Here is an 83,343-nt window from a genome sequence, read left to right as displayed (position 1 = left end):
GAGCTGATCGTGCCGATCGCCATGGAAGAGAAGCTGCGCTTCGCCATCCGTGAAGGCGGCCGTACCGTCGGTGCCGGCATCGTCGTCACCATCAAAGAGTAATTTGGACTTAAACCGATCTGTCGCGGGCGCAGGATTTGCCCGCGCCGCGCCAGAACAAGGAAGTGACGCATGAACGGACAGAATATCCGCATCCGCCTGAAGGCGTTTGATCACCGCGTGCTCGACGCCTCGACGAAAGAAATCGTGTCGACGGCCAAGCGCACCGGAGCAAACGTCCGCGGCCCCATTCCGCTGCCGACGCGGATCGAAAAGTTCACGGTCAACCGGTCGCCTCACGTCGACAAGAAGAGCCGCGAGCAGTTCGAGATGCGCACGCACAAGCGTCTGCTCGACATCGTCGATCCGACCCCGCAGACGGTCGATGCTTTGATGAAGCTCGATCTGGCCGCCGGTGTCGACGTCGAGATCAAGCTCTAAGGGAATGAGAGCGCGGTAAGGGGCGGTGCCCCTGGCCCGGAACTCTAAAGGAATTGAACCGATGCGTTCAGGTGTGATTGCAAAGAAGGTGGGAATGACCCGCATCTATAATGATGCCGGGGAACATGTTCCCGTCACCGTTCTCCAGATGGAGAACTGCCAGGTCGTGGCTCAGCGCACGCAGGAGAAGAACGGCTATACGGCCGTCCAGCTCGGCGTTGGCCTTGCCAAGGTGAAGAACACGTCGAAGGCGATGCGCGGCCATTTCGCGACCGCTTCCGTCGAGCCGAAGGCGAAGGTCGCCGAGTTCCGCGTCTCCGCCGACAACATGATCGATGTCGGCGCCGAGATCACCGTCGAGCACTTCGTCGCCGGCCAGAAGGTCGATGTGACGGGCACGACGATCGGCAAGGGTTTCCAGGGCGTCATCAAGCGCCATCACATGGGTGGTGGCCGCGCGACGCACGGTAACTCGGTTTCGCACCGTACGCACGGTTCGACCGGCCAGCGTCAGGATCCGGGCAAAGTGTTCAAGGGCAAGCATATGGCTGGCCACATGGGCGACACCCGCGTCACCACACAGAATGTCGAGATCGTTTCGACCGACGCCGATCGCGGCCTGATCCTGATCCGCGGTGCGGTTCCCGGATCGAAGGGCGCCTGGATCCTGGTCCGCGATGCGGCCAAGGTGGCACTGCCGGCCAATGCGCCGAAGCCTGCCGCGATCCGCCCGGTTGCTGCAGCGAGCGCTGCCACGAACGAGGCTCCGGCCGCAGAGGGAGCAGAATAATGGATCTCAAGATCACAACGCTTGGCGGCAAGGACGCCGGCAAGGTGAAACTCTCCGAGGAGATTTTCGGCCTTGATCCGCGCGAGGACATCCTGCAGCGCGTCGTGCGCTGGCAGCTGGCCAAGCGCCAGCAGGGCACGCACAAGGCCAAGGGCCGCGCCGAAATCGCGCGCACCGGCGCCAAGATGTACAAGCAGAAGGGTACGGGCCGCGCCCGTCACCATTCGGCACGCGCTCCGCAGTTCCGCGGCGGCGGCAAGGCCCACGGCCCGGTCGTTCGCAGCCACGAGCACGATCTGCCGAAGAAGGTGCGCGCTCTGGGCTTGCGGCATGCTCTCTCGGCCAAGGCCAAGAGCGCGTCGATCATCATCATCGACGAGCTGAAGCTGACCGAGGCCAAGACGAAGGCGCTGATCGCGAATTTCGCGACGCTGGGCCTGACCAACGCCTTGGTGATCGGCGGTGCCGAGCTTGACCAGAACTTCAAGCTGGCGGCGACCAACATCCCGAACATCGACGTGCTGCCCATCCAGGGCATCAACGTCTACGACATTCTGCGCCGCGGCACGCTGGTCCTTTCGAAGGCCGCCGTCGAGGCTCTCGAGGAGCGCTTTAAATGACCGACCTCCGTCATTACGACGTGATCGTCTCGCCGGCGATCACCGAAAAGTCGACCATGGCTTCCGAGAACAACCAGGTTGTTTTCAACGTCGCCAAGAAGGCGTCGAAGCCGGAAATCAAGGCTGCTGTCGAAGCGCTGTTTGGCGTCAAGGTTACGGCCGTGAACACGCTTGTCCGCAAGGGCAAGATCAAGCGCTTCCGCGGCACGATCGGCCGCCAGAGCGACGTCAAGAAGGCGATCGTGACGCTGGCCGACGGCCAGTCGATCGACGTCGCGACGGGTCTCTGAGCTAGGCCGCGAGGACAGAAACATGGCACTTAAAAAATTCAACCCGGTAACGCCGAGCACCCGCCAGCTGGTCATCGTCGACCGCTCGGGCCTCTACAAGGGCAAGCCCGTCAAGGGCCTGACCGAAGGCCTGACCAAGTCGGGCGGCCGCAACAATCACGGCCGCATCACGGCCCGCTTCATCGGCGGCGGTCACAAGCGTTCGTACCGCATCATCGACTTCAAGCGCCGCAAGTTCGACGTCGTCGGCACGGTCGAGCGCATTGAATACGATCCGAACCGCACCGCCTTCATCGCGCTGATCAAGTATGACGATGGCGAGCTGTCCTACATCATCGCTCCGCAGCGCCTTGCCGCCGGCGATAAGATCGTGGCCGGCGAATCGGTCGACGTGAAGCCGGGCAATGCGATGCCGCTGGCCTCGATGCCGGTCGGCACGATCGTCCACAACATCGAGCTGAAGCCGGGCAAGGGCGCCCAGGTTGCCCGCTCGGCGGGTGGCTACGGCCAGCTGGTCGGTCGCGACCAGGGCATGGCGATCCTGCGCCTCAATTCGGGCGAGCAGCGTGTCGTTCACGGCTCCTGCATGGCCACCGTCGGCGCCGTGTCGAACCCCGACCACGGCAACATCAACGACGGCAAGGCCGGCCGCACGGTCTGGCGCGGCAAGCGCCCGCACAATCGCGGCGTGACCATGAACCCGGTCGACCATCCGCATGGCGGTGGTGAAGGCCGCACCTCCGGTGGCCGTCATCCGGTCAGCCCGTGGGGCAAGCCGACCAAGGGCAAGAAGACGCGGTCCAACAAGGCGACCGACAAGTTCATCCTGCGCTCGCGCCATCAGCGCAAGAGCTAAGAAGAGGTAACGCCAAGTGACTCGTTCTATTTGGAAAGGCCCCTTCATCGACGGCTACCTTCTCAAGAAGGTGGACAAGGTTCGTGAAGGTGGTCGCAATGAGGTGATCAAGATGTGGAGCCGTCGCTCCACCATCCTGCCGCAGTTCGTCGGCTTCACCTTCGGTGTCTACAACGGCCAGAAGCATGTTCCCGTCTCGGTGAACGAGGACATGGTCGGTCACAAGTTCGGTGAATTCGCTCCGACCCGGACCTATTACGGTCACGGCGCGGATAAGAAGGCGAAGAGGAAATAATCATGGGCAAGGCCAAAGCTCCGCGCAGGCTTGCTGACAACGAAGCGCGCGCCGTTCTGCGCACGATCCGTATCAGCCCGCAGAAGCTGAACCTGGTTGCCGCGCTGATCCGCGGCAAGAAGGTCGCGACAGCGCTTTCCGATCTCGAATTCTCGGCCAAGCGGATTTCCGGCACGGTCAAGAAGACGCTGGAATCGGCGATCGCCAACGCGGAAAACAACCACGACCTTGACGTCGATGCGCTGATCGTGGCGGAAGCCTATGTCGGCAAGTCGATCGTCATGAAGCGGTTCCATGCTCGTGGCCGCGGTCGCGCCAGCCGTATCGAAAAGCCGTTCTCGCACCTCACGATCGTCGTTCGTGAAGTCGAAGAAAAAGGGGAGGCCGCATAATGGGCCAGAAAGTCAATCCGATCGGTCTGCGCCTCGGCATCAACCGCACCTGGGATTCGCGCTGGTTCGCGAACACCGGCGAGTACGGCAAACTGCTGCATGAGGACATCAAGATCCGCAAATATCTTGAAAAGGAACTCAAGCAGGCTGCGATTTCGAAGGTCGTGATCGAGCGCCCGCACAAGAAGTGCCGCGTCACCATCCATGCGGCGCGCCCGGGCCTGATCATCGGCAAGAAGGGCGCCGACATCGAAAAGCTTCGCAAGAAGCTGATGGAGATGACGAAGTCCGAGACGCACTTGAACATCGTTGAAGTGCGCAAGCCGGAAATCGACGCGACCTTGGTCGCCCAGTCGATCGCCCAGCAGCTCGAGCGTCGTATCGCCTTCCGCCGCGCCATGAAGCGCGCCGTTCAGTCGGCCATGCGCCTGGGCGCCGAAGGCATCCGCATCAACTGCGCCGGCCGTCTCGGCGGCGCCGAGATTGCGCGCATGGAATGGTACCGCGAGGGCCGCGTGCCGCTGCATACGCTGCGCGCCGATGTCGACTATGGCACGGCCGAAGCGCACACGGCTTACGGCATCTGCGGCGTCAAGGTCTGGGTGTTCAAGGGCGAAATCCTCGAGCACGATCCGATGGCTTCGGAGCGTCGCGCGACCGAGGGTGATGCTGCGCATGGCGGTGGTGGTGATCGCGAACGCGGTCGTCGTCGCGAAAACGCCTGATTATTTAGGAATTTGGAGTTAGAACGATGCTGCAGCCAAAGCGCACAAAGTTCCGCAAGCAGTTCAAGGGCCGTATCCATGGTACCGCAAAGGGCGGCACCAACCTGGATTTCGGTGGTTTCGGGCTGAAGGCGCTTGAGCCGAACCGCGTCACCGCGCGTGAGATCGAGGCGGCCCGCCGCGCGATCACTCGTGAGATGAAGCGTGCCGGCCGCGTGTGGATCCGTATTTTCCCTGATGTGCCGGTGACGTCGAAGCCGACCGAAGTGCGCATGGGCAAGGGCAAGGGCGCTGTCGATTACTGGGCGGCGCGCGTCAAGCCGGGCCGCATCATGTTCGAGATCGACGGCGTCAACGAAGAAACCGCCCGTGAGGCGCTGCGTCTCGGCGCGGCCAAGCTCTCGGTCAGGACGCGCTTCGTACAGCGCATCGCAGAATAAGGACGGGCTGATCATGAAAGCCGAAGACATCCGGACCAAGACCCAGGACCAGCTGACCGACGATCTGGCCAGCCTGAAGAAGGAGCAGTTCAACCTGCGCTTCCAGAAGGCCACCGGCCAGCTCGAGAAGACCGCGCGCGTGCGGCAGGTTCGCAAGGACATTGCGCGTATCAAGACCATCGCTGCGGAAAAGTCCGCGGCCAAGAAGGCTTAAGGACGAAAATCATGCCAAAGCGCATTCTGCAGGGCACTGTCGTCAGCGACAAGAACGAGAAGACGGTAGTCGTCAAGGTCGAACGGCGCTTCACGCATCCCGTGATGAAGAAGACCGTGCGCATGACCAAGAAGTACAAGGCGCACGACGAGAACAACGCCCACAAGGTCGGCGATCAGGTGTTCATCCAGGAATCGAAGCCGATTTCAAAGGATAAGCGCTGGATCGTCGTGTCTTCGGACCAGGCGTAACAAACCGAATTTTGGACAGACCGGGGAGGGGCTTTGAGCCCGTCCCGTTAGAAGAGAAGAAGGCGGCCAGTCATGATTCAGATGCAAACAAACCTCGACGTCGCGGATAATTCAGGCGCCCGTCGTGTCATGTGCATCAAGGTGCTGGGCGGCTCGAAGCGGAAATACGCTTCCGTAGGCGACATCATCGTGGTGTCGATCAAGGAAGCCATTCCGCGCGGCCGCGTTAAGAAGGGCGATGTGATGAAGGCGGTCGTGGTTCGCACGGCCAAGGACATCCGCCGCCCGGACGGCAGCGTGATCCGTTTCGACAAGAACGCGGCCGTTCTCGTCGACAACAAGAAAGAGCCGATCGGCACGCGTATCTTCGGACCGGTTCCGCGCGAACTCCGCGCCAAGAACCACATGAAGATCATCTCGCTCGCGCCTGAAGTGCTGTAAGGAGCCGGACCAATGCAAAAGATTAGAAAAGGCGACAAGGTCGTCGTGCTGGCCGGCAAGGACAAGGGCCGTTCGGGCGAAGTCCTTTCGGTTCAGCCGAAGGAAGACACCGCGCTGGTGCGCGGCGTCAACATGATCCGTCGTCACCAGAAGCAGTCCCAGTCCCAAGAGGGCGGGATCATCACCAAGGAAGCGCCGATCCAGCTGTCGAACATCGCGCTGGCCGACCCCAAGGATGGCAAGCCGACCCGCGTCGGCTTCATCTTCCAGAAGGACGGCAAGAAGGTGCGCGTCGCCAAGCGCTCGGGAGAAGTCATCAATGGCTAAGGCTCAAACCACGAAGCCCAAGGCTGAAAGCAAACAGTCCAAGGCCCAGAACACGCCGCGCCTCAAGCAGGTCTACAACGAGACCATCCGCAAGGCGCTGCAGGAGCAGTTCGGCTACGAGAACGAGATGCAGGTTCCGCGCATCGACAAGATCGTGCTGAACATGGGCGTCGGCGAAGCGACCGCGGATTCGAAGAAGCCTTCGATCGCGGCCGAAGACCTGGCGATGATCGCCGGCCAGAAGGCCGTCGTCACCCGCGCCCGTAATTCGATCGCCGGCTTCAAGGTCCGCGAGAAGATGCCGATCGGCGCCAAGGTCACGCTGCGCAAGGAACGCATGTACGAGTTCCTCGACCGTCTCGTGAACATCGCACTGCCGCGCGTCCGCGACTTTCGCGGACTGAATCCGAAGAGCTTCGATGGCCGTGGCAACTACGCCATGGGCATCAAGGAACACATCGTGTTCCCGGAGATCAACTACGACAAGGTTGATCAGATCTGGGGCATGGACGTCATCGTTTGTACGACTGCGAAGACGGACGACGAAGCCAGGGCATTGCTCAAGGCCTTCAACTTCCCCTTCCGCCAGTAACGGCAGCGAGAAAAGGAAAAATCTGAAATGGCAAAGACCAGCTCAGTCGAGAAGAACAACAGGCGCCGCAAGCTTGCCGACCAGTACGGTCCCAAGCGCGCAGCGCTCAAGGCGATCATCATGGACCAGTCCAAGCCGATGGAAGAGCGTTTCCGCGCTCAGCTGAAGCTTGCTGCCCTGCCGCGCAACTCGGCCAAGATCCGCATCCGCAACCGCTGCGAAGTTACCGGCCGTCCGCGCGCCTATTATCGCAAGCTCAAAGTATCGCGCATCGCGCTTCGTGATCTCGGCAATAACGGCCAGATCCCGGGCCTGGTCAAGTCGAGCTGGTAAGGAGGACATAACATGTCATTGAGCGATCCTCTCGGCGATATGCTGACCCGCATCCGCAACGCGTATGGCCGTAAGAAGTCGAGCGTTTCGACGCCGGCCTCGCGCCTGCGTACCCGCGTCCTCGACGTGCTGAAGGCTGAAGGCTATATCCGCGACTACAGCCAGACCGACTTCGACAACGGCAAGTCCGAAATCGAAATCGAGCTGAAGTATTTCGACGGTGCTCCGGTCGTGCGCGAAATCGCCCGCGTCTCGAAGCCTGGCCGCCGCGTTTACGTCTCGGCCAAGTCGATCCCGCACGTCGCCAACGGCCTCGGCATCGCCATCCTTTCGACGCCGAAGGGCGTGATGGCCGATCACGAAGCACGCGAACAGAATGTCGGCGGCGAAATCCTCTGCCAGATTTTCTAATTCGGCAGACCTGAAACAAGAGAAGTGACGAGGACAACCAAATGTCTCGTATTGGAAAGAAACCCGTTTCGCTGCCGCAGGGCGTGACCGCGACCGTCAACGGCCAGACCGTGACGGCGAAGGGCCCCAAGGGCGAGCTGAAGTTCGTGGTGAACGACGAAGTGCTGGTCAAGATGGAAGGCAGCGAAATCGCTGTCCAGCCGCGCGACCAGACCAAGACCGCCCGCTCCAAGTGGGGCATGTCGCGCACGCAGATCGTCAACATCCTGCAGGGCGTCAAGGACGGTTTCGAGAAGAAGCTCGAGATCACCGGCGTCGGCTATCGCGCGGCACTCCAGGGCAAGAACCTGCAGCTGGCGCTTGGCTTCAGCCACGACGTCGTTTACGAGACGCCGGCCGGCATCACGATCACCGTGCCGAAGCCGACGGAAATCACCGTGACCGGCATCGACAAGCAGCAGGTCGGCCAGGTTGCAGCCGAGATCCGCGAGTATCGCGGTCCCGAGCCCTACAAGGGCAAGGGTGTCCGCTATGCCGGCGAGAAGATCGTCCGCAAGGAAGGCAAGAAGAAGTAGTAAGCCTGGCCCCGAAAAGTTGCAGACTTTTCGGAAAAGGCCAAGCCAAAGAAGTGCAACGCCGCGGGGAGCGGTCGCGGGAGGCGCTTTCGCCTACCGCACATGGCGGCCCCCGTTTTTTGAAGGCAAGGAAGACTATCATGGCTACCAAGGAATCCATCCAGCGCCGCGCGCAGCGCGTCCGCCGCCAGATCAAGAAGGTCGCCGGCGAACGTCCGCGTCTCTCGGTTCACCGCACGTCGAAGAACATCTACGTGCAGGTCATCGACGACGCCAAGGGCCATACCATCGCGGCTGCATCGACACTCGAGAAGGACCTCAAGGGTTCGCTCAAGACCGGCGCCGACACCGAGGCAGCAGCCGCTGTTGGCAAGCTGATCGCCGAGCGTGCTTCGAAGGCCGGCGTCAAGGAAGTCGTCTTCGACCGCGGCGCCTACATCTATCACGGCCGCGTCAAGGCGCTGGCCGAGGCTGCCCGTGAAGGCGGTCTGAGCTTCTAATTGCCTGTTCCCGAACCGAAGGTCAGCGCAGCAAAAAGTTGCAGACTTTTCGGACAAGATCATGCAAGGAAAAATAACTCGCCCCCGGTGACCCAAAGAGGCGCACCGGATTTTATCAGCAACCGTGCTTCCGGAAAAAAACAAGGAACAGGATATGGCACAGGAACGTAGGGATGGCGGCCGCGGCCGCGATCGTGAAGAACGCGATGACGGCATGGTGGACAAGCTCGTCCACATCAACCGTGTCGCCAAGGTCGTCAAGGGCGGCCGTCGCTTCGGTTTTGCAGCACTCGTCGTCGTCGGCGACCAGAAGGGCCGCGTCGGCTTCGGTCACGGCAAGGCGCGCGAAGTGCCGGAAGCGATCCGCAAGGCAACCGAGTCGGCCAAGCGCGACATGATTTTCGTGCCGCTGCGCTCGGGCCGCACGCTGCACCACGACGTCGAAGGACGCTGGGGCGCCGGACGCGTGCTGCTGCGCGCTGCCAAGCAGGGTACCGGCATCATCGCCGGCGGCCCGATGCGCGCTGTCTTCGAGACGCTTGGCATGCATGACGTGGTCGCCAAGTCGATGGGTTCGTCGAACCCCTACAACATGGTTCGCGCCACATTCGACGCGCTAAAGAGCCAGATGCATCCCAAGGATGTGGCTGCTGCGCGCGGCATCAAGTATTCGACCCTTCAGGCCCGCCGCGGCACCGCCGTTGCGGCTGAAGAATAGTCGATCTGACCAGGGATTTTGACCATGGCCAAGAAAGCAACCAAGACCATCACCGTTGAGCAGATCGGTTCGCCGATCCGCCGCCCGAAGGAACAGCGCGCAACGCTGGTCGGCCTCGGCCTCAACAAGATGCACAAGCAGCGCACGCTGGAGGACACTCCCTCGGTGCGCGGCATGATCGCTGCCGTCCAGCATCTCGTCCGCGTCGTGGACGAGGGCTGAGCAAAAGCGCAGGAGAACCCAGATGAAACTCAACGATCTGCGTGACAAGGACGGCGCGACGCACTCCAAGAAGCGTCTCGGCCGTGGCATCGGCTCCGGCTCCGGCAAGACCGGCGGTCGCGGCGTCAAGGGCCAGAAGGCGCGCTCCGGCGTTGCCATCAACGGCTTCGAGGGCGGCCAGATGCCGCTCTATCGGCGCCTGCCGAAGCGTGGCTTCAATAACATCTTCGCCAAGAGCTTTGTCGTCGTGTCGCTGGCTCGTATCCAGACGGCGCTCGATGCCAAGAAGCTCGACGCCAAGGCGACCGTGACGGCCGAGGCACTCGTTGCCGCCGGCGTCATCCGCCGCGTCAAGGACGGCGTGCGCATCCTCTCGGACGGCGAGCTCAAGGCAAAGCTTGCCTTCGACGTCGCCGGCGCCTCCAAGGCCGCGATCGAGAAGATCGAAAAGGCCGGCGGTTCGGTCAAGCTGCCGGAAGCGGCAGCGGAGTAACGGCAATTTGAAGCGCGGCCGGCAGGAACGGTATCCGTTTTTGTTCACGATTGCGCTTTGATCCGATCAATTAGGCGGCCGCGTCAACGCGGCCGCTTGCATGTTTAGAGCCCGGAGCTTATCTCGTGAGCTTCGGTGCCACGCGCCGCCTGAGCTGCGGGCATCGAGCGTGACATACAAATCAAAGAAGTAGCGCATGACGTTGTCCGAAAACCGCTTCACACTTTTCGGCATCATGCTCTAGCGGAGAATCAGGCATGGCTTCGGCTGCTGAACAACTAGCCTCGAATCTGAATTTTGCGGCTTTCGCCAAGGCGGAGGACCTGAAGAAGCGAATCTGGTTCACCGTCGGCGCGCTGCTCGTCTATCGCCTCGGCACCTATATCCCGCTGCCCGGCATCAATCCGGATGCATTCGCGCAGGCCTTCTCTTCGCAGGCCAAGGGCGTGCTCGGCATGTTCAACATGTTCGCCGGCGGCGCCGTGCAGCGCATGGCGATCTTCGCGCTCGGCATCATGCCTTACATCTCAGCCTCCATCATCATGCAGCTGATGACCTCGGTCATTCCGTCGCTGGAGGCGCTGAAAAAGGAAGGCGAGCAGGGCCGCAAGGTCATCAACCAGTACACGCGCTACGGCACGGTACTCCTGGCGCTGGTGCAGGCCTACGGCATTTCGGTGGGCCTGGAAGGCGGCAACGGCATCGTCAACGATCCCGGCATGTTCTTCCGCATCTCGACCGTCGTCACGCTGGTTGGCGGCACCATGTTCCTGATGTGGCTGGGCGAGCAGATCACCGCCCGCGGCATCGGCAACGGCATTTCGCTGATCATTTTCTCCGGCATCGTCGCCGGCCTGCCGCGCGCCATCTCCGGCACGCTGGAGCTCGGCCGCACCGGCGCTCTATCGACCGGGCTGATACTCGCGATCATCGTGCTGGCCATAATCGTCATCGCGCTGATCGTGTTCTTCGAGCGCGCGCAGCGCCGCCTGCTGATCCAGTATCCGAAGCGCCAGGTCGGCAACCGCATGTTCCAGGGCGATACCTCGCATCTGCCGCTGAAGCTCAACACGTCGGGCGTCATTCCGCCGATCTTCGCGTCGTCGCTGCTTTTGCTGCCGGCAACGGTCGCCGGCTTCTCGCAGACGACAAACCTGCCGGCCTGGGCAAGCACCGTGCTCGCCTCGCTCGGCCACGGCCAGCCGCTCTACATGCTGTTCTATGCGGCAATGATCGTGTTCTTCGCCTTCTTCTACACGGCCATCGTGTTCAATCCGAAGGACACCGCCGACCAGCTCAAGAAGCATTCCGGCTTCATTCCGGGCTACCGTCCGGGTGAGCGCACCGCCGATTACATCGACTATGTCCTGACGCGCATCACCGTCGTCGGCGCCATCTATCTGGTGCTGGTGTGCCTGCTGCCCGAGTTCCTGATTTCGGCGACTGGCGTACCATTCTACCTCGGTGGCACATCGCTTCTGATCGTGGTCAGTGTAACCCTCGATACGGTGGCGCAGATCCAGGGTCACCTGATCGCGCACCAGTATGAGGGCCTGATCAAGAAGTCGAAGCTGCGCGGGGGGAAGAAGGCCAGATGAGATTGATATTGCTTGGGCCGCCAGGAGCGGGCAAGGGGACGCAAGCACAAAGACTGGTAGAAAAATACGGCATACCGCAGCTGTCGACGGGCGACATGCTGCGGGCCGCCGTACAGGCCGGCACTGAAGTCGGCAAGCGCGCCAAGGCGGTGATGGATGCCGGCGAGCTGGTTTCCGACGCCATTGTCAACGCGATCGTGGCCGAGCGCATCGACCAGCCCGATTGCACCAACGGTTTCATCCTCGACGGATATCCGCGCACGCTGGTGCAGGCTGATGCGGTTGAATCGATGCTCGCCGAGCGCGGCATTGGCCTCGATGCCGTGATCGAGTTCGTCGTCGACGACAAAGCGTTGGTCGGCCGCATCGTCAAGCGCGCCGACGACGCCAAGGCCGCCGGACAGCCGGTGCGCAAGGACGACAATCCGGTGGTGTTCGAAGAGCGCCTGCGGGAATATTACAAGAAGACGGCGCCGCTGATCGGCTATTATTACGCCAAACGCTCGCTTAGGAGTGTCGACGGCATGGCTCCTGTCGACACCGTGACGGCGGAGATTGAAGCGCTGCTCGCGGCGGTGACGCGGGAGACCGTTACGGTAAAGTAAAGATTGCGCTTGACTGGAACGGTTCGCTGGGTTATGGCGGCCCGTCTTCCTATCAGGCATGAGGCTTGCTTGTCCGCAAGGGCAAGGCAGCCGCATTGAAACTAGGGAACTCCCGCAAGGGCCGGCCTCCACCGGACGCGGGGTAATTTGAACAGCGCCGCGCATGCCTTGTTTTGAAGGCCGGCCGGTCCCACATGGAGAAGAGAAGAATATGGCTCGTATAGCCGGCGTCAACATTCCGACCAACAAGCGCGTCGTCATTGCGCTTCAGTACATTCACGGCATTGGCAAGAAGTTCGCCCAGGAGATCGTCGACAAGGTCGGCATCCCGGCCGAGCGCCGCGTCAACCAGTTGACCGACGCGGAAGTGCTGCAGATCCGCGAGACCATCGACCGCGACTACCAGGTCGAAGGCGACCTGCGCCGCGAAGTGTCGATGAACATCAAGCGTCTCATGGACCTCGGCTGCTACCGCGGTCTGCGTCACCGCCGTTCGCTGCCGGTTCGCGGCCAGCGCACGCACACCAATGCACGCACCCGCAAGGGCCCGGCCAAGTCGATCGCCGGCAAGAAGAAGTAAGTGAGCGAATAGCGAGTAGCCATTAGCGAGTAGGGGTCCCTATTCGCTAGTCCCTATTCACTACTCGCTTTCAAAGGTGGAGCCGCTGGCATTACGGCGGTGTAGAGATCAACTGAAAGGACTATCATGGCCAAGGACGCCGCTCGTGTTCGCCGTCGCGAACGCAAGAACATCTCGTCGGGCGTTGCCCACGTCAATTCGACCTTCAACAACACGATGATCACCATCACCGACGCGCAGGGCAATTCCATTGCCTGGTCGTCGGCCGGTGCCCAGGGCTTCAAGGGTTCGCGCAAGTCGACCCCGTTCGCCGCCCAGATGGCTGCCGAAGACGTCGCCAAGAAGGCCCAGGAACACGGCATGCGCATGCTCGAAGTCGAGGTCTGCGGACCCGGCTCCGGTCGTGAATCGGCGCTTCGCGCCCTGCAGGCGGCCGGCTTCACCATCACTTCGATCCGTGATGTGACGCCGATCCCGCACAATGGCTGCCGCCCGCGTAAGAAGCGCCGCGTCTAAGACATTACCGAACGCCGCGTGAGCGCCTCAAGGCGCTCCTCCACGGCACTCCAGGTCGCCCGCCACGATTGGATGGTGGCGGGTCAACGGAAGGAAAGCATCATGATCCAGAAAAATTGGCAGGAACTGATCAAGCCGAACAAGATCGAGTTCTCGTCGAAGAAGAAGACGCTGACCACGCTGGTCGCCGAGCCGCTCGAGCGTGGCTTCGGCCTGACGCTCGGCAACGCGCTGCGCCGCGTGCTTTTGTCTTCGCTGCGCGGTGCGGCTGTCACCGCCGTGCAGATCGACGGCGTTCTGCATGAATTCTCGTCGATTGCCGGCGTGCGTGAGGACGTGACCGACATCGTCCTCAACATCAAGGAAATCGCCATCCGCATGGAAGGCGATGGTCCCAAGCGCATGGTCGTTCGCAAGCAGGGCCCGGGTGCGGTTCTGGCTGGCGACATCCAGACGGTTGGCGACGTCGAGATCCTCAACCCCGACCACGTCATCTGCACGCTGGACGAGGGCGCTGAAATCCGTATGGAATTCACAGTCGACACCGGCAAGGGTTACGTGCCGGCAGACCGCAACCGCGCCGAAGACGCGCCGATCGGCCTGATCCCGGTCGACAGCCTGTATTCGCCGGTCAAGAAGGTCTCCTACAAGGTCGAGAACACCCGCGAGGGCCAGGTTCTCGACTATGACAAGCTGACCATGACCATCGAGACCGACGGTTCGATCTCGGGCGAGGACGCGGTGGCATTCGCTGCCCGCATCCTGCAGGACCAGCTTGGCCTGTTCGTCAATTTCGACGAGCCGCAGAAGGAAGTCGCCACCGAGGCCGTCACCGAGCTCGCCTTCAACCCGGCGCTGCTCAAGAAAGTGGACGAGCTCGAGCTTTCGGTGCGTTCGGCCAACTGCCTGAAGAACGACAACATCGTCTACATCGGCGATCTCATCCAGAAGACCGAAGCCGAGATGCTGCGCACCCCGAACTTCGGCCGCAAGTCGCTGAACGAGATCAAAGAAGTGCTCGCGGCGATGGGCCTGCACCTCGGCATGGAAGTGCCGGACTGGCCGCCGGAAAACATCGAAGACCTCGCCAAGCGTTACGAAGACCAATATTGAGCATGAAGTCCAAGGATCGGCGGCGTGGGCCGCTCGATCCGACGGTCATGCGGAAAACCATCAGAGGCCGTGGCCTCTTGAACAACTGAAGGAAAAGAGCCATGCGCCACGGTTTTAAAGGCCGCCGCTTCGCCCGAAGCATTAGCCATCGCAAGTCGATGTTCGCCAACCTCGCCGTGTCGCTGCTCGAGCATGAGCAGATCGTCACCACCCTGCCGAAGGCGAAGGATTTGCGTCCGATCGTCGAGAAGCTGGTGACGCTCGGCAAGCGCGGCGACCTGCATGCGCGCCGCCAGGTCATTGCCCAGATCGGCAATGAAGGCGTCGTCAAGCGTTTGTTCGACACGATTGCGCCGCGCTACGCCGACCGCAACGGCGGCTATCTGCGCATCATGAAGGCGGGCTTCCGCCACGGCGACAATGCCGCCATGGCGGTCATCGAGTTCGTCGACCGCGACACCGACGCCAAGGGCGCCGGCGACCGCGCCCGCCTCGAAGCCGAAGGCGCCAACGAGGAAGCCACTGCCGCATAAGGCTCGGTTTTTCAGGAATGACTTCAAGGGGCCTTCGGGCCCCTTTTTGTTACCGGCGTCCTACGTTTAGCGTGTCTTACGTTTAGCGAGTAAGCATCAGGTAGTCGCGACCGCTAAGCAGATTCCAATTGAAGGCGCCGGGGATCTCTTCGAACGCCGGTTGGGGATAGGAATAGATACTGTCGAGGGTGGCGCGGGAATCTATATCGCTGACCACTCGCGACACGTTGGAATTGGTCAGGTATTTTTGGGCGTCCCCATCTTCGATGAAGTCTGTATCGACTCGGAAATGAATCTGAACGGGACCCGCGCAGATGTTCAGCAATATTTCGTCGCTCAAGGCGGCGTAGAACACCGCTGCCTCTTCTGGAGCCCAAAGGCCGGCAGTCAAGAATTCCGAAGGTGTCGTCTCTCCACTGAACCCATCCAATGAGAGCACAAGGCGATCGGTGAGAACCTCAAAATCACCTTCGAGATAGCCCGCTTCTTCGATCTGAAACCAGTTCATCCAATGAGGTGCTTCTTCATCAAAGGAAATTTCGAGCTTTCCGAAAGTCCAATAGACCGGAATCGTCTCTGCATGTTCAGTGATCCAGCCGTCAGGCGGACCTAGCATACCGGCGATGTCGATCATTTTCAGAGAAGGGAAAACAGGCCCAAAAGTGCCGGTCTTCAAAAAGTCACGGAATGACAGGAGTTGTTTTTTCATGAGGGCCGACGAAGGTTTTCAGTTTCAAGTCGACCTATAGCTGCTTTGATGCCCAAAATAATCGTATTTCAGCGGCTTAGCCTTTCATTTTGCACAATCGTCGGGACAATGCCCCCGAACTTGCCTTGGAGGATTCGCGAATGCGCGCCAACCGACTGTCTCTTGTTCTGCTCTTCGCCATGATGGCGTTCGCAGCCGCGCCGACAGTCAGGCAGGCTCTGGCCGAGGACGCCGCCAAGCCAGCCGATCCGGGGCTCTCCGATGTGCTGACCGACCTCCTGCATGGCGTCGAAGGCGAGAACGGCACCTCCGGTCCCGACAAGCGCGTGCCGTTCGGCCGCGAAGAGGTACAGCTGTCGTTTGCGCCCCTGGTCAAGCAGACGGCGCCGGCGGTGGTCAATGTCTATGCTTCGCAGACGGCCAAGGTCACGTCGCCCTTCGACGGCGATCCGTTCTTCGAGGAATTCTTCGGCCGCGCGCAGCCGCGCGCGCAATCATCGCTCGGCTCGGGCGTGCTGGTCGATCCAAGCGGCGTCGTCGTCACCAATTTCCACGTGATCAAGGATGCCGACGAGGTCAAGGTCGCGACCGCCGACGGGCGCGAATTCACCTCGAAGGTCATGCTCAAGGACGAGACGCTTGACCTCGCCGTGCTCAAGATCAACTCCGACAAGCCCTTTCCGGTGATCGCCATCGGCGATTCCGACGCGCTCGAGGTCGGCGACCTGGTGCTGGCCATCGGCAATCCGTTCGGCGTCGGCCAGACCACCACCAGCGGCATCGTGTCGGCGCTTGCCCGCAGCCATATCGGCGTTTCGGATTCGGGCTACTTCATCCAGACCGACGCCGCCATCAATCCCGGCAATTCCGGCGGCGCGCTGATCAACATGGGCGGCCAGCTGGTCGGCATCAACACCGCCATCTACAGCCGCAGCGGCGGCTCGATCGGCATCGGCTTTGCCATCCCGGCCAACATGGTGCGCGCCTTCGCCGACGCGGCCAAGGCCGGGCTCGATTTCTTCGAGCGGCCCTATATAGGCGCCGAGTTCGAAGCGGTCACACCGCAGATCGCCGAATCGCTTGGCATGGAGAAGCCGACCGGCGCGCTGGTGTCGTCGGTCGAGGAAGCCGGACCGGCGGCCAAGGCAGGGCTGAAGCCCGGCGACGTCGTGCTGCAGCTCAATGGCACGACCGTCGAAGGCATCGAGGCGCTGGACTACCGCATGGCGACCCTGTCGATCGGCACCAAGGCGACCTTCGCCATCCTGAGCAAGGGCCAGCAGGCGACGATGGAGATTGCACTGGAGCGCGCGCCGGAAGGCGCCAAGGCGTCGGAAGTGACGCTGCATGGCCGCAGCCCATTCTCCGGCGCCAAGGTCGCGGAACTGTCGCCCAGGCTCGCCCAGCGGCTTGGCCTGCGCACCGACCTCAAGGGCGTCACCGTGGTCGACATCAACCGCGATTCGCCGGCTGCCGATTTCGGCTTCCAGCCCGGCGACATCGTGCGCGAGGTGAACGGCAGCACCGTCGATACGGCGGCGACACTGGCGCAGCTTGCCCAGCAGGATACGCGCTGGTGGCGCTTTACCGTCGAGCGCGGCGGGCAGATACTGCGCCAGGTGTTGCGTTACTGAGGCGATCTTCCCATTTCTGAGGATCGTGCTCCAACCAGAAGACCTAGATGGCCGATCTGTTCAGCGTCGATGAACCGGAAAGAGCGCCGCCCGGCCGGCCTTTGGCCGATCGGCTGCGCCCGAAAAACCTTGGCGAGGTCGTCGGCCAGGAGCATCTGACCGGCCCCGACGGCGCACTGACGCGGCTCATCAACTCCGGTTCGCTCGGCTCGATGATTTTCTGGGGGCCACCCGGCACCGGCAAGACTACCGTTGCGCGGCTGCTGGCCGGCGAGACCCGTCTTGCTTTCGAGCAGATATCGGCGGTGTTTTCCGGCGTCGCCGACCTGAAGAAAGTGTTCGAAGCAGCGAAGCTGCGCCGCACCAATGGCCGCCAGACGCTGCTGTTCGTCGACGAGATCCATCGCTTCAACCGTGCCCAGCAGGACTCTTTCCTCCCGGTCATGGAGGATGGAACAGTTGTTCTGGTCGGCGCCACCACCGAAAATCCATCGTTCGAGCTGAACGCCGCGCTTCTGTCGCGAGCGCGGGTGCTGGTGTTTCACTCGCTGGGCGAGGACAGCATCGCCAAGCTGATGACGCGGGCGGAGGAGACGGAGGGCAGGGCGCTGCCGCTCGACGACGAGGCGCGGGCGATGCTCATCCGCATGAGCGATGGCGACGGCCGGGCCTCGCTGACGCTGGCGGAGGAAGTCTGGCGCGCCGCCAAACCCGGCGAGGTTTTTGATCCCGAAGGGTTGCAGCGCATCGTGCAGCGCCGCGCGCCGATCTATGACAAGGGCCAGGACGGTCACTACAATCTGATCTCGGCGCTGCACAAGTCGGTGCGCGGGTCCGATCCGGACGCGGCGCTTTATTATCTTGCCCGCATGTTCGACGCCGGCGAGGATCCGCTCTATCTCGGCCGCCGGCTGGTGCGCATGGCGATGGAGGATATCGGGCTGGCCGACCCGCAGGCGCTGGTTATCGCCAACGCCGCCAAGGACGCATACGACTACCTCGGCTCGCCCGAAGGCGAACTGGCCTTCGCCGAGGCCACCGTCTATCTCGCCACCGCGCCCAAATCCAACGCCGTCTATACCGCCTTCAAGGCAGCCACGCGGGCGGCGAAGGAGTTCGGTTCGCTGCTGCCGCCCAAGCACATCCTCAACGCGCCGACCAAGCTGATGAAAGAGGAGGATTACGGCGCCGGCTACCGCTACGATCACGACCAGCCCGATGCCTTTTCCGGCCAGGACTATTTCCCCGAAAAGATGGGCCGGCAGACCTTTTACGATCCGCCCGAACGCGGCTTCGAGCGCGATATCAAGAAACGGCTGGACTATTGGGCAAAGCTGCGCAGCGAGCGGGAAAAATAGGCGCGCGGGACAAACGGGACGAACTCGGCCTGCCCGCGATGAACTGAAATTCTGTCCCCGCCAGTCACAGCAGTGTGATTGTACCGCATGACAAAAAGCCCTATCACGTCGCATGACTCGGCCGGGAGGCTGCCAGGACGGGCGATAATTCGGAACGGGGACAGCGCGCCGCGCGAACAGAAATGACAAAATCCCTTCGCAAGACGCTTCGCCAGGCTGTGATTGCTGTCCCGCTGCTCGCGCTCGGCTTCTATTTCATTCCGATCCTGACCACGATCTGGATCGTCTGCGGCCTGATCGATGTGCTGCGCAACGCCAGCAAGGATCTGTCGCTGTTGCGCGGCTATTTCCTCGGCAATGGCATCTTCACCTGGCTGCTGTCGCCCTTCAATCTGCTGGTGGACCTCGTTTGCTACCGCAACCCGGGTGTGTGGAAGCTGGAGCAGTTTCCTGCCGATTATCAGCGCGAGGTCAACGAGGTTCTTGACGTCTTCAAGGCGCGCAAGGACGAGATCATCGCCGATATCGACGCCAATTTCGGCACCGGTCGTCGCGGCATGTATGTCTATCAGTGGTACGGCAAGCACCGGATCGACAATGTCGCAGAATTCAACAAGGATTTCAAATACATCAAGACCATTGCCGTGTCTGTCTTCAGAGGCAAGGAATCGACTTCCTGGCATTTCGGACCGCTGCGGCTCAGCCTGCGCATCCTCTACAATCTCTTGCCGGTGAAGGCAGAGGTTTTCGTCGAATGCAACGGCGCCAGGAATTACTGGCACGACAACCCACTCTATATTTTCGACGACACGCTGCTGCACCGCTCGGTCAACGAGTATGACGGACGCCGCTACTGCGTGTTCATGGACATCATCCGCCCGTCGCCGTTCCCCGGCTTCATCGCCGGACTTCTGGCCATCGTTTCGGTCACCGTCGAGCGCATCAATTCCATGTTCTACAAGAACTGGAAGATGATCGGCTCGAGCAAGGCAAAGAAGGTCGAGACGACCTGAGGCGTTGGCCTGAAGGGATTGGGCATGTTCAATCTGCTTCTCGTTGTGGTCGGCGGCGGCATCGGCGCCGGCATCCGCCACCTTACCAACATCGGCGCCTTGCGCCTCGTCGGCCCCAACTACCCCTGGGGGACGATGGCGATCAACATCGTCGGCTCCTTTGCCATGGGGCTGTTCATCGCCGCGCTGATGCGGCGCGGCGGTTCCAATGAGCTCCGGCTGTTCGTCGCCACCGGCATCCTTGGCGGCTTCACCACCTTCTCCGCCTTTTCGCTCGATTTCGCGACCCTGTGGGAGCGCGGAGCGACGCTGCCGGCGTTGGGATATGCGCTGGCCAGCGTCGTTGGCGCCATTATCGCCCTGTTTCTGGGACTTTGGCTCGCAAGAACCGTTTCATAGTGTTATTGCCCCGACCTGGAGCACGCCGCATCCTCTGGACGCGCTGCAGAAACTTTGATCTTGCGCATGATCCTTTCCGAAAGCCGGAGTAGATTTTCGGGGTCACGCGCTAGAAACGGATAAAGCGAAAATCATGGCAGGCGTAGAACAGATCACGGTGGAGGCCGGCGAGGCGGGCATGCGGCTCGATCGCTGGTTCAAGACCCATTTCCCCGGTCTCGGCTTTGGCCATCTGCAGAAGTTGCTGCGCTCGGGCCAGATCCGCGTCGATGGCGGCCGGGTCAAGGCCGACAGCCGTGTCGAGCCCGGCCAGGTGGTGCGTGTGCCGCCGCTCGAGGTCGACAAGAAGGGCGAGAGTGCGCTTACGGGTTACTCGATCCGCAACCAGGGCGACGCCGATGTGCTGGCCAAGATGCTGATCCACGAAGATCCAAAAGTCTTCGTCTTCAACAAGCCGGCGGGCCTGGCGGTGCAAGGCGGCTCGGGCGTCACCCGCAATGTCGACGACATGCTGGAGGCCTGGCGCAGCCAGAAGGGCGAGAAGCCGCGCCTGGTGCACCGGCTCGACCGCGACACGTCGGGCGTGTTGGTGGTTGCCCGCACCAGGCTTGCGGCGATGAAGCTTTCCGAGTCATTCCGGGCGCGCGAGACCAAGAAGACCTATTGGGCGCTGGTCAAGGGCGTCCCGCCCAAGCGTGAGGACAAGATCTCGACCTGGCTGATCAAGGAACCGACCGAGGACGGCGACCGCGTGCGCGTGGCAGCCCATGGCGAAAAGGGCGCCGACCACGCCGTGTCCTACTACCGCATCATCGAGCAGGCGGCTCAGACGATGACCTGGCTGGAAATGGAGCCGTACACTGGCCGCACCCACCAGCTGCGCGTTCATGCCGCCTATATCGGCTGCCCGATCCTTGGCGACCCCAAATATTTCGAGGCCGACACCAACTGGGACTTTCCGGGCGGCATTCAGAACCGCCTGCATCTGCATGCGCGCCGCATCGTCATTCCGCACCCGGACAAGGGCGTCATCGACGTAACCGCGCCGATGCCGCCGCATATGCGCCAGAGCTGGAACCTGATCGGCTTCGACGACGCCAGCGCGGAGGACTGACATTGGCCGTTGCCTCGGCATTGGATCGCCGCGATGCGGTCGATCTGGCGGCTGCTTCCATCATGGTCGGGCTGACCTTTTCCTGGGGGCTGAACTATGTCGCCGCCAAGATCCCCTATGCCGGCTTCGATCCGGTTTTCGTCTCGATCGCACGTTCGATCATCGGCGGGCTCTGTGTGCTCGGCTGGTGCTGGCTGCGCGGCATCAGGCTGTTTAAGGCCGACGGGTCGCTTGTCGCCGGCATCATCGTCGGCGTGCTGTTCGGCGTCGAGTTCCTGTGCCTCTATATCGGGCTGGAATACACGACCGTTGCCCGCAACACGCTGCTGGTCAACACCATGCCGTTCTGGGTCCTGATCGGCGGCCATTTCCTGCTCGGTGAGCGTATCAACGCGCGCAAGCTTGGCGGGCTCGTTCTCGCCTTCTGCGGCCTGGTGGCGGTGTTTTCCGACGGGATTGCCGGCGGCACCGAGATGACCTTGATGGGCGATCTGCTCAGCCTCGGCTCCGGTATCCTGTGGGCGGCGACCAGCATCGTCATCAAGCGTTCGAAACTGGTCGAGACCAGTGCCGAGAAATTGCTGCTTTATCAGTTGGCCGGTGCGGCCATTGTCGGTGTCCTGGTGATGCCTTTCGCCGGCCCGCCGATCCGCGCGGTCAGTGCCTTGCCGGCATTGGCGCTGCTGTTCCAGTCGCTCTATATAGTTGCCTTCACCTATGTGCTGTGGTTCTGGCTGCTCAGGCGCTATCCGGCATCGGGCCTGTCGAGCTTCGCCTTCCTGTCGCCGGTGTTCGGCGTCCTCTGCGGCGCTATCATTCTTGGCGAGGCGCCAACGACCAGGATCTTTGTGGCGCTTGGGCTGATCGCAGTCGGCCTGATCATCGTCAACCGGCCGGCGCGCAAGCAGGTACCTGGATAGAAAGTTCGACCATGCGTGACATCCTCAACGACCTCGAAGCGGGAAAGCATCTGTCCGATCCGGATCCGGTCCGCCGCGCGCAGATCCAGATGAAGACGCACCTGCCGAAGCGCTTCTACAAGGACGTGTCGGTCGCAGCTGTGGAGGACGGTTTTGCCGTCCATCTCGACGGCAAGCCGGTGCGCACGCCGGGCAAGGCGCTGCTGGCGCTGCCGACCGAAAACGCCGCCGCCCTGGTCGCCAATGAGTTCGCTGCACAGGGCGAGACCATCGACCCGGTCACGATGCCGGTGCTGCGTCTGGTCAACACCGCCATCGACGGCGTCGCCAGCGACCCGCAGGCGGTGCTGGAGGACGTCTTGCGCTTCGCCTCGTCCGATCTGACCTGCTACCGCGCCGACGCGCCACAGGGGCTGGTCGAGCGGCAGAACCAGCATTGGGATCCGGTGATCGACTGGGCGAGAGCGACATTAGGGGCTCGGTTCAATCTCGCCGAGGGCATCATCCATGTCGAGCAGCCGCGCGAGAGCATCGCAGTGCTCGGCGCTCATCTTGCCCAGCGTGCCGAGCCGCTGCGGCTGGCCGCAATCCATGTCATGACTTCGCTGACCGGGTCGGCGCTGCTGGCGCTGGCGGTCGATTACGGCGCGCTCGATGGCGACGCGGCTTGGGCCGCCGGCCATGTCGACGAGGACTGGCAGATCGAGCATTGGGGCCAGGATGCCGAGGCTGTCGCACGCCGCTCGGCCCGCAAACGCGACATGATGGCGGCCGTCGGCCTGCTCGATGCGCTGAAGACCTGATCCTCGGCCTTTGCCGCACTGCACCTAATACCAAAGTCATAAACCCAAGGTCTGTCTGCCTCCGGCGGTCGCTTTCTGTCATTTTTTACGCTGATGGCTGGTTTGAGTCGCGTTCAGAGGGAACGCCGACGATGACGCCCAGCGTCGAAGGCAGACGATTCACGGGAGGACAGTTCAATGGCATTGGCATCGACCGCCGGCGGAGCCAGCCGCGGCATGACACGAGAGGAGAAGAAGGTCATCTTCGCCTCCTCGCTGGGCGCGGTTTTCGAATGGTATGATTTCTATCTCTACGGAGCGTTGGCCGGCGCGATCGGCTTGACCTTCTTCAACTCGTTTCCCGAAAGCACCCGCTACATCTTCACGCTGCTGGTCTTCGCCGCCGGCTTCATCGTGCGCCCGTTCGGCGCGCTGGTGTTCGGCCGCATCGGCGATCTCGTCGGCCGCAAATACACATTCCTTGTCACCATCATGATCATGGGTCTGTCGACTTTCCTTGTCGGCCTGCTTCCGGGTTCAGAGACACTGGGCATTCTGGCGCCGATCCTGTTGATCGCGCTGCGCATGCTGCAGGGCCTGGCGCTTGGCGGTGAGTACGGCGGCGCCGCGACCTATGTCGCGGAACATGCGCCGGATGACCGTCGCGGCTTCTACACGTCATGGATCCAGACGACGGCGACGCTCGGCCTTTTCCTGTCGCTGATTGTCATCCTGCTAGTGCAGAATTCGGTAAGCAAGGACGCCTTCAACGCCTGGGGATGGCGCATTCCGTTCCTGGTCTCGGCTATCCTGCTCGGCATTTCGGTCTGGATCCGGCTGTCGCTTTCGGAATCGCCGACCTTCCTGCGCATGAAGGAGGAGGGCAAGAGTTCCAAGGCGCCGCTGTCGGAAGCCTTCGGCCAATGGAAAAACGCCAAGATCGCCATCCTGGCGCTGTTCGGCCTCACCGCCGGTCAGGCCGTGGTCTGGTACAATGGTCAGTTCTACGCACTGTTCTTCCTGGCCAATGTGCTCAAGGTCGACGCGCAGTCGGTGAACATCATGATCGCCATTGCGCTGGCACTCGGCACGGGCTTCTTCGTCTTCTTCGGCTGGCTGTCCGACAAGATCGGCCGCAAGCCGATCATCATGGCCGGCCTTGCGCTGGCGGTCGTCACCACCTTCCCGCTGTTCAAGGCGTTGACCTGGGCCGCCAATCCGGCGCTCGCCACCGCGCAGCAGAACACGCGCGCCACGGTGACGGCGGCTCCGGGAGACTGCAACTTCCAGTTCAATCCGACCGGCACGCGCGTACCGGTCAGTTCGTGCGATATCGCGACCGATTTCCTTGCCAAGAACTCGGTGCCTTACGACATCGTCTCGACGGCGGCGGCGGGGACCCCGGCGAGTGTCATGATCGGCAGCGAAACCGTGGCGTCTTATGATGCCAAGGCCGCGGGCGACAAGAAGGCTGCCAGCGACGCTGCCTTCAAGAAGGGTATCAACCTCGCGCTTCAGGGTGGCGGTTATCCGCTGAAGCGTGCTGCCGCCAAGGTTGCCGACCAGAAGCTCGACGCCTTTGTCGCGGCCAATCCTGAACTGAAGCTCGACGCGGCAGCCATCCGCGCCGGCGAAAAGACCGCAGTCCCGACCGAACAGGCGATCAAGGACAAGGTGCTGACCAAGGACGAAGCCGCGGGCGCCACCGAGGTGACCGTCTACAGCGTTCCGGCAGCGGGCGCCTTCGCGATGTTTGCCGACCCCGCACAGGTCAACTGGGCAAAGGTCATCGGCATCCTGTTCATCCTGGTCCTCTACGTGACCATGGTCTACGGGCCGATCGCGGCGATCCTGGTCGAGATGTTCCCGACACGCATCCGCTACAGCGGCATGTCACTGCCCTATCACATCGGCAATGGCTGGTTCGGCGGCCTGCTGCCCGCGATCGTGTTCGCGTTCAGCGCCTACAAGGGCGATATCTATTACGGCCTTTGGTATCCGGTGGTGATCGCGGCGGTGACGCTGATCATCGGCATGATCTTCGTCAGGGATACGCTCGGCACCGACCTGCATACCAAGCAGTAGCCGACGGCTCTGTATCAAACAAAAAACCCGGCGCGAGCGATCGCGCCGGGTTTTGATTTGTGGGCCTGTTCGATCTATCAGCGCGGAAGACGCCTAGCTCTTGCGAGGCTGTTCGGCGTCCGCAATGGCGGCCTCATGATACCAAGCCTCGCCATAGTCAAGCGGCTGATCGCGCGGCGAAGCAAGCTCTGCCGCAAACTTGGCCTTTACGCCTAAATTTGAGGCAGATGCACGCGATGCCGCCGGGAACATCAGGATTTTGGCCGACGGACGAGCTGAGGTGATTTCCATGGTCGGTCTCCTTTCTTCTGGAGAGGCTCTTCGATTCATCTTTCCATCAAGGTAGGTCCTGCAATCCTTTTAGGCAAGATGCCTAAAGAAAGATCGGCATTTGCCTGTTATTTAAGCAAATTCTGCCTTTGATTGATCCGGGCGCATTGCTTAGGCGGCTTGCCATCACCGGCGGGATGAAAGGGCATTTTTGCCGCACCCTGACCAACTGAAGTGGCACACGATTTGCATTTTATCGACCGGCAGCTGGGCTGCTGGATGGCTCGGCGCGCCGGCGTCATCCAGGTTCGGTGATCAAGCAACGAGAGGCTCTAGAATGACGAAATACAAGCTCGAGTATATCTGGCTCGATGGTTACACGCCGGTCCCCAATCTTCGCGGCAAGACCCAGATCAAGGAGTTCGCCGAGTTCCCGACGCTCGAGCAGCTGCCGCTGTGGGGCTTCGACGGTTCTTCGACGCAGCAGGCCGAAGGCCACAGCTCCGACTGCGTGCTGAAGCCGGTGGCCGTATTCCCGGACCCGGCCCGCAGCAATGGCGTGCTGGTGATGTGCGAAGTGATGATGCCCGATGGCGTGACGCCGCATGTGTCCAACAAGCGCGCCACCATCCTCGACGACGAGGGCGCCTGGTTCGGCTTCGAGCAGGAGTATTTCTTCTACAAGGACGGCCGTCCGCTCGGCTTCCCCGAGAGCGGCTATCCGGCGCCGCAGGGCCCGTACTACACCGGCGTCGGCTATTCGAATGTCGGCCCGATCGCGCGCCAGATCGTCGAGGAGCATCTCGACCTCTGCCTCGCAGCAGGCATCAACCATGAAGGCATCAACGCCGAAGTGGCCAAGGGCCAGTGGGAATTCCAGATTTTCGGCAAGGGCTCCAAGAAGGCTGCCGACCAGATGTGGATGGCCCGCTATCTCTTGCAGCGCCTGACCGAAAAATACGAGATCGACATCGAGTATCACTGCAAGCCGCTCGGCGACACCGACTGGAACGGCTCGGGCATGCACGCCAACTTCTCGACCGCCTATATGCGCGAAGTCGGCGGCAAGGCCTATTTCGAAGCGCTGATGGCTCAATTCGACAAGAACCTGATGGACCACATCGCCGTCTACGGCCCGGACAACGACAAGCGCCTGACCGGCAAGCATGAGACCGCGCCGTGGAACCGCTTCAGCTACGGCATCGCCGACCGCGGCGCCTCGATCCGCGTGCCGCATTCCTTCGTCAACAATGACTACAAGGGCTACCTGGAAGACCGCCGCCCGAACTCGCAGGGCGACCCCTACCAGATCGCTTCGCAGATCCTGAAGACCATCGCGGAGGTTTCGACCAGCGCGCAGGTCTCGGCTGCTGCTTGAGCATCTATAGCGGCGCAGGCTTCATAAGCCTGCGCCGTAGCCTGCTGCTACCACGTCTACGGTCTGCTATTGGTCAAACAAAAACCCCGGCGTCTGAACTGACGCCGGGGTTTTTCCTTGTCGCTGAGGCTTATCGTTCAGACCGAATAGTACATGTCGTATTCGACCGGATGCGGGGTCATTTCGAAGCGCATCACTTCGGCCATCTTGAGCTCGATGTAAGAGTCGATCTGGTCGTCGTCGAAGACGCCGCCGGCTTTCAGGAAGCCGCGGTCCTTGTCCAAGCTTTGCAGCGCTTCGCGCAGCGAACCGCAGACGGTCGGGATTTTCTTCAGTTCCTTCGGCGGCAGGTCGTAGAGATCCTTGTCCATCGGCTGTCCCGGGTGGATCTTGTTCTTGATGCCGTCGAGGCCGGCCATGAGCATGGCGGCGAAAGCGAGGTAGGGGTTCGCGCCTGGATCGGGGAAGCGGACCTCGACGCGCTTGGCTTTCGGGGACGAGCCGAACGGAATGCGGCACGAGGCCGAACGGTTGCGCGCGGAGTAGGCGAGCAGCACCGGGGCTTCATAGCCAGGTACAAGGCGCTTGTAGGAGTTGGTCAGCGGGTTGGTGAAGGCGTTGATCGCCTTGGCGTGCTTGATGATGCCGCCGATGTAGAACAGGCACGACTCCGACAGGCCGGCATATTCATTGCCGGCGAAGGTCGGCTTGCCGTTCTTCCAGATCGACTGGTGGACATGCATGCCCGAGCCGTTGTCGCCGAAAATCGGCTTCGGCATGAAGGTGGCCGTCTTGCCATAGGCGTTGGCGACCTGGTGCACGACATATTTGTAGATCAGCATCTTGTCGGCGTTGCGGACCAGCGTGTCGAACTTGATGCCGAGCTCGTGCTGGGCAGCGGCAACCTCGTGATGGTGCTTTTCGACGCGCACGCCCATTTCGGCGAGCACGGTCAGCATTTCGGAGCGCATGTCCTGCGCGCTGTCGATCGGCGGCACAGGGAAGTAGCCGCCCTTGACGCGCGGGCGGTGGCCGAGATTGCCGGTCTCGTAGTCGGTGTCGTCGTTGGACGGCAGTTCGGTCGAGTCCAGCTTGAACCCGGTGTTGTAGGGATCGGCCTTGTACTTGACGTCGTCGAAGACGAAGAACTCGGCTTCGGGGCCGACATAGATGGTGTCGCCGATGCCTTCGGCCTTCATGTAGGCCTCGGCCTTCTTGGCGGTGCCGCGCGGATCGCGGTTGTAGGATTCGCCGGAGACCGGATCGAGAATGTCGCACAGGATGACCATGGTCGACTGGGCGAAGAACGGATCCATGTGGACGGTGTCCGCATCGGGCATCAGCACCATGTCGGACTCGTTGATCGCCTTCCAGCCGGCGATCGAGGAGCCGTCGAACATGACGCCGTCGGCGAACATGTCTTCCTCGACCTCGATGACATCCATCGTCACGTGCTGCAGCTTGCCCTTCGGATCGGTGAAGCGCAGGTCGACGAATTTCACGTCGTTGTCCTTGATCTGCTTCATGATGTCTTTGGCTGTCGTCATGTCGTTTCTTCCCTGTGTGATGACGTTTCGAGGAGACGTTAATCTGAAATCAGAAAGCTCAGACGGCGTCCATCCCCGTTTCGCCGGTACGGATGCGAACGACCTCCTCGATGTTGGAGACGAAGATCTTGCCGTCGCCGATGCGGCCGGTCTGCGCCGCCTTGCGGATGGCTTCGATGGCGCCTTCAACGGCGTCGTCGCCCAGCACGACTTCGATCTTCACCTTGGGCAGGAAGTCGACGACATATTCGGCGCCGCGATAGAGTTCGGTATGGCCTTTCTGGCGGCCAAAGCCCTTGGCCTCGGTCACGGTAATGCCTTGCAGACCGGCCTCCTGAAGCGCTTCCTTCACTTCGTCTAGCTTGAACGGCTTGATGATCGCTTCGATCTTTTTCATGTAAAAAGTGGCCTCCACTGCCAAAAAAACGGGTTGTGCGCCCCGCTTGCGCCTCCATCAAGCACGAACTGTGCCAATTTCAGCCCACGCGAAGCGGTTTCGCGCAATTCCAATGCCGCGCCGCGCCGGGATGCACATTCGCGTCATCCTCTGCTTCGGCTGCGGCAAAGCTGCCCGAAGCCTACACATTGCCGCTTCGGGCGTCTGCACGATAATTAGGCAGATTGCGCATTTTGCAGGCCCGCGCGGATCCGTGGCACCAGTCTGCGAAAGGATTTGGCCGCACGCCAACGCAGCACCTGGCCGTTTGCTTCGAATCCGAAACTGGACAATGCTCGATAGGGACAAAGGGGTCGGCCTTGAACGAAATGCGGATCGGCAATCCATGAGCAATGAAGTCCTGTCGCCGGCCGAGATGGGCGAGGCCGACCGGCTGGCGATCGCGGCCGGTCCGCTCGACGGCTATGGCCTGATGCAGCGCGCCGGCGAAGCGGTCGCTGCTGTGGTCCTGGCACGCTATCCCGCAGCAAGCCGCGTGCACGTGCTGTGCGGCCCCGGCAATAATGGTGGCGACGGCTATGTTGTAGCGCGGTTGCTGGCCGAGGCTGGTGTGAATGTGGCGCTCTGGGCCGAAGGCAAGCAGAAGCCCGGGAGTGATGCGGCGCGAGCTTCCGAGGCCTGCAATCTGCCGGTCGAGCACATCGGACACTGCTACCCGGAACCGGGTGAAGTCGTCGTGGACGCGCTCTATGGTGCGGGATTGTCGAAGAAGATATCCCTGCATGCCTCTGCCGTCTCAGGATTGGCCGCGGCGGAGCGCGTGCCTGTGGTGTCAATCGATCTGCCTTCTGGTGTGTCGGGCGAGACCGGCTTGAGCAACGCTTATTTCAAGGCCGACGTGACGGTGACGTTCGTGCGGAAAAAGCCCGGCCATCTGCTGATGCCGGGGCGCAGCCTCTGCGGCGAGATCATCATCGCCGATATCGGCATTCCGGATGCGATCGTCGATGAGTTCAAGATCAAGACGTTCGAGAACACGCCTGATTTCTGGCTATACAGTTTTCCGAAAACGGCGGTCGATACACATAAGTATAAGCGCGGCCACGTCAGCGTCTTTTCCGGCGGGCCGAGCGCGACAGGTGCGGCGCGGCTGTCGGCGATGGCTGCAGCCAGAGCCGGGGCAGGGGCGGTGACCGTGCTCTCGCCTGAAAATGCCATGCAGGTAAACGCCGCGCATCTGACATCGATCATGCTGCGCGAGGCCGGTTCGATGGAGGAAGTGCAGGAATTTTTGTCGGCGAGGCACCCCGAAGTACTTGTGTTCGGACCAGGGCTCGGGCCGAAACCCAAAGTGGGGGATTTCGCGTTGCAATTGATCGCGACGGTCGCTGACCTAAACCGCACGTCGACGAGTTCATTCGGAATTCAGCGCCCTGCCATTGTCTTGGATGCTGACGCCATCACGTCATTGGCGCATCAGCCTCAGGCCCTGTTCGACGCCGCGCTGCTCCCGTGGGCGCCGGTATTGGTGCTGACGCCGCATGAAGGCGAATTCGCCAGACTTTTTCCCGACATCGCGAAGGACAAGAAGCAGTCGAAACTCGCCAAGGCGCGCGCAGCCGCTGAACGAGCCAACGCCATCATGGTCTACAAGGGCGCCGACACCGTCATCGCGGCGCCGGACGGCCGCGCGGTGATCAACGCCAATGGTGCACCATGGCTCGCCACCGCCGGTTCCGGCGACGTGCTGGCGGGCATTGTCGCTGCGCTGCTGGCGCAGGGCATGCAGGCATTCGAGGCCGCCTGCGCAGCGGTCTGGATCCATGCCGAGGCCGGCAGCCGCTTCGGACCGGGTCTGATCGCCGAGGATCTGCCGCTGGCGCTGGTGCCGGTGCTGCGTGAACTTGTCGAGGCACGGCAGAAGGTGCCAATCGGATGAAGCGTTTCGCGCTCGCCATTGCAGCCATCATCGCGCTGTTCGCCTCGCATGGCGTGCGCGCTGAGCAGCCGGTGACCATCGTCGACGATCCGGCGGTGCTCGCCGCCCTCGATGCCAAGGGGTTTGGCTTCGCCGGCATTTTCGCCGTCGACGGCGCGGACGATCTGAAGACGCTCTACAGTGAGGTGCCGGCCTATCGTGCTGTTGTCGACATGGTGGCGGCCGATATTGCCACGCTGCGGGCCGAGATAAAGGCCGGCGGGCGCACGCTCTACGAGGTGACCGACGGCAATGTCGGCCGCATCATGGATATGCGCTGGCTGAAGACCGAGGCCGCGCGCTTCCGCCTGGTCGGCGTCGTCAACCGGCTGGACCGGCGTGACTTCACCGCGGTGCAAGGCGACAAGAGCTGTGGCGAGGTGCGCTTCATCTATCGCCTGGCCTACAGTTTCCGCAAGAACGGCAAGGTTTTGGCATCGCGGCTGCCATTCAATTTCAACGCCGTCTACAGCGTGGCGCCGGATGCCGATGGCGGCTGCGTCGGCGTTGCCGGGCGCTGGACACCGCAGATCGACGAAAACGTCGATGCCGGCTGGCTGGCCGGCGGTTCGCTGGCACCGGAGGAACTGACGTTCAAGCAGCTTGAACTCAATGCGCAGGTGGTGCGTTTTCCCTCGGGACAGGAGACCCAATTCGGCGGGCAGGCGGCCTATCTGATGCGGATCTTCGGTATCGATGGCGCTGCCATCAGCGAGAAGCCGCTGGAGAATACGCCTGACGTTGCGCGGCTCTCGGATGATGCCGCACTGAAGAAAGGGCTCGCCGACTACGTCAGCGCCAATGTCGCGGCCATCGATCTCGGCGTCTACGAAATCCCCGACGAATTCCTGGCCAAGAAAATCATCTCGTGGTCGACCTTCGGCAGCGCGAGACGGGCCAACCATCCGTTCACGCCGCTGTTCCAGCCAGCGGATTTCGCCGGCTTGGACTATGCGGCGCTAAAGCTGGTGCGGACACCGGAGGCGCTGGTCGAGCGGCTGGACAATGGCGCCTGCCAGGGCTGCCACCAGGCGGGCTCGACGGCCGGCTTTCACTTCATTGGCCTCGACGACAAAACGACGTCGCCTCTCAACCGGATCGAGGTCGGCATCTCGCCGCATCTCCATGCCGAGATTCCGCGACGTGAGGCCTGGCTGCGCGCGACGGAAGAAGGCAAGGAGCCGAACCGCTACCGGCCGCTGTCCTTCGCGCCGCCAGCGACATGGACCGATGCCGGCGATGTCGACTACGCCCCGGCCGAGATGGCGATGCCGTGCCTGATGCCGGATGATGCAAAACGCTTCGGCGCGACCTGGCAATGCGGTGGCGGCACCGTCTGCACGCCGCTCGCGACGGCTTCAGGCGTGCATACCGCGTTGGCGCAATGTCTGTTGCCCACGGACAGTCCAAAGATGTTTTCGGGCCATCCCTGCCTGACCGGGTCGATCGCCAGCAACCCGTCTCAGCCGTTCAACGACCGCTACAAGATCACCGGCCAGTTCGCGGCTTTTGCGCCGACCTTTTCGCGGACCGCCTACACCTGCCGGCCACCGAAAATCGGCGTACCGGCAGGCATCGCTTATCGCGCCTGCGACGACAAGGACCGCAGCTTCGCCGCATTCAAGACGGGCAAGCCGATGCCATCGGAAATTTGCGGCATGGTCGGCGGCAAGAAATTCGACACCTGCGTCGCCACCAACAATTTCGACCAGTGCCTCGGCGGCGCGGTCAACCGCGGCAACCGTCCAGCCTGCTCGGCTGATCATTTCTGCCGCGAGGACTATATGTGCCAGTCGCTGCCGCCGGACACGCCGGGTGCTGCCAAGGTGAAAGGCATCGGCTACTGCTCGCCGACCTATTTCATCTTCCAGATGCGCATCGACAATCACGCGACGCCCTGGGCGAGCGCGACCAGCGCCCCCAGGAATGCGGGGTTCGGGGCGGCGGAAGAGGAGTGAGCCTGCGAGTTGGGCGACCACCAGTTCAGCGCTGGAGATAGTCTTCCATCCGCGCAGTCCATTTGGTGTCGAATTCCGAAATGTGGCGCTGTGCTACGCTCGAGTTCAGCAGCGTCGAGAGCGCGGTCACGGCGATCGGGTCCAGGTCGGGCGGCTCCGTATATCCAAGCGCCGCCAGCCGTTGAGCCCATGATGGATGGGTGGACTTTGCGTCATCCGGGCTTGCCCACGCCTTGCGGGCGCAAACATCGAGGCAAATGGGTTCTCGCAGCTGGCCGGCAGCTTCCAGCATGCGCTCGAGCGGCGGTCGCGGCGGACGCAAAGCACCTCGCAATTCATGCTGCAAAGGGTCATAGACCGTCTCCGTGAAATGCACGTCTGCCGTGGCAAGAAGCAACAGCGCGCGTGCGGCGTGCTCGGCGTCGCCGGAGGATGCCGCGTGTCGATCTGCCTTGATCTCCGCTTCGCGCGAAAGCCGGATTTCTTCCCGCTCGAACGATTGCGACAGCCAGCCGATAGCGGCGTGGAGCAGGCTGCCTGTGATCGTGGTTCCGGGCGGGGCATACTCGAAGACAAATCCGAAACCGTTTTCGAACTCAGCGAGATTGAGGCTGCCATTGGTATCCTTGTTGCGCACATGCGCGTCCTCATGGGCAAGGATCGCGGCAAGCGCTCTTTCATCGGTCACTGCGAGGAGAGGGATGCCAATGGTTAGAAACAGCCGATTGCCGAGAAGGCCGAGAAGCGTGCGCTCTTCGCGCACGCTGGCGTTCAGGTTGCCCTCTAGTATGACAACCGTGCGCGCAGCACGGCGCGGTCCGGCGACGCTCCGCCACAGCGCCCACAGGCCGGGCGCTTCTGCTTCACTGACGCCTTTGATCTTGCTGCGTCGGAAGCCCGCAAACAATGTGCCGAACAGAAATGCCAAGGCCGTGGTGGCGATCGGCATGACGACGAAGCCGCTGGCGATAAACCAGATTGGATGGTTGTCGAGCAGGGACATCCAGACGCAGAAGATGATGAGAGCGGGAACAACGAAAAACAGGACCGTGAACCTGCCAAACCGCCGACCGGCGCTGATGATCAGTCGCGACATTGGATGTTACAACGGGATGTTGTCGTGCTTCTTCCAAGGGTTCTGCATGTCCTTGTTGCGCAGCATGCGCAGTGCCCGGGCAATGCGGCGGCGGGTCGAATGCGGCATGATCACCTCGTCGACATAGCCGCGTTCGGCGGCGACGAAGGGCGACAGGAAACGGTCCTCGTAAGCCTTTGTGTGAGCTGCGATCTTTTCGGCGTCGCCAATATCCTTGCGGTAGATGATCTCGACCGCGCCTCTCGCCCCCATCACCGCGATCTGCGCCGTCGGCCAGGCATAGTTCATATCGCCGCGCAGATGTTTTGAGGCCATCACGTCATAGGCGCCGCCATAGGCTTTGCGGGTGATGACCGTGATTTTCGGCACGGTCGCCTCGGCGTAGGCAAACAGGAGTTTCGCGCCATGCTTGATCAGGCCGCCATATTCCTGCGCGGTGCCGGGCAGGAAGCCGGGGACGTCGACGAAGGTGACGATGGGAATGGAAAAACAGTCGCAGAAGCGCACGAAGCGCGCCGCCTTGCGGCTTGCGTCGGAATCGAGCACGCCGGCCAGCACCATCGGCTGGTTGGCGACGAAGCCGACGGTGCGGCCTTCGACGCGGCCGAAACCGGTGACGATGTTCTTGGCAAAGTTCTGCTGGATCTCGAAGAAATCGCCTTCATCGGCAACTTTGAGGATCAGCTCCTTGATGTCGTAAGGCTTGTTGGCGTTGTCTGGGATCAGCCGGTCGAGCGACAGATCATGGTCGGTGACCGACTGGTAGCACTCGATCTCAGGAAGCTCCGACGTATTTGACGCGGGCAAAAGGTCTACCAGCCGGCGCATCTGCAACAGCGCCTCGACGTCATTGTCGTAGGCGCCATCGGCGATCGAGGATTTCGTCGTGTGGACGGACGCGCCGCCAAGGCTCTCGGCCGTCACCGTCTCGTTGGTGACCGTTTTGACCACATCCGGCCCGGTGACGAACATGTAAGAGGTGTCGCGCACCATGAAGATGAAGTCGGTCATCGCAGGCGAATAGACGTCGCCGCCGGCGCACGGGCCCATGATCACGGAAATCTGAGGAATGACGCCGGATGCGAGCACGTTGCGCTGAAAGATCTCGGCATAGCCGCCTAGCGCCGCCACGCCTTCCTGGATGCGGGCGCCGCCGGCGTCGTAGATGCCGATGATCGGCGCGCGATTACGCAGCGCCATCTCCTGCACCTTGATGACCTTTTCGGCGTGCGCCTCCGACAGCGAGCCGCCGAAGACGGTAAAGTCCTTGGCGAAGAGATAGACCGGACGGCCATTGACGGTGCCCCAGCCGGTGACGACACCATCGCCGGCGATCTTGGTTTTCTCCATGCCGAAGTCGGTCGAGCGATGCTCGACATACATGTCGAACTCCTCGAACGAGCCTTCGTCGAGAAAGACCTCGATACGTTCGCGCGCCGTCAGCTTGCCCTTCTTGTGCTGGGCGTCGATGCGGGCCTGGCCGCCACCCATGCGGGCGATCTCGCGGCGGCGCTCGAGTTCCTTCAGCACGTCCTTCATCGCTCGGTCTCCAGAAATGGCAGCTGCATTTGTGGTAATGATGCCTGCAGGCGTGTGCAAGCGCCGCTTTCGGCCTCGATTATTGCGCTGCAACATGTGGCCCCTTGCATTCCGGAGCGAACTCAGCCATATGCAGCCCATAGGCGCTTGGGCCGGAGATTCCGGCCTTCTCGACAAATGAGACTGGTTGCGTCTGTTTTCCCTCTTTCCGGTATATCGGCCTCTCTTTCCGATACATCACGAAGTGGCGAAAGAGCCCCGTGGCATGACGCCTGCGGGCACGACAGCGCAGCCGAGTGGACGTTACCGTCCGCCCGCCTTGTCGTTTCATATCAAATTTTTCGACGGCAGGTTGCGCCCTGCCGCCATCGATGTTTGCGGCCAAGACCGCGTGAAAGAAGACTATTTTGACCAACGAAAACACCTCAGCCGGTAACGCAATCTCGACCGGCACCACTGCGGACCTTACCGGTTTCGCAGCTCTTGGGATCACCGGCGCGCTGCTCAAGGCGACGCATGGCGCCGGCTTCACCGAGCCGAAGCCGATCCAGACGCAGGCGATCCCGCCGCAGATGGAAGGCCGTGATATCTTCGGCATCGCCCAGACCGGCTCCGGCAAGACCGCGGCCTTCGCGCTGCCGATCCTGTCGAAGATCATCGCGCTCGGCACCAAGCGCCGGGCCAAGACCACCCGTGCGCTGATCCTGGCGCCGACGCGCGAACTCGCCGTCCAGATCGAGGACACCATCAAGATCCTCGCCAAGGGCGCGCATGTCTCAACCGCTCTCGTGCTTGGCGGCGTCTCGCGCTTCAGCCAGGTGAAGAAGGTTGCGCCCGGCGTCGACATCCTGATCGCCACGCCCGGCCGCCTGACCGACCTGGTGCGCGAGGGCGACCTCATCCTTTCCGACACCAAATGGCTGGTGCTCGACGAGGGCGACCGCATGCTCGACATGGGCTTCATCAACGACGTCAAGCGGATCGCCAAGGCGACCGCGCCCGACCGTCAGACGGTGCTGTTCTCGGCCACCATGCCCAATGAAATCGCCGAACTGGCGAAGGGCCTGTTGAAGAACCCGATCCGCGTCGAAGTCGCGCCGCAGAGCACCGCTGCTGCCGAAATCGTGCAGGGCGTTGTCTTTGCCCGCACCAAGCAGAAGCGCCAGGTGCTGTCGACGATGCTCGCCGACGAAGCGATGAAGTCCGTCATCATCTTTTCGCGCACCAAACATGGCGCCGACCGGGTGACCAAGGACCTCGAACGCGACGGCTTCAAGGCCGCCGTCATCCACGGCAACAAGTCGCAGAACGCCCGCCAGAAGGCGCTCAACGATTTCCGCGAGGGCTCGGTGCGCATTCTTGTGGCGACCGACATCGCGGCGCGCGGCATTGACGTTCCCGGCATCAGCCATGTGGTGAATTTCGACCTGCCGGATGAGGCCGAAAGCTATGTCCACCGCATCGGCCGTACCGGCCGTAACGGCATGGACGGCATCGCCATCACGCTTTGCGATCCTTCCGAAAACAGCAAGCTGCGTCAGGTCGAGCGCATCATCCGCAGCAAGCTGCCGATCGTTGCCGACCATCTCGGCAGCCCGGATCCGGTGCGCAATCCGGCCGAAAAGAACGAGCGCTTCGAGCCCGCCAATGATCGCAACGACCGCAATGGCCGTCGCGACGGCAGGCGGCCCGGTGGCCAGAACAACGGCTTCGCCAAGAAGCGTTTTGGTGACAAGCCGGCCTTTGCGGGTGCAAGCGAGCGCAAGCCGGAAGGCGCCAAGGCCTTCAAGGGCAACAACAAGCGCCGCTTCGGCGGCAAGCGGCCCGCGGCGCGGGCTGCCTGATCAGACGAACCGGTCAGGCTCGTCGAGCCTGGCTTGATTGCTGACGATTGAATATGAGGACGGCCGGGGCAATGCTTCGGCCGTCCTTTTTCGTTTAGGGCTGCCCGGTAGTTGCCTGAACCCACACGACGATCCGCTGCGCCAGGAATGCCGTGGTCGAGGGCGACAGCGCGTCGCCGGCAATGACGTGGTTGTCGGGATCGCCATTGTCGTCGACGGGCACCAGTTCATGCGGTGCGCCCCAGCGGCCGGCGATTTCGCGGGTGCGATCCTGGCGCACCACCTTGTCGGAATCCGAGAAGATGAACAGCGCCGGTATGGTTGCCTTCTCCACAGGCGCTGCGTAGGCAAGGTTGGTCAGCGCCGCCATCGGTAGCACGGCCGCCATTGGATAGGTGTGCGTCCAGAGTTTCTCGTGCAGCGCGTTGCGGGTCGTAAAGCTGCGCTCCTTGCCGCCGACGAACTCGGCGATCTGCCTGCCCCAGGGCATGGTCAGCAGCTCGGCGCCTGCAGCCCTGACGCCGAAATTCGGCGAGATGAATGCGATTGCAGCGACGCCGTCCGATGCGCCAGGCTCAGTCGCCGCCCATGCCGCCAGCGATCCACCGGTCGAGGTGCCGATGACGATCACCTTGTCGCCGATGGCCCGGCCGATGGCGAGCGCCTCCTCATAGTCGTTGATCCAGGCATTGACGCTGCCTTGCGCCATAGCAGCGCCGTCCTGACCATGACCGGTGAGGCGGGTGTAGAAAAGGTTGGCGTCGAGTTGGTCGGCGACCTCGTCGGCCAGCGGGCGAACCTCGCCCTTCGATGCCGAAAAGCCATGGATATAGACGATCGCCAATGCCGTCCTGGCGTGAACCATCGGATCGGCCCAGATGATTTCTTTCTCGAGCGCGTCGCGGACGTTGGGAACGGTAGCCTCTTCACGCGCGATATACGCTTGCGGATCGTCGCCGATCACCTTGGGGTCGAAGCTGATTGTTGTGTCGACGGGAACGCGCGGACCAAGCAGGAGGGCCAGGACAAGGATGATGACGACGCCCAGCACCGCAAGCACGATCCGTCGCCCCATCTCAGACACCACAACAATTCTAAAGCCTATGGCGGCCGGTGCAGTCAGGCAACAGCCGGGCTGTGGACAGCTATTCGTTCGGCGGCTTGCGGTCGAAATTCAGCGGCCGCCCTGTCCAGCGGGTCGCCGTGCTGATGAACCACCGGCAGACTGGCCTTGGCAGCAGTGCCAGCAGCTTCAGCCCCCAGCTCAGCCGGTGAGGGAAGGTAACCTCGAAGCCGCCATGCTCGATGCCGCGCAGCATGCGGCGCGAGGCGCGGTTGACCGGCATCAGTCCCGGCATTGGCAGCATGTTTTTTTCGGTCAGCGGGGTGTCGATGAAGCCCGGATTCATCACCTGGATCCGGACATTCATCTTGTCGAAATCGTATTTCAGCGACTCGGCCAGGATGTTGATCGCCGCCTTCGAGCCGCCATAGGCCGCCGTGGTCGGCCAGCCGAAATAGGCTGTGACCGATCCGACAAGCACGATATGGCCGCGCGCACGGATGCGCATGCGCTCCATGAGCGGGACGAGGCCATTGATGATACCGAAATAGTTGACCTCGAAGGTCTGGCGAAAGTCGCGGACCCTGAGGTCTTCGCCGGGCGTGGCGATGTAGTTGCCGGCGTTGAAGACGGCGAGCACGATCGGCCCGAGCTCCTTTTCAATCGCCGCCACCGTGCTTGCCATGCGCGGCTCATCGGTGACGTCGCAAGGGTAGGCCACGACACGTCCCGGCATCTGCGCCGTCTCGACGATGAGCGCGTCGAGTGGGTCGCCGTCGAGTGCGGTGACCGCGACGACAAAGCCCTTTGCCGCGAGGTCCTTTGCCAGCGCACGGCCGATGCCGCTGCTGCCGCCGGTTATCCAGGCGACGCCGTGCTTCGGGTTGGCCCGGTAAAGTGTCATTCTGCGCCCTGCCGATCTGTCATTAGTGCTCTAGCGGTGAAAAAATCGAATGAAAAGAGCGCTTTTCCGTACTGGTTGAAATGATCGTCATCGCGCGATGTCCGGCCGCGGGAGATTGCAGTGCCCGAAATGCGCCCAGCGTCGGATGATGGCAGATCGAACAGACCTGCCATCATCCGACTCTGAATCAAGGGAATAGAGTTGATGTCGGCCGAAAACCGCTCACACTTTTCGGCATCATGCTCTGGACCAGGCGAATTCTTACCTTGAAACGCAAGCTTCGGGTTTCTAGGGTCTCGCCGCAGCTACATAAGGAATCCCGGATGCCCCGTTCTGTGATCGAAGCGATCGGCAACACGCCCCTGATCCGCCTCAACAAGGCCTCGGAGCAGACCGGCTGCGAGATCCTGGGCAAGGCCGAGTTCATGAACCCCGGCCAGTCGGTCAAGGATCGCGCCGGCCTGTTCATAATCCGCGACGCCGAACAGCGCGGGCTGTTGAAGCCGGGCGGGGTCATCGTCGAAGGCACGGCCGGCAATACCGGCATCGGCCTGACGCTGGTTGCCAAGGCGCTGGGCTATCGCACAGTGATCGTCATTCCCGACACCCAGAGCCAGGAAAAGAAGGACACGATCAAGCTGCTTGGCGCCGAGCTGATCGAAGTGCCGGCGGTGCCTTACAAGAACCCCAACAACTACGTGAAACTGTCCGGGCGGCTAGCCGAGCAGATGGCGAGGTCGGAGCCGAACGGCGCGATCTGGGCCAACCAGTTCGACAACGTTGCCAATCGCGACGGCCATATCCGCACCACGGCGGAAGAAATCTGGACGCAGACCGGCGGCAAGGTCGACGGTTTCGTCTCGGCGGTGGGTTCGGGCGGAACGCTGGCCGGCGTCGCCTTCGGGCTGAAGGCCAGGAGCAGCAACGTCAAGATCGCGCTCGCCGATCCGCTGGGTGCGGCGCTCTATTCCTTCTACACGAGTGGCGAATTGAAGTCCGACGGCAGCTCGATCACCGAAGGGATAGGGCAGGGGCGCATCACGGCAAATCTCGATGGGTTCACGCCGGACTTCTCGTTCCAGGTGCCGGACGAGGAAGCGCTGCCGATCGTCTTCGACCTGATCCAGGAAGAAGGCCTGTGCGTCGGCGGTTCGACCGGCATCAACATTGCCGGCGCGATACGGCTGGCGCGCGAGCTTGGCCCCGGCCACACCATCGTGACTATCCTTGCCGACTATGGCACGCGCTACCAGTCGAAGCTGTTCAACCCGGAATTCCTGCGCGAGAAGAACCTGCCGGTGCCGGGCTGGATGGATGAGCGCAGCACAATTCCGGTGCCGTATGAGAAGGTCGCCTGATGGCGCACAGAACAGAAGCGCTGTTTCGCGACGACGCCTATCTCAGAGCGGCCGACGCCACTGTTGTCGCCATCAACGAGCGCGGCGGCATCATTCTCGACCGGACCATCTTCTATGCCACATCGGGCGGCCAGCCTGGCGATACCGGAACATTAGAGCGCGCCGACGGCAGCCGCATCGCCATTGCCGCCACCATCACCGGCGAGACCAAGGACGAGATCATCCATGTGCCGGCGCCGGAGCAGCCGGCACCCGAGGTCGGCGAGCGGGTGAAACTCGCCATCGACTGGGAGCGGCGGCATCTCCTGATGCGCATGCACGCAGCTTGCCATTTGCTCACCGTCGTCTGTCCGTTTCCGATTACCGGTGCTGCGGTTTCCGAAGATGACAGCCGCGTCGACTTCGACGCTCCCGATGCCGGCTTCACCAGGGAAGACGTCACCGCCGGGCTGATGGAACTGGTGCGAGCCGATCATCCGATCTTCATCAGGCTGATCACCGACGAGGAACTGGCAGCCAATCCTGGCCTGGTGAAATCCAAGACTGTCCGGCCGCCCGCCGGCACCGGCAAGATCCGCCTGGTCTGCATCGGCGACAACGCTTCGATCGACAGCCAGCCCTGCGGCGGCACCCATGTCAAAAGCACCGGCGAAGTCGGTGAAATCCATATCGGCAAGATCGAGAAGAAGGGCCGCGAAAACCGGCGTTTTCGCATTCGCTTCGGACCAATGCCGGTAGCTTGAACGAACCATGATCCCGAAAAGTGGAAGCTGGTTTTCGGGGAAGATCATGGTCAACAGGAAGCAATGCTTCGCCAAGGCGGAGCAGGAGAAGAACAATGGCCGATGACAGCCCTTTCACCGTCGATGCGGACTGGTTGCAGAGCCGTCTTGGCGAGCCCGGCCTGACGATCGTCGATGCATCCTGGTATCTGCCGGCGCAGAAGCGCGATGCGCGCGCCGAGTATGAGGCTGCGCATATTCCGGGTGCGCGATTCTTCGATCATGATGCGGCCTCCGATCCTGATGCCAAGCTGCCGCACACGCTGCCCTCGCCACAGCATTTCGCGCAATATGTAGGCGCCATGGGAATTTCGGCCGACGACACCATTGTCGTCTATGACGGTCCGGGTTTCTTCTCGGCGCCGCGCGCCTGGTGGATGTTCCGCGTCATGGGCGTGTTCCAGGTCTATGTGCTCGACGGCGGCTTCGACCGCTGGAAGGCGGCGGGCCGGCCGGTGACGGCGGAGCCGACCAAGATCGCGCCGAATGTGTTTCATGCCGATTTCGATGCCGCTCGCGTCGCCAGCCTTGCCGACATGCGCCGCATCGTCGAGACTGGCGAGAGCCAGATTGCGGACGCCCGAGGCGCGGGCCGCTTCACCGGCGCCGAGCCAGAGCCCCGCGCGGGTGTTCGCTCCGGCCACATGCCCGGCGCGCACAATTTGCCTTATTCGGCGCTGTCACAGGATGGCGCGCTGTTGTCGAAGGACCAGTTGCGCAAGGCCGTTGAGGATGCCGGTATCGATCTGTCGAAACCGGTCGTCACCTCTTGCGGTTCCGGCATCACGGCGGCTGTCGTCACTCTGGCGCTGGAGACGCTCGGCCACACCGACAACCGCCTTTATGACGGCTCATGGACGGAATGGGGCGGGCTGGCAGACACGCCCGTGGTGACGGGCAAGGAATGATGGCAATGGAAAATGGCGCGCTGGACGACATCGAGGTTACGGTCACGTTTCTGGAAATGCATGTGCCGCCGGCCTATTCGCCGCCCTTGCCCTACAACAGGCAGATCGCGCTGCTCAGGACCAAGGACATTCCGCTGCATTTCTACCGCTATCTGATGGATCGGGTCGGGCGCAAATGGCACTGGGTCAATGTGCTGAGGCTGGACGATGACGAGCTTGCCGCCGGGATCCACCGCGAGGACCGCGACATCCGGGTGCTTTATCTTGACGGCGCGCCAGCCGGGTTCTTCGACCTCAAGCCGCATCTGCCGGAAGAGGTCGAGCTCGCTTATTTCGGTATGATGGAACATGCGACCGGGCAAGGCATCGGCCGTTGGTTCCTCGGTGCGGCGATTGCCGCAGCATGGTCGTATGGGCCGAAACGGGTAACGGTGCAGACCTGCACGCTCGACCATCCGGCTGCCTTGCCGCTCTACCAGAAGCTCGGTTTTGCGCCGGTGGCGCAAAAGAAGGAGACCGTGCATCCGCTGTCGTTCGCCGAGCGCTCGGCCAGCGTCATGCGGCCGTGACTTTCTCCGACTGAAGGCCGAACCGACCGTTCATGGCGAGGAATTCCTGCTCGTGCCGACCCAGGACGAGAACTGGCGCAGGCGCCGGGTGACGCTGCGCCGCTTCGACGATTTCATCCGCTGAGCCGGCGCGGGACCTGCCCAATGCCGAAGCAGTCCGGCCTGAGACTGGCCGGGCTGCTGACAGTTGACAGGAATCGGGTGGGAAGCACCTCGGCGGGGGAATAATTTCCGGTCAACCACACCGGAGATTTAGCCATGACCGTCCAGTTCAAAGCCTTGCCGACAGAAGATGTGAGAGCGCTGCAGCGCGGCGGGCCGGACGCCTACGGGCAAACGCCGGAGCGGAAGGTTTCAGATGGCGACGGGGTGCCGTGCCGGCATTGCCTGAGAAACGTCGCCGAAGGCGATGGCTATCTGATCATGGCCTATCGGCCATTTCCGGCGTTGCAGCCTTACGCCGAGACAGGACCGATCTTCCTGCATGCGCAGGAATGCGAACGCGCAGCCGAGACGGAAGCGCTTCCAGAGATGCTTGAGAGCAGCGGCTATATCGTGCGCGGCTATGGTGCGGATGACCGCATCGTCTATGGCAGCGGCGGCGTCATTCCGACTGGCGGCATTGCGGCGCGGGCAGAGACGCTGTTTGAGCGCGCTGACATCGCCTATGTCCACGTCCGCTCGGCGCGCAACAATTGTTATCAGTGCCGCATCGAGCGTTTCTGACAAAAAGATGCCCGCCGGTGGTCTGGCGGGCAGTTGGGAACCGTGTGACGGCACGAGCCGTCAAGTTGGCATCCCTGTCTGCACATGTTTTTCGAATGGCTGATGTGAAGCACTTCACACAAGCGCCGCGATTGTCGCCGGCCTGGTGGCGCGCCGACTGCCGGTGAACTGTCGCACTCCCGTCGCATTCGTCCATTAAAAGACGAGTGTCGATGGGTTTGCCGACCGCGGATGAACCGGCGGCGATCTCGACAACGAGGAAGCGGGGCTTTGGCTCCGCTTTTTTGTTGTCCGCCAGCCTGTTCAATGCCGGCGCCAGGAATTTTGCGCAAAGAAAAAGCCCGCCGGAATTGACCGACGGGCCTTTGCCGTGTGTGTGTGCGGCGTTTAGTTGAATTTATACTTCGCGCCGACGCGAACGGTCTGGAAGGAAGGCTCGTCGGTGAGGAAGCCGTCCGACCCGAAATCCTCTTTCTCATACTGCGAATAGCGGTATTCGAGACCAAGCGTCATGTTGCTGGAAACGGCCGTTTCCAGGCCGCCACCGACCGAGAAGCCGCTCGAGCCCCAGTCGACGATGTCGCCAACGGGCGAGGAGGCATGCAGGTCGAAATGCTGCCAGCTGTAACCGCCGAGGACATAGGCCAGCGTCGATTCGTTGACCTTGGCGCCGATGCGGGCCAGGGCATCGAAGCCATAGTCGGTATCGCCCTTGATCGACCCACCCGGAATGTCCAGCTTCGAGCGTATGCCGGAATAGCGGGCGTCGACCAGAACGCCGGCGACCCAGCCGCCGAAATCATGGTCGTAACCGATGCTCGCCTCGCCGAACACGCCTTCGCCGCCGATGCCATCCAATTCGAGGGCGCTGGCGAGCGTCAGGTCATGCACCACGGTGCCGGCACCAAGCGCGCCGCCGACATAGAAGCCGGTCCAGTTGTAGGTCGGAGCAGCAAACGAGGCCCCGCCGCCATTCTGGGCGCCGAAGCGGTAGTTGGCCGCGATGTGGAAGGTGTGGCTGGATGGCTCGACATCCAGAGAGGTTCCCGGGCCGCCAATAATGCCGAGGTCAGCCACCGAGTCGTCGCCATAGTTGGCGTAGCGGTACTCGGTCTTAATCGTCCAGTTGCCGCGCAGCACGGTTTCCATGCCAACGCCGACGACATAGCCGCCACGGTTCTCCGTGAAATCGAGACCGTCGGCAAAGCCCGAACCCTCGAGCTTGAAATGGTTCCAGGTGTAGCCGCCGAGCACATAGCCGAGCGTATCGGGGTTCAAGAGATAGCCGGCGCGCAAGCCGACGTCGAAGCCATAAGCGTTCGTCAGGTCGATATCAGCGCCCGGAAGGCTGATCGACGGACCGATATTCCCGATGTTGGCGTCGATGAAGCCACCGAGCAGGAAGCGCTCGGAGACCATATAGTCGTAGCCGGCGGTGATTTCGCCAAACACGCCGTTGCCGCCGATCCCGTTGAAGTCGATCACCGGGTCGACGCTGATGCGATGCACGGTGGCGCCGAAGCCGCCGCCGATGCCGACATAGGCGCCGCTCCAGTTGAAACCGGCAGGTTCTTCCACCGGCTGCACAACATCGGCGGCATGCGCTACCGATATCAAAGCCATTGCCGAAACGGCCCCGAGAAGAACGGATTTAGCAGAGATGAACATTTTAGCCCCTTAGCATAAGAACAAACCCGTCCGTGTTCTAACAGGACGCTCGCCAATATTGGAATGACAAAAATGCCACATCGGCAGGCAAAAGCACCGCCAAGCCGGGCCGTTTCGCCGTGATGTTGCCTTAGAGCCCGCAATTTGTGAGCACGCGGCCAATAAAAAACCCGCCGGCGCAACCGGCGGGTGAGGGAGGCAGAACTGCTTGAGTCGATTAAGGCGTCTGTCAGGCAGCCAGAACCACTTTCGGTTCGACCAGCTCATAGCCGAGTGCTTCGGCGACGGCGCGATTGGTGATCTTGCCCCTGTGGACATTGAGGCCGTTGCGCAAATGGTGGTCGTCGACCAGCGCTTTCAGGCCCTTGTCGGCCAGCTGCAGGCCATAATGCAGCGTCGCGTTGTTGAGCGCGTGCGCCGAGGTCACCGGCACGGCGCCCGGCATGTTGGCGACGCAGTAATGGATCACGCCGTCGACCTCATAGGTCGGCTCGGCATGGGTGGTGGCGTGCGAAGTCTCGAAGCAGCCGCCCTGGTCGATAGCGACGTCGACCAGCACCGAGCCCTTCTTCATGCCCGACAGCATTTCGCGAGTGACCAGCTTGGGTGCAGCAGCACCCGGGATGAGCACGGCGCCGACGACGATGTCGGCCGAGAAGCATTCTTCCTCAAGCGCCTCGACTGTGGAGTAGCGGGTGTGGACGCGGCCGGTAAAGAGGTCGTCCAGCTGGCGCAGGCGCGGGATCGAGCGGTCGATGATGGTGACGTCGGCGCCGAGGCCGACCGCCATGCGGGCGGCATGCAGGCCGACGACGCCGCCGCCGAGCACCGTGACCTTGCCGGGCAGTACGCCGGGCACGCCGCCGAGCAGCACGCCGCGGCCACCATTGGCCTTCTGCAGCGCGGTCGCGCCGGCCTGGATCGACAGGCGGCCGGCAACTTCCGACATCGGCGCCAAGAGCGGCAGGCCGCCGCGGTCGTCGGTTACGGTCTCATAGGCGATTGCGGTGACGCCGGACGCGAGCAGGCCCTTGGTCTGCTCCGGATCCGGGGCCAGGTGCAGATAGGTGTAGAGGATCTGGCCCTCGCGCAGCTGCGCCCATTCGTTGGGCTGCGGCTCCTTGACCTTGACGATCATGTCGGACTTGGCGAACACGTCGGCGGCGGTCCTGGCGATGGTGGCGCCGGCGGCGCGGTAGGCATTGTCATCGGCGCCGATGCCGGCGCCGGCGCCGCTTTCGACCAGCACTTCATGGCCATGCGCGACATATTCGCGGACGGAGCCCGGCGTCAGGCCGACTCGGTATTCGTGGTTCTTGATTTCCTTGGGGCAGCCGACGCGCATAGTCTTCTCCTGATCCGGCCCTTCGGGCTCGTTCCCTGTATCAACCGAGTGAACCACGAATCGTTGCGCAGGTGTTTGCGAATGCGCTTGCGCGAGGTGACGTGTTTCGATAATCGTTGCGCGAAATTGCATAATTTTCGCAGGAATCACTGTAAATGCCGCTCGACAGGATCGATATCGCCATTCTCGAGGCACTGCAGAAGGATGGCCGCATACCCAATGCGGCGCTCGCTGAAAGGGTCGGCCTGTCGCAGTCGGCCTGTTCGCGCCGGCTCGACAATCTGGAGAAATCCGGCACCATCCGCGGCTATCATGCCCGGCTTTCGAATGCCGCGCTCGGCCACCAGATGACGGCGATCGTGCACATATCGCTGTCGGGGCAGTTCGAAAAGACGCTGTCGGATTTCGAGGCGGCGATCAAGCGCTGCCCGAATGTGCTGTCGTGCCACCTGATGTCGGGCGAATACGACTACATCCTGCGCATCGCCGCCAAGGACCTGGTCGACTATGAGCGCATCCACAAGGAGTGGCTGTCGGCGATGCCGCATGTGACCAAGATCAACTCATCGTTCGCCTTGCGCGAGATCGTCGACCGGACCGCCATGGGCATGAAGCCGGAACTGGCCTAGCCCTGAGCAGCCTCGGTCACCAGCCGGTCCATCGGGATGTCGTGCGGCTGCGGGTAGATGGTGGCTATGCGCTGCAGTTCGTAGCCGACGCCGATGACCAATGGCTTGAACGGCATGGCAGCCAGCGTGCGGTCGAAGAAGCCACCGCCATAGCCCAGGCGGTAGTTTCGCGGGTCGATGCCGACGATCGGCGAGATGACGATGTCGGGCAGCACCGGCTCGCCTTCGGCCGGGATCGGGATGTTCCAGATGCCTTTTTCCAGCCGGTCGCCGGGCACATAAGCGCGGAAGATCAGCGGCTGGCCTTTCTCGATCACGATGGGCAGCGCCGTGCGGCCGCCGCGTTCGTTGATCGACGCCATCCACGGCCGCAGGTCCGGCTCGCCGCGAAACGGCCAATAGAGGCTGACCATGCGGCCGGCAATGTCGCCGATTGCCGCGTCGAGCCCTTCGGCGATAGCCCGCGACATCGCCACCCGCGCATCGGCGGAAACCGCCAACCGTGCCGCGATCAGACGCTCGCGCTCGGCCTTGCGCCAACGGCGCACATCGGTCCAGTCGGTCAATGGCGCGCGAAATTCCGGATCGAGTTCGTGCATGAAGCAAGGCGGCGAAGAATATTGCCCCCGCCCTTTGCCATCTTTGTCATCGTCGTTGGCCATGCTTCACTCCCGTGGTTCCAGCCTGCAAGGCTATACCCGTCCATGCTTGCCGACATAGGCATTCGCGACATCCGGCGACGAGTCCTGGGCAGCCTTAAGCGGCAATCTAGCTCGCCGCGACATTGTTGCGGTGCACAAAAATCGCTAGATAGAGGGAGACAAACAGGGGTGAATGCGATGAGTGAAACCAGCCATCATGTCGTTGTCGTCGGCGCAGGGTTCGGCGGTCTCGAACTCACGCGGGCGCTGGCCGGCGCACCCGTGCGCATCACCATGATCGACAAGCGCAACCATCACCTTTTCCAGCCGCTGCTCTACCAGGTGGCGACCACCTCGCTGGCGACCTCGGAAGTTGCCTGGCCGATCCGTCATCTGCTGCGCAAGCGCGAGGACGTGACGACGCTGCTCGGCAACGTCACCGGCGTCGACCGTCCAGGCAAACGCGTGCTGCTTGAGGACGGCAGTTCTGTTCCCTACGACACGCTGGTGCTCGCCACCGGCGCGCGTCATGCTTATTTCGGCCACGACGAATGGGAGCCTTTCGCGCCCGGGCTGAAGACGCTTGAAGACGCAACCACCATTCGGCGGCGCATCCTGCTCGCCTTCGAGCAGGCCGAGCGCGAGACCGATCCGGCCAAGCGCCAGGCACTGCTGACACTGGTCATCGTCGGCGGCGGCCCGACCGGCGTGGAGCTTGCCGGCACCATTGTCGAACTCGCGCATGAAACGCTGCGCGGCGAATTCCGCAACATCGACACGCGTGAGGCGCGTGTGGTGCTGGTCGAGGCCGGAGACAGGATCCTAGCCAATTTCGCGCCAAAGCTGTCCGACTATGCGCGCAAGGCGCTGGAGCGGCGGGGCGTCACGGTCGAGCTTGGCCGCGCCGTCACGCGCCTCGATGCCGAAGGCGTCGTCTTTGGCGATACGCATCTGCCGGCGCGAACCATCCTGTGGGCCGCCGGCGTGGCGGCTTCACCCGCGGGAGAGTGGCTGGGCGCGCCGGTGGACCGGGCGGGCAGGGTAATGGTCGAGCCCGATCTGACCGTGCCGAACAGTCCTGAAATCTTCGTCATCGGCGACACCGCGCATGTCTTGCGGCCGGACGGCAAGCCGGTGCCAGGCGTGGCGCCCTCGGCCAAGCAGGAGGGCAAGCATGTTGCCGCGACGATCAGGGCGCGGCTGGCCGGCGATAGCGCGCCGCGCCCTTTCCGCTACAAACATGCCGGTGACCTGGCGACGATCGGAAAGTGGGCAGCCGCGATCGATTTCGGCCGGATCAAGCTCACGGGATGGCTTGCCTGGTGGCTGTGGGGCGTGGCGCATATCTACTTCCTGATCGGTTTTCGCAACCGGCTCTCGGTGTCGCTTAGCTGGCTATGGATCTATTTCACCGGCCAGCGCAGCGCGCGGCTGATCACCCAGGGCGATGATAACAAGGGCTGAGTTCTCAACCGCGGCCAAGGATATTCATCCAGCCGTCACCTTTTGCTGATCGACTGACTTCCCGATGGACATGGCCGGTTTTCGGCGCGAAGCTTCCGCCCGGGGCTGGGATCTTGTCACGTCGCTGGGAAGGAAAACCAATGCCGCATCTCAACTACCCCGTCTCCCGCCGTAGTTTGCTTGCCGGTGCGGCCGCCAGCGGGGCGCTGATCATGCTGCATCCGTTTTCCGCCCGCGCGCAGGCCAATCAGGCGCATCTGAGGATCATGGAGACCACCGACATCCATGTGAATGTGCTGCCTTACGACTACTACGCAGACAAAGCCAACGACACGATGGGCCTGTCGCGGACGGCCTCACTGATCGCGGCGGTGCGCAAGGAAGCCACCAATGCGATGCTGATCGACAATGGCGATCTTTTGCAGGGCAATCCGATGGGCGATTACATCGCCTATGAGAAGGGCCTCAAGGAAGGCGATCTGCATCCGATCATGAAGGGCATGAACCTGCTGGGCTATGAATGCTCGACGCTCGGCAATCACGAGTTCAATTACGGCCTGTCGTTCCTCGACAAGGTGCTGGCCGGGGCCAATTTCCCGTTCGTCTGCGCCAATCTGATCCGCGGCACCGAGCTTGCCGCCAACCCGCGCGACGACAAGCTCTGCCTCAAGCCCTATGTCATCCTCGACAAGAAGATCAAGGACGGGTCGGGCGTCGAGCAGCCGATCAAGATCGGCATCATCGGCTTCGTGCCGCCGCAGATCATGGTCTGGGACCTGAAGAACCTGGAAGGCAATGTCAGGACGCGCGACATCGTCGAGGCGGCCAGGGCATGGGTGCCGCAGATCAAGGAGGAGGGCGCCGACATCGTCATCGCGCTCTCGCATTCCGGCATCGATATCAAGCAGGGCGACGGCATGGAGAACGCCTCCTTCTTCGTCGCCGGCGTCGAAGGCATCGATGCGGTGTTCACCGGCCATCAGCATTTGGTCTTCCCCGGCAAGAAGGATTTTCAGGCGCTCGATGGCGTCGACACCGAGAAAGGCACGCTGCAGGGCAAGCCCGCCGTGATGGGCGGTTTCTGGGGCTCGCATATGGGACTGATCGATCTGCTTCTGGAACGGGACGGATCGAAATGGCGCGTAGCCTCGGCCACATCTGAGGCAAGGCCGATCTACGAGCGCGTCGACAAGGCAAACAAGCCGACGGTGGCGGACGACCAGCGCGTCGTCGATGCGCTGAAGGCGGACCATGAGGCGACACTTGCCTATGTCCGCCGACCGGTCGGCAAGACCTCGGCGCCGCTCTATTCCTATTTCGCGCTGGTCGCCGACGATCCGTCGGTGCAGATCGTCAACCAGGCGCAGAGCTGGTACCTCAAGGACATATTAAAAAGCACGCAGTGGAAGGACGTGCCGCTGCTGTCGGCGGCGGCGCCCTTCAAGGCCGGCGGGCGCAACGGCGCCGACTACTATACCGACGTGCCGGTGGGCGACATCGCCATCAAGAACGTCGCCGACCTCTATCTCTATCCGAACACGGTTCGTGCCGTCGAAATCACCGGCGCGCAAGTGAAGGAATGGCTGGAAATGTCGGCCGGCATTTTCAGGAAGATCGAGCCGGGCAAAGCCGACCAGGCGCTCATCGACACCGAATTCCCGTCCTACAATTTCGATGTGATCGATGGCGTCAGCTACGGAATAGACCTGTCGCAGCTGCCGAAATACGATGCCAAGGGTGGCGTCGCCAATGCCGGCTCGAACCGCATCGTCGGCCTCAGCTTCGACGGCAAGCCGATTGATCCGGCAGCGAAATTCGTCGTCGCCACCAACAATTACCGCGCCGGCGGTGGCGGCAATTTCCCCGACATCAATGCCTCGAAGATCATCTACGAGGCGCCGGACACCAACCGCGACGTGATCGTGCGCTACGTCGTCAGCGAAGGCACGATCAACCCCTCGGCCGACGACAATTGGTCGTTCACGCCGCTGCCCGGCACCAGCGTCGTGTTCGAGACCGGCCCCAAAGCGAAGGATTTCATATCTGGGGTGAAATCGCTCAAGATCGAGCCGGCCGGCGAGGGCGAATCCGGGTTTGCGAAGTATCGCATCCTGCTTTGAGGCAACGTGCAGCTAACAGGGAAAACGAGCGGGCATACGCCCGCTCAATCACGCTTCGGATCAGGCTTTGTAGACCACCTGGCGCACGTCGATGTAGCTGGCTCTAAAGCCGGCTTCGCAATAGTGGAGATAAAATTCCCAAAGCTTCTTGAAGCGGTCGTCGAAGCCGAGCGGGACGATCTTTTCCCACGACGCCCAGAAGCGGTTGCGCCATTCGGCAAGCGTGCGGGCATAGTCGTCCGGAAAGACGCGCTCGCGCAGATGGGAAAGGCCATGGTCGCTGCCCAGCGTCTTCAGGATCGACGGCGTCGGCAGCATGCCGCCTGGGAAGACATAGCGCTGGATGAAATCCGGCCGCGCCCGATAGGTGTCGTAAGCGGCCTCGTTGATGGTGATGATCTGCAGGCCGGCGGTGCCGCCGGGCCTCAGGCATGCCTTCATCTTGCCGAAAAATACCGGCCAATATTTTTCGCCGACCGCCTCGAACATCTCGATCGAGGCGATGCGGTCGTAAGTGCCCGTTTCGTCTCGGTAATCCTGCAGCTTGATGTCGACCTTGTCAGACAGTCCCGCCTTCTGGATGCGCGCCTTGGCGAAATCGTGCTGTTCGCGGCTGATGGTCAGGCCGGTGACGCGGCAGCCGATCTCGCGCGCGGCAAATTCGGCAAAACCGCCCCAGCCGCAGCCGATCTCGAGCACATGGTCCTTCTTGCCGATACCCGTATCCTTGGCCAGCGCGCGGTATTTGGCGGCCTGAGCGCTTTCCAGGTCGTTGGCGCCGGTCGCATAGAGCGCCGACGAATAGGTCATGCTGGGATCGAGCCATTGCTTGTAGAAGGCGTTGCCGAGATCGTAATGCGCCGAGATGTTGCGCTTCGAGCCTGTGCGGGTGTTTTCGTTGAACCAGTGGCGGATGCGCTGGACCGTGTTGATGAGCCAGCTGGCGCCGCCGGCAATGCGTTCGCCAACGGCCGAGTTGACGACGAACAGTTCCAGGAAGCTGGTTACATCAGGGCTTTCCCAGTCGCCGTCCATGTAGGATTCGGCAACGCCGATGGTGCCGCCGGAAAAGGCACGGCCGGGCAGGCGCCAGTTCTTCAACACCAGTTCGGCATCCGGGCCGGGTCCGTTGCCGCCGACAAGAACCGCCCGGCCATCCGGCATCCTCACCTTCAGCGAACCGCGCGGCAATTTCATCGCCGCCGACAGCACCATGCGCGCCTTGGCCGGCAGGCCCTTGACCATCTCGGCGAAATTGAGTTCGTCCAGCCTGATGGCGTCGCCGATGCCTTTGTATTCCCTGACAGCCATCTCACACCCCCCTGGACTTCCGCGGGGGCGGCGCAAGATCTGCCGGCCTCCACATCCTCCACTTTCATTCGCCAGGCGCGAACGCCGTAGCCTGCGTGAATTTTCCCCACAATCTTCCATGGCATTGGCCGAAACTTCAAGAGGCAAGCTTCGTGCGGCGCTGGCCTAGCTTGCCGGCCTGAGGCCAGAATCCGCGGGAGAGCGCGGCCCTCGGCGAAATCGCTATGGTTACGAACAGCCACATACGTTAGTTTCAGCCATGCGTTATGTCATCGTCATCGTCGCCATCGCCTTTTTCCTGATCTGGGACGGCCTCTACAATCAGGGCCGCTATCTCGACACGACGGTCAGGGAGATGTCGCGCGTCGTGCGCTACGTCACCGGCAAAGCCTAGCTTTTTGCGCCTCTGCAAAGTCGCCTGCCGGCATTGCCGGGCGCGACATCGTGGCGGTTGACGCGCCGGTCCCGCTCACACAAAACATGCCGCAAATCGAACGTGGAGGCAGGCGTGATCCGGCATATCGTTTTCTTCAGCGCGCGGCGCAAGGACGATGTCGAGGCCGTGCGTACGGGCTTGCTCACACTGGGCAAGATCCCGCATTCAAGCCTCTTCGAGGTGACGCTCAACACCAAGGTCGATCCGCTGTCGGATGCGATCGACGTGGTCGTCTATGCCGAGTTTGAGGATGATGCCGCGCTTGCCGCATACAAGGCGCACCCGCTCTATGCCGAGACGACCAGCCGGGTCAAACCCTTGCGCGAATTGCGCTATTCGGCCGATATCGTGGCGACGGCCTGATCGGGCCGGCAAGAGGCCTTGAACCAATTTCGGGAATGATGCACACCGCGCCGGCATGACCAGCACGACCCATCCGCTTGACCATCTGGTGCTGCCGACGGCGAGCCTCGCCGTGGCGTGGGCGCGGCTGACATCGCTTGGCTTCATCGTCGCGCCAACCGGCGTTCATCCCTTTGGCACCGAAAATTGCTGCGTCTTCCTTGCCGACGGCACCTATCTCGAACCGCTAGCGGTTGGGAATGAACAGGTGGCAGCGAGTGCGATCGCCGGCGGCAATGTCTTTGTCGCGCGCGACCGCCTCTATCGCGCCAGGCTGGGCGATGAGGGCTTTTCCGCCGTGGTGCTGGCCACCGATGATGCCGATGCGGATCATGCGCGCTATGTCTCGGTCGGTCTGTCGGCGGGGGACGTGCTGAGCTTTTCCCGCGCCTTCACCGACACGGCCGGAAAGAGCGACATGGCCTCGTTCAAACTGGCTTTCGCCGCCGGCGCCGAGACGACGGACGCCTTTCTGTTCGCTTGCGAGCGGATCAACGCCCCTCAAATCGACCGTACGGCACTGCAGGCCCATGCCAACGGCGTGACCGGCATTGCCGAAGTCGTTGCGGTCAGCGATGTGCCTTCCACACAGATCAGCCTGATCTCGACAGTGGTTGGCTCGGAGCAGCAGAGCAGCGCGGTCTTCGACCTGCCGAATGCGCGTCTGACCGTTCTGGATCCTGCGGCTTTCACCGCGCGCTTCGACATTCCGGCCGGTGCGCCGACAAGAGTTCGCTTCGCCGCGATTGTCTTTTCAGTCCGCAGTGTCGGCGCTGTCGCGAGGCTGCTTGCAGACAACGCCGTCGGGCACGATATAGCGGGCAACGAAATCGTCGTGCAGCCGGCATCCGGACAGGGCGCGGCTTTCATCTTCCGGGAGACCCCATGAGCAAGCCGCAAGGGCTCAATTCGCTGGCGCCGAATTCGTCGGTAACCGTCGGCAACGTCGTCTTCGACAACAGCGGGCCCTTGGCGTTGATCGCCGGCCCGTGCCAGTTCGAATCGCGCCAGCACGCTTTCGACATGGCCGGCGCGCTGAAGGAACTGACCGGCAAGCTCGGCATCGGCCTCGTCTACAAGACCAGCTACGACAAGGCCAACCGCACCTCGCTGTCGGCAACGCGCGGCGCCGGCATGGACGCGGCGCTTCCGGTGTTCGACGAGTTGCGCAAGGAATTTTCGGTTCCCATTCTGACCGATGTCCACACCGAGGAGCAGTGCGCGATCGTCGCACACCATGTCGATGTGCTGCAGATTCCGGCCTTCCTGTCGCGCCAGACCGACATGCTGGTCGCCGCCGCCAAGACCGGCAAGGTGATCAACGTCAAGAAGGGGCAGTTCCTGGCGCCTTGGGATATGAAGAACGTGGTGGCCAAGATCACCGGCTCCGGCAACCCCAATGTGCTGACCACCGAGCGCGGCGCTTCCTTCGGCTACAACACGCTGGTGTCGGACATGCGGGCTTTGCCCGTGATGGCCGAGATCGGCGCGCCGGTGATTTTCGACGCCACCCATTCGGTGCAGCAGCCGGGCGGGCAGGGCGGTTCCTCCGGTGGCGAGCGCCGCTTTGTCGAGACGCTGGCGCGGGCTGCCGTTGCCGTCGGCGTCGCCGGCGTGTTCATAGAGACCCACCAGGATCCCGACAATTCGACCTCCTCCGACGGGCCCAACATGCTGCCGCTGAAGGACATGCCGGCGCTGCTCGAAAGACTGATGGCATTCGACCGCATCGCCAAGAATGCTGCTGACCTGAACCGAGGCTGATGGTTTCGGCTATGGCGCGCGCGCTGCCCTGCTTGTGGAAGGCATAAGCCGGCTGTAGGCTCGCTGCTGCAAATGAGCGTCTTGGCAGGAGGAAGCCATGTCCGTCGCCCGCGTCACCGAAATCACGTCGTCGTCGAAAAAGAGCTTTCAGGACGCCATCGAGAAGGGGATTGAGCGCGCCTCAAAGACCCTGAAGAATGTCGAAGGCGCCTGGATCCAGGACCAGAAGATCGTCGTCGAGGACGGCAGGATCGCGGCCTATCGCGTCAACATGAAGGTGACGTTCATCCTCGCGGAGTAACCGCCCGCCGCTCGAAAAAACGGGAACTTTCGCCCGCGCCCCTCATTGTCAAAGTATCGATCAACGACATGAGGAGCAGCAGCCATGACCACCCAGACAGGCCACACCGAAGCCATCGCCGCTTCGCGCGTCATCGGCACGTCGGTCTACAACACCGAAGGCACGAGCATCGGCAGCATCGAGGACATCATGCTCGACAAGACGTCGAACGGCATCATGTTCGCGGTGATCGGGTTCGGTGGATTTCTCGGCATTGGCGAGAAGTATCACGCCATTCCGTGGGCGAGCCTCGACTATGACGAGGACAAGGGCGGCTATGTCGTGCCGTTCTCGAAGGAGCAGCTGAAGGCAGCACCCGCCTATTCGATCAATGAACTGGCCGGCGCCGATGGCGAGGCCGCGCGTGATGCTTCCTATGATTACTACAAGGTCACGCCGTATTGGCATTGATCAGCTGCGCTGACGCCTGACGTGAAAAGGCCCCCGAATTCCGAAACGGGGGCCTTTTCAGTGCAACCCGACAGTTTCTAAATTATTCTGCCGCATGAAACGTGGACAGCTGCGTCACCGCCCTTGGCGGCTGCTGCGTATCGCAGGACGTCAGGAACGCCGCCGCGATCAGGAACAAACTCACGATACCGCTCAACTCGGACATGGCGAAACTCCTCCTGTTTCGCCCCGCGCATCACCATCCTAGTCGACACAGAGATTGTTATCTCTGAATTATGATGACGTGGTGTTGTCGAACGTGATCCGAGGCATGCTCAGCCGAGGAGTCCGGCATTCTTCACCGCCTTGAAAACCTTTTCGTGCCAGGCGATCCGATCCGCTTCGCCATTGGCCTGCGTGGCGGAATTGGCGTTGCCGACGTTGATCGCGCGCGAGATCTTTTTGATCAGGCCGGCATCGGCAAAGGCATTGCAGCCTGACCCTTTCCATTCGGCGCAAGCTGCGAGCAGCGAAGTCTGCGGATCCTCGATCAGTTCAGGATGATTGGCGAGGTCAACCTTGGCGAGCTTGCCCTTGGCCGTGTACGCGTCGCGCCCGGTGGTCTGGAACGTGCCGCCGCCGCGGAAATTGAAGCCGTCCAACGTTCCTTTCACATTGCCCATGCGGCCGCCATAGGCCCAGTCGCCCAGGGCTTGCGGCTTGCGCAGCAGGTTGTCCCCGATCCACTGATCGGTCTTGCCCGCGGCTCGCGACCTCCATGCGTTCCGGATTGCCGCCACGGTCGTGTAGGTCAGGGATTCGCGAATGAGGGTGAAGCCACCGGTTTCCATCGCCGCTTGAGCGAAGAAATGCATCAGCCGATCATAGTTGTTGCACACCCCATGATCGCCAAGTGTCTTGAGGCCTTTGTCGGAGGTAAAGGCGCCGATGTAACCGTCATAGATTGTTCGCTTGGAACCGCTTGCCGGTCTCTGCGCGAATTTCTGGAAGACCGCTGCTGGCAAACCCTTGTTCGGATCGCCCGCAACGGCTTCGAGCACGCTCTCGACACTCTCGGTCGACAGCACCGGTTCGCCTTCGACGACCACCGAAGCATTGGGGATTCGCGTGCCGTTGCTTTTCGGGAAGCCACCGCCGGCAAAGGTTTTCAGATCGTCGATGAGGGCGATTACGCGTGTCCGGCTCTCCGTGAAATCCATGTCGGAAAGCGGACCGCTCACCTTCTTCGTCGGGTTGATGCATCCGACGCTGGACAGGAAATTGACGCCCGGATGGATCAGGATTTCGGTGCGCTTGTTGGTCTTCAGCAGTTCGAGTCCAGGTTTGGGTGGCGTCTTGGCGCCAGTGTAGCCGATCGTCACATATTTGCCTCCGGCCTGTGTCGCCAGCGGATAGGTGCCGGGCTCGATGCGCCTGCCATTGTCTTCTTTGGAATTGTCGCCTGGGCCGCGAGATTCACACACGAACCCCGATAGACCCGTTACTGCCGTGCCGTTGTGAAAGACTTTATAGGTACCAACTGTCCTGCGTCTGGTGCCCCTCATATGCTCGACTTTGCGGCTAATAAGAAGTTCCCAGCCAGTACCTGAAATCGCTGCCATTGCCGCCTCCCCAAAGAGTTCAAGTTTGTTGATTTCACTGTGGTCGCCAAATAGTTCGCGTTGTAGATGTGACCCTAACATCTTCGAATTCTCTGCATTGTGAAGTTTGTCACGTTGGCGGTAGCCTCTTTTGAAGCATCGGGTGGAGTTTGTGTGCCGCCTGGTTTCGTGACAAAGGCATTGCCGCAGGGGCGGGGCACCCACCCCATGCCGCGCCAGACATATGACGTCAGGGCGGGCTGTTTGCGTTCAGATGGCGTCGCCCATGCCCCACGGCCTGAGCGCATGGGGCGACTGTCACCATTATTTCATGCCATTCCTGATTGCCTTTTGCGGCACTTTGGCTAAGAGGGGCGCGACGCTTTCAATCGATCAATCGGGGACATCGCAATGACCGCCATCATCGACATTGTCGGGCGTGAAATCCTGGACAGCCGTGGAAATCCGACCGTCGAGGTCGACGTCGTCCTCGAAGACGGCTCGATGGGCCGCGCCGCGGTGCCGTCGGGCGCGTCGACCGGCGCGCATGAGGCCGTCGAACTGCGCGACGGTGGCGCCCGCTATCTCGGCAAGGGCGTGCTCAAGGCGGTCGAGGCCGTCAATGGCGAGCTGTTCGAGGCGATCGGCGGCTTGGAAGCCGAAAACCAGATCCACATCGACCAGACCATGATCGAGCTCGACGGCACGCCCAACAAGAGCCGGCTCGGCGCCAACGCCATCCTCGGCGTCTCGCTGGCGGTCGCCAAGGCCGCGGCGGAAGCCGCCGGCCTGCCGCTCTACCGCTATGTCGGCGGCACCAAGGCGCATTTGCTGCCGGTGCCCATGATGAACATCATCAATGGCGGCGCGCATGCCGACAATCCGATCGATTTCCAGGAATTCATGATCCTGCCGGTCGGCGCGCCGACGCTGCGCGAAGGCGTGCGCTGGGGCTCGGAAATCTTCCACACGCTGCGCAAGAAGCTCAAGGATGCCGGCCACAACACCAATGTCGGCGACGAAGGCGGCTTCGCGCCCAATCTGAAGAGTGCGCCGGTGGCGCTCGATTTCATCATGGAATCGATCGAGAAGGCCGGCTTCAAGCCGGGCGAGGAGATCGCGCTTGGTCTCGACTGTGCGGCGACCGAATTCTTCAAGGACGGCAATTACGTCTATGAGGGCGAGAAGAGGACCCGCGATCCCAAGGCGCAGGCCAAGTACCTGGCCAAGCTTGCCGCCGACTATCCGATCATCTCGATCGAGGACGGCCTGGCCGAGGACGACTGGGAGGGCTGGAAGTACCTGACCGATTTGATCGGCAACAAGACGCAGCTGGTTGGCGACGACCTCTTCGTCACCAACACGGCGCGGCTGCGCGACGGCATCCGCATGGGTGTCGCCAATTCGATCCTGGTCAAGGTCAACCAGATCGGCTCGCTCACCGAAACGCTCGACGCTGTCGAGACCGCGCACAAGGCAGGCTACACAGCCGTCATGTCGCACCGTTCGGGCGAAACCGAGGATTCGACCATCGCCGACCTCGCCGTCGCCACCAATTGCGGGCAGATCAAGACCGGTTCGCTGTCGCGCTCGGATCGCATGGCCAAGTACAACCAGCTGATCCGCATCGAGGAAGAGCTCGGCAAGCAGGCGCGCTACGCCGGCAAGTCGGTGGTCAAAGCTTAAATTCTGCCGAACTGGCGAAAACGACGAAGGGCGGGATTTTCCCGCCCTTTTTCGTTGCGGCCGCTGGCTAATGCACCTGTCCGTAACCGTCCATTAAGCACAATCGAGCGACAAATGGCGGTCAAAGGATTGCGACCATGTGGACACGCCAGCACAAGCAGAGAAACACCGGCCGGCTGATCATCCCGTCGCTTTGCGTGGCGTTCCTGGCCTATTTCGGCTTCCATGCCTATCATGGCGAGTTCGGCATCAATTCCAAATATCAGCTCGAAGCGCAGACCATCGAATTGCAGGCCAAGTACGATGCCATCAAGGCGCGCCGGATCGATCTGGAGCGGCGCGTCCAGCTGATGCATGAGGGCACGCTTGAAAAGGATATGCTCGACGAGCAGGCACGCCGGGCGCTCAATCTGTCCCAGCCCGATGAAATCACCATCATGCTGCCGGCCAATTCGAAATAACCGAATTTCGGTTAATCGCTGATATCTCTAACGATTCTGGGCGTTTAGGCGCATGCCAGCCATGCGTTTTTCTGCATGGCGAAACGCCGTCTCGCATGTTAGCTTCCTTCCAATCGGTGGGGAGGAGCTGATCCTCCCCGGAGCAGACATGGTCTGCTTTAGTGTCCGCGAAGAGACGCCAACAGGGAGTGATGCATGGCCACCGCCGCCAAAAAAGCGCCTGCCAAATCCGTTAAATCGACATCCGCCAAATCAACGGGGCTTTCCGCCCCCAAGCCGGCCGACTTCACCAAGGACGAGGAGCTTGCCGCCTACCGGCACATGCTGCTTATCCGTCGCTTCGAGGAAAAGGCCGGCCAGCTCTACGGCATGGGCTTTATCGGCGGCTTCTGCCACCTCTATATCGGCCAGGAAGCGGTCGTCACCGGCATGAAGATGTCGCTGATCAACGGCGACCAGATGATCACCGCCTATCGCGACCATGGCCACATGCTGGCGATGGAACTGTCACCGCGGGGCGTCATGGCAGAGCTGACCGGACGCCGTGGTGGCCTGTCGAGGGGCAAGGGCGGCTCCATGCACATGTTCTCCAAGGAGAAGCATTTTTACGGCGGCCACGGCATTGTCGGCGCGCAGGTTTCGCTCGGCACCGGGCTGGCCTTCGCCAACCGCTACCGCGACAACAACAATGTCTCGCTGACCTATTTCGGCGATGGCGCAGCCAACCAGGGCCAGGTCTATGAAAGCTTCAACATGGCCTCGCTGTGGAAGCTGCCGGTGATCTACATCATCGAGAACAACCGCTACGCCATGGGCACTTCGGTGTCGCGCTCGTCGGCCGAAACCAATTTTTCGCATCGCGGCGCCTCGTTCAAGATTCCCGGCATTCAGGTCGACGGCATGGATGTGCGTGCGGTCAAATCCGCCGGCGATCAGGCGACCGAATGGTGCCGTGCCGGCAACGGTCCGATCATCCTCGAGATGCAGACCTATCGCTATCGCGGTCACTCGATGTCGGATCCCGCAAAATACCGCTCCAAGGAAGAAGTGCAGAAGATGCGCTCGGATCATGATCCGATCGAGCAGGTCAAGGCGCGGCTGACGGCCAAGAAGTGGGCGACCGAGGACGAACTCAAGAACATCGACAAGGAAGTCCGCGACATCGTCGCCGACGCCGCCGAATTTGCCCAGCACGACGCAGAGCCGGATCCGTCCGAGCTCTGGACCGACATCGTATTGTAACGGGAGGGCAAGGACATGCCGATCGAAATTCTCATGCCCGCTCTCTCGCCGACCATGGAAGAGGGCAATCTTTCCAAATGGTTGAAGAACGAGGGCGACAAGGTCGTCGCCGGCGATGTCATCGCCGAGATCGAAACCGACAAGGCGACGATGGAAGTCGAAGCCGTCGATGAAGGCACGATCGGCAAGATCGTGGTTCCCGCCGGCACCGAAGGCGTCAAGGTCAACGCGGTGATCGCCGTGTTGCTGCAGGACGGTGAAAGTGCAGGCGATGTCGAAAAGAGCGGCAAGCCTGCCTCCACCCAGGATGCCGTTTCCGCTGGCGGTCAGCGGACCGATGCAGCCGAGGAAGGTACAAAAGCGGCTCCCCAGGATGCCGGCGAGGCTCCGAAGGCAGTTCCCGCCGCTCCGGCGGCCAAACCTGCCGCCGATCCGGATATTCCCGCCGGCACCGAGATGGTCTCGACCACGGTGCGCGAAGCGCTCCGCGATGCCATGGCTGAAGAAATGCGCCGCGACGGCGATGTCTTCGTCATGGGCGAGGAGGTCGCGGAATACCAGGGCGCCTACAAGATCACGCAAGGGCTGCTGCAGGAATTCGGGCCGCGCCGCGTCGTCGACACGCCGATCACCGAGCACGGCTTTGCCGGCGTCGGCGTCGGTGCGGCGATGGCCGGCCTGAAGCCGATCGTCGAGTTCATGACCTTCAACTTCGCCATGCAGGCGATCGACCAGATCATCAACTCCGCGGCCAAGACGCTCTATATGTCGGGCGGCCAGATGGGCGCACCGATCGTGTTCCGCGGACCGAACGGTGCGGCCGCCCGCGTCGGCGCCCAGCATTCGCAGTGCTATGCCGCCTGGTACAGCCATATTCCCGGCCTGAAGGTGGTGATGCCGTACACGGCTGCCGACGCCAAGGGCCTGCTCAAGGCGGCGATCCGCGATCCGAACCCGGTCATCTTCCTTGAAAACGAAATCCTCTACGGCCAGTCCTTCGACGTGCCGAAGCTCGATGATTTCGTGCTGCCGATCGGCAAGGCGCGCATTCACAAGCAGGGCAAGGACGTCACCATCGTCTCGTTCGGTATCGGCATGACCTATGCCATCAAGGCGGAAGCCGAACTGCGCGGCATGGGCATCGATGCCGAGATCATCGATCTCCGGACCATCCGCCCGCTCGACCTCGACACCGTCATTGCCTCCGTAAAGAAGACCAACCGCCTGATCGTGGTGGAAGAAGGTTTCCCGCAAAGCTCGGTCGGCGACCACATCGCCAATCAGGTGTCGCAGCGCGCCTTCGATTTCCTCGACGCGCCGGTCATCACCATCGCCGGCAAGGACGTGCCGATGCCCTATGCGGCGAACCTCGAAAAGCTGGCCTTGCCCAATGTCGGCGAGGTCATCGAGGCGGTCAAAGCCGTCACGTATCGCTGAGCCGGTCGGGAGGACATCATGCCAATCAACATCACCATGCCGGCGCTGTCGCCCACGATGGAAGAGGGCAATCTTTCCAAGTGGCTGGTCAAGGAAGGCGACAAGGTTTCGCCGGGCGACGTGATCGCCGAGATCGAGACCGACAAGGCGACGATGGAAGTCGAGGCCGTCGATGAGGGCACGGTCGCCAAGCTGGTCGTTCCGGCCGGCACCGAAGGCGTGAAGGTCAATGCGCTGATCGCCATTCTCGCCGGCGAAGGCGAGGATGCAGGTGCAGCGGCAAAGGGCGGCGGCGATGCCGCGCCCGCGAAAGCCGATGCCAAGCAGGATAAGGCGTCAATCTCCCCACCCGTGGGGGAGATGTCGACGAAGTCGACAGAGGGGGGCGCTGCCCCGCCGACCTCTCAGTCTGTCGCGCCCCCCTCTGGCCTGCCGGCCATCTCCCCCACAAGGGGGGAGATCAGCCAATCGTCAGGCGAGCGCACCTTCGCCTCGCCGCTGGCGCGTCGCATCGCCAAAGACGCAGGCGTCGATGTGTCCGCCGTGACCGGCACCGGCCCGCATGGCCGTGTCGTCAAGGCCGACGTCGAGGCGGCGATTGCCGGCGGTGGCGCCAAGGCTGCACCGGCCGCGAAAGCCGCACCTGCCGGCGCTCCGGCACCTGCGGCTCCGGCTGCGGCACCCAAGGCGATGTCGGACGAACAGGTGCTGAAGCTGTTTGCCGAAGGGTCCTATGAGCTCGTCCCGAACGACAATATGCGCAAGACCATTGCGCGCCGCCTGGTCGAGGCCAAGACAACCATCCCGCATTTCTACCTGACGCTCGACTGCGAGCTCGATGCGCTGCTGGCGCTGCGCACACAGATCAATGCGGCTGCTCCGACGAAGAAGACCGACAAGGGCGAGGCTCCCGTCTACAAACTCTCGGTCAACGACATGGTGATCAAGGCGATGGCGATGGCGCTGATGGCGGTGCCGGATGCCAATGCATCGTGGACCGAAAGCGCCATGGTCAAGCACAAGCACGCCGATGTCGGCGTTGCCGTGTCGATCCCCGGCGGCCTGATCACGCCGATCATCCGCCACGCCGACGAAAAGACGCTGTCCACCATCTCCAACGAGATGAAAGATCTCGCGAGCCGTGCCCGCAGCCGCAAGCTGAAGCCTGACGAATATCAAGGCGGTACGACGGCGGTTTCCAATCTCGGCATGTTCGGCATCAAGGACTTTGCCGCCGTCATCAACCCGCCGCATGCGACGATCCTGGCGGTGGGTGCGGGCGAGCAGCGGCCGGTGGTCAAGAACGGCGAGATCAAAATCGCCAATATCATGTCGGTGACGCTGTCGACCGATCACCGCGCCGTCGACGGAGCGCTCGGCGCCGAACTTCTGGTCGCCTTCAAGCGCATGATCGAAAATCCGATGGGCATGCTGGTCTAGGAAGGAAAGGCTGTGCGGCAATTCGTCACCAGCCTTTTCGCCCTGATCCTTTCCGGCCTGGCCGGCGGGCTGGCGGCGCTGTGGCTGGCAATCGCCACCAATGCGAATTCGGAATACATCCTGGTGTTCATGGTTTCGGCGCTGGTCACCATCGTTGCGACGGTGGTATTTTTCATCGCGCAGTTCGTGCCAAACCCGCAAAGGGCGATAAACCTGACGGGGCTTGTTGGGATTGCGTTGTTCGTGCTGGCCGGGATCGGGCTGATTGCCTGGACCTTCTCTCAGCCGCCGGGCAAAGCCCAGTGGTCGGGCGATCTCCCCGTTGTCGCCGGTCTGATTTTGCCAAGCATCGCCACGGTTATCGTGCAGTGGCTGTTCGTGGGATGGCGCGTACGGCGCGGGCTTAGGGCGGAGGCGGGTGCGGGTGCATGAAGACGATCCTCTGCTACGGCGATTCCCTGACCTGGGGCTATGACGCGGCGAGCCTCGGGCGCCATGCGCTGGAAGATCGCTGGCCGAGCGTGCTCAAGGCGGCGTTGGGCGACGATGATATCGAAGTCATTGCCGAAGGTCTGAACGGCCGCACCACGGCTTTCGACGATCACCTGGCTGGTGCCGACCGCAATGGCGCCAAGGTGCTGCCGACGATCCTGACCAGCCATGCGCCGCTCGACCTGATCATCATCATGCTCGGCGCCAACGACATGAAGCCCTGGATCCACGGCAATCCGGTCGCGGCCAAGCAAGGCGTGCAGCGGCTGATCGACATCGTACGCGGCCACGATTATCCGTTCGACTGGGCCGCGCCGCAAATCCTGATCGTTGCGCCACCCGCGGTCAGCCGCACCGACAATGCCGAATTCAAGGAAATGTTTGCCGGCGGCGACGAGGCCTCGAAGCGGCTGGCGCCGCAATATTCCGCGCTCGCCGACGAGGCCGGCTGCGGCTTTTTCGATGCCGGCACGGTGGCCGAGACCACACCGATCGACGGCGTCCATCTCGATGCCGAAAACACGCGCAATATAGGTGAGGCATTGGCGCCATTGGTGCGCGTGATGCTGGAACTCTAGAGAAAAATCAGGGAGAAACCCCGTGGCTGAATCCTACGACGTGATAATCATCGGCTCAGGCCCCGGCGGCTATGTCACGGCGGTGCGCTCCGCCCAGCTCGGCTTCAAGACTGCCATCGTCGAGCGCGAGCATCTCGGCGGCATCTGCCTCAACTGGGGCTGCATCCCGACCAAGGCGCTGCTGCGCTCGGCCGAGATCATGCACTATTCCGATCATCTGAAGGACTACGGCCTGAAGCTCGAAGGCGGCAAGGTCAGCGCCGACACGGCCGCTGTCGTCGACCGCTCGCGCAAAGTGTCGTTGAGGCTCAATGGCGGCGTCGCCTTCCTGATGAAGAAGAACAAGGTCGACGTTATCTGGGGCGAGGCCAAGCTCTCCAAGCCGGGTGAAATCGTCGTCTCCAAGACGGCCAAGAAACCGATGGAGCCGCAGCCGCCGGTGCCCAAGGGCGTCAAGGGCGAGGGCACCTATACCGCCAAGCACATTATTCTCGCCACCGGCGCCCGGCCGCGCGCGCTGCCCGGCATCGAGCCGGACGGCAAGCTGATCTGGACCTATTTCGAGGCGATGGTGCCGAAGGAGATGCCGAAGTCGCTGCTGGTCATGGGTTCGGGCGCCATCGGCATCGAGTTCGCCTCCTTCTACCGCACCATGGGCGCCGAGGTGACGGTGGTCGAGCTGTTGCCGGCGGTGATGCCGGTCGAGGACGCCGAGGTCTCGAAATTTGCGCAGAAGCAGTTCGAGAAGCAGGGCATGAAAATCATCCTCGAGGCCAAGGTGACCAAGGTCGAGAAGGGTGCCAACTCGATCACCGCCCATGTCGAGATGAAGGACGGCAAGGTCGAGAAGATCACCGCCGGCCGCATGATCTCGGCCGTCGGCGTGCAGGGCAACATCGAGAATCTCGGCCTCGAGACGCTCGGCGTGAAGACGGACCGCGGCTGCGTCGTCATCGATGGCTACGGCAAGACCAATGTGCCCGGCATCTACGCTATCGGCGATGTCGCCGGACCGCCGATGCTCGCCCACAAGGCCGAGCATGAAGGCGTGGTCTGCATCGAGAAGATCGCCAATTTCCCCGGCGTGCATGCGACAGACAAGCTGAAGATCCCGGGCTGCACCTATTGCAACCCGCAGGTCGCCTCGGTCGGGCTCACCGAAGCCAAGGCGAAGGCCGAAGGCAAGGACATCCGCGTCGGCCGTTTCCAGTTCGGCGCCAACGGCAAGGCGATCGCGCTTGGCGAGGACCAGGGCTTCATCAAGACCATCTTCGACAAGAAGACCGGCCAGCTGCTCGGCGCGCATATGGTCGGCGCCGAGGTGACGGAGCTGATCCAGGGCTTTGTCGTGGCGATGAACCTGGAGACCACCGAGGAAGAACTGATGCACACCATCTTCCCGCATCCGACGCTGTCGGAGATGATGAAGGAAAGCGTGCTCGATGCCTATGGCCGTGCGCTCAACGCGTGATAAATTGCTGCCGCGAGACTCAGACGCATGCGCCGGAGGAACCTTACGGCAGACAGTTCGTTTCCGGATGCATTTTCACCTGACACTGGAGGAGTTGGCATATGGACGTGAATGGCGTGGGCTGGATTGCGGCCATCATCATCGGCGGTTTGGCCGGGTGGCTGGCCGAGATGGTCATGAAGAGCAATACCGGCGTCTTGATGAACATCATTATGGGCATTGTCGGCGCGGTGGTGCTGAACGCAATTCTCAGGGCGCTCAACATCGAACCCTTCGGTGTCGGCTGGCTCGCCTACCTGATCACCGGCTTCATCGGCGCCTGCCTGCTGATCTTTGCCGGGCGGCTGATACGCCGATAAAACGGCTCGCCGTTTATCTCGTTCTTCTGACGCAATTCCGGACGGAAAACTGTGTCACACTTTTCCTGGAATTGCTCTGGATCCCCGCTATGCGAAAAAGGCTGTGGCGGCATGCGCCGCCGCAGCCTTTTTCTTTGCACCGAAAAGCCCTAGATGACGCCAGAAGGGCGAATGCCGACGGGCAGACGCCAACAAGTCAGGTTTGAGATGGTCACTGTTCTCGACACGATCGCCAACGCGCCGCGCCTGCGGCACCCCGAGAAGGCACACAAGCCTGATCAGGACGTGCTGCGCAAACCCGACTGGATCCGCGTCAAGGCGCCGATGTCGAAGGGCTATGCCGAAACCCGCGAGATCGTGAAGTCGCACAAGCTGGTCACGGTGTGCGAAGAGGCCGGCTGCCCCAATATCGGCGAGTGCTGGGAAAAGAAGCACGCCACCTTCATGATCATGGGCGAGATCTGCACGCGCGCTTGTGCCTTCTGCAATGTCGCCACCGGCATTCCCACCGCGCTCGATGCCGATGAGCCGGCGCGTGTCGCGCATGCCGTCAAGCAGATGGGGCTGACCCATGTCGTCATCACCTCGGTCGACCGCGATGATCTCGCCGATGGCGGCGCGCAGCATTTCGCCGAGGTTATCCGGGCGATCCGAGCAGCGACGCCCTTGACCACGATCGAAATCCTGACGCCCGATTTCCTGCGCAAGGAGGGCGCGCTGGAGATCGTCGTGGCGGCCAAGCCCGATGTCTTCAACCACAATCTCGAAACCGTGCCGTCGAACTACCTGACGGTGCGGCCGGGTGCTCGCTATTTCCACTCGATCCGGCTGTTGCAGCGGGTCAAGGAGCTCGACCCGTCGATCTTCACCAAGTCCGGCATCATGGTCGGCCTCGGCGAAGAGCGCAACGAGATCCTGCAGCTGATGGACGACCTGCGCTCGGCCAATGTCGACTTCATGACCATTGGCCAGTATCTGCAGCCGTCGAAGAAGCACCACCCGGTGATCCGCTTCGTCACGCCGGAGGAATTCAGCTCCTTCGCGACGATCGGCAAGACCAAGGGTTTCCTGCTGGTGGCGTCGAACCCGCTGACGCGCTCCTCGCACCACGCCGGCGACGATTTCGCCAGGCTGCGGGCGGCGCGTGAGGCGCAGCTCAAAAAAGCGAGTTAAATCCTGCTTCAATGCCGAAATTCGAAGCCACACGCCGCGTTGCCCACACGCCGGAGCAGATGTTTGCGCTGGTCGCCGATATCGAGACGTATCCGCAATTTCTGCCGCTGTGCGAGGCGCTGACGGTGCGCTCTCGCAAGGAGCGTGATGGCCGCACCATTCTCCTCGCCGATATGAGCATCGGCTACAAGGCGATCCGCGAGACCTTTACGACGCAAGTGCTGTTGAAGCCGGACGAGAACACCATCGACGTCAAATACATCGATGGGCCGTTTAAATATCTAAGCAATATCTGGCGCTTCGAGCCGGCCGACGGCGGCGGCTGCAACGTCCGCTTCTTCATCGACTACGAGTTCAAGAGCCGTATCCTCGGCGTGTTGATGGGCACCATGTTCGATCGCGCCTTCCGCATGTTTTCCGAAGCCTTCGAAAAACGTGCGGACGTCATCTACGGAACGACGCCCATCTCATGAGTGTCGCCGAGCGCGCGCAGGCCGATCTCCAGCGCATGCTTGACCGTCTCACGGCGGATGAAGTCGCGGCCATTGTTGGCAAACATATTGAGCTCGGCAGCCACCGGCCCACGTCTTAGGGCAACTCCGAACCAGACGAGGCCGACCGGTTTTTCCGGCGAACCGCCGCCTGGGCCGGCAATGCCGGTGACGGCAAGCGCCAGCCCGGCGCGCGAGCGCGCCAGAGCGCCCGCCGCCATCTCCAGAACCGTTTCGCGCGAGACGGCGCCATGCGCCTCGAGTGTGGCGGGCGAGACGCCGAGCATCTCCATCTTTGCTTCATCGGAATAGGTGATGAGGCCGCGATCGACGACAGCGGACGAGCCGGCAATGTCGGTCAGTGCCGAGATGATCATGCCGCCGGTGCAGCTCTCGGCCGTCGCCAGCATGATGCCGCGTTGCTGGCAGACCTGGAGCAGGGCGTTGGCAAGATCGCTGTTGTTCATGCGGGAACCTCCCCGGGGAAGACGACACTGGCGGTGGCGATGGCGGCGATGCCTTCCTCGCGGCCGACAAAGCCGAGTTTCTCGTTCGTCGTCGCCTTGATCGAGATGCGATCGCTGGAAATGCCCAGCATCGCCGACAGCGCATTGGTCATGGCCCCGCGATGCGGGCCGACGCGCGGCGCCTCGCAGATCAGCGTGATGTCGGCATTGGCGATGCGGCCGCCGCGTTCGCGCACCAACCTGGCCGCATGCTCGACGAAGATCTTTGACGCCGCGCCCTTCCATTGCGGATCGGAAGGCGGGAAATGCGTGCCGATGTCGCCGGCGCCGCAAGTGGCGAGCAGCGCATCGGTCAGCGCGTGCAGGCCGACATCGGCATCCGAATGGCCGGAAAGCTTCTTGCCATGCGGAATGGCGACGCCGCACAGGGTGACATGGTCGCCGGCCTCGAAGGCGTGCACGTCATAGCCATTGCCGGTGCGAATGTCTGGAAAACGCTCGCCAGTAAGCCGTTGATCTGCCATCGCAATATCCCTTGCCCAGGTCAATTTGACATTGTCCGGCGACCCCTCGACGATTTTTACCGGAATATGCGCCCATTCGGCGATCGCGGCATCGTCGGTGAAATCCGCCTTGCCGAGATGATGGGCCTTTTCATGCGCGGCGAGCAACGGCCAGAACGGAAAGCCTTGCGGCGTCTGGGCGGCATGAAGGCCGGCCCTTGGCACCGTCTCTTCGATCATGCCGGTCGTCGACTCGCGCTTCAGCGTATCGGCGACGGGCAAAGCGGGCAGCGCGCCCTGGCGCTCGCCAATGGCGGCGATGATACGGTCGATCAGGGCCGTGTCGACAAACGGCCGCACCGCGTCATGGACAAGGACACGGCCGGGCGTACGTTCCCTCAGCGCCAGCAGGCCGAGCCGGACCGAGGCCTGGCGCGACTCGCCACCGACCACGGCGGTAACCCGCTCGGCATACGCGCCGGCTGCCTTGTCGAAAAGCGCGCGGTCATCGGCATGGATGGCGACGACGACGGGGCCAATTTCGGGATGCGCCAGGAAAGTCTCCAGCGTGCGCGCGATGACGGCACGGCCACCAATGCGCTGATATTGCTTCGGCCCGTCGGCCTTTCCGGCACGCGCGCCGCGACCGGCGGCAACGATGACCAAGCCGACCTTGTCGGTCGTCGCTTCGGCCGGTTTTTCGCTTGCGTCTGTCATGCCGAGAGGCTTAGTCGCGGCTTATGGCGAAGGCCAGCATTTTCCCAAATGCGCCGCAATGTGACGTCATTGCGCGTTGCACAATGCCTTTCTTATGGCTAGAGAATGTGCAGCAATCCGATATGCTTGGTTTTTGTGCATGCCTGAAGTGACAAAATTGGCTTCGCCGCTCGACGTTGGCGGCGTGACGATCCGCAACCGCGTCTTCCTCGCGCCCATGTCGGGAATAACGGACGAGCCGTTCCGGCAGCGCGCCTACGCGCATGGCGCGGGCCTAGTCGTGTCGGAAATGGTGGCGAGCGGCGAGCTTGCCAAGGGCAGGGTCGGATGCGACCTGCGCATCCGTCATTCCGGGCTGCCCGTCCATATGGTTCAGCTTGCCGGCCGCGAGGCCGAGCACATGGCCGAGGGCGCGCGCATCGCTGCCGGCGAGGGCGCCGACATCATCGACATCAATATGGGCTGCCCGGCCAAGAAGGTGACCGGCGGCTATGCCGGCTCGGCGCTGATGCGCGATCTCGACCACGCGCTGTCGCTGATCGAAGCGGTGATCGGCGCGGTCCAGGTGCCGGTCACGGTCAAGATGCGGCTCGGCTGGGACGACAATGCGCTCAATGCACCCGTTTTGGCGCGCCGCGCCGAAGAGGCCGGTGTTAAAATGGTGACCGTGCATGGGCGCACGCGCTGCCAGTTTTATCAAGGCAAGGCCGATTGGGGCGCCATCGCCCGCATCAAGGACGCCGTCTCGATCCCGGTGGTCGCCAACGGCGATGTGGGCTCGCCCGCGGAGGCCGCCGAAATCCTTGAACAGTCGGGCGCCGACGCGGTGATGATCGGTCGTGCCCATTATGGCGCGCCATGGACGGCGGGCCGCATTGCGGCGAAGGCTGCGGGCGACGCGCTCTCCGGCGTGCCGGAAAGCCCGCAAGCCATGGCCGACTACATCGTTTCCCACTACGAGGACATGCTGACGCTTTACGGCGTCGAAAGCGGCTTGCGCCAGGCGCGCAAGCATCTCGGCTGGTATCTCGACCGCCACGCTGCTGGCGTTTCCGATGAGCGGCGGAAAGCCATCCTCACCTCTTTCGAACCCGCCCGCGTCATTGCCTTGCTGCATGAGGTGTTTTCCGGCGAAGCCACGCCCTTGCGGAGCGCCGCATGAACGCCACCGTCACACCGAGCTCCGACATGGCGGATGCCGCCAGTATAGTGCTGAACACCATCCGCCGTCCCGTCATCATGGTCGATCCGGACGGGTTCATCACCTACGCCAATGCCGATGCGGAAGACTTCTTCCGCTCAAGTGCCAACATGCTTGCCCGCAACACACTCTCCAAGCTGATCCCGTTCGGCAGCCCGCTGTTGCAGCTGGTCGACCAGGTGCGCGAGCGCCGTGCGCCGGTCAACGAATACCGTGTCGACGTGTCGTCGCCGCGTCTCGGCATCGAGAAGGTCGTTGATCTCTATGTCGCGCCGGTGCCGGAATTCCCAGGCTCGATCGTGGTGATGTTCCAGGAACGCTCGATGGCCGACAAGATCGACCGCCAGATGACACACAGGGGTGCCGCGCGTTCGGTCACCGGCCTTGCCGCCATGCTGGCACATGAGATCAAGAACCCGCTGTCCGGCATACGTGGCGCCGCACAGTTGCTCGAACTCTCGGCGTCCGACGAGGATCGCGCGCTGACCCGCCTCATCACCGACGAGACCGATCGTATCGTCTCCCTGGTCGACCGCATGGAAGTGTTTTCCGACGAGCGGCCGATTGACCGCTATCCTGTCAACATCCATGTCGTTCTGGACCATGTGAAGGCAATCGCGAAGAACGGTTTTGCCAAGCGAATCAGGATATTGGAGGACTATGATCCATCATTGCCTCCGGTTTTCGCCAACCGCGACCAACTGATCCAGGTGTTCCTCAACCTGGTCAAGAATGCCGCCGAGGCGATCGGCGGCGATCCGCAGGGCGAGATCGTGCTGTCGACGGCGTTCAGGCCGGGCATCCGCGTTTCCGTTCCCGGAACCCAGGACCGCGTCTCGCTGCCGCTGGAATTCTGCGTGCGCGACAATGGGTCGGGCGTCTCGGAAGACATTCTGCCGATCCTGTTCGATCCGTTCATCACCACCAAGCCGAACGGCTCGGGGCTCGGCCTGGCGCTGGTGGCGAAAATCGTCGGCGAGCATGGCGGCATCATCGAATGCGATTCGACGCCGCGCGGCACCACCTTCCGAATCCTGATGCCGGCCTGGAAAGAAACACCCATCGACACTGCCGATGATGAAGGCGAAGGAGACCGCAAATGACGGTTCGCGGCAATATTCTCGTCGCCGACGACGATGCGGCCATCCGCACCGTGCTCAATCAGGCGCTGTCGCGCGTCGGCCATGAGGTGCGCGTGACCTCCAACGCCTCGACGCTGTGGCGCTGGGTGGCGGCGGGCGAGGGCGATCTCGTCATCACCGACGTGGTGATGCCTGATGAAAATGCCTTCGACATGCTGCCGCGCATCAAGAAGGCGCGGCCGGAGCTGCCGGTCATCGTGATGAGCGCGCAAAACACTTTCATGACCGCGATTCGGGCTTCCGAAACAGGTGCTTACGAGTATCTGCCGAAGCCGTTCGACCTGACCGAGCTGCTCAATATCGTCAACCGGGCGCTGTCCGAGCCGCGGCGACCGAAGATCGATACGCGGCCGGAAGAGCAGCCTGACTCGATGCCGCTGGTCGGCCGCTCGGCCGCCATGCAGGACATCTACCGCATGCTGGCGCGCATGATGCAGACCGATCTGACGGTGATGATCTCGGGCGAGTCCGGCACCGGCAAGGAATTGGTGGCGCGCGCGCTGCACGAATATGGCCGCCGCCGAGGCGGTCCGTTCGTCGCCATCAACATGGCGGCAATCCCGCGCGACCTCATCGAATCGGAACTGTTCGGTCATGAGAAGGGTGCCTTCACCGGCGCACAGAACCGCTCGACAGGCCGCTTCGAGCAGGCCGAGGGCGGCACGCTGTTCCTCGACGAGATCGGCGACATGCCAATGGAGGCGCAGACGCGGCTGCTGCGCGTGCTGCAGCAAGGCGAATACACCACTGTCGGCGGGCGCACCCCGATCAAGACCGATGTGCGCATCGTCGCCGCCACCAACAAGGATCTGCGCACGCTGATCAACCAGGGGCTTTTCCGCGAGGATCTGTTCTATCGCCTGAATGTCGTGCCGCTTCGGCTGCCGGGCTTGCGTGAGAGATCGGAAGACATTCCCGATCTGGTGCGGCATTTCTTCAAGATCGGCGCCAGCGAAGGCTTGCAGACCAAGCGCATTTCGACCGGCGGCATCGAATTGATGAAGCGCTATCCGTGGCCGGGAAACGTGCGCGAGCTGGAAAACCTGGTGCGCCGGCTTGCGGCGCTCTATTCGCAGGACGAAATATCAGCCGAGATCATCGAGGCCGAACTGAAGACAGGCGAAAGGCCGGTCATTCCCGGCGGCGGCAATTTGATCCCGGACGATCTGTCCATCGGCCAGGCGGTGGAGCACTTCCTGCAGCGCTATTTCGCCTCTTTTGCCGGTGATTTGCCGCCGGCAGGTCTCTATCAACGCATCTTGTCGGAGGTCGAATATCCGCTGGTCCTTGCCTCGATGACGGCAACCCGCGGCAACCAGATCAAGGCCGCCGAACTGCTGGGCCTCAACCGCAACACGTTGCGCAAGAAGATTCGCGAGCTGGGTGTCAACGTGTACAAATCGTCGAGATCATGAGCGCCTGCTGCCCGAAGTGACGCGAGGTCATCCCCTTTTCAGGGGATCGGCGGCCGAAAGATTTCCGTCACGGCCACACTTGTTGCATAATCGCCACAATGCGTTGCATACATCCAACGCAATCACTGGCTCTTAGACGGCGACATGGCTTCGCAAGCTCTCACATCAAACGAACCGCTTTTCAGCAGACCCGGCCAGAGGGATGGACGGCGGCTGCTTGCGTTGCCTGGCGTTGTGGCAATTGCCGGCGCGCTGGTTACGGCGGCAATCTCGTTTGCGATTCTTGTCGGCGCCACGCCGATCACGCCAGACGCAAACACAACGCTGACGCTGATTGCGGCCAATGCCTTATTTGTGCTGGCGCTGATTGCTCTGGTCGGCCGCGAGGTGCATCGCATCACCATGGCGCGCCGGCACGGCAAGGCGGCGTCACGGCTGCATGTGCGCATCGTGACGATGTTTGCGCTGGTCGCGGCCATCCCCGCCATCATGGTGGCCATCATTGCCTCGATCACGCTCGATATCGGCCTCGACCGCTGGTTCGAAATCCGCACCAAGGCGATCGTCAACTCGTCGCTGTCGATCGCCGACGCCTATGTGCAGGAAAACGCTCGTAATCTTCAGGGCACGACGCTGTCGATGGCCTATGATCTCGACGCCTCGCGCACGCTTTACGGCCTCGATCGAACCGGCTTTCTCGACCTGATGAACAAGGAAGCCGTGGGCAGGAGCCTGGTGCATGCGGCGCTGGTCAGGGAAGACGGCTCCTTTGTCATGAGCGCGAAGACCGATGCGGATTTCTCTATGCCGCCACCGCCGGAGGGCGCGGTCAGCGCCGCGGCCGACGGCAAACCGGTGCTGATCGAGCCGAAGACGCGCAACATCATGGGCGCCATCATCAAGCTGCGGGAGATCGAAGGCCTCTACCTCTACACCAATCGCCTGGTCGACCCCGAAGTGATCAAGGCGAGGGCGATCGTCCAGTCCAACACCGCCGAATATCGCGGCCTGGAAGACAACAGGCGGACGTCGCAGGTGGCGTTCGCGCTGCCCTATCTGTCACTGACGCTGATCATCATCCTGTCGGCCATCTGGACCGGCATAGCGGTGGCCGACCGTCTGGTGCGGCCCATCCGTCAACTCATCGGCGCGGCTGACGAGGTTGCGACCGGCAATCTCGATGTCGCCGTTCCGGTACGGCCTTCCGACGGCGATGTCGCCTCGCTTGGCGATACGTTCAACAAGATGCTGCTGGAGCTTAAATCGCAGCGCAACGAGATCCTGTCGGCCAAGGATTTGATCGACGAACGGCGTCGTTTCTCGGAAGCGGTGCTGGCCGGCGTCACCGCCGGCGTCATCGGCGTCGATCCCTACGGCATCGTCTCCATCGTCAACAAATCGGCCGAAACGATGCTGGCCATATCGGCCACGGCGGCGCTGGGGCAGAACCTGTCCGCCGTGCTACCGCATGTCGGGCGTGTCTTCGAGATCGGCCGCAAATCCGGCAAGCCGGTCTATCGCGAGCAGGTCACCTTCTATCGCACCGGCGCCGAGCGTACCTTCAACGTGCAGATCACCATCGAGGCCGGCGACGACGGCGAGGAGGAGAAATCCTACGTCGTGACGGTCGACGACATCACCGATCTCGTCCAGGCACAGCGCTCGTCGGCCTGGGCGGATGTGGCGCGGCGTATCGCACATGAAATCAAGAACCCGCTGACGCCGATCCAGCTCTCGGCCGAGCGCATCAAGCGACGCTTCGGCAAGGTCATCACCGAGGACCGCGAGATTTTCGACCAGTGCACCGACACGATCATCCGGCAGGTCGAGGATATCGGCCGCATGGTCGACGAGTTCTCGGCTTTCGCCCGCATGCCCAAGCCCGAGATGAAAGCCATCGATCTGCGTGAATCGCTGCGCGAGGCGTCGTTCCTGGTCGAAGTCAGCCGCGCCGACATTGCTTTCGAACGCGTGTTCGGCAACGAACCGCTCAAGGGCACGTTCGATAGCCGATTGATGGCGCAGGCTTTCGGCAACGTCATCAAGAACGCGGCCGAGGCGATTGACGGGCTGGAACAAAAGGACGGTTCGCACGGCATAATCCGGATTCAAGCTGCCCGGCAGAATGGCGCGATCAGAATCGACGTCATCGACAATGGCAAAGGCTTGCCGCGCGAGAACCGCCAAAGGCTGCTCGAGCCCTACATGACGACGCGCGAGAAGGGCACCGGGCTCGGTCTCGCCATCGTCAAGAAGATCGTGGAGGACCATGGCGGGCGGCTCGAATTGCACGATGCGCCCGCGGATTTCCACGGTGGACGCGGCGCGATGATCTCGATCATCCTGCCGCCAGCTGCCGCAACCGCGCCGCCACGCGGTCAAGGCGAAACGGAACACGAACGAGAAACTGAAAAGGTCGGTAATGGCGTCTGATATTCTCATCGTCGATGACGAGGAAGACATCCGTGAACTCGTCGCGGGCATATTGAGCGACGAAGGGCATGAAACCCGCACGGCATTCGATGCCGACAGCGCGCTCGCGGCAATCGCCGACCGGGCGCCGCGGCTGATTTTCCTCGACATCTGGTTGCAGGGCTCGCGCCTCGACGGGCTGGCGCTGCTCGACGAGATCAAGACGATGCATCCGAGCCTGCCGGTGGTGATGATCTCCGGCCACGGCAATATCGAGACAGCGGTGTCGGCCATCCGCCGCGGCGCCTATGATTTCATCGAGAAGCCGTTCAAGGCCGACAGGCTGATCCTGATCGCCGAGCGGGCGCTCGAAACCTCGAAATTGCGGCGCGAGGTGTCCGACCTCAAGCAGCGCAGCGGCGAAACCTTCGACCTGATCGGCATGTCGTCGGCGATGAGCCAGCTGCGCCAGACCATCGAGCGCGTGGCGCCGACCAACAGCCGCGTCATGATCATCGGTCCGTCCGGCTCGGGCAAGGAGCTCGCCGCGCGCGCCATCCACACGCTGTCGACGCGCAAGGGCGCGCCCTTCGTGACGCTGAGCGCGGCCAACATCACGCCCGAGCGCATGGAGATCGAGCTGTTCGGTACCGAATCGAACGGCACCGAGCGCAAGGTCGGCGCGCTTGAAGAGGCGCACCGCGGCATTCTCTACATCGACGAAGTGGCCGACATGCCGCGCGAGACGCAGAACAAGATTTTGCGCGTGCTGGTCGAACAGCAGTTCGAGCGGGTCGGCGGCACCAAGCGGGTCAAGGTCGACGTCCGCATCATCTCCTCGACCTCGCAGAACCTGGAGGCGATGATCGCCGACGGCCGTTTTCGCGAAGACCTCTATCACCGCCTGGCGGTGGTTCCGGTCATGGTGCCGGGCCTGGCCGAGCGGCGAGAGGACATTCCCTATCTCGTCGACAATTTCATGAAGCAGATCGCTCGCCAGGCCGGCATCAAGCCGCGCCGCATCGGCGACGATGCGCTTGCCGTGCTGCAGGCGCACAACTGGCCGGGCAATGTCCGCCAGCTGCGCAACAATGTCGAACGGCTGATGATCCTGGCGCGTGGCGACGATATCGATGCGCCGATCACCGCCGACCTGTTGCCGTCGGAGATCGGCGATGTCATGCCGCGCACGCCGAACCAGTCCGACCAGCACATCATGGCGCTGCCGCTGCGCGAGGCGCGCGAACAGTTCGAGAAGGACTATCTGATCGCCCAGATCAACCGTTTCGGCGGCAACATCTCGAAGACGGCCGAATTCATCGGCATGGAGCGCTCGGCGCTGCACCGGAAACTGAAGTCGCTGGGGGTCTGACCCCCGTTGTTGTTGGTCCAGCGGGCTGTGGCCCATTCAATTGCCGGTTACGGCAGCGGCGGAATCGCATAGAAAAACCGGGACTTTTCTGAGGGATCACCCATGCCGCGCATTACCTATGTGAACGGGCGCTATGTCGCCCATGCCGACGCTGCCGTGCATATCGAGGATCGCGGCTATCAATTCGCCGACGGCGTCTACGAGGTCTGCGAGGTGGCGCAGGGCTTTATCGTCGACATGCCGCGCCATCTTGCCCGGCTGAGCCGCTCCCTTAGCGAATTGTCGATCGACTGGCCGGTCACCAAGGGTGTGCTGCCGCTTCTTCTGCGCGAAATCGTCCGGCGCAACCACGTCGTCAACGGCCTGGTCTATGTCCAGGTTACGCGCGGTGTTGCCAGCCGCGACTTCGTTTTCCCCGCCGATACACCGTCATCGCTAGTGATTACGGCCAGAAAGGCCGACCCGGCGGCGGCCGCCAAGCGAGCCGAGGCGGGCATCAAGGTCATCACCGTGCCGGAAAACCGTTGGGACCGGGTCGACATCAAGAGCACCGGCCTGCTGCCCAACGTACTGGCCAAGCAGAAGGCCAAGGAGGCCGGCGCCCAGGAGGCCTGGTTCGTCGACACCGATGGCAACGTCAAGGAGGGCGGCTCGTCCAACGCCTGGATCGTTACAAGGGACGGCGTTCTGGTCACCCGGCCGGCGGAGCATGGCATCCTGCGCGGCATCACCCGCACGACCATGTTCGAAGTGGCGGCAAAGCTCGGGTTGACGATCGAGGAGCGCGGTTTTTCAGTCACTGAAGCCAAGGCTGCGCGAGAAGCTTTCATCAGTTCGGCAACGACAATCGCCATGCCGGTCGTGGCAATCGACGGTGCCGCGGTCGCCAATGGGCACCCCGGTTCGATAACACTTTCATTGCGGCAAGCCTTTTTTGACGTTGCGGAAAAAAGTCCAGCCTGATAACCGCACAGACGGACTGCACATCAATATATCTCGTTCTGCTTGTCGTTACTGACGGCAAGGGGGTGTTTGCAAGCTTGACATGTGCCCGCTAATTTGGCGCATTAGCCTGCAAACCGAAGGGGATCGGCGAAAGACAAGAACAATGGCGGAACGATCGCAAAACCTTCAGGACCTGTTCCTGAATTCTGTTCGCAAGAGCAAAAATCCACTCACCATCTTTCTCATCAACGGCGTCAAGCTGACCGGCGTGGTCACTTCCTTCGACAATTTTTGTGTTCTGCTGCGCCGTGACGGCCACTCCCAGCTCGTCTACAAGCATGCCATTTCCACGATCATGCCGAGCCAGCCGGTTCAGATGTTCGATGGCGAGGAAAGCCAGGGCGCCTGATTGGCACGTGAAAAAGACGCGGACCGCGGCGTCCGCGGGAAACCAGCACATAATTCCGGGACGGAAGCCACAGGTCCGACCCGGGCGGTTGTCATTGTGCCGGTGCTTACCCGGCATCAGCGCAACGATGACGAAACGAACCGTCCACGGCTGACGCGTTCGGCGGATGCGCGCCACGACGAAGCGGTCGGCCTTGCCCGCGCCATCAACCTGGATCTGATCCACACGGCGGTGGTCACCGTCAACGATCCACGCCCGGCAACCTTGCTCGGCAGCGGCAAGGTCGCGGAATTCGCCGAGATCGTCAAAGAGGGTCACGCGGAGGTGGTCATCGTCGACCATCCGCTGACGCCGGTGCAGCAGCGCAATCTCGAAAAAGAAATGAATGCCAAGGTGCTCGACCGCACCGGATTGATCCTGGAGATTTTTGGCGAGCGCGCGCGGACCAAGGAGGGCACGCTGCAGGTCGAACTTGCCCATCTCAACTACCAGAAGGGCCGTCTGGTGCGGAGCTGGACCCACCTTGAACGCCAGCGCGGCGGAGCCGGCTTCCTCGGCGGCCCCGGCGAAACCCAGATCGAGTCGGACCGGCGGCAGCTGCAGGAAAAAATCATCAAGCTCAAGCATGAGCTGGAAACGGTGCGCCGCACCCGCGACCTGCACCGCGCCAAGCGCAAGAAGGTGCCGTTCCCGGTGGTGGCGATTGTCGGCTACACCAATGCCGGAAAGTCGACGCTGTTCAACCGGCTGACCGGGGCCGACGTGCTGGCCGAAGACATGCTGTTTGCAACGCTCGACCCGACGCTGCGCCGCGTGCGCCTGCCGCACGGCACGCCGATCATCCTGTCGGACACAGTCGGCTTCATTTCGGACCTGCCGACGCATCTGGTCGCCGCCTTCCGCGCCACGCTGGAAGAGGTCGTCGAGGCCGATCTGGTCATCCATTTGCGTGATATCTCAGATCCGGATACGGCCGCCCAGGCCGAGGACGTCGAGCGCATCCTTGCCGATCTCGGTGTCGACGCTGGCGATGCGAACCGGGTCATCGAGGTGTGGAACAAGGTCGACCTTCTCGACGACGGCAACCGGGAGCGCCTGCTCGCCGACGGCACTGACGCCAACAAGGCGCCGCCGATCGCCATCTCGGCGGTCACCGGCGAAGGCATCGATGCGCTGAAGGCGCTGATCGAGACCAGGATGTCGGGCGAACTCGAGGAATTGACGGTGACGATCGAACCGCCGCAGTTCGGCCTTGTCGACTGGCTATACCGCAATGGCGACGTCGTTTCGCGGGTAGACAATGAGGATGGCAGCGCGACCATCGCACTCAAGGCCACGCACACCGCCCGGCAAGAGATCGAAAGCCGATTGCACCGCAAAAACAGGCAGTAAGCCTGATTATTTCACGCCCTTGGCCTGCTGCCAGAGCACTTCCATCTCGTCCAGCGTGGCTTTTTCGAGCGTGCTTCCCGATGCATCGATCGCGCGCTCGACATAGTGGAAGCGCGAGCGGAACTTTTCGTTGGTGCCGCTAAGCGCCGCTTCCGAATCGAGCTTGAGGTGACGCCCCAGATTGACGACGGCAAACAGCATGTCGCCGAATTCGTCCTTGATCTCAGCCGTTTCGCCCTTAGCCAGTGCCTCGCGCAGCTCGCCGATCTCTTCCTCGATCTTGTCGAGGATGGGTGCTGCCTCGCTCCAGTCGAAACCGACACGCGCTGCCTTTTCCTGCAGCTTCAGCGCACGAGTCAAAGCGGGCAGGGCGACGGGCACGCTGTCCAGGAAACCCTTGCCATGGTCTTCGGGGTCGAGGCCGCGGGCGAGGCGCGCACTTCGCTTTTCGGCTTTTTCCTCAGCCTTGATCTTTTCCCACATGCCCTTTGCCATGCCGGCGCTGCGCGCCTTCTCGTCGCCGAAGACATGCGGATGGCGCCGGATCATCTTGGTGGTGATGGCCTCGACCACATCACCGAAGGCAAAATCGCCGGCTTCCTCAGCCATCTGCGCGTGGTAGACGACCTGCAGCAGGAGATCGCCGAGTTCGTCGCGCAGATCGTCGAGATCGCCGCGCGCAATGGCGTCCGCCACCTCATAGGCTTCCTCGATCGTATAGGGCGCGATGGTCGAGAAATCCTGCTCGATGTCCCAGGGACAGCCGGTCTTCGGCGCCCTGAGCGCCGCCATGATCTCGATCAGCCGGGAAATGTCGCGCGAAGGTTTCATGCGGCGAATGCTATCCCGCTGCCTGTCGTGCGGCCAACGCTGTCAGCTGGCGGCCTGACCTTGTCCACAGCTCAGCCGTATCAGCCGAGTACCGACACAACCGCCTTGGCGAGGTCATCCATGCCGTCCTCGGGCAGGCCGGCGACGTTGATGCGGCTGTCGCCGACCATGTAGACGCCATACTCGGCACGCAGCCGCTCGACTTGCGCCTCGGTCAGGCCAAGCCTGGAAAACATGCCGCGATGGCTGGCGATGAAGTCGAAGCGGTCGGAGTTGGACTGCCGGCGCAGCGCGTCGGCGAACTGGACCCGCAGCCTCAGCATGCGCAGCCGCATCTCCTCCAGCTCCGCCTCCCAGTCGGCGCGAAGGCCATCATCTTCCAGCACCATGCGCACGGCGGCGGCGCCGTGGTCCGGCGGCATCGAATACATGGCGCGCGCCGCCGCCAGCATCTGGCTCATCGCGACATCGGCTTGCGCGCTATCCTTCGCCAGGATCATCGCCGCGCCGACGCGGTCGCGGTAGACGGCAAAGTTCTTCGAGCAGCTCGAGGCAACGACCATTTCAGGCACCTTGCCCGCGAGAAGGCGCAAGCCGGCCGCATCGGCGTCCAGGCCTTCGCCAAAGCCCTGATAGGCAATGTCGACAAAGGGCAACAGCCCGCGCTCGACGACAAGATCGGTGACGCTGGCCCATTGCGCGATATCGAGATTGGCGCCGGTCGGGTTATGGCAGCAGCCATGCAGCAGCACGATATCGCCGGGCTCGGCTGCGCCAAGCGTTGCCAGCATCTCGTGGAAGCGCACCGCGCCGGAAACGGCATCGAAATAGGGATAATCGCGCACCTTGAGGCCGGCCCCGCGCATCACCGGCGGGTGGTTCGGCCATGTCGGGTCCGACAGCCAGACGGTTGCGTCGGGGCGGGTCCGCTTCAACAGCTCCGCCACCAGCCGCAGCGCGCCGGAACCGCCAGGCGCTTGCGCGGCGCGGATGCGCGTCATGTCGGCAGCGGGGCCGAAGGCCAGCTTGACCATCGCCGTGTTGAAGCCGGTGTCGCCGGCAAGGCCGAGATAGGTCTTGGTGTCCTGGTCCTGCAGCAACCGCTTCTCGGCCTCGCGCAGGGCGCGCATGACCGGCGTCCTGCCGTCGCGGTCCTTGTAGACGCCGACGCCGAGATCGATCTTGCCGGGGCGCGGATCGGCGCGATAGAGGCCGATCAAGGCGATGATCTTGTCGGCCGGGGCAGGTTGCAGGGTCTCGAACATCAATACGGCTCCAATGGCGGCGGAGTAATACGCAAAGCGGCCGCGTTTCGCCAGTGCTTCCATCTGCGCCAGTCCGCTAGCGTACTGGACCGTTACGCCAAGCTTTGTCTGTACGGCAGGGGTCGGCGGCTATGGCGACGGGTTCATTCCAATCCGCCGGATAAGCACCCGTCCAATCACGGCGAGACCGATGCCGGTCAGCAGGGAGAAACCGCCGAGCATGCCGGCCAGCCCGGCAAGGAACCAGCGTCCGGCGAAGCTGTCGACGGAGGCATTTTGCGGATTGGTTGGGTCGTAAGCGACAGGGACGCTGTCGCCATCACCCCAGAACGAGCTGTGGACGGCATTGTTGAAGCGGATGACGGTGCCGTCGGCGGTCGAGAACTCGATGCGGGGATTGTATTCGGCGGCGACAATCCTGCCTGTCGCCGAAGCGGTACGAGGGCCGTACATCTCGACGATGGCCAGCACGCCGGAAGCGATCAGTCCGACAATGCCAAAGATGATGAACACCCTGCCGACGATCGGCAACGCTGCAAAACCCGTTACACGACTACCATTGGCCATCTTTTGCTCCTGGGACAGACGGATAAGGCTAGACTTCATCCATAAAGCAAACATCTGCCGCACGGGAGATGGGTAAGTGCGCAGCGGACTTCTGATTGCATGATGCCTATTGTGGCGACGCAAAAAGTTTAGTCGCGATGGATTAAGATCCCCGCCTGTTCCGTAAACAGGGCATGAAACGGTCGATGCCACGCTTCGATATTGTCGGCCAGCTGGGTTCGCTCAGGCGCTACGCACGCTCGCTGACGCGCGACAGCACTGACGCCGAGGATCTGGTGCACGATGCGCTGGTGCGCGCCTACGAGCGGCGCGACACATTCCGCTCGGGCGGCAATCTGCGGGCATGGCTGCTGTCGATCGTCCACAACGCTTTCATCGACAAGATGCGCTCGCGCCGGTCGGAAGCGGTGCGCGTCGAGCAGGCCGGCTATCTCACCGATGCCAGCACGCCGGCGCCGCAGGAACATTCCGTGCGCCTGGCGCAGGTGCGCGAGGCCTTTTTCAGTCTGCCGGAGGAGCAGCG

At 62.3% G+C, this 83,343-nt stretch carries 93 protein-coding genes and 1 pseudogene (1 of these 94 cut by a window edge); 75 read left to right on the top strand and 19 right to left on the bottom strand.

Annotated features, from left to right (window positions below; all coding sequences use genetic code 11):
* The 28 genes from NKK50_RS15480 to rplQ form a co-directional block, all read left to right on the top strand.
* On the top strand, positions 1–102 hold a 102-nt coding region (locus NKK50_RS15480), incomplete at its 5' end, for an EF-Tu C-terminal domain-related protein (protein WP_152536282.1).
* 69 nt (positions 103–171) lie between these two features.
* A complete protein-coding gene (gene rpsJ, locus NKK50_RS15475) occupies positions 172–480 on the top strand; it encodes a 30S ribosomal protein S10 (RefSeq protein WP_010909272.1) in 309 nt (102 codons plus the stop codon).
* 61 nt (positions 481–541) lie between these two features.
* On the top strand, positions 542–1,270 hold the full coding sequence (gene rplC, locus NKK50_RS15470) for a 50S ribosomal protein L3 (protein WP_023691244.1): 729 nt from the start codon (positions 542–544) through the stop codon (positions 1,268–1,270).
* Positions 1,270–1,890: a 50S ribosomal protein L4 gene (rplD, locus tag NKK50_RS15465; protein ID WP_023672750.1), complete on the top strand. Its 621-nt coding sequence runs from the start codon at positions 1,270–1,272 to the stop codon at positions 1,888–1,890. Before rplC ends, rplD begins: the two co-directional genes overlap by 1 nt.
* Entirely contained in the window at positions 1,887–2,180 is a 294-nt protein-coding gene (locus NKK50_RS15460; protein ID WP_023672751.1) for a 50S ribosomal protein L23, read from the top strand. The genes rplD and NKK50_RS15460 overlap by 4 nt, the downstream gene beginning before the upstream one ends.
* A gap of 22 nt (positions 2,181–2,202) precedes the next feature.
* Complete coding sequence (rplB, locus tag NKK50_RS15455) at positions 2,203–3,036, top strand: 50S ribosomal protein L2 (RefSeq protein ID WP_023706515.1); 834 nt, start codon at positions 2,203–2,205, stop codon at positions 3,034–3,036.
* Between the two features lie 16 nt (positions 3,037–3,052).
* Complete coding sequence (gene rpsS / locus NKK50_RS15450; RefSeq protein WP_006205463.1) at positions 3,053–3,331, top strand: 30S ribosomal protein S19; 279 nt, start codon at positions 3,053–3,055, stop codon at positions 3,329–3,331.
* 2 nt (positions 3,332–3,333) lie between these two features.
* Positions 3,334–3,723, top strand: a complete 390-nt coding sequence (gene rplV / locus NKK50_RS15445; protein WP_006205462.1) for a 50S ribosomal protein L22 — start codon at positions 3,334–3,336, stop codon at positions 3,721–3,723.
* Complete coding sequence (rpsC, locus tag NKK50_RS15440; protein WP_023672753.1) at positions 3,723–4,448, top strand: 30S ribosomal protein S3; 726 nt, start codon at positions 3,723–3,725, stop codon at positions 4,446–4,448. The genes rplV and rpsC overlap by 1 nt, the downstream gene beginning before the upstream one ends.
* 26 nt (positions 4,449–4,474) lie before the next feature.
* Positions 4,475–4,888, top strand: coding sequence for a 50S ribosomal protein L16 (rplP, locus tag NKK50_RS15435; RefSeq protein ID WP_006205460.1), 414 nt, complete (start codon positions 4,475–4,477; stop codon positions 4,886–4,888).
* Positions 4,889–4,901: 13 nt separating this feature from the next.
* A complete protein-coding gene (rpmC, locus tag NKK50_RS15430) occupies positions 4,902–5,102 on the top strand; it encodes a 50S ribosomal protein L29 (protein ID WP_006205459.1) in 201 nt (66 codons plus the stop codon).
* A gap of 11 nt (positions 5,103–5,113) precedes the next feature.
* A complete protein-coding gene (gene rpsQ, locus NKK50_RS15425; RefSeq protein ID WP_010909280.1) occupies positions 5,114–5,353 on the top strand; it encodes a 30S ribosomal protein S17 in 240 nt (79 codons plus the stop codon).
* 72 nt (positions 5,354–5,425) lie between these two features.
* On the top strand, positions 5,426–5,794 hold the full coding sequence (rplN, locus tag NKK50_RS15420) for a 50S ribosomal protein L14 (protein WP_006205457.1): 369 nt from the start codon (positions 5,426–5,428) through the stop codon (positions 5,792–5,794).
* Between the two features lie 12 nt (positions 5,795–5,806).
* Positions 5,807–6,121: a 50S ribosomal protein L24 gene (rplX, locus tag NKK50_RS15415; RefSeq protein ID WP_013531428.1), complete on the top strand. Its 315-nt coding sequence runs from the start codon at positions 5,807–5,809 to the stop codon at positions 6,119–6,121.
* On the top strand, positions 6,114–6,713 hold the full coding sequence (gene rplE, locus NKK50_RS15410; RefSeq protein ID WP_023672755.1) for a 50S ribosomal protein L5: 600 nt from the start codon (positions 6,114–6,116) through the stop codon (positions 6,711–6,713). The genes rplX and rplE overlap by 8 nt, the downstream gene beginning before the upstream one ends.
* 27 nt (positions 6,714–6,740) lie before the next feature.
* Positions 6,741–7,046 carry a 30S ribosomal protein S14 gene (gene rpsN / locus NKK50_RS15405; RefSeq protein WP_010909282.1) on the top strand — a complete coding sequence of 102 codons (306 nt, stop codon included), beginning with the start codon at positions 6,741–6,743 and terminating at the stop codon, positions 7,044–7,046.
* Positions 7,047–7,058: 12 nt separating this feature from the next.
* Entirely contained in the window at positions 7,059–7,457 is a 399-nt protein-coding gene (gene rpsH / locus NKK50_RS15400) for a 30S ribosomal protein S8 (protein WP_006205453.1), read from the top strand.
* Positions 7,458–7,498: 41 nt separating this feature from the next.
* The gene (gene rplF / locus NKK50_RS15395) at positions 7,499–8,032 is read left to right on the top strand and encodes a 50S ribosomal protein L6 (RefSeq protein ID WP_023682603.1); all 534 of its coding nucleotides are present in this window, start codon (positions 7,499–7,501) and stop codon (positions 8,030–8,032) included.
* A gap of 140 nt (positions 8,033–8,172) precedes the next feature.
* Complete coding sequence (gene rplR / locus NKK50_RS15390) at positions 8,173–8,532, top strand: 50S ribosomal protein L18 (protein WP_023682602.1); 360 nt, start codon at positions 8,173–8,175, stop codon at positions 8,530–8,532.
* Positions 8,533–8,686: 154 nt separating this feature from the next.
* Positions 8,687–9,250 carry a 30S ribosomal protein S5 gene (gene rpsE, locus NKK50_RS15385; protein WP_006333394.1) on the top strand — a complete coding sequence of 188 codons (564 nt, stop codon included), beginning with the start codon at positions 8,687–8,689 and terminating at the stop codon, positions 9,248–9,250.
* A 24-nt stretch (positions 9,251–9,274) separates the two neighbouring features.
* On the top strand, positions 9,275–9,472 hold the full coding sequence (gene rpmD, locus NKK50_RS15380) for a 50S ribosomal protein L30 (protein WP_006205449.1): 198 nt from the start codon (positions 9,275–9,277) through the stop codon (positions 9,470–9,472).
* Positions 9,473–9,494: 22 nt separating this feature from the next.
* Complete coding sequence (rplO, locus tag NKK50_RS15375; RefSeq protein ID WP_023672760.1) at positions 9,495–9,965, top strand: 50S ribosomal protein L15; 471 nt, start codon at positions 9,495–9,497, stop codon at positions 9,963–9,965.
* A gap of 257 nt (positions 9,966–10,222) precedes the next feature.
* Entirely contained in the window at positions 10,223–11,563 is a 1,341-nt protein-coding gene (gene secY / locus NKK50_RS15370) for a preprotein translocase subunit SecY (protein ID WP_023672761.1), read from the top strand.
* A complete protein-coding gene (locus tag NKK50_RS15365) occupies positions 11,560–12,168 on the top strand; it encodes an adenylate kinase (protein WP_023701778.1) in 609 nt (202 codons plus the stop codon). The genes secY and NKK50_RS15365 overlap by 4 nt, the downstream gene beginning before the upstream one ends.
* Positions 12,169–12,379: 211 nt before the next feature.
* Positions 12,380–12,748, top strand: a complete 369-nt coding sequence (gene rpsM, locus NKK50_RS15360; RefSeq protein ID WP_006205445.1) for a 30S ribosomal protein S13 — start codon at positions 12,380–12,382, stop codon at positions 12,746–12,748.
* Between the two features lie 126 nt (positions 12,749–12,874).
* A complete protein-coding gene (gene rpsK, locus NKK50_RS15355; protein WP_023825601.1) occupies positions 12,875–13,264 on the top strand; it encodes a 30S ribosomal protein S11 in 390 nt (129 codons plus the stop codon).
* 102 nt (positions 13,265–13,366) lie between these two features.
* Positions 13,367–14,377, top strand: a complete 1,011-nt coding sequence (locus tag NKK50_RS15350) for a DNA-directed RNA polymerase subunit alpha (protein WP_023682599.1) — start codon at positions 13,367–13,369, stop codon at positions 14,375–14,377.
* Between the two features lie 101 nt (positions 14,378–14,478).
* Positions 14,479–14,910 carry a 50S ribosomal protein L17 gene (gene rplQ, locus NKK50_RS15345; protein WP_023691248.1) on the top strand — a complete coding sequence of 144 codons (432 nt, stop codon included), beginning with the start codon at positions 14,479–14,481 and terminating at the stop codon, positions 14,908–14,910.
* An 82-nt stretch (positions 14,911–14,992) separates the two neighbouring features.
* On the opposite strand, the gene NKK50_RS15340 is transcribed toward rplQ, so the two are convergent.
* Entirely contained in the window at positions 14,993–15,619 is a 627-nt protein-coding gene (locus tag NKK50_RS15340) for a hypothetical protein (protein WP_023752307.1), read from the bottom strand.
* 140 nt (positions 15,620–15,759) lie between these two features.
* Between NKK50_RS15340 and NKK50_RS15335 the strand changes: the two genes are divergently transcribed.
* The 8 genes from NKK50_RS15335 (at position 15,760) to NKK50_RS15300 (ending at position 24,924) form a co-directional block, all read left to right on the top strand.
* Positions 15,760–17,253, top strand: a complete 1,494-nt coding sequence (locus NKK50_RS15335) for a DegQ family serine endoprotease (protein ID WP_023835263.1) — start codon at positions 15,760–15,762, stop codon at positions 17,251–17,253.
* A 47-nt stretch (positions 17,254–17,300) separates the two neighbouring features.
* Positions 17,301–18,611 (top strand): replication-associated recombination protein A, encoded by a 1,311-nt coding sequence (locus NKK50_RS15330; protein WP_023738901.1) that lies wholly within the window; start codon positions 17,301–17,303, stop codon positions 18,609–18,611.
* Between the two features lie 182 nt (positions 18,612–18,793).
* Positions 18,794–19,624 (top strand): aspartyl/asparaginyl beta-hydroxylase domain-containing protein, encoded by an 831-nt coding sequence (locus tag NKK50_RS15325; protein WP_023682594.1) that lies wholly within the window; start codon positions 18,794–18,796, stop codon positions 19,622–19,624.
* A gap of 24 nt (positions 19,625–19,648) precedes the next feature.
* The gene (crcB, locus tag NKK50_RS15320; RefSeq protein ID WP_023688419.1) at positions 19,649–20,023 is read left to right on the top strand and encodes a fluoride efflux transporter CrcB; all 375 of its coding nucleotides are present in this window, start codon (positions 19,649–19,651) and stop codon (positions 20,021–20,023) included.
* A 133-nt stretch (positions 20,024–20,156) separates the two neighbouring features.
* Positions 20,157–21,137, top strand: a complete 981-nt coding sequence (locus NKK50_RS15315; protein ID WP_023672769.1) for an RluA family pseudouridine synthase — start codon at positions 20,157–20,159, stop codon at positions 21,135–21,137.
* Positions 21,138–21,199: 62 nt separating this feature from the next.
* Positions 21,200–22,057 carry a DMT family transporter gene (locus NKK50_RS15310; protein ID WP_502902404.1) on the top strand — a complete coding sequence of 286 codons (858 nt, stop codon included), beginning with the start codon at positions 21,200–21,202 and terminating at the stop codon, positions 22,055–22,057.
* 11 nt (positions 22,058–22,068) lie between these two features.
* Positions 22,069–22,860: an ATP12 family chaperone protein gene (locus tag NKK50_RS15305; protein WP_023829996.1), complete on the top strand. Its 792-nt coding sequence runs from the start codon at positions 22,069–22,071 to the stop codon at positions 22,858–22,860.
* 177 nt (positions 22,861–23,037) lie between these two features.
* Complete coding sequence (locus NKK50_RS15300; RefSeq protein ID WP_023682590.1) at positions 23,038–24,924, top strand: MFS transporter; 1,887 nt, start codon at positions 23,038–23,040, stop codon at positions 24,922–24,924.
* Positions 24,925–25,017: 93 nt separating this feature from the next.
* Here NKK50_RS15300 and NKK50_RS15295 read toward each other — a convergent pair whose 3' ends face one another.
* Complete coding sequence (locus NKK50_RS15295) at positions 25,018–25,215, bottom strand: DUF2735 domain-containing protein (protein ID WP_352543610.1); 198 nt, start codon at positions 25,213–25,215, stop codon at positions 25,018–25,020.
* Between the two features lie 316 nt (positions 25,216–25,531).
* Between NKK50_RS15295 and NKK50_RS15290 the strand changes: the two genes are divergently transcribed.
* Positions 25,532–26,572, top strand: a complete 1,041-nt coding sequence (locus NKK50_RS15290) for a glutamine synthetase beta-grasp domain-containing protein (protein WP_023691256.1) — start codon at positions 25,532–25,534, stop codon at positions 26,570–26,572.
* A 137-nt stretch (positions 26,573–26,709) separates the two neighbouring features.
* Here NKK50_RS15290 and glnA read toward each other — a convergent pair whose 3' ends face one another.
* Together glnA and NKK50_RS15280 are read right to left on the bottom strand one after the other, a co-directional pair.
* Complete coding sequence (glnA, locus tag NKK50_RS15285; RefSeq protein ID WP_023672775.1) at positions 26,710–28,119, bottom strand: type I glutamate--ammonia ligase; 1,410 nt, start codon at positions 28,117–28,119, stop codon at positions 26,710–26,712.
* A gap of 58 nt (positions 28,120–28,177) precedes the next feature.
* A complete protein-coding gene (locus NKK50_RS15280; protein WP_006205430.1) occupies positions 28,178–28,516 on the bottom strand; it encodes a P-II family nitrogen regulator in 339 nt (112 codons plus the stop codon).
* A 385-nt stretch (positions 28,517–28,901) separates the two neighbouring features.
* Between NKK50_RS15280 and NKK50_RS15275 the strand changes: the two genes are divergently transcribed.
* Entirely contained in the window at positions 28,902–30,455 is a 1,554-nt protein-coding gene (locus NKK50_RS15275) for a bifunctional ADP-dependent NAD(P)H-hydrate dehydratase/NAD(P)H-hydrate epimerase (RefSeq protein WP_023691258.1), read from the top strand.
* Positions 30,452–32,452 carry a hypothetical protein gene (locus NKK50_RS15270; RefSeq protein ID WP_352543609.1) on the top strand — a complete coding sequence of 667 codons (2,001 nt, stop codon included), beginning with the start codon at positions 30,452–30,454 and terminating at the stop codon, positions 32,450–32,452. The genes NKK50_RS15275 and NKK50_RS15270 overlap by 4 nt, the downstream gene beginning before the upstream one ends.
* Before the next feature lie 25 nt (positions 32,453–32,477).
* Here the strand turns inward: NKK50_RS15270 and NKK50_RS15265 are convergent, their stop codons facing one another.
* Together NKK50_RS15265 and NKK50_RS15260 are read right to left on the bottom strand one after the other, a co-directional pair.
* Positions 32,478–33,455, bottom strand: a complete 978-nt coding sequence (locus NKK50_RS15265; protein ID WP_352543608.1) for a M48 family metallopeptidase — start codon at positions 33,453–33,455, stop codon at positions 32,478–32,480.
* Positions 33,456–33,554: 99 nt separating this feature from the next.
* The gene (locus tag NKK50_RS15260) at positions 33,555–35,087 is read right to left on the bottom strand and encodes an acyl-CoA carboxylase subunit beta (protein ID WP_023734050.1); all 1,533 of its coding nucleotides are present in this window, start codon (positions 35,085–35,087) and stop codon (positions 33,555–33,557) included.
* A gap of 407 nt (positions 35,088–35,494) precedes the next feature.
* On the opposite strand from NKK50_RS15260, the gene NKK50_RS15255 reads away from it, so the two are divergent.
* Positions 35,495–36,931 (top strand): DEAD/DEAH box helicase, encoded by a 1,437-nt coding sequence (locus NKK50_RS15255; protein ID WP_023672782.1) that lies wholly within the window; start codon positions 35,495–35,497, stop codon positions 36,929–36,931.
* A gap of 94 nt (positions 36,932–37,025) precedes the next feature.
* Here the strand turns inward: NKK50_RS15255 and NKK50_RS15250 are convergent, their stop codons facing one another.
* Together NKK50_RS15250 and NKK50_RS15245 are read right to left on the bottom strand one after the other, a co-directional pair.
* Entirely contained in the window at positions 37,026–38,006 is a 981-nt protein-coding gene (locus NKK50_RS15250; RefSeq protein WP_023835255.1) for an alpha/beta hydrolase, read from the bottom strand.
* 70 nt (positions 38,007–38,076) lie between these two features.
* Complete coding sequence (locus NKK50_RS15245) at positions 38,077–38,898, bottom strand: SDR family oxidoreductase (protein WP_023672784.1); 822 nt, start codon at positions 38,896–38,898, stop codon at positions 38,077–38,079.
* Positions 38,899–39,221: 323 nt separating this feature from the next.
* Between NKK50_RS15245 and NKK50_RS15240 the strand changes: the two genes are divergently transcribed.
* The 6 genes and pseudogenes from NKK50_RS15240 (at position 39,222) to NKK50_RS15215 (ending at position 43,241) form a co-directional block, all read left to right on the top strand.
* Positions 39,222–40,256, top strand: coding sequence for a cysteine synthase A (locus NKK50_RS15240; RefSeq protein WP_023672785.1), 1,035 nt, complete (start codon positions 39,222–39,224; stop codon positions 40,254–40,256).
* Positions 40,256–40,999: an alanyl-tRNA editing protein gene (locus NKK50_RS15235; RefSeq protein ID WP_023745027.1), complete on the top strand. Its 744-nt coding sequence runs from the start codon at positions 40,256–40,258 to the stop codon at positions 40,997–40,999. The genes NKK50_RS15240 and NKK50_RS15235 overlap by 1 nt, the downstream gene beginning before the upstream one ends.
* A 95-nt stretch (positions 41,000–41,094) precedes the next feature.
* Positions 41,095–41,946: a 3-mercaptopyruvate sulfurtransferase gene (gene sseA / locus NKK50_RS15230; RefSeq protein WP_023691267.1), complete on the top strand. Its 852-nt coding sequence runs from the start codon at positions 41,095–41,097 to the stop codon at positions 41,944–41,946.
* 5 nt (positions 41,947–41,951) lie between these two features.
* Complete coding sequence (locus NKK50_RS15225) at positions 41,952–42,515, top strand: GNAT family N-acetyltransferase (protein ID WP_023682574.1); 564 nt, start codon at positions 41,952–41,954, stop codon at positions 42,513–42,515.
* A 19-nt stretch (positions 42,516–42,534) separates the two neighbouring features.
* A pseudogene (locus NKK50_RS15220) lies at positions 42,535–42,639 on the top strand (OmpA family protein); the annotation flags it as partial.
* 134 nt (positions 42,640–42,773) lie between these two features.
* Positions 42,774–43,241, top strand: coding sequence for a DUF1203 domain-containing protein (locus NKK50_RS15215; RefSeq protein ID WP_023745030.1), 468 nt, complete (start codon positions 42,774–42,776; stop codon positions 43,239–43,241).
* Between the two features lie 387 nt (positions 43,242–43,628).
* On the opposite strand, the gene NKK50_RS15210 is transcribed toward NKK50_RS15215, so the two are convergent.
* Positions 43,629–44,864: an outer membrane protein gene (locus NKK50_RS15210; protein WP_081725379.1), complete on the bottom strand. Its 1,236-nt coding sequence runs from the start codon at positions 44,862–44,864 to the stop codon at positions 43,629–43,631.
* Between the two features lie 274 nt (positions 44,865–45,138).
* Positions 45,139–46,254: an alanine dehydrogenase gene (gene ald / locus NKK50_RS15205; RefSeq protein WP_023821347.1), complete on the bottom strand. Its 1,116-nt coding sequence runs from the start codon at positions 46,252–46,254 to the stop codon at positions 45,139–45,141.
* 155 nt (positions 46,255–46,409) lie between these two features.
* Here ald and NKK50_RS15200 point away from each other — a divergent pair, with 155 nt between their 5' ends.
* Positions 46,410–46,883: an Lrp/AsnC family transcriptional regulator gene (locus NKK50_RS15200; protein WP_023668897.1), complete on the top strand. Its 474-nt coding sequence runs from the start codon at positions 46,410–46,412 to the stop codon at positions 46,881–46,883.
* Here the strand turns inward: NKK50_RS15200 and NKK50_RS15195 are convergent.
* Entirely contained in the window at positions 46,880–47,545 is a 666-nt protein-coding gene (locus NKK50_RS15195; protein WP_023691270.1) for a 5-formyltetrahydrofolate cyclo-ligase, read from the bottom strand. The two genes, NKK50_RS15200 and NKK50_RS15195, sit on opposite strands and share 4 nt — an antisense overlap.
* 177 nt (positions 47,546–47,722) lie before the next feature.
* On the opposite strand from NKK50_RS15195, the gene NKK50_RS15190 reads away from it, so the two are divergent.
* Both NKK50_RS15190 and NKK50_RS15185 read left to right on the top strand, forming a co-directional pair.
* On the top strand, positions 47,723–48,988 hold the full coding sequence (locus NKK50_RS15190) for an NAD(P)/FAD-dependent oxidoreductase (protein ID WP_023734042.1): 1,266 nt from the start codon (positions 47,723–47,725) through the stop codon (positions 48,986–48,988).
* 140 nt (positions 48,989–49,128) lie between these two features.
* Entirely contained in the window at positions 49,129–51,108 is a 1,980-nt protein-coding gene (locus NKK50_RS15185; protein WP_352543607.1) for a bifunctional 2',3'-cyclic-nucleotide 2'-phosphodiesterase/3'-nucleotidase, read from the top strand.
* Positions 51,109–51,168: 60 nt separating this feature from the next.
* Here NKK50_RS15185 and NKK50_RS15180 read toward each other — a convergent pair whose 3' ends face one another.
* Complete coding sequence (locus tag NKK50_RS15180; RefSeq protein WP_352543606.1) at positions 51,169–52,419, bottom strand: class I SAM-dependent methyltransferase; 1,251 nt, start codon at positions 52,417–52,419, stop codon at positions 51,169–51,171.
* A gap of 259 nt (positions 52,420–52,678) precedes the next feature.
* On the opposite strand from NKK50_RS15180, the gene NKK50_RS15175 reads away from it, so the two are divergent.
* From NKK50_RS15175 to NKK50_RS15150, 6 genes are all read left to right on the top strand, one after another.
* Positions 52,679–52,813 (top strand): hypothetical protein, encoded by a 135-nt coding sequence (locus NKK50_RS15175; protein WP_023688440.1) that lies wholly within the window; start codon positions 52,679–52,681, stop codon positions 52,811–52,813.
* Between the two features lie 114 nt (positions 52,814–52,927).
* Positions 52,928–53,218, top strand: a complete 291-nt coding sequence (locus NKK50_RS15170; RefSeq protein WP_023696086.1) for a Dabb family protein — start codon at positions 52,928–52,930, stop codon at positions 53,216–53,218.
* Between the two features lie 55 nt (positions 53,219–53,273).
* Positions 53,274–54,146, top strand: a complete 873-nt coding sequence (locus tag NKK50_RS15165; protein ID WP_023738883.1) for a VOC family protein — start codon at positions 53,274–53,276, stop codon at positions 54,144–54,146.
* On the top strand, positions 54,143–55,021 hold the full coding sequence (gene kdsA / locus NKK50_RS15160) for a 3-deoxy-8-phosphooctulonate synthase (protein ID WP_027050832.1): 879 nt from the start codon (positions 54,143–54,145) through the stop codon (positions 55,019–55,021). Before NKK50_RS15165 ends, kdsA begins: the two co-directional genes overlap by 4 nt.
* 97 nt (positions 55,022–55,118) lie before the next feature.
* Positions 55,119–55,322 carry a dodecin family protein gene (locus NKK50_RS15155; protein ID WP_023668908.1) on the top strand — a complete coding sequence of 68 codons (204 nt, stop codon included), beginning with the start codon at positions 55,119–55,121 and terminating at the stop codon, positions 55,320–55,322.
* Positions 55,323–55,406: 84 nt separating this feature from the next.
* Complete coding sequence (locus tag NKK50_RS15150; RefSeq protein ID WP_023668909.1) at positions 55,407–55,772, top strand: PRC-barrel domain-containing protein; 366 nt, start codon at positions 55,407–55,409, stop codon at positions 55,770–55,772.
* An 82-nt stretch (positions 55,773–55,854) separates the two neighbouring features.
* Here NKK50_RS15150 and NKK50_RS15145 read toward each other — a convergent pair whose 3' ends face one another.
* Positions 55,855–55,977: a hypothetical protein gene (locus NKK50_RS15145; RefSeq protein ID WP_023696089.1), complete on the bottom strand. Its 123-nt coding sequence runs from the start codon at positions 55,975–55,977 to the stop codon at positions 55,855–55,857.
* Between the two features lie 109 nt (positions 55,978–56,086).
* Positions 56,087–57,577, bottom strand: a complete 1,491-nt coding sequence (locus NKK50_RS15140; protein ID WP_352543605.1) for a glycoside hydrolase family 19 protein — start codon at positions 57,575–57,577, stop codon at positions 56,087–56,089.
* Between the two features lie 186 nt (positions 57,578–57,763).
* Here NKK50_RS15140 and eno point away from each other — a divergent pair, with 186 nt between their 5' ends.
* The 11 genes from eno to NKK50_RS15085 all read left to right on the top strand — a co-directional run bounded on the left by eno (position 57,764) and on the right by NKK50_RS15085 (position 68,164).
* Positions 57,764–59,038 (top strand): phosphopyruvate hydratase, encoded by a 1,275-nt coding sequence (eno, locus tag NKK50_RS15135; protein WP_023701745.1) that lies wholly within the window; start codon positions 57,764–57,766, stop codon positions 59,036–59,038.
* Between the two features lie 137 nt (positions 59,039–59,175).
* Positions 59,176–59,499, top strand: coding sequence for an FtsB family cell division protein (locus NKK50_RS15130; protein WP_023682560.1), 324 nt, complete (start codon positions 59,176–59,178; stop codon positions 59,497–59,499).
* Positions 59,500–59,694: 195 nt separating this feature from the next.
* A complete protein-coding gene (gene pdhA / locus NKK50_RS15125; RefSeq protein WP_023682559.1) occupies positions 59,695–60,741 on the top strand; it encodes a pyruvate dehydrogenase (acetyl-transferring) E1 component subunit alpha in 1,047 nt (348 codons plus the stop codon).
* A 15-nt stretch (positions 60,742–60,756) separates the two neighbouring features.
* Positions 60,757–62,178, top strand: coding sequence for a pyruvate dehydrogenase complex E1 component subunit beta (locus NKK50_RS15120; protein WP_352462431.1), 1,422 nt, complete (start codon positions 60,757–60,759; stop codon positions 62,176–62,178).
* 18 nt (positions 62,179–62,196) lie between these two features.
* The gene (locus NKK50_RS15115) at positions 62,197–63,618 is read left to right on the top strand and encodes a pyruvate dehydrogenase complex dihydrolipoamide acetyltransferase (protein ID WP_352543604.1); all 1,422 of its coding nucleotides are present in this window, start codon (positions 62,197–62,199) and stop codon (positions 63,616–63,618) included.
* A 12-nt stretch (positions 63,619–63,630) separates the two neighbouring features.
* A complete protein-coding gene (locus NKK50_RS15110) occupies positions 63,631–64,050 on the top strand; it encodes a hypothetical protein (RefSeq protein WP_352543603.1) in 420 nt (139 codons plus the stop codon).
* The gene (locus NKK50_RS15105; RefSeq protein WP_023748668.1) at positions 64,047–64,688 is read left to right on the top strand and encodes an SGNH/GDSL hydrolase family protein; all 642 of its coding nucleotides are present in this window, start codon (positions 64,047–64,049) and stop codon (positions 64,686–64,688) included. Before NKK50_RS15110 ends, NKK50_RS15105 begins: the two co-directional genes overlap by 4 nt.
* 22 nt (positions 64,689–64,710) lie before the next feature.
* On the top strand, positions 64,711–66,159 hold the full coding sequence (gene lpdA / locus NKK50_RS15100; protein WP_023825582.1) for a dihydrolipoyl dehydrogenase: 1,449 nt from the start codon (positions 64,711–64,713) through the stop codon (positions 66,157–66,159).
* 101 nt (positions 66,160–66,260) lie between these two features.
* Positions 66,261–66,518, top strand: a complete 258-nt coding sequence (locus tag NKK50_RS15095) for a GlsB/YeaQ/YmgE family stress response membrane protein (RefSeq protein ID WP_023668920.1) — start codon at positions 66,261–66,263, stop codon at positions 66,516–66,518.
* Positions 66,519–66,725: 207 nt separating this feature from the next.
* Positions 66,726–67,691, top strand: coding sequence for a lipoyl synthase (gene lipA, locus NKK50_RS15090; RefSeq protein WP_023745034.1), 966 nt, complete (start codon positions 66,726–66,728; stop codon positions 67,689–67,691).
* A gap of 11 nt (positions 67,692–67,702) precedes the next feature.
* Positions 67,703–68,164, top strand: a complete 462-nt coding sequence (locus tag NKK50_RS15085; RefSeq protein ID WP_023710532.1) for a type II toxin-antitoxin system RatA family toxin — start codon at positions 67,703–67,705, stop codon at positions 68,162–68,164.
* On the opposite strand, the gene NKK50_RS15080 is transcribed toward NKK50_RS15085, so the two are convergent.
* Together NKK50_RS15080 and NKK50_RS15075 are read right to left on the bottom strand one after the other, a co-directional pair.
* Positions 68,140–68,649, bottom strand: a complete 510-nt coding sequence (locus NKK50_RS15080; protein WP_352543602.1) for a CinA family protein — start codon at positions 68,647–68,649, stop codon at positions 68,140–68,142. The genes NKK50_RS15085 and NKK50_RS15080 overlap by 25 nt on opposite strands.
* Positions 68,646–69,869, bottom strand: a complete 1,224-nt coding sequence (locus tag NKK50_RS15075; protein WP_352543601.1) for a bifunctional 2-C-methyl-D-erythritol 4-phosphate cytidylyltransferase/2-C-methyl-D-erythritol 2,4-cyclodiphosphate synthase — start codon at positions 69,867–69,869, stop codon at positions 68,646–68,648. The genes NKK50_RS15080 and NKK50_RS15075 overlap by 4 nt, the downstream gene beginning before the upstream one ends.
* A 139-nt stretch (positions 69,870–70,008) precedes the next feature.
* On the opposite strand from NKK50_RS15075, the gene dusB reads away from it, so the two are divergent.
* From dusB to hflX, 8 genes are all read left to right on the top strand, one after another.
* The gene (dusB, locus tag NKK50_RS15070) at positions 70,009–71,031 is read left to right on the top strand and encodes a tRNA dihydrouridine synthase DusB (RefSeq protein WP_023706548.1); all 1,023 of its coding nucleotides are present in this window, start codon (positions 70,009–70,011) and stop codon (positions 71,029–71,031) included.
* Positions 71,028–72,173: a two-component system sensor histidine kinase NtrB gene (locus NKK50_RS15065; RefSeq protein WP_023706549.1), complete on the top strand. Its 1,146-nt coding sequence runs from the start codon at positions 71,028–71,030 to the stop codon at positions 72,171–72,173. The genes dusB and NKK50_RS15065 overlap by 4 nt, the downstream gene beginning before the upstream one ends.
* Positions 72,170–73,627, top strand: a complete 1,458-nt coding sequence (gene ntrC, locus NKK50_RS15060) for a nitrogen regulation protein NR(I) (RefSeq protein WP_023832199.1) — start codon at positions 72,170–72,172, stop codon at positions 73,625–73,627. The genes NKK50_RS15065 and ntrC overlap by 4 nt, the downstream gene beginning before the upstream one ends.
* 144 nt (positions 73,628–73,771) lie before the next feature.
* On the top strand, positions 73,772–76,060 hold the full coding sequence (locus NKK50_RS15055; RefSeq protein ID WP_023668928.1) for a sensor histidine kinase NtrY-like: 2,289 nt from the start codon (positions 73,772–73,774) through the stop codon (positions 76,058–76,060).
* Entirely contained in the window at positions 76,050–77,411 is a 1,362-nt protein-coding gene (gene ntrX, locus NKK50_RS15050; RefSeq protein ID WP_023668929.1) for a nitrogen assimilation response regulator NtrX, read from the top strand. Before NKK50_RS15055 ends, ntrX begins: the two co-directional genes overlap by 11 nt.
* A 102-nt stretch (positions 77,412–77,513) precedes the next feature.
* Positions 77,514–78,374 carry a D-amino-acid transaminase gene (locus NKK50_RS15045; protein ID WP_023701734.1) on the top strand — a complete coding sequence of 287 codons (861 nt, stop codon included), beginning with the start codon at positions 77,514–77,516 and terminating at the stop codon, positions 78,372–78,374.
* A gap of 145 nt (positions 78,375–78,519) precedes the next feature.
* Positions 78,520–78,765 (top strand): RNA chaperone Hfq, encoded by a 246-nt coding sequence (gene hfq / locus NKK50_RS15040; RefSeq protein ID WP_006202172.1) that lies wholly within the window; start codon positions 78,520–78,522, stop codon positions 78,763–78,765.
* A complete protein-coding gene (hflX, locus tag NKK50_RS15035; protein WP_023708495.1) occupies positions 78,766–80,157 on the top strand; it encodes a GTPase HflX in 1,392 nt (463 codons plus the stop codon).
* A 6-nt stretch (positions 80,158–80,163) separates the two neighbouring features.
* Here the strand turns inward: hflX and mazG are convergent, their stop codons facing one another.
* The 3 genes from mazG to NKK50_RS15020 all read right to left on the bottom strand — a co-directional run bounded on the left by mazG (position 80,164) and on the right by NKK50_RS15020 (position 82,820).
* The gene (mazG, locus tag NKK50_RS15030; RefSeq protein WP_023688462.1) at positions 80,164–80,988 is read right to left on the bottom strand and encodes a nucleoside triphosphate pyrophosphohydrolase; all 825 of its coding nucleotides are present in this window, start codon (positions 80,986–80,988) and stop codon (positions 80,164–80,166) included.
* Between the two features lie 80 nt (positions 80,989–81,068).
* A complete protein-coding gene (locus NKK50_RS15025; RefSeq protein WP_023734026.1) occupies positions 81,069–82,253 on the bottom strand; it encodes an amino acid aminotransferase in 1,185 nt (394 codons plus the stop codon).
* Positions 82,254–82,382: 129 nt separating this feature from the next.
* Positions 82,383–82,820: a DUF3592 domain-containing protein gene (locus tag NKK50_RS15020; protein ID WP_023706554.1), complete on the bottom strand. Its 438-nt coding sequence runs from the start codon at positions 82,818–82,820 to the stop codon at positions 82,383–82,385.
* Positions 82,821–82,993: 173 nt separating this feature from the next.
* Here NKK50_RS15020 and NKK50_RS15015 point away from each other — a divergent pair, with 173 nt between their 5' ends.
* Positions 82,994–83,343, top strand: partial view of a sigma-70 family RNA polymerase sigma factor gene (locus tag NKK50_RS15015; protein ID WP_023745039.1) — the 5' portion only. Its footprint extends 184 nt past the window's final position; only the first 350 of its 534 coding nucleotides appear in the window; it begins with the start codon at positions 82,994–82,996; its stop codon lies off the right edge, out of view.

Source organism: Mesorhizobium sp. M0001 (assembly GCF_040324255.1).
Taxonomy (GTDB): Bacteria; Pseudomonadota; Alphaproteobacteria; order Rhizobiales; family Rhizobiaceae; genus Mesorhizobium.
Note: the sequence above shows the minus strand (reverse complement) of the source record. Positions and strands in the feature narration are given on the sequence as shown.

What these genes read in the sequence shown, in the direction of transcription:
- rpsJ (WP_010909272.1), top strand. Translation starts at nt 172, where the DNA reads ATGAACGGACAGAATATCCGCATCCGCCTGAAGGCGTTTGATCACCGC.
- rplC (WP_023691244.1), top strand. Translation starts at nt 542, where the DNA reads ATGCGTTCAGGTGTGATTGCAAAGAAGGTGGGAATGACCCGCATCTAT.
- rplD (WP_023672750.1), top strand. Translation starts at nt 1,270, where the DNA reads ATGGATCTCAAGATCACAACGCTTGGCGGCAAGGACGCCGGCAAGGTG.
- NKK50_RS15460 (WP_023672751.1), top strand. Translation starts at nt 1,887, where the DNA reads ATGACCGACCTCCGTCATTACGACGTGATCGTCTCGCCGGCGATCACC.
- rplB (WP_023706515.1), top strand. Translation starts at nt 2,203, where the DNA reads ATGGCACTTAAAAAATTCAACCCGGTAACGCCGAGCACCCGCCAGCTG.
- rplV (WP_006205462.1), top strand. Translation starts at nt 3,334, where the DNA reads ATGGGCAAGGCCAAAGCTCCGCGCAGGCTTGCTGACAACGAAGCGCGC.
- rpsC (WP_023672753.1), top strand. Translation starts at nt 3,723, where the DNA reads ATGGGCCAGAAAGTCAATCCGATCGGTCTGCGCCTCGGCATCAACCGC.
- rplP (WP_006205460.1), top strand. Translation starts at nt 4,475, where the DNA reads ATGCTGCAGCCAAAGCGCACAAAGTTCCGCAAGCAGTTCAAGGGCCGT.
- rpmC (WP_006205459.1), top strand. Translation starts at nt 4,902, where the DNA reads ATGAAAGCCGAAGACATCCGGACCAAGACCCAGGACCAGCTGACCGAC.
- rpsQ (WP_010909280.1), top strand. Translation starts at nt 5,114, where the DNA reads ATGCCAAAGCGCATTCTGCAGGGCACTGTCGTCAGCGACAAGAACGAG.
- rplN (WP_006205457.1), top strand. Translation starts at nt 5,426, where the DNA reads ATGATTCAGATGCAAACAAACCTCGACGTCGCGGATAATTCAGGCGCC.
- rplX (WP_013531428.1), top strand. Translation starts at nt 5,807, where the DNA reads ATGCAAAAGATTAGAAAAGGCGACAAGGTCGTCGTGCTGGCCGGCAAG.
- rplE (WP_023672755.1), top strand. Translation starts at nt 6,114, where the DNA reads ATGGCTAAGGCTCAAACCACGAAGCCCAAGGCTGAAAGCAAACAGTCC.
- rpsN (WP_010909282.1), top strand. Translation starts at nt 6,741, where the DNA reads ATGGCAAAGACCAGCTCAGTCGAGAAGAACAACAGGCGCCGCAAGCTT.
- rpsH (WP_006205453.1), top strand. Translation starts at nt 7,059, where the DNA reads ATGTCATTGAGCGATCCTCTCGGCGATATGCTGACCCGCATCCGCAAC.
- rplF (WP_023682603.1), top strand. Translation starts at nt 7,499, where the DNA reads ATGTCTCGTATTGGAAAGAAACCCGTTTCGCTGCCGCAGGGCGTGACC.
- rplR (WP_023682602.1), top strand. Translation starts at nt 8,173, where the DNA reads ATGGCTACCAAGGAATCCATCCAGCGCCGCGCGCAGCGCGTCCGCCGC.
- rpsE (WP_006333394.1), top strand. Translation starts at nt 8,687, where the DNA reads ATGGCACAGGAACGTAGGGATGGCGGCCGCGGCCGCGATCGTGAAGAA.
- rpmD (WP_006205449.1), top strand. Translation starts at nt 9,275, where the DNA reads ATGGCCAAGAAAGCAACCAAGACCATCACCGTTGAGCAGATCGGTTCG.
- rplO (WP_023672760.1), top strand. Translation starts at nt 9,495, where the DNA reads ATGAAACTCAACGATCTGCGTGACAAGGACGGCGCGACGCACTCCAAG.
- secY (WP_023672761.1), top strand. Translation starts at nt 10,223, where the DNA reads ATGGCTTCGGCTGCTGAACAACTAGCCTCGAATCTGAATTTTGCGGCT.
- NKK50_RS15365 (WP_023701778.1), top strand. Translation starts at nt 11,560, where the DNA reads ATGAGATTGATATTGCTTGGGCCGCCAGGAGCGGGCAAGGGGACGCAA.
- rpsM (WP_006205445.1), top strand. Translation starts at nt 12,380, where the DNA reads ATGGCTCGTATAGCCGGCGTCAACATTCCGACCAACAAGCGCGTCGTC.
- rpsK (WP_023825601.1), top strand. Translation starts at nt 12,875, where the DNA reads ATGGCCAAGGACGCCGCTCGTGTTCGCCGTCGCGAACGCAAGAACATC.
- NKK50_RS15350 (WP_023682599.1), top strand. Translation starts at nt 13,367, where the DNA reads ATGATCCAGAAAAATTGGCAGGAACTGATCAAGCCGAACAAGATCGAG.
- rplQ (WP_023691248.1), top strand. Translation starts at nt 14,479, where the DNA reads ATGCGCCACGGTTTTAAAGGCCGCCGCTTCGCCCGAAGCATTAGCCAT.
- NKK50_RS15340 (WP_023752307.1), bottom strand. Translation starts at nt 15,619, where the DNA reads ATGAAAAAACAACTCCTGTCATTCCGTGACTTTTTGAAGACCGGCACT.
- NKK50_RS15335 (WP_023835263.1), top strand. Translation starts at nt 15,760, where the DNA reads ATGCGCGCCAACCGACTGTCTCTTGTTCTGCTCTTCGCCATGATGGCG.
- NKK50_RS15330 (WP_023738901.1), top strand. Translation starts at nt 17,301, where the DNA reads ATGGCCGATCTGTTCAGCGTCGATGAACCGGAAAGAGCGCCGCCCGGC.
- NKK50_RS15325 (WP_023682594.1), top strand. Translation starts at nt 18,794, where the DNA reads ATGACAAAATCCCTTCGCAAGACGCTTCGCCAGGCTGTGATTGCTGTC.
- crcB (WP_023688419.1), top strand. Translation starts at nt 19,649, where the DNA reads ATGTTCAATCTGCTTCTCGTTGTGGTCGGCGGCGGCATCGGCGCCGGC.
- NKK50_RS15315 (WP_023672769.1), top strand. Translation starts at nt 20,157, where the DNA reads ATGGCAGGCGTAGAACAGATCACGGTGGAGGCCGGCGAGGCGGGCATG.
- NKK50_RS15310 (WP_502902404.1), top strand. Translation starts at nt 21,200, where the DNA reads ATGGTCGGGCTGACCTTTTCCTGGGGGCTGAACTATGTCGCCGCCAAG.
- NKK50_RS15305 (WP_023829996.1), top strand. Translation starts at nt 22,069, where the DNA reads ATGCGTGACATCCTCAACGACCTCGAAGCGGGAAAGCATCTGTCCGAT.
- NKK50_RS15300 (WP_023682590.1), top strand. Translation starts at nt 23,038, where the DNA reads ATGGCATTGGCATCGACCGCCGGCGGAGCCAGCCGCGGCATGACACGA.
- NKK50_RS15295 (WP_352543610.1), bottom strand. Translation starts at nt 25,215, where the DNA reads ATGGAAATCACCTCAGCTCGTCCGTCGGCCAAAATCCTGATGTTCCCG.
- NKK50_RS15290 (WP_023691256.1), top strand. Translation starts at nt 25,532, where the DNA reads ATGACGAAATACAAGCTCGAGTATATCTGGCTCGATGGTTACACGCCG.
- glnA (WP_023672775.1), bottom strand. Translation starts at nt 28,119, where the DNA reads ATGACGACAGCCAAAGACATCATGAAGCAGATCAAGGACAACGACGTG.
- NKK50_RS15280 (WP_006205430.1), bottom strand. Translation starts at nt 28,516, where the DNA reads ATGAAAAAGATCGAAGCGATCATCAAGCCGTTCAAGCTAGACGAAGTG.
- NKK50_RS15275 (WP_023691258.1), top strand. Translation starts at nt 28,902, where the DNA reads ATGAGCAATGAAGTCCTGTCGCCGGCCGAGATGGGCGAGGCCGACCGG.
- NKK50_RS15270 (WP_352543609.1), top strand. Translation starts at nt 30,452, where the DNA reads ATGAAGCGTTTCGCGCTCGCCATTGCAGCCATCATCGCGCTGTTCGCC.
- NKK50_RS15265 (WP_352543608.1), bottom strand. Translation starts at nt 33,455, where the DNA reads ATGTCCCTGCTCGACAACCATCCAATCTGGTTTATCGCCAGCGGCTTC.
- NKK50_RS15260 (WP_023734050.1), bottom strand. Translation starts at nt 35,087, where the DNA reads ATGAAGGACGTGCTGAAGGAACTCGAGCGCCGCCGCGAGATCGCCCGC.
- NKK50_RS15250 (WP_023835255.1), bottom strand. Translation starts at nt 38,006, where the DNA reads ATGGGGCGACGGATCGTGCTTGCGGTGCTGGGCGTCGTCATCATCCTT.
- NKK50_RS15245 (WP_023672784.1), bottom strand. Translation starts at nt 38,898, where the DNA reads ATGACACTTTACCGGGCCAACCCGAAGCACGGCGTCGCCTGGATAACC.
- NKK50_RS15240 (WP_023672785.1), top strand. Translation starts at nt 39,222, where the DNA reads ATGCCCCGTTCTGTGATCGAAGCGATCGGCAACACGCCCCTGATCCGC.
- NKK50_RS15235 (WP_023745027.1), top strand. Translation starts at nt 40,256, where the DNA reads ATGGCGCACAGAACAGAAGCGCTGTTTCGCGACGACGCCTATCTCAGA.
- sseA (WP_023691267.1), top strand. Translation starts at nt 41,095, where the DNA reads ATGGCCGATGACAGCCCTTTCACCGTCGATGCGGACTGGTTGCAGAGC.
- NKK50_RS15225 (WP_023682574.1), top strand. Translation starts at nt 41,952, where the DNA reads ATGGAAAATGGCGCGCTGGACGACATCGAGGTTACGGTCACGTTTCTG.
- NKK50_RS15215 (WP_023745030.1), top strand. Translation starts at nt 42,774, where the DNA reads ATGACCGTCCAGTTCAAAGCCTTGCCGACAGAAGATGTGAGAGCGCTG.
- NKK50_RS15210 (WP_081725379.1), bottom strand. Translation starts at nt 44,864, where the DNA reads ATGGCTTTGATATCGGTAGCGCATGCCGCCGATGTTGTGCAGCCGGTG.
- ald (WP_023821347.1), bottom strand. Translation starts at nt 46,254, where the DNA reads ATGCGCGTCGGCTGCCCCAAGGAAATCAAGAACCACGAATACCGAGTC.
- NKK50_RS15200 (WP_023668897.1), top strand. Translation starts at nt 46,410, where the DNA reads ATGCCGCTCGACAGGATCGATATCGCCATTCTCGAGGCACTGCAGAAG.
- NKK50_RS15195 (WP_023691270.1), bottom strand. Translation starts at nt 47,545, where the DNA reads ATGGCCAACGACGATGACAAAGATGGCAAAGGGCGGGGGCAATATTCT.
- NKK50_RS15190 (WP_023734042.1), top strand. Translation starts at nt 47,723, where the DNA reads ATGAGTGAAACCAGCCATCATGTCGTTGTCGTCGGCGCAGGGTTCGGC.
- NKK50_RS15185 (WP_352543607.1), top strand. Translation starts at nt 49,129, where the DNA reads ATGCCGCATCTCAACTACCCCGTCTCCCGCCGTAGTTTGCTTGCCGGT.
- NKK50_RS15180 (WP_352543606.1), bottom strand. Translation starts at nt 52,419, where the DNA reads ATGGCTGTCAGGGAATACAAAGGCATCGGCGACGCCATCAGGCTGGAC.
- NKK50_RS15175 (WP_023688440.1), top strand. Translation starts at nt 52,679, where the DNA reads ATGCGTTATGTCATCGTCATCGTCGCCATCGCCTTTTTCCTGATCTGG.
- NKK50_RS15165 (WP_023738883.1), top strand. Translation starts at nt 53,274, where the DNA reads ATGACCAGCACGACCCATCCGCTTGACCATCTGGTGCTGCCGACGGCG.
- kdsA (WP_027050832.1), top strand. Translation starts at nt 54,143, where the DNA reads ATGAGCAAGCCGCAAGGGCTCAATTCGCTGGCGCCGAATTCGTCGGTA.
- NKK50_RS15155 (WP_023668908.1), top strand. Translation starts at nt 55,119, where the DNA reads ATGTCCGTCGCCCGCGTCACCGAAATCACGTCGTCGTCGAAAAAGAGC.
- NKK50_RS15150 (WP_023668909.1), top strand. Translation starts at nt 55,407, where the DNA reads ATGACCACCCAGACAGGCCACACCGAAGCCATCGCCGCTTCGCGCGTC.
- NKK50_RS15145 (WP_023696089.1), bottom strand. Translation starts at nt 55,977, where the DNA reads ATGTCCGAGTTGAGCGGTATCGTGAGTTTGTTCCTGATCGCGGCGGCG.
- eno (WP_023701745.1), top strand. Translation starts at nt 57,764, where the DNA reads ATGACCGCCATCATCGACATTGTCGGGCGTGAAATCCTGGACAGCCGT.
- NKK50_RS15130 (WP_023682560.1), top strand. Translation starts at nt 59,176, where the DNA reads ATGTGGACACGCCAGCACAAGCAGAGAAACACCGGCCGGCTGATCATC.
- pdhA (WP_023682559.1), top strand. Translation starts at nt 59,695, where the DNA reads ATGGCCACCGCCGCCAAAAAAGCGCCTGCCAAATCCGTTAAATCGACA.
- NKK50_RS15120 (WP_352462431.1), top strand. Translation starts at nt 60,757, where the DNA reads ATGCCGATCGAAATTCTCATGCCCGCTCTCTCGCCGACCATGGAAGAG.
- NKK50_RS15115 (WP_352543604.1), top strand. Translation starts at nt 62,197, where the DNA reads ATGCCAATCAACATCACCATGCCGGCGCTGTCGCCCACGATGGAAGAG.
- NKK50_RS15105 (WP_023748668.1), top strand. Translation starts at nt 64,047, where the DNA reads ATGAAGACGATCCTCTGCTACGGCGATTCCCTGACCTGGGGCTATGAC.
- NKK50_RS15095 (WP_023668920.1), top strand. Translation starts at nt 66,261, where the DNA reads ATGGACGTGAATGGCGTGGGCTGGATTGCGGCCATCATCATCGGCGGT.
- lipA (WP_023745034.1), top strand. Translation starts at nt 66,726, where the DNA reads ATGGTCACTGTTCTCGACACGATCGCCAACGCGCCGCGCCTGCGGCAC.
- NKK50_RS15085 (WP_023710532.1), top strand. Translation starts at nt 67,703, where the DNA reads ATGCCGAAATTCGAAGCCACACGCCGCGTTGCCCACACGCCGGAGCAG.
- NKK50_RS15080 (WP_352543602.1), bottom strand. Translation starts at nt 68,649, where the DNA reads ATGAACAACAGCGATCTTGCCAACGCCCTGCTCCAGGTCTGCCAGCAA.
- NKK50_RS15075 (WP_352543601.1), bottom strand. Translation starts at nt 69,869, where the DNA reads ATGACAGACGCAAGCGAAAAACCGGCCGAAGCGACGACCGACAAGGTC.
- dusB (WP_023706548.1), top strand. Translation starts at nt 70,009, where the DNA reads ATGCCTGAAGTGACAAAATTGGCTTCGCCGCTCGACGTTGGCGGCGTG.
- NKK50_RS15065 (WP_023706549.1), top strand. Translation starts at nt 71,028, where the DNA reads ATGAACGCCACCGTCACACCGAGCTCCGACATGGCGGATGCCGCCAGT.
- ntrC (WP_023832199.1), top strand. Translation starts at nt 72,170, where the DNA reads ATGACGGTTCGCGGCAATATTCTCGTCGCCGACGACGATGCGGCCATC.
- NKK50_RS15055 (WP_023668928.1), top strand. Translation starts at nt 73,772, where the DNA reads ATGGCTTCGCAAGCTCTCACATCAAACGAACCGCTTTTCAGCAGACCC.
- ntrX (WP_023668929.1), top strand. Translation starts at nt 76,050, where the DNA reads ATGGCGTCTGATATTCTCATCGTCGATGACGAGGAAGACATCCGTGAA.
- NKK50_RS15045 (WP_023701734.1), top strand. Translation starts at nt 77,514, where the DNA reads ATGCCGCGCATTACCTATGTGAACGGGCGCTATGTCGCCCATGCCGAC.
- hfq (WP_006202172.1), top strand. Translation starts at nt 78,520, where the DNA reads ATGGCGGAACGATCGCAAAACCTTCAGGACCTGTTCCTGAATTCTGTT.
- mazG (WP_023688462.1), bottom strand. Translation starts at nt 80,988, where the DNA reads ATGAAACCTTCGCGCGACATTTCCCGGCTGATCGAGATCATGGCGGCG.
- NKK50_RS15025 (WP_023734026.1), bottom strand. Translation starts at nt 82,253, where the DNA reads ATGTTCGAGACCCTGCAACCTGCCCCGGCCGACAAGATCATCGCCTTG.
- NKK50_RS15020 (WP_023706554.1), bottom strand. Translation starts at nt 82,820, where the DNA reads ATGGCCAATGGTAGTCGTGTAACGGGTTTTGCAGCGTTGCCGATCGTC.